This is a genomic window from Pseudooceanicola endophyticus (assembly GCF_018760365.1).
GTDB lineage: Bacteria > Pseudomonadota > Alphaproteobacteria > Rhodobacterales > Rhodobacteraceae > Pseudooceanicola > Pseudooceanicola endophyticus.
On the sequence record NZ_JAHIAB010000002.1, the window covers coordinates 1 to 115,343 of the forward strand.

The 115,343-nt window shown below is 67.8% G+C and carries 98 protein-coding genes, 1 tRNA gene and 1 riboswitch (1 of these 100 running past the window's edge); of the genes, 48 read left to right on the plus strand and 51 right to left on the minus strand.

Annotated elements, in window-relative coordinates; genetic code table 11:
- The 18 genes from KM176_RS03650 to KM176_RS03735 form a co-directional block, all read right to left on the minus strand.
- Positions 1-761 (minus strand): transposase (locus KM176_RS03650; protein WP_215558760.1); only part of this gene is annotated, 761 nt, incomplete at its 3' end.
- An 82-nt stretch (positions 762-843) separates the two neighbouring features.
- The gene (locus KM176_RS03655) at positions 844-1,293 is read right to left on the minus strand and encodes a GNAT family N-acetyltransferase (RefSeq protein ID WP_311136172.1); all 450 of its coding nucleotides are present in this window, start codon (positions 1,291-1,293) and stop codon (positions 844-846) included.
- Between the two features lie 498 nt (positions 1,294-1,791).
- On the minus strand, positions 1,792-2,520 hold the full coding sequence (locus KM176_RS03660; protein WP_160895268.1) for an amino acid ABC transporter ATP-binding protein: 729 nt from the start codon (positions 2,518-2,520) through the stop codon (positions 1,792-1,794).
- Positions 2,501-3,157: an amino acid ABC transporter permease gene (locus KM176_RS03665; RefSeq protein ID WP_160895269.1), complete on the minus strand. Its 657-nt coding sequence runs from the start codon at positions 3,155-3,157 to the stop codon at positions 2,501-2,503. Before KM176_RS03665 ends, KM176_RS03660 begins: the two co-directional genes overlap by 20 nt.
- On the minus strand, positions 3,154-3,831 hold the full coding sequence (locus KM176_RS03670; protein WP_160895270.1) for an amino acid ABC transporter permease: 678 nt from the start codon (positions 3,829-3,831) through the stop codon (positions 3,154-3,156). The genes KM176_RS03665 and KM176_RS03670 overlap by 4 nt, the downstream gene beginning before the upstream one ends.
- A gap of 61 nt (positions 3,832-3,892) precedes the next feature.
- Positions 3,893-4,681 carry a transporter substrate-binding domain-containing protein gene (locus KM176_RS03675; protein WP_160895271.1) on the minus strand — a complete coding sequence of 263 codons (789 nt, stop codon included), beginning with the start codon at positions 4,679-4,681 and terminating at the stop codon, positions 3,893-3,895.
- Between the two features lie 3 nt (positions 4,682-4,684).
- Complete coding sequence (locus tag KM176_RS03680; RefSeq protein WP_202397879.1) at positions 4,685-5,431, minus strand: GntR family transcriptional regulator; 747 nt, start codon at positions 5,429-5,431, stop codon at positions 4,685-4,687.
- 245 nt (positions 5,432-5,676) lie between these two features.
- Positions 5,677-6,642, minus strand: coding sequence for a pirin family protein (locus KM176_RS03685; RefSeq protein WP_160895273.1), 966 nt, complete (start codon positions 6,640-6,642; stop codon positions 5,677-5,679).
- A 39-nt stretch (positions 6,643-6,681) separates the two neighbouring features.
- Positions 6,682-8,244, minus strand: a complete 1,563-nt coding sequence (locus tag KM176_RS03690) for an MFS transporter (RefSeq protein ID WP_160895274.1) — start codon at positions 8,242-8,244, stop codon at positions 6,682-6,684.
- Positions 8,228-8,527: a GNAT family N-acetyltransferase gene (locus KM176_RS03695; RefSeq protein ID WP_160895275.1), complete on the minus strand. Its 300-nt coding sequence runs from the start codon at positions 8,525-8,527 to the stop codon at positions 8,228-8,230. Before KM176_RS03695 ends, KM176_RS03690 begins: the two co-directional genes overlap by 17 nt.
- 11 nt (positions 8,528-8,538) lie before the next feature.
- On the minus strand, positions 8,539-10,416 hold the full coding sequence (locus tag KM176_RS03700) for an amidohydrolase (RefSeq protein WP_160895276.1): 1,878 nt from the start codon (positions 10,414-10,416) through the stop codon (positions 8,539-8,541).
- Positions 10,413-11,102 carry a hydrolase gene (locus KM176_RS03705; RefSeq protein ID WP_160895277.1) on the minus strand — a complete coding sequence of 230 codons (690 nt, stop codon included), beginning with the start codon at positions 11,100-11,102 and terminating at the stop codon, positions 10,413-10,415. The genes KM176_RS03700 and KM176_RS03705 overlap by 4 nt, the downstream gene beginning before the upstream one ends.
- Positions 11,103-11,261: 159 nt before the next feature.
- Positions 11,262-12,098 (minus strand): alpha/beta fold hydrolase, encoded by an 837-nt coding sequence (locus KM176_RS03710; RefSeq protein ID WP_160895278.1) that lies wholly within the window; start codon positions 12,096-12,098, stop codon positions 11,262-11,264.
- A gap of 35 nt (positions 12,099-12,133) precedes the next feature.
- Positions 12,134-12,400 (minus strand): XapX domain-containing protein, encoded by a 267-nt coding sequence (locus tag KM176_RS03715; protein WP_160895279.1) that lies wholly within the window; start codon positions 12,398-12,400, stop codon positions 12,134-12,136.
- Positions 12,401-12,645: 245 nt separating this feature from the next.
- On the minus strand, positions 12,646-13,548 hold the full coding sequence (locus KM176_RS03720; protein ID WP_160895280.1) for a helix-turn-helix domain-containing protein: 903 nt from the start codon (positions 13,546-13,548) through the stop codon (positions 12,646-12,648).
- Complete coding sequence (locus KM176_RS03725) at positions 13,545-14,144, minus strand: hypothetical protein (protein WP_160895281.1); 600 nt, start codon at positions 14,142-14,144, stop codon at positions 13,545-13,547. The genes KM176_RS03720 and KM176_RS03725 overlap by 4 nt, the downstream gene beginning before the upstream one ends.
- Positions 14,145-14,298: 154 nt before the next feature.
- A complete protein-coding gene (locus tag KM176_RS03730) occupies positions 14,299-14,910 on the minus strand; it encodes an alpha/beta hydrolase (protein ID WP_375372125.1) in 612 nt (203 codons plus the stop codon).
- 4 nt (positions 14,911-14,914) lie between these two features.
- Positions 14,915-15,847, minus strand: coding sequence for a VOC family protein (locus KM176_RS03735; RefSeq protein WP_160895282.1), 933 nt, complete (start codon positions 15,845-15,847; stop codon positions 14,915-14,917).
- 117 nt (positions 15,848-15,964) lie between these two features.
- On the opposite strand from KM176_RS03735, the gene KM176_RS03740 reads away from it, so the two are divergent.
- The gene (locus KM176_RS03740) at positions 15,965-16,882 is read left to right on the plus strand and encodes a LysR family transcriptional regulator (protein ID WP_160895283.1); all 918 of its coding nucleotides are present in this window, start codon (positions 15,965-15,967) and stop codon (positions 16,880-16,882) included.
- A gap of 28 nt (positions 16,883-16,910) precedes the next feature.
- On the opposite strand, the gene KM176_RS03745 is transcribed toward KM176_RS03740, so the two are convergent.
- Positions 16,911-18,098 carry an MFS transporter gene (locus KM176_RS03745; RefSeq protein WP_160895284.1) on the minus strand — a complete coding sequence of 396 codons (1,188 nt, stop codon included), beginning with the start codon at positions 18,096-18,098 and terminating at the stop codon, positions 16,911-16,913.
- Between the two features lie 118 nt (positions 18,099-18,216).
- Here KM176_RS03745 and KM176_RS03750 point away from each other — a divergent pair, with 118 nt between their 5' ends.
- Positions 18,217-19,029: a DUF3237 family protein gene (locus tag KM176_RS03750; protein ID WP_160895285.1), complete on the plus strand. Its 813-nt coding sequence runs from the start codon at positions 18,217-18,219 to the stop codon at positions 19,027-19,029.
- A gap of 3 nt (positions 19,030-19,032) precedes the next feature.
- On the opposite strand, the gene KM176_RS03755 is transcribed toward KM176_RS03750, so the two are convergent.
- Together KM176_RS03755 and KM176_RS03760 are read right to left on the minus strand one after the other, a co-directional pair.
- The gene (locus KM176_RS03755; protein ID WP_160895286.1) at positions 19,033-19,440 is read right to left on the minus strand and encodes a MerR family transcriptional regulator; all 408 of its coding nucleotides are present in this window, start codon (positions 19,438-19,440) and stop codon (positions 19,033-19,035) included.
- A gap of 61 nt (positions 19,441-19,501) precedes the next feature.
- On the minus strand, positions 19,502-20,422 hold the full coding sequence (locus KM176_RS03760) for a LysR family transcriptional regulator (protein ID WP_160895287.1): 921 nt from the start codon (positions 20,420-20,422) through the stop codon (positions 19,502-19,504).
- 98 nt (positions 20,423-20,520) lie between these two features.
- Between KM176_RS03760 and ilvD the strand changes: the two genes are divergently transcribed.
- Positions 20,521-22,365: a dihydroxy-acid dehydratase gene (gene ilvD / locus KM176_RS03765; RefSeq protein WP_160895288.1), complete on the plus strand. Its 1,845-nt coding sequence runs from the start codon at positions 20,521-20,523 to the stop codon at positions 22,363-22,365.
- A 133-nt stretch (positions 22,366-22,498) separates the two neighbouring features.
- On the opposite strand, the gene mqo is transcribed toward ilvD, so the two are convergent.
- The 5 genes from mqo to pstS form a co-directional block, all read right to left on the minus strand.
- Positions 22,499-24,064 carry a malate dehydrogenase (quinone) gene (gene mqo / locus KM176_RS03770; RefSeq protein ID WP_215558761.1) on the minus strand — a complete coding sequence of 522 codons (1,566 nt, stop codon included), beginning with the start codon at positions 24,062-24,064 and terminating at the stop codon, positions 22,499-22,501.
- A 252-nt stretch (positions 24,065-24,316) separates the two neighbouring features.
- Positions 24,317-25,138, minus strand: coding sequence for a phosphate ABC transporter ATP-binding protein PstB (pstB, locus tag KM176_RS03775; protein WP_160895289.1), 822 nt, complete (start codon positions 25,136-25,138; stop codon positions 24,317-24,319).
- On the minus strand, positions 25,135-25,986 hold the full coding sequence (gene pstA / locus KM176_RS03780) for a phosphate ABC transporter permease PstA (protein ID WP_160895290.1): 852 nt from the start codon (positions 25,984-25,986) through the stop codon (positions 25,135-25,137). Before pstA ends, pstB begins: the two co-directional genes overlap by 4 nt.
- A 10-nt stretch (positions 25,987-25,996) precedes the next feature.
- Complete coding sequence (pstC, locus tag KM176_RS03785; protein ID WP_160895291.1) at positions 25,997-26,965, minus strand: phosphate ABC transporter permease subunit PstC; 969 nt, start codon at positions 26,963-26,965, stop codon at positions 25,997-25,999.
- Between the two features lie 112 nt (positions 26,966-27,077).
- Positions 27,078-28,136 (minus strand): phosphate ABC transporter substrate-binding protein PstS, encoded by a 1,059-nt coding sequence (pstS, locus tag KM176_RS03790; protein ID WP_236045166.1) that lies wholly within the window; start codon positions 28,134-28,136, stop codon positions 27,078-27,080.
- A gap of 478 nt (positions 28,137-28,614) precedes the next feature.
- Here pstS and KM176_RS03795 point away from each other — a divergent pair, with 478 nt between their 5' ends.
- The 8 genes from KM176_RS03795 to KM176_RS03830 all read left to right on the plus strand — a co-directional run bounded on the left by KM176_RS03795 (position 28,615) and on the right by KM176_RS03830 (position 36,492).
- Positions 28,615-29,937, plus strand: a complete 1,323-nt coding sequence (locus KM176_RS03795) for a GGDEF domain-containing protein (RefSeq protein ID WP_160895292.1) — start codon at positions 28,615-28,617, stop codon at positions 29,935-29,937.
- A gap of 444 nt (positions 29,938-30,381) precedes the next feature.
- Entirely contained in the window at positions 30,382-31,197 is an 816-nt protein-coding gene (locus tag KM176_RS03800; protein ID WP_375372128.1) for a glycoside hydrolase family 25 protein, read from the plus strand.
- 173 nt (positions 31,198-31,370) lie between these two features.
- Positions 31,371-32,198: a UDP-2,3-diacylglucosamine diphosphatase gene (locus KM176_RS03805; protein ID WP_160895294.1), complete on the plus strand. Its 828-nt coding sequence runs from the start codon at positions 31,371-31,373 to the stop codon at positions 32,196-32,198.
- On the plus strand, positions 32,180-33,331 hold the full coding sequence (locus KM176_RS03810) for a ceramide glucosyltransferase (RefSeq protein ID WP_160895295.1): 1,152 nt from the start codon (positions 32,180-32,182) through the stop codon (positions 33,329-33,331). Before KM176_RS03805 ends, KM176_RS03810 begins: the two co-directional genes overlap by 19 nt.
- The gene (locus KM176_RS03815; protein WP_160895296.1) at positions 33,318-33,899 is read left to right on the plus strand and encodes a DedA family protein; all 582 of its coding nucleotides are present in this window, start codon (positions 33,318-33,320) and stop codon (positions 33,897-33,899) included. Before KM176_RS03810 ends, KM176_RS03815 begins: the two co-directional genes overlap by 14 nt.
- Positions 33,890-34,591 carry a glycosyltransferase family 2 protein gene (locus tag KM176_RS03820; RefSeq protein ID WP_160895297.1) on the plus strand — a complete coding sequence of 234 codons (702 nt, stop codon included), beginning with the start codon at positions 33,890-33,892 and terminating at the stop codon, positions 34,589-34,591. The genes KM176_RS03815 and KM176_RS03820 overlap by 10 nt, the downstream gene beginning before the upstream one ends.
- A gap of 4 nt (positions 34,592-34,595) precedes the next feature.
- Positions 34,596-35,954: an MFS transporter gene (locus KM176_RS03825; RefSeq protein WP_160895444.1), complete on the plus strand. Its 1,359-nt coding sequence runs from the start codon at positions 34,596-34,598 to the stop codon at positions 35,952-35,954.
- Positions 35,955-36,006: 52 nt separating this feature from the next.
- Positions 36,007-36,492 carry a hypothetical protein gene (locus KM176_RS03830; protein ID WP_160895298.1) on the plus strand — a complete coding sequence of 162 codons (486 nt, stop codon included), beginning with the start codon at positions 36,007-36,009 and terminating at the stop codon, positions 36,490-36,492.
- A gap of 6 nt (positions 36,493-36,498) precedes the next feature.
- Here KM176_RS03830 and KM176_RS03835 read toward each other — a convergent pair whose 3' ends face one another.
- The 5 genes from KM176_RS03835 to thiM all read right to left on the minus strand — a co-directional run bounded on the left by KM176_RS03835 (position 36,499) and on the right by thiM (position 42,191).
- Positions 36,499-39,105, minus strand: a complete 2,607-nt coding sequence (locus tag KM176_RS03835; protein ID WP_160895299.1) for a cation:proton antiporter — start codon at positions 39,103-39,105, stop codon at positions 36,499-36,501.
- A 200-nt stretch (positions 39,106-39,305) separates the two neighbouring features.
- On the minus strand, positions 39,306-39,971 hold the full coding sequence (gene tenA, locus KM176_RS03840) for a thiaminase II (protein WP_160895300.1): 666 nt from the start codon (positions 39,969-39,971) through the stop codon (positions 39,306-39,308).
- Positions 39,968-40,774, minus strand: a complete 807-nt coding sequence (thiD, locus tag KM176_RS03845; RefSeq protein ID WP_160895301.1) for a bifunctional hydroxymethylpyrimidine kinase/phosphomethylpyrimidine kinase — start codon at positions 40,772-40,774, stop codon at positions 39,968-39,970. Before thiD ends, tenA begins: the two co-directional genes overlap by 4 nt.
- Positions 40,771-41,385, minus strand: a complete 615-nt coding sequence (gene thiE, locus KM176_RS03850) for a thiamine phosphate synthase (protein WP_160895302.1) — start codon at positions 41,383-41,385, stop codon at positions 40,771-40,773. The genes thiD and thiE overlap by 4 nt, the downstream gene beginning before the upstream one ends.
- Positions 41,382-42,191 (minus strand): hydroxyethylthiazole kinase, encoded by an 810-nt coding sequence (gene thiM, locus KM176_RS03855; protein WP_160895303.1) that lies wholly within the window; start codon positions 42,189-42,191, stop codon positions 41,382-41,384. Before thiM ends, thiE begins: the two co-directional genes overlap by 4 nt.
- 60 nt (positions 42,192-42,251) lie before the next feature.
- A riboswitch (TPP riboswitch) is annotated at positions 42,252-42,341 on the minus strand.
- 276 nt (positions 42,342-42,617) lie between these two features.
- On the opposite strand from thiM, the gene KM176_RS03860 reads away from it, so the two are divergent.
- From KM176_RS03860 to KM176_RS03905, 10 genes are all read left to right on the plus strand, one after another.
- Complete coding sequence (locus KM176_RS03860) at positions 42,618-43,604, plus strand: ABC transporter substrate-binding protein (RefSeq protein WP_160895304.1); 987 nt, start codon at positions 42,618-42,620, stop codon at positions 43,602-43,604.
- 4 nt (positions 43,605-43,608) lie between these two features.
- On the plus strand, positions 43,609-44,394 hold the full coding sequence (locus tag KM176_RS03865) for an ABC transporter ATP-binding protein (protein ID WP_160895305.1): 786 nt from the start codon (positions 43,609-43,611) through the stop codon (positions 44,392-44,394).
- Positions 44,391-45,260, plus strand: coding sequence for an ABC transporter permease (locus tag KM176_RS03870; RefSeq protein ID WP_160895306.1), 870 nt, complete (start codon positions 44,391-44,393; stop codon positions 45,258-45,260). The genes KM176_RS03865 and KM176_RS03870 overlap by 4 nt, the downstream gene beginning before the upstream one ends.
- Positions 45,261-45,264: 4 nt before the next feature.
- A complete protein-coding gene (locus KM176_RS03875; RefSeq protein ID WP_160895307.1) occupies positions 45,265-46,533 on the plus strand; it encodes a cytosine deaminase in 1,269 nt (422 codons plus the stop codon).
- A gap of 1 nt (position 46,534) precedes the next feature.
- Positions 46,535-47,932 carry an FAD-binding oxidoreductase gene (locus KM176_RS03880; RefSeq protein WP_160895308.1) on the plus strand — a complete coding sequence of 466 codons (1,398 nt, stop codon included), beginning with the start codon at positions 46,535-46,537 and terminating at the stop codon, positions 47,930-47,932.
- A complete protein-coding gene (locus tag KM176_RS03885; protein WP_160895445.1) occupies positions 47,932-48,516 on the plus strand; it encodes an NAD(P)H-dependent oxidoreductase in 585 nt (194 codons plus the stop codon). Before KM176_RS03880 ends, KM176_RS03885 begins: the two co-directional genes overlap by 1 nt.
- Entirely contained in the window at positions 48,516-49,136 is a 621-nt protein-coding gene (locus KM176_RS03890; RefSeq protein WP_160895309.1) for an NAD(P)H-dependent oxidoreductase, read from the plus strand. Before KM176_RS03885 ends, KM176_RS03890 begins: the two co-directional genes overlap by 1 nt.
- Complete coding sequence (locus tag KM176_RS03895) at positions 49,133-49,927, plus strand: creatininase family protein (protein ID WP_160895310.1); 795 nt, start codon at positions 49,133-49,135, stop codon at positions 49,925-49,927. Before KM176_RS03890 ends, KM176_RS03895 begins: the two co-directional genes overlap by 4 nt.
- 449 nt (positions 49,928-50,376) lie before the next feature.
- Positions 50,377-51,951: a tetratricopeptide repeat protein gene (locus KM176_RS03900; RefSeq protein ID WP_160895311.1), complete on the plus strand. Its 1,575-nt coding sequence runs from the start codon at positions 50,377-50,379 to the stop codon at positions 51,949-51,951.
- 117 nt (positions 51,952-52,068) lie between these two features.
- Complete coding sequence (locus KM176_RS03905) at positions 52,069-53,820, plus strand: sugar phosphorylase (protein ID WP_160895312.1); 1,752 nt, start codon at positions 52,069-52,071, stop codon at positions 53,818-53,820.
- Between the two features lie 199 nt (positions 53,821-54,019).
- Here the strand turns inward: KM176_RS03905 and KM176_RS03910 are convergent, their stop codons facing one another.
- The gene (locus tag KM176_RS03910) at positions 54,020-55,240 is read right to left on the minus strand and encodes a glycosyltransferase family protein (protein WP_160895313.1); all 1,221 of its coding nucleotides are present in this window, start codon (positions 55,238-55,240) and stop codon (positions 54,020-54,022) included.
- A gap of 12 nt (positions 55,241-55,252) precedes the next feature.
- On the minus strand, positions 55,253-56,035 hold the full coding sequence (locus KM176_RS03915; RefSeq protein WP_160895314.1) for an HAD-IIB family hydrolase: 783 nt from the start codon (positions 56,033-56,035) through the stop codon (positions 55,253-55,255).
- 48 nt (positions 56,036-56,083) lie between these two features.
- Between KM176_RS03915 and KM176_RS03920 the strand changes: the two genes are divergently transcribed.
- Positions 56,084-56,159: transfer RNA gene (locus KM176_RS03920), tRNA-Val, on the plus strand.
- Positions 56,160-56,267: 108 nt separating this feature from the next.
- Here KM176_RS03920 and KM176_RS03925 read toward each other — a convergent pair.
- Positions 56,268-57,224, minus strand: a complete 957-nt coding sequence (locus tag KM176_RS03925; protein WP_160895315.1) for a LysR family transcriptional regulator — start codon at positions 57,222-57,224, stop codon at positions 56,268-56,270.
- 108 nt (positions 57,225-57,332) lie between these two features.
- On the opposite strand from KM176_RS03925, the gene KM176_RS03930 reads away from it, so the two are divergent.
- The 4 genes from KM176_RS03930 to KM176_RS03945 all read left to right on the plus strand — a co-directional run bounded on the left by KM176_RS03930 (position 57,333) and on the right by KM176_RS03945 (position 64,339).
- Positions 57,333-58,313, plus strand: a complete 981-nt coding sequence (locus KM176_RS03930; RefSeq protein WP_160895316.1) for an NAD(P)H-binding protein — start codon at positions 57,333-57,335, stop codon at positions 58,311-58,313.
- Between the two features lie 241 nt (positions 58,314-58,554).
- Positions 58,555-60,990: a putative bifunctional diguanylate cyclase/phosphodiesterase gene (locus tag KM176_RS03935; RefSeq protein ID WP_160895317.1), complete on the plus strand. Its 2,436-nt coding sequence runs from the start codon at positions 58,555-58,557 to the stop codon at positions 60,988-60,990.
- A 564-nt stretch (positions 60,991-61,554) separates the two neighbouring features.
- The gene (locus tag KM176_RS03940; RefSeq protein ID WP_160895318.1) at positions 61,555-61,716 is read left to right on the plus strand and encodes a hypothetical protein; all 162 of its coding nucleotides are present in this window, start codon (positions 61,555-61,557) and stop codon (positions 61,714-61,716) included.
- Positions 61,717-61,909: 193 nt separating this feature from the next.
- The gene (locus KM176_RS03945; RefSeq protein WP_160895319.1) at positions 61,910-64,339 is read left to right on the plus strand and encodes a GcvT family protein; all 2,430 of its coding nucleotides are present in this window, start codon (positions 61,910-61,912) and stop codon (positions 64,337-64,339) included.
- A 4-nt stretch (positions 64,340-64,343) separates the two neighbouring features.
- Here the strand turns inward: KM176_RS03945 and KM176_RS03950 are convergent, their stop codons facing one another.
- Positions 64,344-65,513, minus strand: coding sequence for an MFS transporter (locus KM176_RS03950; RefSeq protein WP_160895320.1), 1,170 nt, complete (start codon positions 65,511-65,513; stop codon positions 64,344-64,346).
- A gap of 144 nt (positions 65,514-65,657) precedes the next feature.
- Between KM176_RS03950 and KM176_RS03955 the strand changes: the two genes are divergently transcribed.
- Entirely contained in the window at positions 65,658-66,548 is an 891-nt protein-coding gene (locus KM176_RS03955) for a LysR family transcriptional regulator (RefSeq protein ID WP_160895321.1), read from the plus strand.
- A 77-nt stretch (positions 66,549-66,625) separates the two neighbouring features.
- Here the strand turns inward: KM176_RS03955 and KM176_RS03960 are convergent, their stop codons facing one another.
- The gene (locus KM176_RS03960; protein WP_160895322.1) at positions 66,626-69,037 is read right to left on the minus strand and encodes a membrane-bound PQQ-dependent dehydrogenase, glucose/quinate/shikimate family; all 2,412 of its coding nucleotides are present in this window, start codon (positions 69,035-69,037) and stop codon (positions 66,626-66,628) included.
- Positions 69,038-69,550: 513 nt separating this feature from the next.
- Entirely contained in the window at positions 69,551-70,591 is a 1,041-nt protein-coding gene (locus KM176_RS03965) for a patatin-like phospholipase family protein (protein WP_160895323.1), read from the minus strand.
- A 301-nt stretch (positions 70,592-70,892) separates the two neighbouring features.
- On the opposite strand from KM176_RS03965, the gene KM176_RS03970 reads away from it, so the two are divergent.
- Together KM176_RS03970 and KM176_RS03975 are read left to right on the plus strand one after the other, a co-directional pair.
- Positions 70,893-72,506, plus strand: coding sequence for a glucan biosynthesis protein (locus tag KM176_RS03970; protein WP_160895324.1), 1,614 nt, complete (start codon positions 70,893-70,895; stop codon positions 72,504-72,506).
- A 274-nt stretch (positions 72,507-72,780) separates the two neighbouring features.
- The gene (locus KM176_RS03975) at positions 72,781-74,865 is read left to right on the plus strand and encodes a putative bifunctional diguanylate cyclase/phosphodiesterase (protein WP_160895325.1); all 2,085 of its coding nucleotides are present in this window, start codon (positions 72,781-72,783) and stop codon (positions 74,863-74,865) included.
- Positions 74,866-74,889: 24 nt separating this feature from the next.
- On the opposite strand, the gene KM176_RS03980 is transcribed toward KM176_RS03975, so the two are convergent.
- Together KM176_RS03980 and KM176_RS03985 are read right to left on the minus strand one after the other, a co-directional pair.
- Positions 74,890-75,963, minus strand: coding sequence for an AbrB family transcriptional regulator (locus KM176_RS03980; RefSeq protein WP_160895326.1), 1,074 nt, complete (start codon positions 75,961-75,963; stop codon positions 74,890-74,892).
- A 199-nt stretch (positions 75,964-76,162) separates the two neighbouring features.
- Positions 76,163-78,763: a CheR family methyltransferase gene (locus tag KM176_RS03985; protein ID WP_311136173.1), complete on the minus strand. Its 2,601-nt coding sequence runs from the start codon at positions 78,761-78,763 to the stop codon at positions 76,163-76,165.
- Between the two features lie 79 nt (positions 78,764-78,842).
- On the opposite strand from KM176_RS03985, the gene KM176_RS03990 reads away from it, so the two are divergent.
- Complete coding sequence (locus tag KM176_RS03990) at positions 78,843-79,208, plus strand: response regulator (protein ID WP_160895327.1); 366 nt, start codon at positions 78,843-78,845, stop codon at positions 79,206-79,208.
- On the plus strand, positions 79,205-81,502 hold the full coding sequence (locus tag KM176_RS03995; protein ID WP_160895328.1) for a hybrid sensor histidine kinase/response regulator: 2,298 nt from the start codon (positions 79,205-79,207) through the stop codon (positions 81,500-81,502). The genes KM176_RS03990 and KM176_RS03995 overlap by 4 nt, the downstream gene beginning before the upstream one ends.
- Before the next feature lie 3 nt (positions 81,503-81,505).
- On the opposite strand, the gene KM176_RS04000 is transcribed toward KM176_RS03995, so the two are convergent.
- The gene (locus KM176_RS04000) at positions 81,506-83,233 is read right to left on the minus strand and encodes a bifunctional diguanylate cyclase/phosphodiesterase (RefSeq protein ID WP_160895329.1); all 1,728 of its coding nucleotides are present in this window, start codon (positions 83,231-83,233) and stop codon (positions 81,506-81,508) included.
- Positions 83,234-83,581: 348 nt separating this feature from the next.
- Between KM176_RS04000 and KM176_RS04005 the strand changes: the two genes are divergently transcribed.
- The 13 genes from KM176_RS04005 (at position 83,582) to KM176_RS04065 (ending at position 100,150) form a co-directional block, all read left to right on the plus strand.
- A complete protein-coding gene (locus KM176_RS04005) occupies positions 83,582-85,114 on the plus strand; it encodes a family 16 glycosylhydrolase (protein ID WP_160895330.1) in 1,533 nt (510 codons plus the stop codon).
- Between the two features lie 132 nt (positions 85,115-85,246).
- Positions 85,247-85,627, plus strand: coding sequence for a RidA family protein (locus KM176_RS04010; RefSeq protein ID WP_160895331.1), 381 nt, complete (start codon positions 85,247-85,249; stop codon positions 85,625-85,627).
- Positions 85,628-86,149: 522 nt separating this feature from the next.
- Positions 86,150-87,346, plus strand: coding sequence for a PP2C family protein-serine/threonine phosphatase (locus tag KM176_RS04015; RefSeq protein WP_160895332.1), 1,197 nt, complete (start codon positions 86,150-86,152; stop codon positions 87,344-87,346).
- Positions 87,343-87,690, plus strand: coding sequence for an STAS domain-containing protein (locus tag KM176_RS04020; RefSeq protein ID WP_160895333.1), 348 nt, complete (start codon positions 87,343-87,345; stop codon positions 87,688-87,690). Before KM176_RS04015 ends, KM176_RS04020 begins: the two co-directional genes overlap by 4 nt.
- Positions 87,690-88,109 (plus strand): ATP-binding protein, encoded by a 420-nt coding sequence (locus KM176_RS04025; RefSeq protein ID WP_160895334.1) that lies wholly within the window; start codon positions 87,690-87,692, stop codon positions 88,107-88,109. The genes KM176_RS04020 and KM176_RS04025 overlap by 1 nt, the downstream gene beginning before the upstream one ends.
- The gene (locus KM176_RS04030) at positions 88,106-90,679 is read left to right on the plus strand and encodes a hybrid sensor histidine kinase/response regulator (protein WP_160895335.1); all 2,574 of its coding nucleotides are present in this window, start codon (positions 88,106-88,108) and stop codon (positions 90,677-90,679) included. The genes KM176_RS04025 and KM176_RS04030 overlap by 4 nt, the downstream gene beginning before the upstream one ends.
- Positions 90,680-90,681: 2 nt before the next feature.
- Positions 90,682-92,373, plus strand: a complete 1,692-nt coding sequence (locus KM176_RS04035; RefSeq protein ID WP_160895336.1) for a DUF3131 domain-containing protein — start codon at positions 90,682-90,684, stop codon at positions 92,371-92,373.
- The gene (locus KM176_RS04040) at positions 92,370-93,530 is read left to right on the plus strand and encodes an acyltransferase (RefSeq protein ID WP_160895337.1); all 1,161 of its coding nucleotides are present in this window, start codon (positions 92,370-92,372) and stop codon (positions 93,528-93,530) included. The genes KM176_RS04035 and KM176_RS04040 overlap by 4 nt, the downstream gene beginning before the upstream one ends.
- Before the next feature lie 13 nt (positions 93,531-93,543).
- Entirely contained in the window at positions 93,544-95,373 is a 1,830-nt protein-coding gene (locus KM176_RS04045; RefSeq protein WP_160895338.1) for a glycosyltransferase, read from the plus strand.
- A complete protein-coding gene (locus tag KM176_RS04050) occupies positions 95,370-96,737 on the plus strand; it encodes a DUF3131 domain-containing protein (protein ID WP_160895339.1) in 1,368 nt (455 codons plus the stop codon). Before KM176_RS04045 ends, KM176_RS04050 begins: the two co-directional genes overlap by 4 nt.
- Complete coding sequence (locus KM176_RS04055) at positions 96,734-97,603, plus strand: peptidoglycan-binding domain-containing protein (RefSeq protein ID WP_202397880.1); 870 nt, start codon at positions 96,734-96,736, stop codon at positions 97,601-97,603. The genes KM176_RS04050 and KM176_RS04055 overlap by 4 nt, the downstream gene beginning before the upstream one ends.
- Positions 97,603-99,204, plus strand: a complete 1,602-nt coding sequence (locus KM176_RS04060; protein WP_160895340.1) for a hypothetical protein — start codon at positions 97,603-97,605, stop codon at positions 99,202-99,204. The genes KM176_RS04055 and KM176_RS04060 overlap by 1 nt, the downstream gene beginning before the upstream one ends.
- A 16-nt stretch (positions 99,205-99,220) precedes the next feature.
- Positions 99,221-100,150 (plus strand): alpha/beta hydrolase, encoded by a 930-nt coding sequence (locus KM176_RS04065; RefSeq protein ID WP_160895341.1) that lies wholly within the window; start codon positions 99,221-99,223, stop codon positions 100,148-100,150.
- On the opposite strand, the gene KM176_RS04070 is transcribed toward KM176_RS04065, so the two are convergent.
- Complete coding sequence (locus KM176_RS04070; RefSeq protein WP_160895342.1) at positions 100,151-101,320, minus strand: benzoate/H(+) symporter BenE family transporter; 1,170 nt, start codon at positions 101,318-101,320, stop codon at positions 100,151-100,153.
- Positions 101,321-101,440: 120 nt separating this feature from the next.
- Here KM176_RS04070 and KM176_RS04075 point away from each other — a divergent pair, with 120 nt between their 5' ends.
- The gene (locus KM176_RS04075) at positions 101,441-102,010 is read left to right on the plus strand and encodes a helix-turn-helix domain-containing protein (RefSeq protein WP_160895343.1); all 570 of its coding nucleotides are present in this window, start codon (positions 101,441-101,443) and stop codon (positions 102,008-102,010) included.
- Between the two features lie 127 nt (positions 102,011-102,137).
- On the opposite strand, the gene KM176_RS04080 is transcribed toward KM176_RS04075, so the two are convergent.
- The gene (locus tag KM176_RS04080) at positions 102,138-102,548 is read right to left on the minus strand and encodes a type 2 periplasmic-binding domain-containing protein (protein WP_160895344.1); all 411 of its coding nucleotides are present in this window, start codon (positions 102,546-102,548) and stop codon (positions 102,138-102,140) included.
- Between the two features lie 124 nt (positions 102,549-102,672).
- Between KM176_RS04080 and KM176_RS25135 the strand changes: the two genes are divergently transcribed.
- Both KM176_RS25135 and KM176_RS04085 read left to right on the plus strand, forming a co-directional pair.
- The gene (locus KM176_RS25135) at positions 102,673-102,807 is read left to right on the plus strand and encodes a hypothetical protein (protein WP_268946096.1); all 135 of its coding nucleotides are present in this window, start codon (positions 102,673-102,675) and stop codon (positions 102,805-102,807) included.
- Between the two features lie 45 nt (positions 102,808-102,852).
- Entirely contained in the window at positions 102,853-103,314 is a 462-nt protein-coding gene (locus tag KM176_RS04085) for a YaiI/YqxD family protein (RefSeq protein ID WP_160895345.1), read from the plus strand.
- Between the two features lie 54 nt (positions 103,315-103,368).
- On the opposite strand, the gene KM176_RS04090 is transcribed toward KM176_RS04085, so the two are convergent.
- The 7 genes from KM176_RS04090 to KM176_RS04120 form a co-directional block, all read right to left on the minus strand.
- Positions 103,369-105,540, minus strand: a complete 2,172-nt coding sequence (locus tag KM176_RS04090; RefSeq protein WP_160895346.1) for a DEAD/DEAH box helicase — start codon at positions 105,538-105,540, stop codon at positions 103,369-103,371.
- 121 nt (positions 105,541-105,661) lie between these two features.
- Positions 105,662-106,687 carry a glycosyltransferase family 4 protein gene (locus tag KM176_RS04095; protein WP_160895347.1) on the minus strand — a complete coding sequence of 342 codons (1,026 nt, stop codon included), beginning with the start codon at positions 106,685-106,687 and terminating at the stop codon, positions 105,662-105,664.
- Complete coding sequence (locus KM176_RS04100) at positions 106,662-107,687, minus strand: glycosyltransferase family 2 protein (protein WP_160895348.1); 1,026 nt, start codon at positions 107,685-107,687, stop codon at positions 106,662-106,664. The genes KM176_RS04095 and KM176_RS04100 overlap by 26 nt, the downstream gene beginning before the upstream one ends.
- Before the next feature lie 100 nt (positions 107,688-107,787).
- Positions 107,788-108,711, minus strand: a complete 924-nt coding sequence (locus KM176_RS04105; protein WP_160895349.1) for a glycosyltransferase family 2 protein — start codon at positions 108,709-108,711, stop codon at positions 107,788-107,790.
- Between the two features lies 1 nt (position 108,712).
- Positions 108,713-108,985, minus strand: a complete 273-nt coding sequence (locus tag KM176_RS04110) for a hypothetical protein (RefSeq protein WP_160895350.1) — start codon at positions 108,983-108,985, stop codon at positions 108,713-108,715.
- A gap of 324 nt (positions 108,986-109,309) precedes the next feature.
- The gene (locus KM176_RS04115) at positions 109,310-111,850 is read right to left on the minus strand and encodes a hybrid sensor histidine kinase/response regulator (RefSeq protein ID WP_160895351.1); all 2,541 of its coding nucleotides are present in this window, start codon (positions 111,848-111,850) and stop codon (positions 109,310-109,312) included.
- A gap of 130 nt (positions 111,851-111,980) precedes the next feature.
- The gene (locus KM176_RS04120; RefSeq protein ID WP_160895352.1) at positions 111,981-112,508 is read right to left on the minus strand and encodes a molybdopterin-dependent oxidoreductase; all 528 of its coding nucleotides are present in this window, start codon (positions 112,506-112,508) and stop codon (positions 111,981-111,983) included.
- 685 nt (positions 112,509-113,193) lie between these two features.
- Between KM176_RS04120 and KM176_RS04125 the strand changes: the two genes are divergently transcribed.
- Positions 113,194-113,817, plus strand: a complete 624-nt coding sequence (locus KM176_RS04125; RefSeq protein ID WP_160895353.1) for a response regulator transcription factor — start codon at positions 113,194-113,196, stop codon at positions 113,815-113,817.
- 18 nt (positions 113,818-113,835) lie between these two features.
- Here the strand turns inward: KM176_RS04125 and KM176_RS04130 are convergent, their stop codons facing one another.
- Together KM176_RS04130 and KM176_RS04135 are read right to left on the minus strand one after the other, a co-directional pair.
- Positions 113,836-114,744 carry a hypothetical protein gene (locus tag KM176_RS04130; RefSeq protein WP_160895354.1) on the minus strand — a complete coding sequence of 303 codons (909 nt, stop codon included), beginning with the start codon at positions 114,742-114,744 and terminating at the stop codon, positions 113,836-113,838.
- Between the two features lie 71 nt (positions 114,745-114,815).
- On the minus strand, positions 114,816-115,343 hold the 3' portion of the coding sequence (locus KM176_RS04135; protein ID WP_160895355.1) for a YeiH family protein. 486 nt of this gene lie beyond the right edge of the window; only the last 528 of its 1,014 coding nucleotides appear in the window; its start codon lies off the right edge, out of view; the stop codon is at positions 114,816-114,818.

The window sequence follows — 115,343 nt, forward strand, 5'->3', positions numbered from 1 at the left end:
GTCTGGACATTATAGCCGACCATGCCGCTGTGCCGGGCGCTGGTCGCCATGGCCCGGGCATCGGGATCGGTCAGGGAGATCTGCCCGTCGGGCGTATTGGTCAGGGCCTTCTCCATTGCCTTCAGCCGCGCGATCTCCTGCCGAATATGGCCATAGCGACGGGCGAGATGCGCGACCTTGTCAGCCCGTGCCTCACCCTCTTCCTGGCGGTCGATGCGGGCCATGTCATCGACATACCGCGAGACATCGGCCTCCAGATGGGCCAGGCGGCTGGCGATCTTGTTCTTGGTGAAGTTGCGGTCGCGCTTGTTGACCGCCTTGAATTTACTGCCGTCGATGGCGACGCAATCGCCCCTCAGCACCCCGATCCGCCGACACAGTTCCACGAATTGCGCGCAGGTCTTGCGGATCGCTGCCCCGTTATCGCGCCGGAAATCGGCGATGGTCTTGTGGTCCGGCGCCAGGCGGCCGATCAGCCACATCAGCTCGACATTGCGTCCCGCCTCACGCTCCAGGCGACGGCTGGACGGGATGCGGTTCAGATAGCCGTAGATGAAGAGCTTCAGCAGCACAGCCGGATGGTAGCCCGGGCGACCGGTTCGGGCGGGCACACAACGCTCGAAGCCGAGCGCCGGGAGATCAAGTTCCTCGACGAAGAGGTCAACGACACGGACCAGGTGGTCCTCGCCGATCCAGTCCTCAAGACGATCAGGGAAAAGCGTGACCTGTTCGCGGTCGATGCCATCGATGAAACCCGCCATCCCTGTCTCCCGCTGCCTCGCGGAAGCTTACCACGAGACCGCGTTTCCACACAGCCTCGGCCCTTAGTTGTCGATCAGGGGCCTATTCAGAAACGATACGCCGGAACACATCATTAAGGTATGCTTGGTCCTGGGTCGTGAAATGTGTCGTGCCGACTTTCTCGAACCCCTGCGTCAGGGAGAAAGCGATCGCTGGCGTGTTCTCTGCGTTGCTCGTCCGCCAGACTGAGCGGGCATCTGCACGGCGCGCATAGTCCACCCCCTGCGCGAGCAGTGCCTTCCCGATCCCCTTGCCGTGGTGTCGAGGCTGAACATAAAGGGTCGCGGTTTCCATGGTGGAACACCCTGGCACAGGGGCTTCCTTGCCCCGGCTGAGACGGATGAAACCATCGATGCCGTCTTCGTTTTCCGACACGATCACATGTGCGTCCGGGTCTTCGAGCACGGCAGCCAGGTTGGGTTTGGTGAACGCGTTCAGGGCATAATCGGCGAAAAGGCGTTCACGCCTTTCCGGATATAGGTTCCCAGCCAAACCTCGATCGAGAGGGCGGCAAGAGCTGCGGCGTCAGATGGCTGCCCGGCGCGGAATTTCACGGTTCAGTTCCCAGTCTTCTGCGACATGCTGCGACGTTAGGAGAAGATTGCAATCCCGGCAATCTCCGCACTCCAGACCTCCCGTGCGGTGCGTGGTGACGGCCCGGCTTGAGCGGAAGATGCCCGGCAGCCGGGTCGGGAATGCTTTGCAGAGGATGTGCGGGCGCCCCCTGTTGCAGGGCCGTGTCGCCCAGCGGGAGCCGCATTTGCAGGGTATTCGCCCCTCGTGGGGTGTGTCGTCAAAACCGACGTTCCTGTCAGCTGCCCGATCCGGGCGCTTCGGTTTCTTCACCCCTTGGCCGGGGCTTGCCCGCCGCGGCTGAGGACCTTCGGGTTCGGTCTGGACGGCGCCGGACCCGGCGGGCGGGCACAGGTTGGCCTGGGGCGTTTGTGTCGGCGGGGGGGACGCCTCCCGGGGGGCCGGGAGGCGCCTGTCTCAATGGGCCATGCCGATGAAGCTGCGCAGCTCGGGGGTCTTCGGATTGGCAAAGACCTCTTCCGGGCGGCCGACCTCGTGAATGCGGCCCTGATGCATGAACACGAGACGCGAACAGACGTCGCGGGCAAAGGCCATCTCATGGGTGACCATGACCAGGGTCATGCCCTCCTTCGCGAGGTCGCGCACCACCTGAAGGACCTCTGCCACCAGCTCCGGATCCAGCGCCGAGGTGACCTCGTCGCACAGCAGCGCCGTGGGTTCCATCGCCAGCGCCCGGGCGATGGCGACGCGCTGCTGCTGGCCGCCCGAGAGCTGGTCGGGATAGCTGTCGAACTTGTCGGCCAGGCCCACGCGCTCCATCATCCGGCGGGCCATGGCCTCGGCCTCGGCCTTCGGTTTCTTCTTCACCACCTGCTGGGCCAGCATGACGTTCTGCCCGGCGGTCTTGTGCGGGAACAGGTTGAACTGCTGGAAGATCATGCCGACCTTCTGGCGCAGGTTCCGCAGGTGCAGCTCGTCGTTGACCAGCTGCTGGCCGCCGACGGTGATGGCCCCTTCGTTGATGGTCTCCAGCCCGTTGATGCAGCGCAGCAGGGTGGATTTGCCCGAGCCCGACTTGCCGATCAGCGCGATCACCTCGCCCTTCTCGATCTTCAGGTCGATGCCCTTGAGGACCTCGTTGCTGCCGTAGCTTTTGCGCAGGGCGTCAATGGCGATGAGCGACATTCATTTTCCTTTCAAGCACCTTGGCGCTGTAGGACAGCGGGAAGCACAGGCAGAAGTAGATGAGGGCGACCAGCCCGTAGACGGTGAAGGGCTGGAAGGTGGCATTGGCCAGAATGGTGCCGGCCTTCGTCACCTCGACGAAGCCGATGATCGAGGTCAACGCCGTGCCCTTCACCACCTGCACCGAGAAGCCCACCGTCGGCGGGATCGAGATCTTCAGCGCCTGCGGCAGCACCACATGGCGCATCTGTTCGAAATAGGTCATGCCCAGGGATGCCGAGGCCTCCCACTGGCCTTTCGGGATGGCGGTGACGCAGCCGCGCCAGATTTCCGCGAGGAAGGCCGCAGTCCACAGGATCAGCGCCACGGTGGCGGCAACCCAGGGGGCGACGTCGATGCCGAACAGGCCCAGGCCGAAGAAGGCCAGGAACAGCTGCATCAGCAGCGGCGTGCCCTGGAACAGCTCCGTGTAGCCCTTGACCAGGATCTGCAGCCAGCGCGACTTGCCGATCCGCGCGAACAGCAGCACCAGCCCCAGCAGGCCGCCGCCCGCGAAGCTGACCAGCGACAGCACGACGGTCCAGCCGGTGGCATGGATCAGCGCCATCACGATGGCGGAGAGCGTGAACTGGGTCATCGCGTGGCCCTCCGTCTGGTGGCAAAGATCATGTCGCCGAAGCGCAGCAGCGCAAAGCGCAGCACGATGGCCAGCCCGAGGTAGATCAGCGTCGAGGCAAAGTAGGCCTCGAAGGCGCGGAAGGTGCGCGACTGGGTGAAGTTCGCCGCATAGGTCAGGTCCTGCACGGCGATCTGGCTGACCACCGAGGACCCCAGCATGACGATCACCACCTGGCTGGCCAGCGCCGGCCAGATCTTTTGCAGCGCGGGCACCAGCACCACGTGGCGGAAGGTCTGGATCGGCGACATGGCCAGCGAGGCCCCGGCCTCGAACTGGCCCTTGGGGGTGGCCTCGATGCCGGCGCGGATGATCTCGGCGCTGTAGGCCCCGAGGTTGATCACCATGGCCAGCATGGCGGCGGCGACCTCGTTCATGTGCACGCCGATGGCGGGCAGGCCGAAGAAGATGAAGAACAGCTGGATGAGGAAGGGGGTGTTGCGGATCAGCTCGACGTAGATGGCGACGATCCAGCCCAGCCAGCGCGGCCCCTGGGTGCGGGCCCAGGCGCAGAAGATACCAAGCGCGATGCCGCAGATGCCGCCGACGAGGATCAGCTGGATGGTCATCCAGATCCCCGACAGGAACACCGGCCAGTAGGTCGCCACCCAGTCGAAGTTGAAATGATAGCTCATGTCGGAACTTTCGGGAGGAAGGCGAACGCCCCGGGCGGGGCCGGGGCGTTCTGGATCGGGGTTACAGGTCCGCCGGCAGGTCCATGCCCAGCCACTTCTCCGAGATCTTGTTCAGATCGCCGTCGGTCTTGGCCTCGGCGATGATCGCGTCGACCTTGTCCTTCAGCGCCGGCTCGTCCTTGTTCATGCCGATGTAGCAGGGCGAGTTCTTGATCAGGAACTTCATCTCGGGCTTCTTGGGCGGGTTGCGCGCGACGATGGCGGCGGCCACGACGTTGCCGGTGGCGATCGCCTCGACCTGGCCCGACAGGAAGGCCGAAATGGTGCCGTTGTTGTCCTCGTAGCGCTTCAGCGTGGCATCGGCGGGGGCGATCTTGGTCAGTTCCAGATCCTCGATCGAACCGCGGGTGACGCCGACCGTCTTGCCCGCCAGATCCGCCGCGCCGCCGATCTTGGTGTCGGCGGGGGCGAAGACGCCGTTGTAGAAGGGCGCATAGGCGGTCGAGAAGTCGATCACCGCCTCACGCTCGGCGTTCTTGCCCATGGAGGAGATCACCAGATCCACCTTGCCGGTCTGCAGGTAGGGGATGCGGTTCGCCGAGGTCACCGGCACCAGCTCCAGCTTGACGCCCAGCTTGTCGGCGATCAGGCCGGCCATGTCGATGTCGTAGCCCTGCGGCTTCATGTCGGTCCCGACCGAACCGAAGGGCGGAAAGTCCTGCGGCACGGCGATCCGGATCGTGCCCTTGGAGGTGATGTCCGAAAGCGCGTCGGCAGAGGCGGTCTGCGCCCCCGCGATCAGCGTCAGCGTTGCGGCGGCGGCGGCAATAAAGCGGCGCTTGGTCAGCATGTGTCAGTTCCCCAGATGTGTTTTTTCTGATTGGTCCGAAGGCTCGGAAGGGTTTTCCGGGCGTTTGGTCTTCGTGCCTTCGCCCGGTGCCCGGTCCAGTCGAAGGGTGGTGCGCAGGCTCCCCAGGGGATCCGGCGCGATATCCGTGTTCAGGCCCGCCTCGACATCCTCGAGGTGATCGAAGCTCAGCTGTGCGGCGCGGGTCATGTCGCCGGCGGCCAGCGCGTCGACGATCTCCACGTGGTCGCGGTGCGAGGCGAGGGCGTTGCGTTCGGACTGGTAGCAGAGCGAGATCAGGATGGTGCGCGCGGTCAGGGTCTGCAGCAGCTCCACCAGCGCGCGGTTGCCCGAGGCCTCGGCGATGCGGACATGGAAATCGCCCATCAGGTAGATCAGCGTGCTCTTGTCGCCCTCGGCAATCGCGGCGCGCTCTTCCTCGATATGGGTGCGCAGCCGCGCGATGGCGGCGGGCGGGAAGGGCCGCGCCTTGGCCAGGAAGCCGTATTCGACAAAGCGGCGGGCGGCGTAGACCTGGTTGGCTTCTTCGGCATCGGGGGTGTTCACGAACCAGCCGCGCCGTGCCTCGACCCGGACGATGCGGCGGGTTTCCAGCCGCGTCAGGGCCTCGCGGATCAGCGTGCGCGAAACGCCGAAGGCCTCGGCCAGGCGGCTTTCCGACAGTTTCGATCCCGGCGGCAGGCGCCCCTCGACGATGGCGGCCAGCAGCGTGTTCTCAATTCCCCTGGGCACGTGGGCTCCCGTCCGAATATGCAGATCAGTCTTGTATGCAAGAACTGCACGGCAGTTTCGGAGCGGGCAAGACGCGGCGGCAGGCTTGCGGGCAGGGCGATGCAAATCATCTGCCAGTTGCGTAGCAAATAAGCGATGGCCCCGTTGTTCTGAGGGCAACACCCGCGAAAGGGCCCCCGCGTGGCGCCCGCCGGGACGGCAATCCGGGGAATCAGCTGCCCGGCCAGAGCCGGGCAATGGGGGGCTCAGCCCCATTCGCGGGGCCGGGTGCGGGCCATCTCCGCAGGGATGGGGATGAATTCCTCGGTGTCGCCGGGGGGCAGGTGGAACGGGCCGCCGCTCCAGTCGGCGGCGTTCCAGTCCGCGCGGGCCTGTTCGATGCGCTCCTTCGAGGAGGACACGAAGTTCCACCAGATGTAGCGTGGCCCGTTCATGGTCGCCCCGCCCAGGGCCATCAGCCGCGCCCCCTGCGGCCCCGCCTTGACCGAGATCGCGTCGCCGGGACGGAACACCATCATGCGCCCGGCCTCGAAAAGGTCCCCGGCGACCTCGACGCTGCCCTCGGTGATGTAGAGGCCGCGGTCCTCCTGGTCGTCGGGCAGCGGGAAGGCGGCGCCGGGGGCCAGCACGACATCCAGGTAGAAGGTCTCGGAGGGCAGGGCGACGGGGCTTTTCTTGCCATAGGCGGCGCCCAGGATCAGCCGCGCCTCGACGCCGTGATCGGCGATCACCGGCAGGGCTTCGCGGCCGTGGTGTTCGAAGGTGGGGGCGTCTTCCTCCCGGTTCTCGGGCAGGGCGATCCAGGTCTGGATGCCGAACAGGCTGTGCGGGGTGCCCCGGGTCGCGGCGCTGGTGCGTTCGGAATGGGTGACACCGCGCCCCGCGACCATCCAGTTGACCTCTCCGGGATAGATCATCTGGTGGCTGCCGATGCTGTCGCGATGCTCGAACTCTCCCCGATACAGGTAGGTGACGGTGCCCAGGCCGATATGCGGATGCGGGCGCACGTCGATGCCGCCCTCGGTCAGGAATTCCGCCGGGCCCATCTGGTCGAAGAAGATGAAGGGGCCGACCATCTGCCGCTTCGGCGAGGGCAGGGCGCGGCGCACCTCAAAGCCGCCGATGTCGCGGGCCCGGGGAATGATCAGCGTCTCCAGCGCCTCGCAGCCGAAGCCGGGGCAGCTCGGGTCATGGGTGGGGTTCCAGCTCATTTCGGGTCTCCTCTCCTGTGGAACGGGCGGGCCGGAGCATCAGCGCTTCGGCCCGATGAAGTGGCGGACCCGGGGCGGGTCCGTGCCCTGGTGCAGGGTGCGCAGCCGGGCATGGTGATCCAGGTCGGCATGGCTGACCCTTTCGTGTTGCGCGAGGTGCTCTGCCCAGCTGGGCAGGTGGAAGCTTTCCAGCCACAGGCCCGGGGTCTCGACGCATTCGTGGACGTGCCAGCGGGTCGCGCCGTTGCGCAGCCGCTCATGGGCCACGGGGGGCAGCAGGGCCAGAAAGGCCTCGCGGTCCGGGGGGGCGATGCGGTATTCCACCAGCACCATGGCAGAGCTGTCACGGGCCTGTCCATCGGTCACCTCGGGCGCCATCGGCCAGGCCTGCGCGGGGCTCAGATCGGCCCCCTCGGCCTGGCCCAGCGGCAGGCGCAGCGTGACCAGCAGCCCCAGGGCCAGCCCGGCGGTGGCCAGCAGAAGCGCACCCGGCACCGAAAGCGCGGTTGCCACCTGGCCCCAGACCAGGGACCCCAGGGCCATGGAGCCGAAGAACACCATCAGGAAGACCGCCAGGCCCCGCGCCCGCACCCAGCCCGGCAGTGCCGTCTGCGCCGAGACGTTGAACGAGGTCAGCACGGCGATCCAGGACAGCCCGCCCAGGAAGGCCGCCACCAGCAGCGGCGCCAGCCCGGTGCCCAGCGTGCCCAGCCGCACCGTGCCATCCGCCGAGGCACGCCGCTGCAGCCGGGGCAGCAGCAACGCCCCGGTGACGGCTCCGGCACCGACGACGCCCATCAGCGCGCCGTAGAGCGTGGAGCCACCGCCCTCGATCCCGCGGGCGATCAGCGGCAGCAGCGCCCAGTAGGCCGAGGCGAACAGGAAGAAGGCGGCGGCGCGCAGGGCCGTGTCGCGCATGGCGCGGTTGTGGCGGACATGGCGCAGCCCGGTGGCCATGTCCTGCAGCAGCGATCCGCCCCCCGAGACCGGCAGCGCCGGCGGCGGCTGCCAGAGCACCAGCGCGATCAGGATCGCCACGAAGCTGAGCGCGTTCAGCGCGAAGGGGGCGGCCAGCCCGACACCGGCGATCAGCACGCCGGCGATGGCCGGGCCGATGGCCCGGGCGATGTTGATCCCCATGGAATTCAGCGCGATCGCCGGGCGCAGCTGGTCGCGGGGCACCAGTTGCGGCACGATGGCCTGCCAGGCCGGGGCGACAAAGGCCGCCCCGGTGCCGATCATCAGCGTGAAGGCGATCAGCAGGGCTGGGGTCATCCGCCCGGCCCAGACCAGCAGGGTCAGGGTGCTGACCACGACCAGCAGCACCAGGTTGATGGCGATCAGCATCCGTCGCTTGTCCAGCCGGTCCGCCAGGGCGCCGGCCAGCAGCGCGAAGCAGAACACCGGCAGGGTGGTCGCGGCCTGCACCAGCGTCACCACGGCGGGGCTGGGATCAAGCGTGGTCATCAGCCAGCCCGACCCGACATCGTTCATCCAGGTGCCGATGTTGGAGATCAGCGTCGCCGTCCACAGCAGCGCGAAGGCGCGCTGGCGGAAGGGCGCATAGGCCCCCGCCGGGGCGGCGTCACCACTGGATGACATCGGCGGTTTCCTCTCGGTGGCGCATGGCGTAGCCGCGCACGAAGGGGCACAGGGGCACGATGCGCTGGCCCTTCTCGCGGGCATCGGCGAACAGCCGCAGCGCCAGCGCCCGGGCAATGCCCAGCCCGCGCATCCTGTCGGGGACGGCGGTGTGATCGGCGATGATCAGCTGCGGCGAGACCTTGGAGATGGTCAGTTCTCCCTCGCCCTCGACGCCCTCGACGGTGGCGGCATAGCGCGCCTTGCTGTCGGTTTCAGTATAGGTGATCAGCGGGTCGGTCATGGTGTCCTCCTTCAGACGGCAAAGCACGAACAGCCGAGCGCGCCCCAGAAGGCGCCCTTGTCCTGCACGGGGATCGGGTTGGCCCAGGCGATGCCATGGGCATGGCCATGCAGGCCGCAGTCACTGCCGCAGCCGTCATGGCAGGCGCGCATCGACATCTCGGCCGGGGCCAGCGGGGTGTCGCGCTGGGCCGGGCTGGCGAAGCGGGCGCTGACCGACCAGTCGGGGCTGGCCGGCGACATCGGCGGGTCGAGATCGGCGAAGGCGTCGCTGGCGAAGACCACCCGCCCGCCGACCATCGTCAGCACAGAGCGCAGGCCGCGGATCTGCGCCTCGGGCACATGCATGTAATCGCCCGAAAGCACGGCCAGGTCGGCATACATGCCCGGCTCCAGCCGGCCCTTCACCTCCTGCTCGCCCGAGAACCATGCCGATCCGGTGGTCCAGAGCGCCAGGGCCTCTTCGCGGCTCAGCAGGTTCTCCTCGTCATACAGCGACAGCCCGCCGACGGTGCGCCCGGTGGTCAGCCAGGACAGCGCGACCCAGGGGTCGTAGCTGGCGACCCGGGTGGCATCGGTGCCCCCGCCCACCGGCAGGCCGGTCTTCAGCATGGTGCGGATCGGCGGCGTCGCGCGGGCCGCGTGGGCGCCGTAGCGGGCCGTGAAATACTCGCCCTGGAAGGCCATCCGGTGCTGCGTGGCGATGCCGCCGCCAAGGGCCTTGATACGCTCGATGTTGCGGGCGCTGACGGTCTCGGCATGGTCGATAATGAAGCGGGTGCGGAACGGCGTGCCGCCGGTGACGCGTTCGAACACGTCGAGGAACCGGCTGATCGTCTCGTCATAGGTGGCATGGATGCGGAACGGCCAGTCGTTCTCGGCCAGCAGGGCGACGATGCGTTCCAGCTCTTCCTCCATCACTGGGGCGGGATCGGGGCGGGGTTCAAGGAAGTTCTCGAAATCCGCCGCCGACCAGGCCAGGTTCTCGCCGGCGCCGTTCATCCGCAGCCAGTCGTCGCCGGCGCCGGGCTCGGTCATGGCGATCCAGCGTTCGTAGTCGTTCAGCTCCTGACCGGCGGTCTGGGCAAAGAGGTTGTAGGCGATGCGCAGCGTCATCAGCCCGTCGCGGTGCAGTTCCTGCACGACGTCGTAATCCTCGGGGTAGTTCTGGCCGCCGCCGCCGGCATCGATGACCGAGGTGATGCCCAGCCGGTTCAGCTCCCGCATGAAATGGCGGGTGGAGTTCAGCTGGTCGGCGCGTGGCAGCACCGGGCCCCTGGCCAGCGTCGAATAGAGGATCAGCGCCGAGGGGCGGGCGATCAGCATCCCCGTGGGATTGCCCTTCGCGTCGCGCTCGATCTCGCCGCCGGGCGGGTTCGGGGTGTCGCGCCCGATCCCCAGTACCCGCAGCGCCGCGCGGTTCAGCATCGCCCTGGAATAGAGGTGCAGCAGGAAGACGGGCGTGTCGGGGGCGGCCTCGTTGATCTCCTCCAGCGTCGGCAGGCGGCGCTCGGCGAACTGGAATTCGGACCAGCCGCCGATCACCCGCACCCATTGCGGCGCGGGAGTATTGGCGGCCTGCAGCCGCAGCATGGTCAGCGCATCCGAGAGCGAGGGCACGTTTTCCCAGCGCAGCTCCATGTTGTAGCTCAGCCCGCCGCGGATCACGTGGGTATGGCTGTCGTTCAGCCCCGGGATCACCCGGTGCCGGCCCAGGTCGATGACCCGGGTGCCGGCGCCGGCCAGGGCACGGATCGTCGCCTGGTCGCCGGTGGCGGTGATGCGCCCGTCGCGCACCGCCAGGGCCTCGACCTCGGGGCGGGCGGGATCGAGCGTGGTGATCCGGCCATTGACCAGGATCAGCTCGGGGGTGTCGTCGGGCGCGTTCATCGGGCCGGGACCGGATCGTGGCGCTTGCCGGTGTGGATCGAACGGTGCGGCGCGCCGTGGACCATCGTGTAGGCATAGTCCACGCCCATGCCGTAGGCGCCGGAATGTTCGCGCACCAGCGCCATGACGGCATCGTAGGTGTCGCGGCGGGCCCAGTCGCGCTGCCATTCTAGCAGCACCTGCTGCCAGGTCACCGGCACCACGCCGACCTGCTGCATCCGCTGCATGGCGTAGTCGTGGGCCTCCTTCGTGGTGCCGCCCGAGGCATCGGCGACCATGTAGATCTCAAGATCCGTATCGGCCAGGCAGGACAGCGCGAAGGTCGTGTTGCAGACCTCGGTCCACAGCCCCGAGACGATGACCTTGCCGGCGCCGGCGGCGGCATGGCCCAGCAGCGCGTCGCGCACCTTCTGGTCGTCCCAGGAGTTCATCGAGCTGCGCTCCAGCAGCGGGGCCTCGGGGAAGACATCCAGCAGTTCGGGGTAGGTATGCCCCGAGAAGGCGTCGGTCTCGACCGTGGTGATGGTCGTGGGCACGTCGAAGATGCGGGCGGCCTTGGCCAGGCCCACGGTGTTGTTCTTCAGCACCTGGCGGTCGATCGACTGCACGCCGAAGGCCATCTGCGGCTGGTGGTCGATGAAGATCACCTGGCTGTTTTGCGGGGTCAGAACCTCGAGCTGCGACATCGGTTTATCCTTTGGGAGAGAGGGCTTGCAGGGCGGCAGGGCCGCAAGAGAGGGGGGATGGGGCCGGACCCTCCGGGGACCCGGAGGAGGGGGAGGACAGGAGGGTCCGGCGGGTGTGGCGGGCCGGTCCGGGAGGGACGGCGCCGGTCCGCCAAGGGCTCAGCCTTCGATGAAGGACAGCAGGTCGGCGTTCAGCAGCTCGGCGTTGACGGTCAGCATGCCGTGGGACAGGCCCGGGTAGGTCTTCAGCGTGCCGTTGGAGAGCAGCTCGATGGATTTCAGCGCGGAATCGGCGATCGGCACGATCTGGTCGTCCTCGCCGTGCAGCACCAGCACCGGCACGGTGATCGCCTTCAGATCGGCGCTCTGGTCGGTCTCGGAGAAGGCCTTGATGCCGTCGTAATGCGCCTTGGCGCCACCGGTCATGCCCTGGCGCCACCAGTTCTGGATGACGCCTTCCTGGGGCTCCGCGCCGTCGCGGTTGAAGCCGTAGAAGGGCCCCGCCGGTACGTCGCGGAAGAACTGCGCGCGGTTAGCGGCAAGGGCGGCACGGAAGCCGTCGAAGACCTCCATCGGCAGGCCCTCGGGGTTGGTTTCGGTCTTCAGCATCAGCGGCGGCACCGCCGAGACCAGCACCGCCTTGGCGACCCGGCCGGCGGGCTGGCCGTATTGCGCGACATAGCGGGCGACCTCACCGCCGCCGGTGGAATGGCCGATATGGACAGCGTCCTTCAGGTCCAGCGCCTCGGCGACGGCGAAGGCATCGGCGGCGTAATGGTCCATGTCGTGGCCGTCCCAGACCTGATCGGAGCGGCCATGGCCGCGGCGGTCATGGGCCACGACCCGGTAGCCCTTCGACAGGAAGAACAGCATCTGCGCATCCCAGTCATCCGAGCTGAGCGGCCAGCCGTGGTGGAAGACGATGGGGCGGGCATCCTTCGGGCCCCAGTCCTTGTAGAAGATCCGGACATTGTCCTTGGTGGTCACGAAACCCATGGCGTGAATTCCTTTTGGGAGAGGAGAAAAGAAGGTCAGTCCCTGTCGGGGGCGGCAGGGGGTGCGTCGCCCTGCGGCAGCCGCCCGAACAGGTGCGGCAGGCATTGCGTCCGGATCCAGGCGGCATCCGCCGTCCCGCCCTGCAGGCAGTGACGCAGCAGCGGTATGCTCTGTTCGCCGATCAGGATGCCCAGCAATCCGACAAGGGCGATCACCGGCGGCGCCGGTGAACGTACCGACAGCAGGCTGTAGAGAACGCCGACCAGAAGGCCCGTGGCGAGAGAGATCAGGTAGATCCGCATCGGCAGGCTCCGAATGTGAGGAACGGGGGCGGGACCGTCGGAAGGTCCGGGCAACTGTCAGCAGGCTAACGATCCCGGCGCGGGGACTCTTGTCTGTGAGGCTCCTGTTTTTGACGAAATGATCTTGAAAGAACGGTGCGGGCCCGACCGTGACGAAAATGGGCAAGCTGTTCACAAAAAAGAGAAAACCGGAAGGGACGGGCCCTGGCCCGGAACGGCCTTGATGGGCGGATTGAACGATCGGGTTAGGGCAGGGCGTTGGGCTGCGCGGTGCCCAGCGTCCCGGTTTCGGCAGGGCGCGTGCGGGGGGTGGCGGTACAGGACTTGCGCCAGGTGCCCGGCGCCTCTCCCATGATCCCCGAGAAGACCCGGGTCAGGTGGCTCTGGTCGGCAAAGCCGCAGGCCAGCGCCACCTCCGAGATCGGCATGGGGCTGCGCAGCAGGTCGCGGGCATGGGCGATGCGGTATTCGGTCAGCCAGCGCAGCGGCGTCTTGCCGAAACTGATCTTGAAGGCCTTGCCGAAGTAGCTGCGCGACAGGGCGCAGGCCTCGGCCAGCTCGTCGAGGGAGACCTGACCGGTCAGGCGGGCGGCCAGCAGCTCGGTCGCGCGGGCTTCCTGCCAGGGCGCCAGCCCGCCCTTGCGCGGCGCCGGGAAACGCACCCCGCCATAGCGCTGCACCAGATGCGCCAGCACCGCGCAGCCCATCTGGTCGAGGAACAGCCGGCTGGCCTCCTCGGGCTGCTTCAGCGCCGGCAGAAGCGCCTGGGCCAGCCCGTGCAGGGCGGCATCCGGCGTGCCATGCGGCGCGCTGAGAGAGGTGAATTCGGGGCGCCCGGCGGCCTCGGCGAAATCGCGCAGCCCGGTGAAGGGAATGCGGAAGGCGATGGCATCGCGGCCCTCGGGGTAGTCGGCGCGCCAGCTCGAGCGCAGGTCGCGGATCGAGATCGCCCGTATCGGCCAGGGCCCCTCGTCGATCAGCTGGCCGTCGCGCCAGAGCCGCTGCATCGGCAGGGCCTTCATCTGCACCTCGACCAGGAAGCCGTCCTCGCCCGGGGGCGGCGCGGGCAGGGAGATGGCGGCGCGCTGCTGTCGCAGGCGGCGCACGGTCATCGATGACAGGGCCAGGGTCGGGGGCTGGGGGGTCATTGGCGGGGGCCTCCGCCGGAGCCCGGGAACGGGCGGACGACCCCGGGCGGGGGACGGCCATAGCTGTGGACAAGATGGGCGCAGAGCGCGAAGGCGATGGGGCGCAGTGCGGTTTCGCCCGGGCGGCAGGGGCCGAAGCCCGGCAGCAGCGCCTGGGCCAGGGCGGCCAGCACCGGATCGATCCTGCCGCGCAGGCAGCGCAGCAGCGCGCCGCCGGTGTCCGACAGCTCTGCCACCCCGGCCAGCAGCACCTTCGGGCAGAGGATGGCGATGCCTCGCAGCGGCTGGCGCAGGCAGATCGCCGCGCCCTCCCTCAGGTCGACCAGGCAGGCCGAGCGGCGCGGGAACAGCCGTTCGGGGCCGCGACTGCCATCGGGGCGGATGTCGGCATGGCGGGTGGGCGCCAGGTAGAGCATCAGGAAATAGGCATCCCGCGCCGCCAGGTGGACTTCCTGGCCCAGCGGCCCGGGCGCGGCGGTCTCGATCAGGCTGGCGCAGAGCCGGGCCTGGCCGGTGGGACGTACCGACAGGCTGGGGGCGGCGTTCAGCCCGAAGGCGGGGCCGATGCCCGCGCGCATGTCTTGGCGGGGTGTCATGCAGTCTCTCCTGGGCGCTGGGGGCATCGGGGACGGGGGCGCCCGCGCCGGCCGGCGCAGGTGCAGTTTGCTACGCGGGCGGGATCGGGTCTTGTCGATTCCTACCGCTTTCGACACGGGGGGAGGGGCGCGGGCGCGCCCCGCGGCCGCAGGATCAGCCGGCCAGCAGGTCGGCCAGGGCGCGGATCTCTGCCGGGCGGACCTCGTGGCCGCCCTCATGCACCTGCGAGGTCACCTCGGCCCCCTGATCGGCATACCAGCGCAGCAGTTCGGCGCTCATCGGCCAGGGGCAGATCGGGTCGTGTCGCCCGGCGGTGATCAGCACCCTGCGGCCCGTCAGGTCCACCGGCTGCGGGCTCCAGGGGATCAGGGGATGCAGCAGGCCGATCCGGTCGAACACCCCGGGCTGCGCCATGGTCACCGCCGCCAGGATGTTGGCGCCGTTGGAATAGCCGAAGCCGTAGACCGGGCTGCCGGGATGGGCGGCCTTGTGCGCCGCGACGTATTCCGCCATCTGCGCCGTCCGCCGCGCCAGGTCCGCCATGTCGTAGACGCCTTCGCCGGTGCGGCGGAAGAACCGCGCCGCGCCGCCTTCGAAAACATCCCCCCGGGGCGAGACGATGCCCGCCCCAGGATGGATCTGGCGCACCAGGTCGAAGAACTGGTTCTCGTCGCCGCCGGTGCCGTGGAAGGCGAAGATCAGCGGCGCCCCCGGGTCGGGCGCCCGGGTGCGGGCGATGTAGGCATCAAGGGTGGTCATGCTCATGACATCAGGCTCCGATCGGCGGCAGCAGCTCTTCGATGCGGGCGCGGTAGGGTTCGTAGCGCGCCGGCAACTTCAGGGCCTGGCCGAGGTGGGCGGTATCCTCGTCCCGGTCGAAGCCGGGCTCGTTGGTGGCGATCTCGAACAGCACGCCGCCGGGGGTGCGGAAGTAGATCGCCCAGAAATAGTCGCGGTCGATCACCGGGGTCACCTGGTAGCCGGTGTCCAGCAGGGCCTCGCGGACCCGGGCCTGGGCGGCGCGATCCTCGACCGCGAAGGCGATGTGGTGCACGGATCCGGCGCCCTGCGCGGCGGCCCGGCCCCCGGAGACGGCCTCCAGGTCGATGGTGTCGGCGGCATTGCCGCCCTCGATCCGGTAGCGGGTCACGTCGCCCTGGGTCTCGTCCTTCTGGTAGCCCATGAAGCCCAGCAGCTCGGCGGTGGCAGCGCTGTCGCGCAGCCGCATCCGGGCGCCGTGGAAGCCCAGGATCCCGGCCTCTTCGGGCACGCCGGCCCCGGTCCAGGCGGTGCGACCGCGATCGGCGCTTTCCACCAGGGCAAAGCCATCACCATCGGGCCCGGCGAATTCCAGGCGTTTCTCGCCCAGGAAGCTGTCTTCCTTCAGCCCGCTCGCCCCCTGCGCCGCCAGGCGGTCCTTCCAGAAGCCGAGCGCGCCTTCGGGCACGGCGAATTCGGTCACGCCGACCTCACCGGTGCCGCGACGGCCCTGGGTCATCTGGCCGAAGGGGAAATAGGTCATCACAGAGCCGGGGGTGCCGATCTCGTCGCCGTAATAGAGGTGATAGACCTCGGGGGCGTCGAAGTTGACGGTCTTCTTGACGCGGCGCAGGCCCAGGGTTTCGGTGAAGAAACGGTTGTTCTGTGCCGCATCCGCTGCCATCGAGGTGACGTGGTGCAGGCCCTTGATATCCTTGATCATCTTGATCTTCCTTCGATGAGGTTCGCTGTTGAAGCCAAGATAGGCCGGTGTACTCTTTTGAAGAATAGAAACTGTTTTCCATTTACTATGTCGAAAAATGGTAACAATCATGGCGCCATGCAGAGCATCAAGCCGATCCGGGTCTTCCTGACCGTCATCGAACAGGGCAGCTTTGCCGGGGCCGCGCGCAGCCTGCGCATGACCCCGGCCTCGGTCACCCGCATCATCGCCCAGCTGGAGCAGGATCTGGGCCAGCAGCTGCTGCTGCGTACCACGCGCCAGGTGTCGCTGACCGGCGCGGGGGCGATGGTTGCGGCGCGCTACCGGCCCGTGGTGCAGGACTTCGACCGCGTCACCGAGGAGGTCACCCGCACCACCCGGCCCGATCGCGGACGGCTGGCGATCAACGCGCCGATGTCCTTCGGGATGCGGCTGATGCCGGGCCTGCTGGCCAGTTTCCGGCTGGCCTATCCGCATATCACGCTGGACCTGCAGCTGACCGACCGGCTGGTCGACATCCTGGATGAACGCTGCGACCTGGCGATCCGCATCGCCGATCCGCCGGGCGACAAGTCGACGATCTGGCGCCGCATCTGCGAGGTGCCGCGCCGGGTGGTGGCCGCGCCCGCCCTGTTCGAGCGCATCCCGCGCCCCGACCAGCCCGAGGAGCTGCTGCCCGAGCATTGCCTGTCCTACGACGCGGGCGGTGGCGCCGAGACCTGGACCTTTGCCCGGGGCGGCCTGCGCCGCCAGCTGCGCGCCGGCGCCGAGATCGTCTCCAACAACGGCGAGTTCCTCTATGAAATGGCGCTGTCGGGCAACGGGCTGGTCAATCTCCCGGAGTTCCTGCTGCATGACGGGCTGGCCTCGGGGCGGCTGGAGGCGGTGCTGCCGGACTGGCAGCTGCCGCCGCTGACGCTGATGCTTTACTATCCGCCCTACGACAAGCTGCCGCCGCTGGTGGAAACCTTCACCGACTTCTTCGAGGCCTATATCCGCGATCTGGACAGTTTCGATTTCGGTCCGGGTGGCTGAGGGGCAGGTCGGGGCGCATCGCATCGGGCTACCGGATCCGCCGGAAGCCAAGCTGCAGCAGCACCGCCAGCGCGGCCAGCGCCCCTCCGGCCAGGCTGACCAGCGGCCAGCCGCCGCCCTGGTAGGCGGCACTTGCCACCCCGGATCCAAGCGCGCCGCCAAGGAACATCGCGCCCATGAAGAGGGTGGTGACGCGGGCGCGGATCTCTGTGCCCAGGGCGAAGACGGCGTGCTGGTTCGAGATCAGCGCGCCCTGGACGGCAAAGTCCAGCAGGATCACCCCGATCACCAGGCCGGTCAGCCCGGACCACAGGGCGAAGATCAGCCAGGAGGCCAGGGTCAGGGCCGCGCCCAGCAGGATCGCCAGATGCGGGCCGCGCCGGTCGGCGATCCGTCCGGCCAGCGGGGCGGCGGCGATGCCGGACAGGCCGATCAGGCCGAACAGCCCGGCCACATCGGCGCCAAGATCGAATTTCGGGCTGCCGAGGTAAAGCGCCAGCACCGTCCAGAAGGCCGAGAAGGAGGCGAAGAGCAGGGCCTGGGTGAGCGCCGCCAGCCGCAGCACCGGCTGGGCGCGCCAGATATGCACGAGGCTTTTCAGCAGGCCCAGGTAGCGGGTGCCGGGCTGGGTCTCCTCGGCGGGCAAAAGCCGCGCCAGCCCCAGGCCGATCCCGGCCGCCACCGGAACGGCCAGGGCGAACATCTCGCGCCAGCCCCAGAATTCGGCGACCAGACCGGCGATGGTGCGGCTCAGCAGGATGCCGGCCAGCAGCCCCGCCATGACCGTGCCGACCACGGCGCCGCGCCGCTCGGGCCCGGCAAGGTGGGCGGCGAAGGGCACGATCTGCTGCGCCACCGTCGCCGTCGCCCCGACCAGAAGCGAGGCCAGCAGCAGCAGCGTGCCGCCGGGGGCCAGCGCCGCCAGGGCCAGCGCCACCGCCAGGGCCAGGAACTGCACCAGGATCAGCGTCCGGCGCGCCAGCACGTCGCCCAGCGGCACCAGCAGCACCAGCCCCGCAGCATAGCCCAGCTGGGTCGCCATCGGCACCAGGGCGGTGGCCCGACCGCCCAGGTCCCGCTCCATGATCTCCAGCATCGGCTGGTTGTAGTAGATGTTGGCCACGGCGGCGCCGGCGGCCACGGACATGGCCAGCAGCAGGCCGCGCGACAGCCGAGGGGCCGCCTCAAGGGCGGGGGTGTCGGGAACAGAGGTCATCGGGGTCTCTTGAAATCGCAGGAAGAAGGGCAGGATTGCGCTTGCCCCGAGATAGCGAAGGCAGGCTCATATCATTAGTCAGCCATTCCGATGTGCCGGAATATCATATGGAGGTATGATGGATCTGACCAATGTCGCCGTCTTCGTGCAGGCGGTGCGCCTTGGCAGCCTCTCGGCGGCATCGAAACACCTTGGGCTGGCGCCGATGGCCAGCTCGCGCCGGCTGGCGGCGCTGGCGGAGGAACTGGGGCGCCGGTTGCTGCACCGCACCACCCGGGCCCTGTCGATGACGACCGATGGGGCGCTGTTCCTGGCCCATGCGGAGGCGATGCTGTGCCGCCGAGGCCGCCCGCGAGGTGCTGGAGGGGCCTTCGGGCGCTGCGATGGCGGCGCTGCAGGGCAGCGCGGACGTTCGGGCGACCCTCGCACCGCTCGGGGATCCGGCATGACCCCGACACTGGCGCAGATGCTGGAGGGCGTGCCCGAAACCCGCCCCGGCTGCCGCCTGCTGTGGGAGGCCGGGATCAGGATCGGTCCCCGGATCGAGCTGGGGCAGGGGCCCTATGGCGCGCGCCGCCGCATCGACATCCTGGGCGGCGCCTTCCGCGGTGGCCCGGGGCTGGAGGATCTGCACGGTCGGGTTCTGCCCGGCGGCGCCGACCGGCAGCTTGACCGGCCCGACGGGGTGCGCGAGCTGGATGCGCTCTATGACATCGAGGTCCCGGAGGGCACGGTGCTGACCCTGCGCAACCGCGTGCTGATCGACGAGCGGCCCGGGATGGCGCGCTATGCGCTGTCTCATGTCTCGGTGCTGGCACCCGAGCGGCCCTGGGCCTGGCTGTCGCGTCGCATCATCGTCGGCACGCTGACGCCGCGCCGTCCGGCGTTCGACGCGGTGGTGATCCGCACCTTCGAGGTTGCCCTGCCGTAGACCCTAGCGCGCGGCGCAGCCCGGCGCCGTGCCGGTCAGCCCGTCGAGGATGGCGCATTCGGGGTCGTCATCGCCATGGCACTGCGCCACCAGCCCTTCCAGACGGGCTTCCAGCGCCTGAAGCTCGGTGATCTTGGCGCGCACGGAGGCGAGGTTCTGTTCCGCCAGCGCCCGCACGTCGCGGCTGGCGCGGTGTTCATCGGCGTTCAGCGCCAGCAGCTTGCGGCATTCCTCAAGCGAAAAGCCCATCAGCCGGGCCTGCGCCAGCAGCCGCAGCCGGTCCAGAGTCTGATCCGAGAAATCGCGGTAGCCGTTGGCGCGCCGCTCGGGCGTGATCAGGCCGATATCCTCGTAATAGCGGATGGTCTTGGCGGGCAGGCCGCTGTGACGGGCGGCGTCGCTGATGTTCATCTTGGTCTCCGGGTCAGCCTTCCAGATGCTGGAATGTATATTGCCCCGCGCAGGCGGGGTTTCAAGCCGGGGCGGCGGGCAGATCCAGCGCCCGGGTCATTTCAAGGAAGTTGCGCAGGGTGGCGCTGCTGTCGTCGCGCCGCCAGACCAGCCCGGTTTCCAGCTCGGGCACATCGCCCAGCAGATCGAGGTAGCGCACGCCCGACCGCGCCAGATGCTTCAGCGAGGCCGGCACCAGCGCGATCCCCATCCCGGCGGACACAAGGCTGATGATGGTCTGCATCTGGATCGCCTGCTGCACCACATGGGCGGTGCCGCCGCAGGCCGCGTAATAGCCCGTCACCAGATCGTAGAACGAGGGCGCGGCGCGGCGCGGAAAGACGATCAGCGGAGAGGAGATCACCGCCTCGGGCGGCAGCAGGCCATGATCCGTGGGCAGCCGTCCCGAGGTCAGCCAGGCCTCCGGCACGGCGGCGACCAGCGGTTCCGAGACCAGCCGGCGGTAAAGGAAGCTTTCGGGCAGCGGATCAGTGGCCGCGGGAATGATCAGCCCGGCCTGTCCGTGCCCCTCGCGCAGGGCGGCGATCTGCATGTCGCTGGTGGCTTCGCTCAGCGCCAGCTCGACCTCGGGGTAAAGCTGGCGGAAGCGGTGCACCAGCGCCGGCAGGATCGAATAGTCGGCGGTCGAGACGAAGGACAGCTCCAGCCGCCCCGAGGTGCCCGACAGGATCTGCCGCGCGGTCTCTCCCAGCCGGTCGAGATCGGCGAGGGTGGCGGCGACATGGGGCAGGAACTGCGCCCCGAAGGGCGTCAGCGCGACCGAGCGCTTGGTGCGTTCGAACAGCGCCGCGCCCAGTTCCGCCTCCAGGGCGCGGATCGACTGCGACAGCGGCGGCTGGGTCATGCCCAGCCGCCCGGCGGCACGGCCGAAATGCAGAACCTCGGCCACGGCAAGGAAATGGCGCAGCTGGCGGACATCCATTGATACTCTCCACGACCTAATCGGGGCACAATAATATATTTCACTCTAAGAAACGAGGGGGGTATCCTGCGCGCCAACTGAATCTACGGGAGGGTTCGATGCCCCAGTATCGTTCGAGAACCAGTACCCATGGTCGCAACATGGCAGGGGCCCGCGGCCTCTGGCGCGCCACCGGCATGCAGGAGGGCGATTTCGGCAAGCCGATCATCGCCATCGTGAACAGCTTCACGCAGTTCGTGCCGGGCCACGTGCACCTGAAGGACCTGGGCCAGATGGTCGCCGCCGAGGTCGAGAAGGCCGGCGGGGTTGCCAAGGAATTCAACACCATCGCGGTCGATGACGGGATTGCGATGGGCCATGACGGGATGCTCTATTCGCTGCCCTCGCGCGAGATCATCGCGGATTCGGTGGAATACATGGTCAACGCGCATTGCGCCGATGCCATGGTCTGCATCTCGAACTGCGACAAGATCACCCCCGGCATGCTGATGGCCGCGATGCGGCTGAACATCCCGGCGATCTTCGTTTCGGGCGGCCCGATGGAGGCCGGCAAGATCGACATCGCCGATCTGGAAGCCAAGAAGATCGACCTGGTGGATGCCATGGTTGCCGCCGCCTCGGACAAGTACACCGATGCGCAGCTTCAGCATATCGAGGAAAACGCCTGCCCGACCTGCGGCTCCTGCTCGGGCATGTTCACCGCGAACTCGATGAACTGCCTGGCCGAGGCGCTTGGCCTGGCGCTGCCGGGCAACGGCTCCACGCTCGCCACCCATGCCGACCGCAAGGGCCTGTTCCTGGAAGCCGGCCGCAAGATCGTCGAGATCACCCGCCGCCACTACGAGCTGGACGAAGCCGGCCTGCTGCCGCGCGAGATCGCGACCTTCAAGGCGTTCCAGAACGCCATGAGCCTGGATATCGCCATGGGCGGGTCCACCAACACCGTGCTGCACCTGCTGGCGATCGCCAACGAGGGCGGCGTGAACTTCACCATGGACGACATCGACCAGCTGTCGCGCAAGGTGCCCTGCCTGTGCAAGGTCGCGCCCAACATCGAGAACGTCCACATGGAGGACGTGCACCGCGCCGGTGGCATCTTCTCGATCCTGGGAGAGCTGAGCCGCGCCGGCCTGCTGCATAACGACTGCGCCACCGTGCACAGCTCGACCATGGGCGAGGCGATCGCGCACTGGGACATCAAGGTCGCCAACAACCCCGAGGCCGAGCACCTGTTCAAGGCGGCCCCCGGCGGCGTGCGCACCACCCAGGCCTTCAGCCAGGACAACCGCTTCAAGGAGCTGGACACCGACCGCGAGAAGGGCGTGATCCGCTCCAAGGAACATGCCTTCAGCCAGGACGGCGGTCTGGCCGTGCTCTTCGGCAACATCGCCGAGGACGGCTGCATCGTGAAGACCGCAGGCGTCGATGCCTCGATCCTGAAGTTCACCGGCAAGGCCCATGTCTGCGAAAGCCAGGATGCGGCCTGCAACAACATCCTGACCGGCAAGGTCAAGGAGGGCGACGTGGTGGTGATCCGCTACGAGGGTCCGCGCGGCGGTCCGGGGATGCAGGAAATGCTGTACCCGACCTCCTACCTGAAGTCGAAGGGCCTGGGCAAAGCCTGCGCGCTGCTGACCGACGGGCGCTTCTCGGGCGGGACTTCGGGCCTGTCGATCGGCCACGTCTCTCCGGAAGCGGCCGAGGGCGGCACCATCGGCCTGGTCGAGGATGGCGACACGATCGAGATCGACATCCCGAACCGCTCGATCCGCCTGGTGGTGGATGATGCGACCCTGGCGGCCCGCCGTGCGGCGCAGGAAGCCAAGGGCTGGAAGCCCGCGGCGCCGCGCAAGCGCAAGGTGTCCGCCGCGCTGAAGGCCTATGCGGCGCTGACCACCTCGGCGGCCAAGGGCGCGGTGCGCGACGTCGACCAGCTGGGCTGAGACGGGAAGGGCCGGGGCGACCCGGCCTGCCTTTCCCGCGACGACCAAACGAAAACGGCGGGCCGGTGATCAACCGGCCCGCCGTTTTCATGTCTGTCTGATGCCCGGGGGGCAGGGGCCCCCGCAGGCGGTCTCAGCGTGCGGCGGCGACCCGCAGGACGGTCTCCGGGGTCTCGGCCAGGGCCGCGATCTCGGGCGGCGGGGCCGGCAGGTCCAGCACCTGCGAGGTCTCGCTCCAGCTGCGGGCGGCTGCCACGGCGTCCTCGTGCAGCGTGTGGCCGTAGCTGGGCACGATGCGACGCAGCTTGGCCTGCCAGTCGGCCTCCACGCGCTCGGGGAAGACCTTCTTCAGCAGTTCCAGCATGATCGGCGCAGCGGTCGAGGCGCCCGGGCTTGCGCCCAGCAGCGCAGCAATCGAGCGGTCCGAACAGGCGACGATCTCGGTCCCGAGCTTGAGCGTGCCGCCCTTGCCCGCTTCCTTCTTGATGATCTGCACCCGCTGGCCGGCCTGCCACAGCTTCCAGTCGCCGTCCTTGGCCGCGGGCAGGTAGGCGCGCAGGGCCTTCATGCGGGCGGCATCGGTCAGCAGCAGCTGCCCGACCAGGTATTTCACCAGATCGAGGTTGGTGGCGCCCACCTGGGTGGTCGGCAGCAGGTTCTTCGCGGTCACCGACTTCGGCAGATCCAGCAGCGAGCCGGTCTTCAGGAAACGGGTCGAGAAGGTCGCGAAGGGGCCGAACAGCAGCACTTCGCGGCCATCGAGGAACCGCTTGTCGAGGTGGGGCACCGACATCGGCGGGCTGCCCACGGCAGCCTTGCCGTAGACCTTGGCATTGTGGCGCGCGACGACCTCGGGGTTGTCGCAGACCAGGAAGGAGCCCCCCACCGGGAAGCCGGCGTAGTCATCGGCCTCGGGGATGCCGGACTTCTGCAGCAGCGGCAGCGCGCCGCCACCGGCGCCCAGGAATACGAAGTTGGCGCTGATGACCTTGCGCGTGCGGGTATGCGTGTCGCGCAGCGACACCTTCCAGCCGCCGTCGGGCAGACGGTGCAGGTCGGTCACCTCGTGGCCGCACATCAGGGAGAAGTTCCCGGAACGCGACATCGCGGTCGCGAACTGGCGGGTGATCTCGCCAAAGTTCACGTCCGTGCCCTGCGGCGCCCAGGTGGCGGCCACGGGTTCGTTCGGATCCAGCCCCTCGATCATCTGCGGTGCCCACTGGGCGATCTCCGCGCGATCGGTAGAGAACTTCATGCCGGCAAACAGCGCGTTCGTGGAAAGCGCCTTGTAGCGGCTTTCCAGGAAGGCGCAGTTCTTCTCGCCCCAGACAAAGCTCATGTGCGGCGTGGAGTTGAGGAAGCTTTTGGGCTCCTTCAGCACGCCGGTTTCGACCTGGTGCGCCCAGAACTGGCGCGACACCTGAAACTGTTCGTTGATGTTGAGTGCCTTGGAGATGTCGACGCTGCCGTCTTCCATCTGAGGCGTGTAATTCAGCTCACAAAGGGCGGAGTGTCCCGTCCCTGCATTGTTCCACCCGTTCGAACTTTCCTCGGCAACGGAATCGAGACGCTCGACCATCCCGATCGTCCAGCCCGGTTCGAGCTCCTGCAGGAGCACGCCAAGCGTGGCGCTCATAATACCGCCGCCAACCAGCAGAACGTCGAGGTGCTGGTCCGCGTGCGTCTTGCTTTCCTCCATGGTGAAGGCCCTTTGTTGAGAGCTCCTCCCCGGGGTCTGATTTACTACGAACCCTTAAATAATCAATCGCTGCGTTGCGGAATATTTCGGCAACTAGGAGGTGAGCTAGCGCAATCAAGTGGACAAAGTGTCCTAGGGCGAAAAAAAAGCCACCGCGATTGCAGTGACTTAGTGTTAACGTAATGTGACAGTCTTATCTCTGCACCTGCACCTTCGAAAGATGCAAAAGCGTCCTTGCTATATTGTGGGCTTTTAACCGAATTTACCGCTAACATAGTCGTGGGTACGGGCTGCGCGGGGACTTTCGAAGATCTGTGCCGTTTCGCCCGATTCCACCAGCTCTCCCAGATACATGAAGGCCGTGCGCTGAGAGACCCGCTGCGCCTGGCCCATGTTGTGCGTGACGATGGCGATGGTGAATCGCTCCTTCAGCTCCAGGATGGTCTCTTCCAGCCGCGCGGTCGAGATCGGATCGAGCGCAGAGGCGGGTTCGTCCAGCAGGATGACCTCGGGTTTGGTGGCGATTGTGCGCGCGATGCAGAGCCGCTGCTGCTGTCCGCCCGAAAGCGACAGGCCCGAGGCCTGAAGCTTGTCCTTCACCTCGTCCCAGAGGGCGGCGCCGCGCAGCGCGGCCTCGACCCGGGCGTCCAGTTCGCTGCGGGCCTTCAGACCGGCAAGGCGCAGGCCGAAGGCGATGTTCTCCCAGATCGACATCGGGAAGGGGGTGGGTTTCTGGAACACCATGCCCACCTTCACCCGCAGCGCGTTGAGGTCGGTGCCCGGCGCCAGGATGTTCTGGCCGTCCAGCAGGATCTCTCCGGTGGCGTGCTGGCCGGGATAGAGCGAATACATCCGGTTCAGGCAGCGCAGCAGGGTGGACTTGCCACAGCCGGAGGGGCCGATGAAGGCGGTCACCTGGTTCCCGGGCAGATCGAGGGTGATGTCCTTCAGCGCATGGGTGGTGCCGTAATGGAAATCGAGGCCCCGGATCGAGAGGCGCGGCTTTGCGGCGCGCGCCACCCCGGTGAAATGGGCGGCCTCGGTGCGGGTCAGGTCGAGGGTGTCGGGGCTCATGCGCGGTCTCCTTTCGCGGTGACGGCCCGTGCCAGGACCGAGATCGCCAGCACGGTGAGGGTGATGAGGAAGGCGCCCGCCCAGGCCAGGGCCTGCCAGTTCTCGTAGGGCGAGAGGGCGAACTGGTAGATGGTGATCGGCAGCGAAGCCATGGGCCGCGTCATGTCGAGGCTGAAGAAGCTGTTGGAGAGCGCCGTGAACAGAAGCGGCGCGGTCTCGCCCGAGATGCGGGCGATGGCCAGCAGCACGCCGGTGACAATGCCCGACAGCGCCGCCTTCCAGATCACCCGGCGGATCATGTGCCAGCGCGGGGCCCCCATGGCGAGGGCGGCTTCGCGCAACTGGTCGGGGACGAGGCGCAGCATGTTCTCGGTGGTGCGCACGACGGTCGGCACCACGAGGATCGCCAGCGCCACGGCCCCCGCCAGCCCCGAGAAATGGCCCACCGGGCGCACCAGCACCTGGTAGACGAAGAGGCCGACGATGATCGAGGGCACCGACAGCAGGATGTCGTTGAGGAAGCGCAGCACCTGCGCCAGCTTCGAATAGCGGCCGTATTCGGACAGGTAGGTGCCGGCAAACAGCCCGATGGGGGTGCCGATCAGCACCGCCAGCCCCGAGAGCAGGAAAGAGCCGACGATGGCATTGCGCAGGCCGCCCTCGGACATCGGACCGGGGGTGTCCTGGCTCAGAACATGGGCATTCAGCGCCGAAAGGCCCTGCCAGCACAGATCGCCCAGGATCAGCGCCAGCACGATCAGCCCGAGGGCGGCCGAGGCGGTCGCAAGTAGCATCATCACGGCATTCAGCGCTTTGCGGCGGCGCAGGCGGGGAGAGGGGGACAGCATCGGGGGTCTCCTATCGGCCATTGCGGCGCGCCAGGCGGCGCAGCATCAGCTGGGCGGCGGCCAGCACCAGGAAGGTCAGCACGAACAGCACGAAGCCAAGCGCGATCAGCGCCGAACTGTAGGCGCCGGCGCTGGCCTCGTTGAACTCGTTCGCGATGGCGGCGGAAATCGTCGTGCCCGGTTGCAGCAGGCTGGCGGGCATCCGGTGGGCATTGCCGATCACGAAGGTGACGGCCATGGTTTCGCCAAGCGCCCGGCCCAGGGCCAGCATCATGCCGCCCACCAGGGCGGTTGCGGATTTCGGGAGGGTGATGTGGCGGGTGACCTCCCAGGTGGTCATCCCCATGCCATAGGCGGCCTCGCGCAGCATCGGCGGCGTGGTCAGGAAGATGTCGCGCGTCAGCGAGGCGACGAAGGGCAGCACCATCATGGCCAGGATCAGCGCAGCCGTCAGCAGCCCGATGCCGTAGGGCGGGCCGGCGAAAAGGGCCCCGATCCCGGGGATATTACCCAGCGTGGCGATCAGCAGCGGCTGGACCGTATGCTGCATGAGCGGCGCCAGCACGAACAGCCCCCAGATCCCGTAGATGATCGAGGGGATGCCGGCCAGAAGCTCGATCGCGATGCCGATGGGGCGGCGCAGCGGGCGGGGGCAGAGCTCGGTCAGGAAAAGCGCGATGCCAAGGCCCATGGGCACCGCGATGAGCATCGCGAGGACCGAGGTGATCACCGTGCCGTAGATCGCGGTGAAGGCGCCGTACCTGTCGGTCACGGGGTTCCAGACCTTCGCGGTCAGGAAGCCGGGGCCGAGGTCGCGGAAGGCGGGCCAGGCGCCCGCCGCCAGAGAGAGCGTCACGCCGATCAGCACCAGAAGCACCACGAGGGCCGCGCCCAGGCTGACCCCGTGGGCGATCCGGTCCGCGCGCAGGGCGCGGGCGCGCGGATCCGAGAGGGGCGGGGGAATGTCTATGGCGGTCATGGCCTTTTCCAAAGCTAAGGCCCCGCCTTGCGGGCGGGGCGGTCCCGGAGGCGGGACGCATCGGGGTCGGACCGGGCGGAACGGAGCACTGTCCCGCCCGGCCGAAACCAGGTCAGTTGGTGGCGTCGGTGTAGACCGGCTTGCCGTCGCTGCCCTGGATCTGCTGCCATTCCTGCTTGACCAATGCCACGACGCTGTCGGGCATGGGGATGTAGTCAAGCTTGCCGGCAGCGGCATCGCCGTTCGCATAGGCCCAGTCGAAGAACTTCAGCGCCTCGGCCGAGGCGGTCGCGTCCTTGGCATCCGAATGCATCAGGATGAAGGTGGCGGCGGTCATCGGCCAGGTCGCATCGCCCGGCTGGTTGGCGAGGATCACGCCGAAGCCCGGCTGGCTGGACCAGTCGGCATTGGCGGCGGCGGCGGCGAAGGCATCGGCCTTGGGGGCGACGCGCTTGCCGGCGGCGTTGATCATGTCGGTGTAGGTCATGTGGTTCTGCAGCGCGTAGGCATATTCCACGTAACCGATGGAATTCGCGGTCTGGCCCACGTCGGCGGCCACGCCCTGGTTGCCCTTGGCGCCGATGCCGGTCGGCCATTCGACCGAGGTCGCAACGCCGACGTTGCTTTTCCAGTCAGCCGAGACATCGCCGAGATAGGTGGTGAAGTTGAAGGTCGTGCCCGAGCCGTCCGAACGGTAGACCACGGCAATCGCCTTGGAGGGCAGCTTCAGGTCGGGGTTCAGCTTGGCGATGGCCGGATCATCCCACTTGGTGATCTTGCCCATGTAGATCTTGGCCAGGGTCGGGCCGTCCAGCACCATCTTGCCGGGCTCGATGCCGTCGATATGCACCACCGGGACGATGCCGCCCATGACGGTGGGGAACTGCACCAGGGTGTTCTGCTTCAGCGCGTCGCCCTTCAGCGGCGCGTCGGAGGCGCCGAAGGTCACGGTGCGGGCCTCGATCTGCTTGATGCCACCGCCCGAGCCGATGGCCTGGTAGTTCAGGCCGGTGCCGGTCTCGGACTGGTAGGTCTTCGCCCAGTCGGAATAGATCGGGTAGGGGAAGGTCGCCCCCGCGCCCGAGATGTCGGCGGCGCAGGCGGCACCTGCCGAAACGGAGAAAAGCGCGGCGCCGGCCAGAAGGGCCTTGCGGGTCATGCTGAGGGACATGGGGTCTCCTTTGCTGTGTCAGCGTCAACCGGTGCCGGGTCTGCCTGCCCTCGTGGCGGGCCGTGTCCGGGCGGTGTCGCGGCGCTGATGCACGGCGCATGTGACAGGTCGGTGACGGGATTTGCGTGGTTCCGCCCTGTCGTGATCCCGGGGAGGTGCCTCACGGAAACGTGGTTTTGCCCTTGTTTCGCAAGGTGATCCGGCGGTATGGCTTGGGCGCAGTCCCTGAAAAATCAGGAAATTCCCGGTGCGGCGGTCGGGGAGATCGGGCCTGGACAGCGGCGCTTTGCGCAGGCCGGTCGGGCCGGGGGCATCACTTCTGCCTCGCGGCTTCGTGATGTTACGGGTGCGTGCAGTCTGTTGCAGCGGCGCGTGCCCCGCAGACCTTGCGCCGGCGGGGCCGGTTTCCCGGTCGACAGCCCGGGGGCAGGGTGGGAAACATATATCGGATCTTCGCAACCGATCGGGCGATGCAGGCATGACGACACAACAGCGTGGAACCGGACTGATCGAGGCCATGCGCCGGTTTTCCCTTCGGACATGGCTGATGCTGGGGATGCTGGTGGCCCTGCTGCCGGTCTTCGTGATGGGGGCGGTGGTCTATGCAACCTTCCACGGCCAGATCGCGCAGCCCTTCCGCAGCGTGCTGGTGGCGCAGCACCGGGTGATGCTGCCGCTCGAACGCCTGCAGGGAGAGCTGTGGGACCTGAGCACGGCCGTCAACGACTATGCCGACAACGGGGCCGAGGGCTTTCATCGCCGTTTCGAGGTTACCGAGGGCGAGGTCGCGCGCCACCTGGCGGCGCTGGAGGGCGCGATCGGAAGCTATGGCCGCTATGGCCCCGTCCTGCGCAGCGCGGAGGGCGAATGGGACGAGGTGCTGAAGGCTGCCGCCGCGGTGCAGCCGGGCTCTCCGGAAACCTCCGATCCGGCGTTGCAGCGCTTCGAGGACGTGGTGAGCGAGACGGCGCGCCGCCTGGAAATCCTCTCGGAAGATTTGCGGCTTGAGAACGAGCAGAGCCATGCCCGGGCGCTGGCGGCGATCCGGCGGCTGGAATACCTGGCGGCGGGCGCGGCCGTGCTGACGCTGCTTTTCGCGGTGGCGGCGGTGCAGATCATCGACCGGGCGCTGATCAACAGCACCGACCGGCTGGTGGCCGGGGCACTCAGCATTTCCTCGGGGGACCGGACGGGCCAGATCGACGTGACCGTGCCCCCGGAGCTGGCAAAGGTGGCCAATGCCTTCAATGCCATGACCCGCCAGATCGTCCAGCAGGAGACCGCCCTTGCGCTCGCAGCCGAGACCGACAGCCTGACCGGGCTCAACAACCGGCGGGCCTTCGACCGGGTTCTGCATGAACAGGTCGACAAGCTGGGAACTCCCGGCAACGGCTTTGCGCTGATGATGCTGGATGTCGATCACTTCAAGCGCTTCAACGACACCCATGGCCACCTGGCCGGCGACGAGGCGCTGCGTCAGGTCGCCGAAAGCCTGGCCTCCGAGGCCCGCGAAAGCGACATGGTGTTCCGCTACGGCGGCGAGGAATTCGCCGTGGTCCTGCCGGGTCTGCGCGCCGAGGATGCCTTTTCCGCCGCCGAGCGGGTGCGCCAGACGGTTGCCCGGCGCGGGGTCGTGCTGCCGGGCGGCGAACGGATCGCGGCGACGGTCAGCATCGGGGTGGTGGCGCCGCTTTCGGCGGGCTCTTCGGAACAGGTGGTGGCCCGGGCCGACCGGGCGCTCTATGCCGCCAAGTCCGGGGGGCGCAACCAGGTGATCTCGGATGACCGGGCGCCGGTCTGACACGCGCCATGCGCTGGACGCAAGGCGGGTCTGACGTGGCGATGGTTGCCCGGTGCGCCGCGGCATGGCACATAGTCTTCACAAGACGTCATTGACGTCGAAGGGTTTTCCTGGGGCTCTCCTCCTCCTCCCTGAGCCTCGGAAATCAGCGGCAGCCCCACTCCTCCTCCCTAGGGGCTGCCGCGTTCCCCCCTTCCTCTTCCTTCCGAACATCGCTGACGAACCGGCAAGGCCCCGCGTTTTTGCGGCTGTCTCCATGCCACCCCTCGACTGTTGCACGCGGCTCTGATCTGGCTGTGCGCGCCGGTCGGATGCGCCGCCACAGAAGCGCGCGGTCCGGTCCGGAAAAAACACGGTCGAAAGCCGGTGCCACCGCCCTAGGTTGCGGGCAAAACGGGCAGGACGCGAGAGGCAGGAGATAAGATGCAGGCAATGCAGCGGAGCATCCGGGCAGGGGTCTTGGCCCTGTGCGCGGCATCCGTTCTGGCGGGGTGTTCCGGGGGCCCCCGCACCGGCAAGATGGCGGCGCCGCGCGAATTGCGCGCGCAGGACTATCGTGCCAAGGGCATCCCGAAGGTCTTTGGGGATACCAAGCCCCATGAATGGAAGGGCGTGACCCCGGATCTCTACCAGGTGCACGGCATCGATGCCTCGCGCTACCAGGGCGATATAAACTGGGCCCAGGCCCGGGCCCATGGCGTGGCCTTCGCCTGGCTGAAGGCCACCGAGGGCGGCGATTACATCGATCCGGGCTATGCGGTGAACGCGCCGCGCGCCCGTGCCGCCGGCGTGCCGGTGGGCGCCTACCACTTCTTCTATTTCTGCCGTACCCCGGCAGAGCAGGCGAACTGGTACATCAAGAACGTGCCCTACGTGCCCGGCGATCTTCCGCCGGTGCTGGACATCGAGTGGAATCACCAGTCCAAGACCTGCCGCCGTTTCCCCGACCCCGAGACGGTGCGTCAGGAGATTCGCCAGTTCGTCAATATCGTGACACCGCATTACGGCACCCCGCCGGTGATCTATACGACACCGGATTTCTTTGCCGATAACGACCTGGGCTCGATGGTGGGTTACGAATTCTGGCTGCGCTCGGTGGCCGGGCACCCGTCGGAAAGATACCCCAACGAACGTTGGAGCTTCTGGCAATATACCGGGACGGGCGTGGTGCCGGGGATCAGCGGCATTGTCGACATAAACGCCTTTGCAGGCGACCTGGAAACCTGGCTGGTCTGGCGCGCGTTGCGTCAGCAGGGCTAAAGGCGTACAACCCGCAGGTGTGGCCGAGATGCTGCACCTGCACTGTAACACGCTACAAGCTTGCGTGAGATGGGTATTTTGCGAGCGCTGTCACATTGAAGAAATATTCTGCGGACATATACCCTTTAACAGTTGCCCGCAGCGATGCGGGGCCGGCAAATGTGGAGCATGACATGGCGTTCGATGCGCCGCGAGCGTCAGGTCGCGAACTTGTCCGTACGGTCTTCCTGTCAGACTTCCATCTTGGCGCACGCAGCGCCCAGACTGACAGGATCCTCAGGTTTCTAAGGCGTTTCCAGGCCGAGAAGATCTACCTGGTCGGCGATATCTTCGACATCTGGCACGGCGGCAAGGTGCATTGGGACGACACCCATGATGCCATCATCATGGAGCTGGTCGGCCATGCCGAACGCGGCGCCGAGGTGATCTATCTCACGGGGAATCACGATGCCATGCTGCGGCGTGCGGAACAGTCTCCGATCCGCCAGTGGACCATGGCCGAAACCGCGATCCATCACAGCGCCGATGGCCGTCGCTACCTGGTCGTGCATGGCGACCAGTGCGATCCGCGCATGCTGCGCTGGCACTTCATGACCCGTTTCGGCAGCCGCGTCGACGGCACCGCGCGGGCCGCCAACGACCTGCTGCGCCGCATCCGCAACCTGCCCGAGGCGCAGCGGACCTTCCTCGAATGGGGAATCGACCGCGTCCACTCCTTCCTTGCCATGGGGCCGCGCTTTGAGGCGCGCGTGACCGAGCTTGCCCGGGCCCATGGCTGCGACGGCGTGGTCTGCGGCCATTCGCACCAGCCGGCCCTGCGCGAAAGCCAGGGCTTCCTCTTCGCCAACTGCGGGGACTGGGTGGACAGCCAGACCGGGCTGGTGGAACTGTCCAATGGAACCATGCGTTTGCTCAACGAGGCCGAAGAGCCTGCGCCGGCGATTGCCGCCGCGCGTCCAGAACCCCTGTCGGAGGGAAGCATATGGAAAGCGTCCTCCTGATCATCTGCCCGGTGCTTGTGGCGATCCCGCTGGCCGTGCATCTGATGACCCTGACCCTTGCCGCCTGGCGCTATCGCGGCGCGGAACCGCCCGTGCGTCCCTTCTTGGCAAGCCCCCCGGTGACCCTGATCCGACCGGTGCGCGGCCTTGATCCGGCCGAGCTGGCAACGCTCGCCTCGACCTTCAAGCTGGATTATCCCAACCTCGAGATCCTGTTCTGCGCGGCGGAAGGGGACGACCCGGCGCTGCCCTTCATCCGCGACCTGATGGCGGCACGTCCGAAGGTCAATGCCCGCATCCTGGTCGGTGATCGTCATTTCAGCGGCAATCCCAAGCTCAACAATGTCGAGAAGGGCTGGGAGGCCAGCACCGGCGAGATCGTGGTGATGACCGACTCGAACCTGATGCTGCCCGAGGATTACATCTGGCGCCTGGTCGAGCGTTTCGAACCCGGCGTCGGCATGGTGTCGGGGCCGCCGATCGGGCGCGGTGCCGAAAACGTCTGGGCCGCCGTGGAATGCGCCTTCCTGAACACCAACCAGGCCCGCTGGCAGCTGGCGGCGGACGCGCTTGGCCATGGCTTTGCCCAGGGCAAGACGCTGGCCTACCGCCGCGACGTTCTGGAGGCGGGCGGTGGCGTGCAGGCGCTGGCCGGCAACCTCGCCGAGGACGTGGCCTCCACCAAGATGGTGCGCGCCCAGGGCCTGCGGGTCCGCCTGACCAACCGCCTTTACGACCAGCCGGTGCCGAAACGCACGCCCAGGACCGTCTGGGCGCGCCAGCTTCGCTGGTCGCAGATCCGCCGCGAAGGCTTTCCGCTGATCTTCCTGGCCGAGATCCTTCAGGGCCCGCTCCTGTCGGTGGTGGGGCTGGCGGGGCTGTGGTCCATGGGGGCGCTGCCCGACTGGACCGTGCCGATCCTGCTGTGCGGCTGGTACGGCATGGAATGGGGCATGGCGCGGCTGGCGGGCTGGCCCTCGGGGCTTCGGGATCTGTTTGCCATGATCCTGCGGGACCTCTTGCTGCCGGTGGTGTGGTACGCCACATGGTTCGGAGGAGGGCTGACCTGGCAGGGCCAGGCCGTGACCCGCAAGAAGTCGTCCCGCACGAAAGGACATCATGTTCGGACTTGAGAGCATCGTGGCCCTGATGTCGGCCAAGGGTCTCTGGATCGTCGCTCCTATCGCAGTCATCGAAGGTCCCATCGTCACCGTGATCGCGGCCTGGCTGGCCTCGCGCGGGGTGTTCGATCCGGTCAGCCTGACACTGGTGGTGATTGCCGCCGACCTGTTCGGGGACGGGCTGATGTATGCGCTTGGCCGCTGGGGTCTGGGCCATGTGCCGCCGAAGCTTCGGCTGAAATTCGGCCTGAACCGCGCCCGTCTGACCCAGCTGGCAAAGCATTTCGAGGTCAAGGGCGGACGTACCCTGATCATCGGCAAGATCACCCATTCGGCGGGTTTTCTGGTGCTGGTCTCGGCGGGTCTTGCGAAGATGCCGGTGGCGCAGTTCCTGTGGTACAACCTGATCGCCACCGTGCCCAAAAGCCTGGCTTTCGTCGTGCTGGGCTACACGCTGGGCTCGGCCTACACCAAGATCGACGGCTGGATCGGCAAGGGATCCCTGATCATGGCCGGGGTGCTGGGCGTCGTCGCCATCACCTGGGTCATCCGCCGCGGGATGCACCGGAAATGCAACTGAGCGTCTCCTGCCTGATCCCCGCCTATAACGAGGCGGGCCGCATCGGGCCCGTGCTGGAGGTGCTGCGCGCCTGCCCGGCGGTGGACGAGATCCTGGTGATTGATGACGGGTCTTCCGACGACACCCTGTCGGAGGCCGAGACGGCGCTGGCGGGCGATCCGCGTGCCCGGCTGCTGTGCCAGCCGCAGAACGGCGGCAAGTCCCGCGCCGTGGCCCGCGGCATCCACGAGGCCCGCGGCAGCCACCTGCTGCTGCTGGATGCCGATCTTCAGGGCCTGACCCCGGAGGCGCTGGAGCAGCTGATCGCCCCGGTGCGCAGCGGGCGGGCCGGGGTATCGATCTCGCTCCGGCGGAATTCTCCCTGGCTCTGGCGGGCCATCGGTCTTGATTACATCTCGGGGGAGCGCGTGCTGCCGCGTGCGCTGCTGGCGCCGCGTAGCGCGGAAATCGCGGCCCTGCCGGGTTTCGGGCTTGAGGTCTTCATGAACCGGATCTGGCTGCACGAGGGGCTGCGCATCGCCGTGGTGCGCTGGCCCGGTGTCGACAGCCCCTGGAAATCCCAGAAGCTGGGCCGTCTGGCCGGGCTGAAGGCCGATGCGAAGATGATGCGAGAGATCTTCGCACTGGTCTCTCCGCCGGAGGCGCTGGCCCAGATCGCCCGGATGCGGGCCCGGCGGGTGGCGCGCTCCTGAACCGCTGCTAGCGCTCACAGCAGGCAAGAGCGCTTTTGCCCCTGCCGTCGTCTTCCTGTCACTTGCGCGTGATCGCGTGACCTGCGATGCCGGTCCGAAGGGAGAGGCGCCGCGACGTTGCGCGCCGCCCGGATTCCACCACATGCCCGTTCTCCCGGCCCGCCGGTGCGCACGGATGCCACTTGCAGGAGGCCCGCTCATGGCCATTCGCACCCCCTGGCGCGCGGTCGCCGCCGCCATGGCCTTCAACGGCATGTGCATGGGCACATGGGCCGCCCGCGTGCCTGCCGTGATGGAGCAGCACGGGCTGAACAAGGGTTCTCTGGGGATCTACCTGCTGCTGCTGGGCATCGGCGCGCTGGCCTCCTTCCCGCTGGCGGGCCGGGCGGCGGACAAGCTGGGGGCGGGGCGGGTCACCAACTGGCTGGCCTTCTGGATCGTCGGCTCCATGCTGTTCGTCTCGGTGGCGCCGGGGCCGGTGGGCCTGGGCGTGGCGCTGTTCCTGTTCGGGGCAGGGCACGGGGCGATGGATGTCACCATGAACTCCTGGGCGGCCGAGGTGCAGCGCCACATGGGCCGCGCGGTGATGTCCTCGATCCACGCGATGTGGAGCGTGGGCACCGGAACGGCGGCGGCGCTCGGCTTCGTGCTGGTGCGGCTGGGCACGCCGATGCCGCTGCATTTCCTGATCGCGGCGCTGGTGATGGTGTGCATCCTGCTGCCTTTCATGCGCATTCCCTGGGTCTCGGAACAGCGCGCGCCGGGCAAGTCCAAGGGCAAGCTGTTCGCGATCCCGCGCGGCGCGCTGGTGCTGGTGGGGCTGATCGGCCTGTCCTCGGGTCTGGGAGAGGGCGCCATGGCGGACTGGAGCGCGGTCTTCCTGGCGCAGGGGATCGGCGCGACCGAGGCGCAGGCGACGCTGGGCTTCGCCGTCTTCTCGGGGGCGATGTTCCTGACGCGGGTGCTGGCAGACCGGGTGATCACCTGGGCGGGGCCGGTGCCGGTGGCGCGGGGCGGCGGGCTGACGGCGGCGCTTGGCGTGGCCATGGCGGTGCTGCTGCCGGGCCTGCCGGCGGCGCTGGCGGGCTTCGCGCTGATGGGGGTGGGCTATGCCACGCTGATGCCGCTGGCGGTCAGCCGGGCGGCCTCGGATCCCGATGTGCCGCCGGGACAGGCGCTGGCCTCGATCTCGACACTGGGCTATGGCGCGATGCTGCTGGGCCCGCCGGTGATCGGGCAGCTTTCGCAGATGGGATCGTTGCGGCTGGCCTTCCTGCTGCTGGGCGCCTTCGCGCTGCTGGTGGCGGTGATCGCCCCGGTGCTGGGCCCGGCGCGCACGGCGGGAAGTCGCCGCCTGGCGTGACTTTTTCCGCCGAAACGCCACCTTGTCGCCAACACGACAAGGAGCGCGCGTGATGAAACGGCTGATCCCTGGGCTGATGGCGATCCTGATGGCGCCCGGCCTTGCCGCGGCGCAGGACGCGCCGCAGCTTCCCCCCTACAGCGATGACCGCAGCACCCCCGAGGCAGTGCTGCATTCCTATTACAACGCCATCGACCGCCACGAGGTGTTGCGCGCCTGGAGCTATTTCGCCCAGGAGCAACGCCCCGATTACGATACCTTCAAGGCGGGCTATACCGACACCCGCTCGGTCACGCTGCTGCTGGGCGAAGCGCAGCCCGAAGGTGCTGCCGGTACGACCTACTGGAGCGTTCCGGCCGCGATCACCGCCACCGATGCCGATGGCACGGCGAAGGTCTTTGCCGGTTGCTACACGCTGGCCCAGCCCGATCCGCAGATCCAGGACACCCCGCCCTTCGCCCCGATCGCGATCCGCGAGGGGGTGCTTCAGCCCTCCGACAAGACCCCCGAGGAGGCCCTGCCGAAAAGCTGTTCCTGAGGGCGGTTATTCGGCGGCCTTCTCGGGCACCGGCGGCGGGGTCTCTGCCGCCGGTTTAGCGGCTTTTGCGGCGGCCTTGTCCTCGCTCGGCTCTTCTTCGTTGCCCAGCATGATGCGCAGCTTCTCGCGGGCGGTGTCGGACATGTCGCGGTCCTCGGCCATGCGCAGGATCGCCTTGCGGATGCCCTTGCGGGTGGTCAGCATCTTGCGGAAGCGCGCCTCGTCCAGCACCAGCAGGGTGGTGGGCGCGATGGCCTGCACATCGCCGCGATACCGTTCCCCGGTCAGCAGCGAGATCGAGCCGAACATGTCGCCCCGGCCCAGCCGGTTGGTCTGCTTCGGGCCACGGATCTCGACCGCTCCGGAGGCGATGAAGAAGACCGAACGCGGCATGTCCGAACGCCGTCGCAGGATTTCCCCGGGGCTGGCAAAGCGGGTGACCATGGTCTTGGACAGCTGCTTCAGCGTCGCCTTGTCGAATTCGGCGAACAGCGGGATCTGCTGCGCCAGATCGACCTTGCGCACCGCCAGGTCCAGCTTCGGGCGCGCCCGCTCGCGGTTGGCCTTGGCATCCAGTTTCTGGATCAGCGTCAGGTGCAGCTCGGGGCCGATCAGCCCCTCTTCCATCAGGTCGTCCAGTTCCTGTCGCTCCAGCCGCAGGCCGGTACGGCGGATGAACTTGCGCTCCAGCTCCTCGGCATAGCCGGGATATTGCAGCTTCAGCGCCTCCTGGGCCTGTTCCACCGCTTCGATCCGGCGCTCGACCAGCTCGTGCAGCAGTTCGGCGACGCGGCGGCGGTGGATGCGGCGGATGCGGGTGTCGATGAAATCGTGCAGCCCCTTCAGCACCAGCCGCTGCGCCAGCAGGAATTCGAAGCGATCCGCCGTCAGCACCGCCAGTGGCCGCGAGATCCGCGTGCGGTTGTCGAGGAACACCGCCATGCGGAAGCGGCTGTCAAAGCCCAGGGCCTCGCGGTAGGCGGCGCGGTAGCCGGTACGCCCGGAAGAGCGCGCGCCTTCCAGAACCCGCTCGGACAGGGCGCGGACCTGTTCGTAGACCTTGGCCGACATCAGGCCGCCTTCATAGCCGCGATCCACCAGGTCCAGCTCGTGACCGGCCAGGGCGATCAGCCCCAGGGTGATGCGGTCGCGGTCCAGAATGCCTTCCTCGCTTTCCGCCTGATCGACGGCAGCATCAAGGCGTTCGGCGAAATCCTTGGCCTCGGCGCGCACGATCTCCTTGGTCAGGTCCAGGTGCTCGGCGGCGCGGGCCACCCGTTCGCGCACGCTTTGCAGCGCCACGGCGACCACCTGTTTCGACAGCGCCACGTCGATGGGCGAGAGCCGGTCCAGCTTCAGCCGCCCGATCACCGCGCGCAGAGAGATCCCCTGCACGATCAGCGTGAACAGGGTAAAGCCGGTGGCCAGAATGCCGACCGCGTGCTTGGTCTCATCAAGGATCAGCGGGTTCTCGGTCACCGCCAGGGCCAGGGCGAGGGTCACCGCGCCACGCAGGCCGCCCCAGAGAATGGCGATCTTGTAGGGCGTCTCGACCTTGGGCGAGAGCCGGGTGAGGGTCAGCAGCGGCAGCAGCACGAACAGCACCACGGCGCGCGCGGCGATGGCCGCGACGGCGACGATACCGACATAAAACAGGTCGATCCAGGTGGCGGTCTCCATCAGCTTGGGGATCAGGATCGCCGCCAGGATGAAGATGAGGGCCCCGGCCCAGTGCGCCAGCAGGTCCCAGACCTCGCGCAGCTTGTCCCAGCGGACCGGGTCGATCCGACCCGGGCCGGTAAAGTTCAGCGCCAGACCGCAGACCACCACCGAGATCACGCCCGAGGCCGACAGGAACTGTTCCGAGATGATGTAGGACAGATAGGGCAGCGCCACCGAGACACTGACCTGCGCCAGTTCGAAACGGTTGAACTGCGCCATGATCCACAGGCCGATCCGCGCCATGACCCAGCCCACAAGGGCACCGGCGCCGACCAGGTAGGGGAAGGTCTCAAGCGTTTCGAGGATCGTCGGCTCGGGGGTGGCGACCATGGTGAAGGTGATGAACAGGCCGAACAGCGCGATGGCGGCAGCATCGTTGAGCAGGCTTTCCCCCTCGATGATGCGTCCCAGCCGTTTCGGCGCCGAGAGCGACTTGAAGATCGAGGCCACCGCCGAGGGGTCCGTGGTCGAGACGACCGAGCCCACCAGCAACCCCGTCGCCATGGAGACGATGCCCATCCAGTAAAGCGAGAAGCCGATCGCCAGCGTCGAGAGCACGACCGCCACCACCGCGAGCAGGATGATCGGCACCCAGTCGTCCAGCATCCGCCGGATGTCCATGCCCAGTGTCACCTGGAACAGCAGGGTGGGCAGGAAGATGTAGAGGAAGGCATTGGCCTTGATCGGCAGGTCGGTGATCGTCGCGGCGATGAAGTTCAGCGAATTTGCGAAGTTCACCGACAGGAAGACGGCTGCGCCCGACCCGATCAGCATCCCGACCACGGCCAGGATCACGGTGAAGGGCAGTTTCAGCCGCTCGGCGAGGGGTTCGCACACCCCCACGATCAGGAAGAGGCTGGCAACGATGGTGGTAAGGGCGACGATCTCCATGTCGTGGGGCGGGTCCGTTCGGGTCTTGAGACAGTATGGGGCAGGGGCGCAGGTTCCGGTGCGCCGGGTTCTTTCAGCATATAGGAAGGTGCGGGGGGAAATCTTCCCCCCGCTTGCGGAAAGTGGCGGGGATTTTCCGAACTTGCCCCACGGAAGGGCGGAAAACCGTAGGCCTTTGAAAAATGTCCGTGATCAGGGCGTTACGGCTGCGCCCAGCCACGGCGGTGATGGGCGCTGTCCCAGAAGTGCCATTCGTGCCAGCTGGCGCGGGCGAAGGCGGCGTGCATCCGGGCGCGGGTTTCGGGGCTGGCGGCCCCGGCGGTGCGGTTCACCAGCGCCAGCATCTTGCGTACCCCCTCGGCGAAGGCCTCTCCGGCATAGGTGTCGATCCAGGCGCGGTAGGGGTTTTCGGGGGCGGCGGTGGTGGCGATCTGCTGGCCGATCTCGTGGTAGATCCAGAAGCAGGGCAGGATGGCGGCCAGAAGCTCGGGGAAGTCGCCCAGGGCGGCGCGCCCGGCCAGGTAGCTGACGTAGTGATCGCAGGCCTGCGAGGGGCCGGTTGCCGCGTAGTCCTGCGCGCTGACCCCGAACAGGCCCATGTAATGGGCATGCAGCCCGCGCTCGACCGCGATGGCATTGCCGGCGGACTGGGCAAGCTGCTGGATCGCTTCGGCATCGGGGGCGCGGGCGGCGGCCAGCGCCAGCACCCTGGCATAGCCCTCAAGGTAGTGGGCATCCTGGATGATGTAGCCGCGGAAGGTCTCGGGTGGCAGGGTGCCGGCGGCCAGGTCGCGGTTGAAGGGCATCTCGGCGATCTGCTGTTGCAGCTCGGCGGTGGCGGTCCAGAGGTCGTCGGTAAAGCTCATGTCGGGGTCTTCTCGAGGGCGTGGAAATGATGCACCGGGCCATGGCCGTGGCCCACGCGCAGGCGGTCCGCCCCGGCGATGGCGGCGGTGATGTAGGCCTTGGCGGCGGCGGTGGCCCGGGCCAGCGGCAGGCCGTGGCCCAGCTGGGTCGCCAGGGCCGAGGACAGCGTGCAGCCGGTGCCATGGGTGTTGGCGGTGGCGATGCGGGGCGCTTCGAAGGTCTGCTGGCCGTCGGCATCGACCAGCAGGTCGGGGCAGGCGCCGCCGGGCAGGTGGCCGCCCTTCAGCAGCACCGCACGGGGCCCAAGGGCCAGCAGGGCGCGGGCCTGCGCCTGCATCTGCGCGGGGCTGTCGGCCTCTGCGGTGTCCAGCAGGTCGGCGGCCTCGGGCAGGTTCGGGGTGATCACGCTGGCCCGCGGCAGCAGGTGGCTGCGCAGCGCTGCCACGGCCTCGGCCGCCAGCAGCCGGTCGCCGCCCTTGGCCACCATCACCGGATCCAGCACCACGGGGCAGTCCAGCCCCGCCAGCAGCTCGGCCACCAGAAGGACGATCTCGGGGCTGCCCAGCATTCCGATCTTCACCGCGTCGATGCGGATGTCGTCGCGGATCGCCTGCATCTGGGCGCGGATCATCGCAAGGTCGGTCAGCGCCACCGCCCGCACCCCTTGGGTGTTCTGGGCGGTCAGGGCGGTGATCACGCTCATGCCGTAGCCGCCATTGGCGCCGATCGCCTTCAGGTCGGCCTGGATACCGGCCCCGCCCGAGGCATCGGATCCGGCGATGGAGAGGATATTGGGGATCATGCGCGGCTCCAGGCTTGCAGGATTTCGGCGGTGGCAAGCCCCATGTCCGGCGCCCTTGAGATCGCCGAGACGACGGCCATGCCGGCGGCACCGGCGGCCTTCAGCGGCGCGGTGTCGGCATGGGTCAGCCCGCCGATGGCCAGGCAGGGCAGGGCGGTGCGGGCGATGATCCGCGCCGCGCCTTCCAGCCCCAGCGGCGTGGCATGGTCCGACTTGCTGGCGGTGGCGCGCACCGGGCCGATGCCCAGGTAATCGACGATGCCTTCGGGGATCGCGGCCAGCTGGGCGTCGGTATCGACGGACAGGCCCAGGATCATCTCGGGTCCGATCAGGTCGCGGATCAGCGCCGGGTCGCCATCGCTCTGGCCGATGTGCAGCCCGTCGGTGCGCAGCGCCAGCGCCACGTCGACCCGGTCATTGAGGAACAGCTTCGCGCCCAGCGGCGCCAGCCGGTCCGACATCTCGCGCGCGAGGCGGGCAAAGTCGGCATCGGCCAGCGTCTTGTCGCGCAGCTGGATCCAGGGCGCCCCGGCGCGGGCCGCGGCCTCGGCCTGGGCCAGGGCAGAGCGCGGCGCACCGGCATCGGTGATGAAGCAGAGCGGGGGGATCATGCGGGGATCTCCTCGATCCGGGCGCCGGCGGTCAGGTCGTTGGGGCCAAGCGCGTGCAGCGCATCCAGGAAGGCTACCTGGAAACTGCCGGGACCCTCGGCGCTGCGGCCCGCGACCTCTCCGGCAAGGCCGTAATAGGCCAGCGCGCCAAGGGTGGCGCGGAACGGATCCTGATCCACGGTGAAGGCTGCGACCAGGCCGGTCAGCGCGCAACCCAGGGCGGTGACGCGCGGCATCATCGGATGGCCGTTGCGGATGCGGGCCGCGCGGTGGCCGTCGGTGACGAAATCCACCGGCCCGGTCACCGCGACGGTGCAGCCTGCCTGCAGGGCAAGACGGGTCGCGGCGGCCTCTGCCTCGGCCACGCTGTCGGCGGCATCGGCGCCGCGCCCGGCACGCAGCTGCCCCGCCAGCGCCAGCACCTCGGAGGCATTGCCGCGGATCACGCTGGGCCGCAGCGCCAGCAGCCGCGCCCCGAGGGTGCGGCGAAAGCCCGTGGCCCCCACCGCCACCGGGTCCAGCACCCAGGGCTTGCCGCCGGCCACGGAGGCGGTCGCGGCGGCTTCCATCGCGCCGCTCCAGGCCGGGTCGGCAGTGCCGATATTGATGCTGAGGGCCTGGGCGATACCGGCGAATTCCGCCGCCTCGGCGCTGGAATGCACCATCGCCGGAGAGGCGCCCGCCGCCAGCATCACGTTGGCCTGAATGTTCATGGCCACGAAATTGGTGATGTTCTGCACCAGCGGCGCCGTGGCCCGCATATGCGCCAATGTCTCGGAAAGTCGTGTCTCGGTCAGCTCGGTCATGGCGCTCCTCTTTCTCGCACATGATGAGCGGCAAGAAAGAGCCGGGACCTGAGGCGCATTGGCGGGGTCCCTGCGCCTCCCTCCGCCAGCATTATCTGGTTCAGGTTCAAAGGGTCCGTCTCAGCCTGTGGGGCGCCCCTGTCGCAGGGGCAGGTGTTTCACAGCGCTGCCCGGCTGTCAAAGCGTAACGGTGCCGAACCGGGCGGCGGGGCATTTTCCCTTTGCTTCCAGTTGGCTGCCTGACCGGTGCGCGCAGCGCTCCGGCCTCTGCCGGGATCACGGGATTGCCCAAGGGTTAGGCAGCTCCCTGACCGGAAAGTCAAAAAATGACCCGTTGCGGGAAATATCCCGTGTCCTGTTGCGAATTTCGGTCGCATGCGCCCTGACGCCCGCCAAGGCTGGGCCTACAGGACAGGGAGATACAACATGTTCCGGACTCACCTCGCTTCGGCGGCCGCGCTTCTGGCGATGGCGGCCCCTCTGGCGGCGCAGGACCTCACCAAGGTGACCTTCGGCACCAACTGGGTGGCCGAAGCCGAGCACGGCGGCTTCTATCAGGCCGTGGTGGATGGCACCTACAAGGATTGCGGCCTGGATGTGACCATCCTGCCCGGCGGTCCCCAGGTGAACAACCAGGCCCTGCTGCTGGCCGGCAAGATCGACTTCTACATGGGCTCGACCCTGGGCGCCTTCTTCGGCGTCGAACAGGACCTGCCGCTGGTCGATGTGGCAGCGCTGTTCCAGAAGGACCCGCAGGTCCTGCTGACCCACCCGGGCAAGGCCAAGACCTTCGAGGATCTGAAGCCGATGAAGATGATCGTGGCCGATGCCACGCCCTATTACAGCTGGCTGAAGGCGGCCTACGGCTTCACCGACGAGCAGCGCCAGACCTATACCTTCAACTCGGCCCCCTTCATCGTGGACGAGAATGCCGCCCAGCAGGGCTATGTCTCCTCCGAGCCGTTCTCCATCAAGCAGCAGACCGGCTGGGCGCCGGATGTCTGGCTGCTGGCCGACCATGGCTACACCGCCTATGCGACGACGATCCAGACCATGCAGGGCACCATCGACAAGTCTCCTGAGGTTGTTCAGTGCTTCGTCGATGGCTCGATCAAGGGCTGGTACAACTACCTCTACGGGGATCGCTCGAAGACCGATGCGATGATCAAGGAGGTGAACCCCGACATGTCCCAGGAGGCCATCGACTACGCCGTGCAGGCGATGAAGGACCAGGGCATCGTGGATTCGGGCGATGCGCTGACCCTGGGCATCGGTGCCATCACCGACGCCCGCGAAAAGGACTTCTACGACAAGATGGTCGAGGGCGGCGTCGTGAAGGCGGGCCTGGATATCTCCAAGGCCTACACGAAGCAGTTCGTGGACAAGGGCGTCGGCATGGATCTGAAGAAGTAACCTTATGATCGCTGACCTCGGAAACCGCGCGCCGATCCTGAACGTCCGTTCTGTCGACAAGACGTTCAACAAGGGGGTCGTCGCGCTCCGCCGGTTGTCCCTGACGGTGAACGAGGGCGATTTCATCTCGCTCCTCGGCCCGTCGGGCTGCGGCAAATCCACGGCCCTGCGCCTGATCGCAGGGCTGATGGAGCCCTCCATCGGCAAGATCGACTGGACCGGGGGGCAGGGCGCCGACGATCTGGGCGTGGTGTTCCAGGAACCGACCCTGATGCCCTGGGCGACGGTGGCCAAGAACGTCTGGACGCCGTTCCGCCTGCGCGGCCAGTCGTTCCGCTCCGTGAAGGACCGGATCGAGGAGGCGCTCTCTCTCGTCGGGCTTGAGAAATTCGCCAATGCCTATCCGCGCGAGCTGTCGGGCGGCATGAAGATGCGGGTCTCCATCGCCCGCGCGCTGGTCACCCGACCGCGCCTGATCCTGATGGACGAACCCTTTGCGGCTCTGGACGAGATCACCCGCCAGAAGCTGAACGACGACCTGCTGAACCTGAAGGCGCGCACCGGGGCGACGGTGATCTTCGTCACCCATTCGGTCTTCGAAAGCGTCTTCCTGTCGGACCGCATCCTGGTGATGGCCGCCCGCCCGGGCCGCATCATCAAGGAGATCCAGGTCCCCGAACCCTATCCCCGCGGCATCGAATGGCGCACCTCGGCGGAATATGCCCGCATCGCGCGCGAGACCTCGGACACGCTGCACGGCGCCACCGGCGCCACGGAGGCCGCAGAATGAGCCTGACCGACACCACCCCCGCCGCCGAACCCATTGAAGGGCCCCTGCACGACGCCCAGGAAGAGCGCAAGGCCCGGCGCAAGAAGATGGAGAAGATCGCCAAATACGTGCTGCCCGTCCTCGTGATGGCGCTGGCGATCTGGTACTGGGACCGGCTGGTGGTCTGGAACAACATCCCGAAATACATCCTGCCCGGCCCGGGGCTGGTGATGAAGACGCTGTTTTCCGACTGGGGCATCCTGTCCTCGGCGCTGCTGGTGACGCTGAAGATCACCGCCATGGCGCTGGGCGTCGCGGTGATCGGGGGGGTGGCGATCGCGGTCATCTTCTCGCTCTCGCGCTTTGCCGAGATGTCCTTTGCCCCCTTCGCGGTTATCCTTCAGGTGACGCCCATCGTCTCGATCGCGCCGCTGATCTTCATCTACATCGACAACCGCTTCATCGCGCTGCTGTTCTGCGCCTGGATCGTGGCCTTCTTCCCGATCCTGTCGAACACCACGCTGGGGCTGAAATCGGTCGATCACAACCTGTCGGACCTGATGACCATCTACCGCGCCAACCGCTGGCAGCGGCTGCGCTACCTGCAACTGCCCTCGGCGCTGCCCTATTTCATGGGCGGGCTGCGCATCGCGGGCGGTCTGGCGCTGATCGGCGCGGTGGTCGCGGAATACATCGCCGGCACCGGCGGCATCGGGTCGGGGCTGGCGTTCCGCATCCTGGAGGCCAGCTACCGGCTGAACATCCCCCGCATGTTCGCGGGGCTGATCCTGATCGCGGCAACCGGGGTGATCATCTACGGGCTGACCTCGCTGGTCAGCTGGCTGGCGCTGCGCAAGTGGCACGAAAGTGCGCTGAACCGAGAGTAAAGACATGGCACTTCCCAAACTTCCCGGCGGCCCCGTCCGGCTGACCAATCTTTCCGTGCCCGGCTACCTGGTGGGGGCAAGCACGCCCTTCGCGCCGGCCTCCGTCGCGATCCGGGACGGAAAGTTCACCGCCGACACCACCGGCCTGCCGCAGATCGACATGCGGGGCGCCATCGCCTTCCCCCGCTTCGTCGAGGCGCATACCCACCTCGACAAGGGGCACATCACGCCCCGGATGCCGAACCCCACGGGCACCTTCGAGGGCGCGCTTGGCGCCGTGGGCGCCGATGCCGCCGCCCGCTGGACCACCGAGGACGTGCGCGCCCGCATGACCTTCGCGCTGAAATCGGCCTATGCCCATGGCACCGGCGCGATCCGCACCCATCTGGACAGCCAGCCGCCCAAGGACGGCATCGCCTGGCCGCTCTTTGCCGAGGTGCGCGCGGAATGGGCCGACCGGATCGCGCTACAGGCCTCCTGCCTGGTGACCTGCCTTTACCTGACCGACCCGGCCTTCCAGGGTACGGCGGACTGGGTGGCGAAGACCGGTGGCATCCTGGGCGCGGTGACCTATCCCAACCCCGATCTTCAGGCGCAGCTGGATATCTTCTTTGATACGGCGGATGCGCGCGGCCTGCACACCGACATCCATGTCGATGAAACCATGGACCCGACCGTCAACACCCTGCGCGACATCGCGAAGACGGTGCTGGCGCGCGGCTATGACCGCAAGCTTCAGGTCGGCCATGTCTGCTCGCTGTCCACCATGCCCGAGAAGGAGGCGCTGGAGACCCTCGACCTGGTGGCTGAGGCCGGGATCGACGTGGTTTCCCTGCCGATGTGCAACCTCTACCTTCAGGACCGCCACGCCGGGCGCACGCCCAGGAACCGCGGCATCACCCTGGTGCACGAGATGGTCGAACGCGGCATCAACGTCTCGTTTGCCTCCGACAACACCCGCGACCCGTTCTACGCCTATGGCGATCTGGACATGATCGAGGTGATGCGCGAGGCGATGCGGATCGGCCATCTGGACCATTCCGACTACCCCTGGTTCCGCAGCTTCCTGGCGAACCCCGCCGCCGCCTGCGGCTTCGACACCCCCGATTTCGCCCCGGGCAAGCGCGCCGACATGGTGATCTGCAATGCCCGCAACTGGACCGAGCTGTTCTCGCGTCCGCAACATGACCGCCTCGTGATGGTGGGAGGCGCCTGCATCGACACGACGCTGCCCGATTACGAGGACCTCGACGACATCATGAGGATCGCCTGACATGGACCTCGACGGCTGCATCAAAGCCCTTTCGCACCTCGACCTCGACACCAAGCCGGTTTCGGTGAAGGCCAAGAGCCGGGATTTCTTCTGGTATTCGCCCGTGCTGAAGGCGCGGCTGGATCACGTCACGGCGGATTTCGTCGTCTCGCCCACCTCCGAGGCCGAGGTGATCGAGGTGCTGAAGACCTGCTATGCCCATGACGTGCCGGTCACCGCGCGCGGCACCGGCACCGGCAACTACGGCCAGGCCATGCCGCTGGCGGGGGGCTGCGTGCTGAACCTCGCCAACATGAACAAGGTGAAGGAGATCCGCCCCGGTTCCGTCGTGGTCGAACCCGGCGCCGTGCTGCGCGACCTCGATGCCGCCTGCAAGGGCGACAGCGGGCAGGAGCTGCGCATGTTCTCCTCCACCTGGGCGACCGCGACCATCGGCGGCTTTGTCGCCGGGGGCTCCGGCGGGGTCGGGGGCATCCGCTGGGGGTCCTTGCGCGATCCCGGAAACATCATCCGCCTGCGCGTCGTGACCATGGAGGCCGAGCCGCAGATCCAGGAGATCACCGGAGAGGACCTGACCCGCGTTGCCCATGCCTATGGCACCAACGGCATCATCACCGAGCTGGAGATGCCGCTGACCGCCGCCTACGACTGGGTCGGCATGTTCGTGACCTTCCCCGATTTCGGTGAAGCGCTGCGCTATGCCTACGATCTGGCCAGCCAGGACGGCATCCTGCTGAAGCTGATCTCGGTCTTCGAACCGCCCGTCGCGCATGACTACTTCCTGCGGGTGAAACCCCATGTGACGCCCGATCAGACGGTGCTGGCGATCATGGTGGCGCCGCAGTCGATGGCAGGCTTTGAAACCTTCACCGCCCGCCACGCGGGCGCCGAGGTGATCTACCGCAGCGATCAGACGCAGTGGACCAAGGCGCCCGGTCATGTCTTCGAATACGGCTGGAACCACACCACCCTGCGCGCGATGAAGATCGACCCCTCGATCACCTATCTGCAAACCTCCTACGGGACCGAGGATCCGGTGGCGAAGGTGCTGGAGGCGCGCGCGGCCTTCTCGCCCGAATGCCTCCAGCATATCGAGGTGACGCGCAGCGGTGGCCGCGTGAACATGGCCGGGCTGACGCTGGTCAAGTTCACCACCGAAGAACGCCTGGACGCCATCGTCGCCGAGCACGAGGCGATGGGCATCCCGAACTTCAACCCGCACCGCTACACGCTGGAAGAGGGCGGGCGGCAGGCCACCGATGCCCGCCAGCTGGAATTCAAGCGCCAGGTCGATCCCAAGGGTCTGCTGAACCCGGGCAAGATGATCTCCTGGGATGATCCCGACTGGGGCTATGAGACGATGTACGCCTGGCCGGGGCTTCGGAAGGCGGCCGAGTGATGGGACGCCGCGCGCTGGTGGTCTATGCCCACCCCTGCGAGGAAAGCTTTGCCGGGGCGCTGCATGCGCAGACCGTGGCGGGCCTGTCGAAAGGGGGGTGGGAGGTCGATGACTGCGATCTTTATGCCGAGGGGTTCAGCCCGGTGCTGACCGCCGAGGAGCGCCGCAATTATCACAACCTCGACGTCAACACCCTGCCGGTGCAGGGCTACGTGGACCGCCTGCGCGCCGCCGATGCGCTGATCCTCGTCTTCCCGGTGTGGAACATGTACTACCCGGCGATGCTGAAGGGCTTCTTCGACCGGGTCTATTTGCCGGGCGTCTCCTTCAAGATGCAGAACGGGGTGACGGTGCCGGCGCTGTCGAACATCCGCAAGCTGGGCGCGGTCTGCACCTATGGGGGCGCGCGCTGGAAGGCGCGGCTGGCGGGCGATCCGCCGCGCCGCGCGGTGATGCGGGCGGCCTGGGGCTCGACCCGGCTGGCCTCGCGCCGCTTCCTGGCCCTCTACGACATGAACCGGGCCACCGAGGTGCGCCGCAAGGCCTTCCTTGGTCAGGTCGGACAGGAAATGGAGACCTTCTGATGAAGGCGCTCGTCGTCTATTGCCACCCTTCCGGCGAAAGCTTCACCGCCGGGATCCGGGACCTTGTCCTGAAGCACCTGAGCGAGGCCGGGGCCGAGATCCGCCTGCGCGACCTTTACGCCGAGGGGTTCGATCCGGTGCTGCCGCTGCCGGAATGGACCGGCTACCTGGAGACGCCGGCGAACCGTGCCCCGGTCGAAGACCACTGCGCCGATCTGGAATGGTGCGACACGCTGATCTTCGTCTACCCGACCTGGTGGTACGGGTTGCCGGCGATGCTGAAAGGCTGGCTGGACCGGGTGTTCCTGCCCGACGTGGCCTTCCTGATGCCCAAGGCGGACGGAGAGGTCATCCGCCCCGGCCTGCATCACATCACCCGCCTTGGCATCTTCACCACCTGCGGCGCCTCCTGGTGGCTGACGCGCTTTGTCGGCGCGCCGGGACGGCGCACCATCGCGCGCGGCCTCGGCCTGCTGCTGCACCGGCGCGCCCGCCGCGCCTTCGCTGCCCATTACCTGATGGACAGCTCCACCCCGGAAAGCCGCCGGAAGCACCTCGCGCGGGTGTCGCGCCAGATGACCCGCCTCCTGCGGCCGCTGAAACAAGGATCCCAGACATGAGCGCCCGCGACTGGAAAGAGTTCCGCGCCCCCGAGTTCATCGGCCTCGACCCGATGAAGACCATCGCCGTCCTGCCCGTCGCCGCGATCGAGCAGCACGGGCCGCATCTGCCGGTCGGCACCGACACGATCATCAACGAGGGCAACCTGGCCCTGCTGAAGCAACGCGCCCCCGCCGACATGGACATCCGCATCCTGCCGGTGCAGGCGGTCGGCAAGTCGAACGAGCACCTCTGGGCCGCCGGGACCATCACGCTGTCGGCGGAAACCGCCCTGCGCGCCTGGACCGAAATCGGGCTGTCCGTCGCCCGCGCCGGCATCCGCAAGCTGGTGATCATGAATTCCCACGGCGGCAATGCCGACCTGATCTCCATCGTCTCGCGCGAGCTGCGGGTGCAGGCGGGGATGTTCTGCGTGCGCCTTGGCTGGGGCGCCACCGGCGGGCCGCAGGGCCTTTATTCCGAGCAGGAGCGTACCTACGGCATCCACGGCGGCGACAGCGAGACCAGCCAGGTGCTGAACTTTGCCCCGAACTGCGTTGAGATGTCCTTGGCCGAGGATTTCCGATCCTCCGCCGAGACCTCGCTGTTCTCTCCGATCGGGCCGGTGGCCTATGGCTGGACGGCGGCGGACTGCAACCCGAAGGGCGTTGTGGGCGAGGCTCATCTTGCAACCGCAGAAAAGGGTGCGACCCACGCGGAGACCGTCGTCGATGGCATGATCGCCCTGCTGCGCAAGGTCGAAGCCCAGTCGCTGGACGGTTTTGCCCCGGCCATGGCGCCGGGGCTCTGATCACCGGGCCGGGCGGGGCCATTTCCGCCCGGCCCGGCGGGACCGGTTTATCCACAAGGTCCCGGGGCGGCATTGCGACCCCCTTTGTTTGCGGGGTGTCCGGCCAATTCTTAATGGCCACGCAGCCGCGGGCCAAATGGGGTGACAATCGGTCGCGCCTTGCCATGTGCGGGAATTTCATGGTGCTGGTCAGGGGTTACCGGTTTGCAGCGCCGCAGCTCTGGCCGCGTTTCCAAATGCAGCTGTCACCGGCATTTTTCCGACGCGTCCGTAGGATCCTTTTTCGGAAACGAAGCTGTCGAAAAATTGCCCAGGGTGATAGGTTGTTATTGCGGCAGGATATATTCTTGCGCGGCGAATGTGTTTTTCCTTGAAACCACCACCGGGAAGGCGCCTTATGCAACCACAGGGTGCACGTTGTGCACGGGGGTCGCGTTCGGGAGGCTCGATTGGAAGTCGCAAGGTCAGACGATGCGGCGGACTGGGATGAGGACAGGGAAGAGGCCGCGCTTTCGGCGATGCAGCATGTCATCGACGGCGGGTACCTTGGCCAGACCTCCCGCCTGAGGGCCATCCTCGAATACCTTGTTCATGAAGAACTGGCCGGTCGGGGGGCGCGCATCAAGGCCTATGCGATCGGAACCGAGGTTCTGGGTCGGGGCGCGGACTTCAATCCCTCAAGCGACAGTATCGTCCGGGTCGAAATGGCCCGCCTGCGCCGGGCGCTGGAGTTGCATGACGCCGGAGAGGGCCGGAACTGCCCGCTGCGCATCCATTTCTCGCGCGGGAGCTACCGGCCGCAGTTCCTGCCCAATCCCGCCTATGTCTCCTGCGAACCGCCGCCCTCCGGCCGCCGTCGGGCGCTGCTGCGCCAGGTGATGCTGGTGGGGCTGCTGCCGGCCATGCTGGTCATCCTGCTGATGGTCACGCCCGGGATCGGCCGGCTGAGCGATCTGCTCTCGCCGCCGCCCGGTACGGTGAAGATCCATCTGCGCGGGGTCGGGGAACCGCTGCGCACCGGGCCGCTGGTGATGGAGGTCGGCAAGGTGCTGTCGGGCTTCGAGATGCTCGACCTGGTGATGCCGGGGGGGCTGGGGCGGCCTCTGCCCGATTCAGGGCCGCAGGACTACGTGCTGGAGGTGGTGCATTCCGGCGAGATGGGGATGCTGATCCTGCGCCATGGTTCGGACCGTCATATCCTGGCCACCAAGGTCGCGACCCTGGAAACCGGCGGGGTGACTCCGGTTTCGCCCTGGTCGCAGGGCGAGGGGCTGAGCCCGCTGGAGCGCCTGGCGGCGTCGCTGGTGCAGGGGCAGGGGCCGCTGTGGCGCGATGTCCTGCAAGAGGGGGAGAGCGGGCGCGTGATGGGCTGCGCGGCGGACCTCTACATGGCGCTGTCCACGGGTGGCGCGCCAGAGACGCCCGGCTGCGCCACGCCGGGACTGCTGCGCGAGGCGCCGGTCTTCCTGCGGGCGCTTGCGATGCTGACCGGAGACAGCCCGCCTTCCGCAGAGGCCGCCCGCCCGGAGGTGAGCGGCGGCGTGTCGCCGCTGATGCAGTACGCGCTGTTCCGGGCACGGCTGGCCCGGGGCGAGCTGCCCGGCGCGATCGCGGCCGGGCGCATGGCGGTGCGGCTCAATCCCCATGATGCCACGGTTCTGGCCGGAGTCGGCGGGCCGCTTGCGCGCCTGGGCCCGGCGGAAGAGGCGCTGAGCTACCTGACGCGGGCGCAGCTTCTGCAGCCCGCGCCGGACCCGGCCCGGGCCTTCGACCTGTTCCTGGCCGGCTTCCGGCGGGGGGACGACACGGTGATGCAGGCCGCTGCCGGAGCGCTGTCGGGCAGCGCCCGGGCCGATCACCTGGCCGCCCGGGTCATCGCCCTGCGCCAGCCCGTGGACCGCGAAACGCTGCGCGACCTGCTGCGCCGGGAAGGGGCCCCGGCGCTGTTCCGCCCCGAGGACGGCTTCGGCCCCTCCCTGCGCGAGGCGCTGCTGGGCGCGCTCGAGGGCGGGCAATCTTTCTGAGCGCGCGGCGCGGCCATTCCACGCAGCCCCGGCCCCCGAAGGGCCTCCGGATGCCGCTACGTCTTGCACCCCCGGAAAAAGTCTGGAAGCTTTCAAGGCAGTAACCGGAGTAGTGCCTTGCAGACGACCGAGTCCTCCTCGACCTTCCGCCACAAGCTGGAATCCCTGGTGCGGCAGATCTATCCGGATCAGGACGTGCCGGCCCTCTCCCAGGCGCTGATCACCGCCTTCTGGCCCGAGGACAGCAGCCGCCGCAAGCGCGGTCGCGTGCCCGGCAACCGGCAGTGGTCCGAACGCGACGCCCTGGTCATCACCTATGGCAACTCCATCGTCGATGGCCAGCACAAGCCCCTGGACCTGCTGCGGGATTTCCTGACCAACCGGCTGTCGGGCGTGGTCAACGGGGTCCATATCCTGCCCTTCTTCCCCTATACGTCCGACGACGGTTTCGCGGTGACGGATTATCGCGCGGTGAACCCGATCCTGGGCGACTGGTCCGACATTCGCCGCATCGGCGAGGAATTCCTGCTGATGTCGGACCTGGTGCTGAACCATGTCTCCAGCTCCTCGGCCTGGTTCAACGCCTACCGCCAGGGCCATCCGCCCTATGACCGTTTCTTCTTCGAGGCATCCCCCGGCGAGGACCTCTCGATGGTGGTGCGTCCGCGCACCCACCCGCTGCTGCGCGAGGTCTCGACCGCGAACGGGACCAAGCATGTCTGGTGCACCTTCAGCCACGACCAGGTGGATCTGGACTTCCGCAACCCCGAGGTGCTGAAGGAATTCCTGCGGGTGATGCGGCTGCATGTCGACAACGGGGTGCGCATCATCCGCCTCGATGCGGTGGCCTTCCTGTGGAAGGAGGTGGGCACGAAATGCATCCACCTTCCCCAGACCCATGCCATCATCCGGCTGATGCGGCTGTTCTTCGACTATGCCTCGGAAAGCCTGATCCTGCTGACCGAGACCAACGTGCCGAACGCGGAAAACCTCTCCTACTTCGGCAACCGCAACGAGGCCCACGCGGTCTACAACTTCTCGCTGCCGCCGCTGATCCTGCATGCCATGCTGGCGGGCACGGCAAAGAACCTGATCCGCTGGCAGGCGACCATGCCGCCGGCGCAGCTGGGCTGTGCCTATCTGAACTTCACCGCCTCCCACGACGGGATCGGGATGCGCCCCGCCGAAGGCATCCTCAAGCCCGAGGACACCGCCCGCGTCATCCAGTCGATCCGCGATTTCGGCGGTCGCGTGTCGATGCGGGCGCTGCCCGATGGCGGTGAAAGCCCCTATGAGCTCAACATCACCTGGTTCGAGGCGATGAAGGGCACCTTCGCGGGCGAGGACGGGCACCAGCTGGAGCGTTTCCTGGCTTCCCAGACCATGATGATGGCGCTGGAAGGCATTCCCGCCTTCTACATCCACGCGCTGCTCGGCACGCCCAACGATCAGGAAGGGGTCGAGAAATCCGGTCACAACCGGGCAATCAACCGCCGCCGCTGGGATTACCGGGAGCTGCTGGACCTGCTCGACGATCCCGCCTCGACCCAGGCGCAGGTGCTCTCGGAAATGCGCCGCCGCATCGGCGTGCGCCGCCGCCAGCGCGCCTTTCACCCCAATGCCACCCAGTTCACCCTGCAGGTCGATGACCGCATCTTCGGCCTCTGGCGTCAGAGCCTCGATCGGGACCAGTCGATCTTCGCGCTGCACAACGTGTCCGATGCGACGATCGAGATCGACCCGCTGGCGATCAACCTCATCGACGGAGAGGATTGGATCGATCTGCTCAGCGACGAGACGATCAATCCCGGCGGAGCGCCGATTTCCTTCGCGCCCTATCAGTGCCGGTGGATCACCAACCGGGGCTGAGCGCCCCTGGCAAGCGCCGCGATTGCATATTTATGGAAAGATGAAAGCCGAAGGGCGTGCCCGCATCAGCGGGTGCGAGTCCGTATTTGGGGAAAGATGAAAGGAGCGCGCGCGCCTCCCCCCATTTTCTTGTTCCAAATACCTCGGGGGAAACGGCGCGCAGCGCCGGCGGGGGCAGAGCCCCCTGACCGGTTCAAATTCAGGCGAATTCCTTCAAGTCCTCGGCCACTGCCTTCAGCATGTCCGACATCAGGTCGGGATCCGCCGCATGGACCCGGTTCCAGGTCGGAATGAACGGGGTCTCGTGCGGATTCGCCAGGAAGGCCTGTCCGGCCTCGATGATGTTCTCGGCGAAAAGTTCGGCGGCAATCTCTTCCTGGTGGCGGTCGATGAAGAGGCCGTTGGCCTTGGCGTCGTTGTAGTAGCAGTCCAGCAGATCCAGGGCCGAGCGATAGTAGGTGGCCTTCAGGGTGCGGAACACCTCTTCGGTGAAGACCGTGCCATCGGCGGCCAGCTTGCGGAACACCGCCTTGCAGATGTCGATCGACATCCGGCTCAGCCCTTGGGTCTTGTCTTCCTGGCTCAGGTCCTGGTGCTTGTGGTCGTAACTGTCGGCGATCTCCACCTGGCAGACCGATTTCGGGGCCATGTTGCGCCAGGCCTCCGAGAGCACGCCGATCTCCAGCCCCCAGTCAGAGGGGATGCGCAGGTCGGGAAGCGCCGTGGTGCGCATCGCCATCTCGCCCGAGAGCGGGTAGCGGAAGGCGCGCAGGTAATCGAGGTAGTCGCGATCCCCGATGGTGCGCTTCAGCGCGATCAGCAGCGGCGAGACCAGCATCCGGCTGACCCGGCCGTTGATCTTGTTGGCGCCGACCCGGGCGTAATAGCCCTTGGAAAGCTGGTAGGGGAAGGTGGGGTTGGCCACCGGGTAGACCATCCGGGCCAGCATGTCGCGGTGGTAGGTCACGATATCGCAGTCGTGGATCGCCACCACCGAGCTGTCGGCGCAGGCGATCAGGAAGCCCAGGCATCCCCACACGTTCTTGCCCTTGCCGGGCTCGATCGGGCCGAGGCCCAGATCCTCAAGTCGCTTGTGGATCGCCTGCATCCGGGGGCTGTCGTTCCAGATGACCACGTGGTTCTGCGGCAGCACCGAGAAGAACTGCCGCGCATGGCGATACTGGTCCTCGCTCGCCCGGTCGAGGCCGATGACGATGCGGTGCAGGTAGGGGACCTGCGAGAGCTCTGCCAGGATGTTGGGCAGCGCATCGCCCTCCAGCTCCGAGTAGAGCGAGGGCAGCACCAGGCTGATCTTGCGCACCGTGGCAAAGCTTGCCAGTTCGCGGCTCATGTCCTCGGTGCTGCGGGTGCGGAGGTTGTGGATGGTGGCGATATTGCCGTTCTGGTGAAAGTCTGCCACCGGAGGCTCCTGTCAGGTTTCCGTCAGGTTCGATAGTAGCGGCTGGATCATTTCGTTCCAGCCTTCCGGACCCATTTTCGTGCTGCGGCGGATTTGCCCTGTCGCTTCGCCGGGCAGCGGCGGCAGGCCGGTGCCATGGGGGTTCCCGATAATGAAACCCAGGTCGGCGGTTTCCAGCATTTCCCGGTCATTGGGCGCATCGCCAAGCGCGACCATGCGGGGGGCGTCGTACTGCGCGGCGATCTCGGCCATGCGGTCGGCCTTGGTGCCGCCGAAGGAGAGCGTCAGGTAGCGGCCGCCGCGCCGGGCCGTCACGCCGCGTTCGGCCAGAGCGGCGATGAAGGCGGCCTCGCTCCCGGCATCGCCGTCCCAGAGCCCGGGTTCGGAGAAGCTGCGCCGGCAGGCCATGGCGGCGCCCTCGGGCGACAGGCCCGCATCTTCGGCCACCCCGTCGGGGCCGAGATCGCCAAAGCCCCGGAAAGGCGCCCGCAGTTCGGCGGGCAGGTCTTCGAGGAGGGCGCGCAGGCGCTGGTAGTCGGGGCCTAGCGCGGGGGCGGGCGTTTCGGCAGGCAGCAGGCCCGCGCCGTTTTCGACGATGGCGGGCCAGCGCGACAGGCCCATGCGCGCGCGCAGCGCCGCGATCTCGGGGCCGGTCTTGGACGAGGCCAGGATCACCGGGATCGCGTGCCGGGCCAGCCCTTCAAGGGCCGGACGTGCCGGGTCCCAGCCATAGCTTGCATGATCCAGCAGGGTGCCGTCGAGATCGGTGAAGACGATGAAGGGGGGATGCTGCATGTCACCTCTTGCCATCCCGGCCGGCCATGCGGTAGAGGATCGCCCGGCGGGTGATTAGCTCAGTTGGTAGAGCGCTTCGTTTACACCGAAGATGTCGGGAGTTCGAGTCTCTCATCACCCACCATTCAAGCCATTGATTTATATTTACTTTGCGCTTTCCCAAGATGGGTTTGCGAAATGTTCCTAGGTTGCGTGAACTGAAGCAGACGATTTCCGGCGCCTTTCAGGAGGGTCACCGGGGCTCGGGTGCTGCCTCCTTTGACTGGAGGGCGCGGGTCAGGCCCCGGGCGATCACGTCGCTGACCCGCCGGACGGCGGCATTGGTGCGCAGGTCGCGATGGGCCACCAGCCAGACCGGCAGTGGCGGAATGGGCACCGGCAACGGCACCGGGATCAGCCCCTGGCGGCGCGCCAGCGCGACCGGCGAAAAACCGATGCCCGCCCCGCTTGCCAGCAAATGGGCGTAGACGATCTGGTCGTCGGTGCGCAGCGCGAAGGCGTCACGGGTGGTTTGCAGCCCGGCGGCGCGCAGCCCGTCGAGGATCAGCGTCGAGCGGTCGTAGCCCAGCAGGCGATGGGACAGCAGGCTTTGCGCCTCCGGTTCGGGCAGCCCGTGGGCCTGCACATAGCTGGGGGCGGCGAAGGCGCCCAGGCGCAGCTCTCCGATCTTGCGGGCGATCAGTTCCGGCTGGGTCGGGCGCACCATGCGCACGGCGATGTCGGCATCGCGCCGCAGAAGATTGGCGACCTCGTCGCTGGCCACCACGTCGATATGGATCTGCGGATCGCTCTGGCCGAGGGCGGTCAGGATCGGCGGCAGCAGGTAGGTCGAGACGACCCGGCTTGCGGTGATGCGCACATCGCCGGCAGGCACGGTCTTGCGACCGGTCGCGGCGCGCTGGAAGGCATCGGCCTCGGCGGCCATCGCCTCGGCCCGCACAAGCAGGTCGGCCCCGGCATCGGTCAGCACCACGCCCCGGCGCCCGCGCAGGAACAGGGTGGTGCCCAGCTGCGCCTCCAGCGCGTCGATCCGCCGCCCGAGCGTGGGCTGCGACAGGCCGGTGCGGCCCGCCGCAAGCGTCAGCGATCCGGCCCGGGCGACGGCCAGGAACAGGCGCACCGCGTTCCAGTCCAGGGCGCTGGCGGGCAGGGGGAAATCGGCATCGTGACGGGCGTCTACATCATTCATTTCTGAATGGTAGTGCTTCGCCTGCGGCCATGGAAGTCTCTTTCCTGAATGGTCATCCTCATCCTGTCACAGCCAGTTCAAGGGAATGAACAGATGAACCCGTCCGACATGTCCGATACATCCCATCGCCTGACCATCGCCGTCCTGGGCGCCAACGGGCGGCTTGGATCCAGCGTGGCCTGCGCGGCGGCCGCCCGTGGCCATCACGTGATCGCGGTGACCCGCACCGGTCGCCTGGCCGCCGAAGTGGCCGGCGCCCCGGGCCGGCCCGAGCCCCGGGCGGCGGATGCCCTGCAGGCCGGATCTCTGGCCGGCGCGATCCGCGGGGCCGATGTGGTGGTCAATGCGCTGAACCCGGTCTACACCGACTGGCCGAAGACCGTCCGGCCGATGGCGCGCAACGTGATCGCTGCCTGCGCGGCCACCGGGGCGCATCACCTGTTCCCCGGAAATGTCTACAATTACGGCGCGGGGATGCCGGCGGTGCTGCGGGCGGATACCCCTCAGGTCCCGACGGCCCGCAAGGGGGTGATCCGCCGCGATGTCGAGGCGCTGCTGCGACAGGCCGCGGCCGAGGGGCGGGTGCGCACGACGATCCTGCGCGCCGGCGATTTCTACGGCGGGCCCCGTCCGGGCGGTTCGTGGTTCGACCTTGCCGTGGCCTCCCGGCTGGGCAAGGGGCGATTCGTCTATCCCGGGCCGATGGATCTGCCCCATGCCTGGGCCTATCTGCCCGATCTCGCGCGGGCCTTCGTGGCGCTGGCCGAAGCCCATGCCGCCCTGCCGGATTTCGCCGATCTGGGCTTTGCCGGCCATGTGCTGACCGGGGCCCGGATGAAGGCGCTTCTGGAAGGCGCGGCGGGGCGTCCTCTGAAACCGGCGCGATTCCCCTGGACCGCGATCCGCGCGCTGAGTCTGGTGCATCCGATGTCGCGGGAAATCGCGGAAATGGCCTATCTCTGGTCCACGCCCCATGCCCTTGACGGCGCGGATCTTGAGGCCCTGATCGGCGCTTTGCCGCAGACCCCGCCCGAGGCGGCGGTGGCCGGGGCGCTGGCGGCGATGCAGGCGGTTCCGAAGGCCGCCTGACGGGGGCGAAGCGGCGGGCGGGCTCGTGGCGCGAAGGGCACAACCGCGCAGCCTTCACATATCAAGCTAGTGTTGCGACCGGCTTCGGGGCAGAACGGCTGTGTCGGAGAAGGGCGGTCGCAAGAACCAATATCCGTCGGCCCCTCCGATGAGAACCGCGGTTCGGTCCGTTGCCTCCCGGGGCGGCGGGCCCGGCCTGCGCTCTGCTTTCAGGTATAGCCCCAAAGCGCGGAGAGGCGGGATGACGGCACTGTTTCTTGGTCATGTGGTTCTGTTCTCGGCTTTCCCGCTGGCCTTCTCGATGTTGCAGCCGCTGTCCCGGAGGGTGCATTTCTACCTCTATCTCGCGGTGATCCTGCTGATCGGCGGCTTCCTGGGCAATGCCTATGCGCTGAATCTGGGCGAGGGGCTGACGGTGTCGGGCGGCAACCTGTGCTACGGTGCCTTCATGATGACCTCGGTCCTCTTCGTGCTGCTGGAGCGGGATATCCTCGTGCTGCGGCATGTGATCCGGCTGGTGGTGGTGGTCGACCTGTTCAACATCCTGTTCTCGGTCCTGGTCACCACGACGCTGAACGCCCCGGGCGTCAGCAATCCGCACGGCACCCCGGCGGCGCTGTTCCGGCAATCGGTACCGCTGATCGTGCTGGGGGGCCTGCTGATCGTGGCCGAGCTGTTCGTGCTGTTCTTCTGGTTCGAACGGGTCAAGCGCTGGCGCGTGCCGGCGCCCTTCGTGGAACTGGCCTACCTGCTGGGCTTCGTGGCGGTGCTATGCGCCGACGGGATTGCCTTTCCGCTGATCGCCTTCGGCATGTCCCCCGAAATCGTCGCGGTGGTGATCGGCGGTCTGGGCGGCAAGGTGCTGACGGCGGCGGCCTATGCGGGGGCGCTGCTGATCTTCATGACGCTCTGGCGGCGCCGCTTCGTGCAGTACCTGGAGGCCGATGTCTTCACCTGGCGGGTCTTTCTGTCGACCTCGAGCGACCTGATCCGCACCCTGTCGGAGAACGAGCGCGCCCAGCGTCAGGCCGAGGCCGTGTTCCGCAGTGCGAACGACGGGCTGGCGGTGCTGGGGGCCGACGGGCGGGTGCTGCGGGCCAACGGGGCCTTCCGCCGGCTGACGGGGGCGCAGGAGGCGGCCCCGGCTCCGCTTTTCCATCATGCCGGGCACGTCCTGGGCCTGCCGCCGCGCCCGGACGAATCCTGGCGGGGCGAGGTGCGCTTCGGGGCAGAGCGTGCCGCACAGGGCATCCTGTCGGTCACGCCGGTTCCGGTGCTCGGGGCGGATGAACGCACCTTCGTCTGTTCCCTGACCGACATCTCTGAGCAGAAGCGCGCCCAGGAAGAGCTTGACCATCTGGCGATGCACGATCCGCTGACCGATCTGGCGAACCGGCGGGCGCTGGATGCGGCATTGCGCGGGCTGGCGGAACCGGTGGCGCTGGCGATCCTCGATCTCGACCGGTTCAAGGATGTGAACGACAGTTTCGGTCATGTGGTGGGGGATGACCTGCTGTGCCAGGTGGCGCAGCGCATCCGCAGCGCCTTGCCCGAGATCGCGCGCGCAGAGTTCTTCCGGATCGGCGGGGACGAATTCGCCCTGCTGCTGCCCGGCACCGGTGAACCCGGTCTGCGCGCCGCCGTGAGCGCGCTGAACGCCGTTCTGGTGCCGCCCTTCACCCTGGTCAACGGCGCCGCCGTTGCGATGACGGCGACCTGGGGCGGCAGCCTGGGGCGCAGCGGTCGCGATGGGGATCTGTTCGCCCGGGCGGATGCCGCGCTCTACGACGTCAAGCAGGGGGCCAAGGGCACGCTGGGCATCTACCAGGAACGTCTGACCCGTGCCGCCCAGAGGCGGCTGTCGCTGGGCCTGCGCCTGCGCGAGGCGCTGGAGCGGCAGATGCCCGAGGACGCACCGCCCCGGGACGGCGCCCTTTCGGTGGCCTATCAGCCGCAGATCGGGCGCGATGGCCGCCTTTACGGGTTGGAGGCGCTGGCGCGCTGGACCGATCCGGAGCTTGGGCAGATCTCGCCTGCGGAATTCATTCCCCTGGCCGAGGACCACGGGCTGATCGACCGGCTGGGCCGGTTCATGCTGCGGCGGGCCTGCCGGGACGGGGCGGGCTGGCTGGCGGCGGGGCTGGACCCGGGCCGGATCTCGGTCAATGTCTCGGCGCTGCAGATGCGCACCCCGGGGCTGGAAAGGCGCGTCGCGCGGGTTCTGAAAGAGACCGGCTTTCCCCCCCGGGCGTTGCAGCTTGAACTGACCGAGACCGTCTTCCTTGGCCGCGAAAGCGAGGTGCTGCCGATCTTCGAAAAGCTGAAGGCTCTGGGGGTGCGGCTGGCCGTCGATGATTTCGGCACCGGCTACTCCTCGCTCTCCTTCCTGCCGCAGCTGCCCTGGGACACGCTGAAGATCGACCGCAGCTTCGTCGCGCTGGCGGTCGGGGATCCGCGGCGCCGGGCGCTGGTGACGTCGATCACGGCCATGGCGAAGGGGCTGGACCTGACGGTCATCGCCGAGGGGGTGGAGGCCCCCGAGCAGCATGTGATGCTGCAGGAGATCGGCTGCGATGTCTTCCAGGGCTTCCTGTTCGCCCGCCCGATGCCCTCCAATGCGGTGCCCGCCTTCTGTGCCGGAATTGGGCCCGGAGATCCCCCGGCACTGGCCCGCTGAGGGGAAGGTCGGCGGAAATGGCGGGCCCTTCCGGCGGGCTTTTTATGTTCGTGAATTGCGGCGGCGCATTCCAGATGACGGGCCCGTTCATTTCCGGATCTCCGGAATGAAGGAAGTTCTTTACATTATTCGGATGCCCGCCGGGAATAGCGCGTGAAGAGACCGGATTTCGACATGGATCGGGCCTGCCTGCCCCCGGGGGCGACGCCGCCTTGTTCGCGCCCGAGCGGCGTCGGGCAGGGGGATCTGATTTCCCCAAGGGTAACCTAAAGGGTTGTATGTATCTGGGCCGTTCCTCTTCATAATTTGGAAGCAGGCCCTTTTCGTAATTATTTACGGACCCTCTGCGCTGTGTGGCTGACCGGGGGGGGCTTGCGCTGCTGCCCTCGACCAATATCGACCGGACCTCTTCCGAAAGCACCTTCGACACCGAGATCGGGACCTTCCGGATCACCAATGGCGGCCAGGAAAAAAGCGGCCTGGGCCTGCGGATGTCGGCGCGGGCCGAGGCACATCTGCCCTCGGTCGGGTCCGACCTGTGGCGGCCTCAGTGCGGGGCTGACCTTGCGCAGCTACGATGGTCGGTTCCCGGCGCTGACACGGGCCCGGGCGGACCGCGCCTACAGCCTTGGCGCCAGCCTTTCGCCGCGCCGCTTCACCCAGTTCGGCGCCAGTCCGGAGCTGAGCTGCGTCGCGCAGCGCACCCTGTCGAATGTCGCGCTCTAAACCTTCGACGCCGTCGATTGCGCGCTGGATTTTTTCTGCAACTTCTGAGCGGCCCCTGCGTGGAAACAGGGCAGAGCCGCCAAATTGCCGGGATCGGCGCGGACAAAACGGGGATTCGTAAAAAATCGAGATTGATTTTTAAGTCACCCCGGCAAAGCGTGTCCTTCGGACCGCTGTCACGCAAGGAGTTCCCATGGCCGGCTTTCCCACCTCAGCCCGGGTTGTCATCATCGGCGGAGGCGTGGTCGGCGTCTCGGCGCTCTATCACCTGGCCCGCGCCGGCTGGAGCGATTGCGTCCTGCTGGAGAAGAACGAGCTGACGGCGGGATCGACCTGGCATGCGGCGGGCAATGTGCCGACCTTTTCGGGGGACTGGGCGCTGATGAACATGCAGCGCTATTCAGCCGAGCTGTATCGCCGCCTTGGCGCCGAGGTCGATTACCCGATGAACTACCATGTAACGGGCTCTGTCCGGCTGGGGCACAGTGCCGACCGGCTGGAGGAATTCCGCCGCGTCGTCGGCATGGGGCGGCGCCAGGGCATGGGGATGGAGATCCTCTCGCCCGGGGATCTGAAGGGGCGCTATCCCTTCGTGGAGACCGGCGGGCTGACCGGCGCGCTATATGATCCGAACGACGGTGATATCGACCCCGCGCAGCTGACCCAGGCGCTGGCCAAGGGCGCGCGGGCCGCCGGCGCCCGGATCGAGCGCTTCTGCCCCGCCACCGGCGTGCGCCGGGAGGGCGAGGACTGGGTGGTCGAGACCCAGAAGGGAGAGATCCGCTGCGAGATCGTCGTCAATGCCGCTGGCTACTATGCCGCCGAGGTCGCCCGCTGGTTCGGCCGCCGCCTGCCGATGGTGGTGATGAGCCATCAGTACCTGCTGTTCGACACCGTGCCCGAGCTGGAAAGCTGGTCGCGCGAGGTCGGTCACAAGCTGCCGCTGCTGCGCGATGTCGATGACAGCTACTACCTGCGGCAGGAGAAATACGGCTTCAACCTCGGGCCCTATGAATCCGCCTGCAAGGCGCACTGGATCACCCCCGAGGATCCCTTCCCGCAGGATTTCAGCTTTCAGCTGTTTCCCGATGATCTGGACCGGCTGGAGCCGCAGATCGCCGCCGCCATGGGGCGCGTGCCGCTGCTGGAACAGGCCGCACTGACCCGGGTGATCAACGGCCCGATCCCCTATACGCCCGATGGCAACCCGCTGATCGGCCCGATGCCCGGGGTGCCCAATGCCTACGAGGCCTGCGTATTCACCTTCGGGATCTGCCAGGGCGGCGGCGCCGGCAAGGCGCTGGCGGAATGGATCACCGAGGGGCGCACGGAATGGGACATGTGGTCCTGCGACCCGCGTCGCTTCACCGGCTTCGAGGAGCCCGATTATGCCATCGCCAAGGGCAAGGAGATCTATGGCAACGAATATGCCATCCATTACCCGCACCATGTCTGGCCGGCGGCGCGCGACCGCAAGTGCTCGCCCCTGCATGAGGCGCTGAAGGCACGTGGCGCGCAGTTCGGCCCCTTCAACGGCTGGGAGCGCGCGCTGTGGTTTGCCCGCCCGGGCGATGACACCTCAGAGGCGGCGCAGCGCACCTGGCGTCGGGACGGCCCCTGGGAAGGTGCCGTGGCCGAGGAGGCCCGCGCGGTGCGGGATCATGCCGGGGTGCTGGACCTGCCGGGGTTCTCGCGCTTCCGCCTCAGCGGGGCGGGGGCGGCGGAGTGGCTGGCGCGGCAGATCACCGGGCGGGTGCCGCAGCCCGGGCGGCTGGGGCTGGGTTACTTCGCCGATGAAACCGGCGGCATCGTGACCGAGATGTCGATGGCCTGTCTGGCCCCCGATACCTTCTGGCTGATCACCGCCGCCACCGCCCAGTCCCATGACCGCGACTGGCTGATGAAGCATCTGGAGCCGGGGCTGGAGCTGCGGGACGAGACCGCGGACTGGACCACCCTGATCCTGACCGGCCCGAAGGCGCGCGATCTGCTGGCGCCGCTCAGTGATGCGGATCTCTCGCTTCCCTGGCTCAGCCTTCAGGAGGCGCAGGTGGCGGGCCGTCCGGTGCAACTGATCCGCGTCAGCTTCGCCGGAGAGCTGGGCTGGGAGCTGCACGCGCGCCCCGAAGACGCGCCGGCGCTGTGGGACGCTCTGGTGGCGGCAGGGGTGCGGCCCTTCGGGATGTTCGCCCTCGACAGCCTGCGGATCGAGAAGGGCTATCGCGGCTGGAAGACCGATCTTTCCACCGAATACAGCGTGCTTCAGGCGGGGCTGGGCCGTTTCGTCGATTTCTCCAAGCCCGTGTTCCGGGGCCGGGAGGCGCTGCTGGCCGAAGTGGATGCCCCCCGCGCGCGCCAGTTCGCCGCGCTTGCGCTTGAGGGCCCCGCGGTCGATGTGCCCGCGCTCTCGACGCTCTGGCAGGGCGATACCATCGTCGGAGAGGTCACCTCGTCTGCCTGGGGCTACCGGCTTGGGCATTGCCTGGCGCTGGGGATGCTGGACCGGGCGCTCTGCGCGCCCGGCACCGTTCTTGAGGTCGAGGTCTTCGATCGCCGCTACCCGGCCCGGGTGCTGGCCGAGGCCGAGCTTTGGGACAGTTCCAACGCCCGGCTGCGGGCCTGACCCCTCAGGCCGTGGCGCGGGCGTCGCGGCGCTGGCGGCTGAACCAGACCAGCGCCAGGGCGGCGGCGGCGGTCAGGGCACCGGCCACCGGCACCGCGCTGTAGCCCAGCCCGGCGCGGATCACCGCGCCGCCCAGGGCCGCGCCGATGGCATTGCCCAGGTTGAAGGCCCCGATATTGACCGAGGAGGCCAGGCCCGGCGCCTCGGCGGCGGCCAGCATCACGCGGGTCTGTACCGGGGGCACGATGGCAAAGGCGGCGGCGCCCCAGACCAGCAGCACGGCGCCCGCGCCCAGGGTCGATCCCGCCAGCAGCGGCACCGCCAGGCTCAGCAGGCTGAGGGCTGCCAGGAACAGCGCCGTCGCCCCGTCCAGCGACCAGCCCGCCAGCCGTCCGCCCAGCCAGTTGCCGACCGAAAAGCCCAGGCCGATCAGCACCAGCGCCAGGGTCACGAACCCGTCCGAGGCCCCGGCCAGGCTGTGCAGCAGCGGCGCCACGTAGGTATAGAGGGTGAACATCGCGCTGGCGCCCAGAACCGTGGTCAGCAGCGCGGCCAGCACCTGCGGGCGCGCCAGCACCGACAGTTCGTGGCGCACATCGGGGCGGGTGCCGGGCTGGCCGGCGGGCAGGGCACGCCACAGCGCCGCCATGGTGATCAGCCCCAGAACGGCGGTACCGGCAAAGGCCATGCGCCAGCCGATGTGCTGGCCGACCCAGGTTGCCATCGGCACGCCGCCGACATTGGCGATGGTCAGGCCCATGAACATCGCGGCGACCGCGCTGGCGCGTTTCTCGGGGGCCACGACCGAGGCGGCAACCACCGCGCCCAGCCCGAAGAAGGCCCCGTGGTTGAGGCTGGTGATCACCCGCGCCGCCATCAGCCCGCCGTAACTTGGCGCCACGGCGGACAGCAGGTTCCCGAGGGTGAAGATCGCCATCAGGCTGATCAGCGCCTGGCGCTTGCCGAAACGGCTGAACAGCAGCGTCATCACCGGCGCGCCGATCATCACCCCCAGGGCATAGGCGCTGACCAGCAGGCCCGCCGCCGGGATCGACACGTCGAGGCCTCCGGCAATCACCGGCAGCATGCCCATGGGCGAAAACTCGGTCACGCCGATGCCGAAGGCGCCGGTGGCAAGGGCCAGCAGGGGCCAGTTCATCTTGTTGATTTGCATTGCGGTGTCCTTTCCGGGCCGGGGTCCGACCCCGCAGGAGGAGGAGAGGGAGGAGAAGGCCCCGGAATACCCCCTGCGTCCGCGCTTGAAAATCCGGCCCAAGGGCACATGATCTGTGAACCTGTTTCACGAAAGGGGCGGCAGATGGACAATCGCGCAGGCGAAATGCAGGTCTTCCTGCGGGTGGTCGAGAGCGGCAGCTTCTCGGGCGCGGCGCGGATGATGCAGATGACCCCCTCGACCGTCTCCAAGCTGGTGGCCCGGATCGAGACCCGGCTGGGCGTGCGGTTGCTGGAACGTTCGACCCGCAAGCTGGCGCTGACCGAAGAGGGGCGGATCTACTACGAGCGCAGCCAGCGCCTGCTGGAGGACCTGGACGCGGTGGAGCAGGCCCTTTCCAAGGGCGCGGCCAGCATCACCGGGCGGGTGCGGGTCTCGGCCTCGGTGGGGCTGGGGCAGGTGGCGCTTGAGCCGCTGCTGCCGGGCTTCTGGGCGGCCTATCCCAATATCGTCGTCGACCTGTCGCTGTCCGACGAGATCGTCGATCTCTACATGGATCGCACCGACGTGGCCTTCCGGGTGGGGGCGCTGGTCAGCTCCAGCCTGACGGCGCGCAAGCTGGGAACGTCGCGGCGGCTGATCGTGGCGGCGCCGGACTACCTGGCGCGCCACGGCACGCCGCGCAGCGCGCAGGAGCTTGAGGGGCACGCCTGCCTTGGCTTCAACTTCCGCCGCTCCGGGCGGCTCTGGCCGCTGCACGAGGCCGGTCCGCTGCTGGCCAACAACGGCGAGACGGTGCGGCGCATGGCGCTGGCCGGCGTGGGGCTGGCCCGGATCGGAGAGTTCCACATCCGCGCCGATCTGGCCGAGGGGCGCCTGGTCGAGGTGCTGGCCGATCAGAACGGCGCGGAGACCGAGGATGTCCATGCGCTGTTTCTGGGCGCTGAGCGGATGCCGCAGCGGCTGCGGGTGTTCCTGGATCACATGGCGCCAAGGCTTCAGGCCTTCCTGCGGGGCGATCCGCTGGCGGTCTGAGGGGGCAAACGAAAAGGGACGCCCCCGAAGGGACGTCCCGGTGCCGCGCCCGCCGAAGCGGGAAGGGGGGCGGCAGATCAGCTCTTGGGCAGAGCGTATGCGATCAGGTAGTCACCGCGATCGGGGGACTGACGGGCACCGCCGGCCGAGATCACGATGTACTGGCGACCATCTTCCTGGCTCACGTAGGAGATCGGGGTGCCCTGGCTGCCGACCGGCATCCGGGCCTTCCAGACTTCCTTGCCGGTCGCGCTGTCGAAGGCGCGCAGGTAGTAGTCCTGGGTGGCGGCGAAGAACACCAGACCGCCCTGGGTTGCCAGCGAACCGCCGATGGTGGGCATGCCCACGGGCATCGGCATCCGCATCTTGGCGCCAAACAGGACGGTATCCTGCACGGTGCCGAGAGGGGCTTCCCAGGCGACCTTCTGGGTCTTCATGTCGATCGCGGTGAGCGAGCCGAAGGGCGGCTCCTGGCAGGGAATGCCGAGCGGCGACAGGAAGCGGTTCTTCATGACCGAGTAGGGGGTGCCCTTCAGCGGCACGGCGCCCATCACGGTGTTGACCGCCTCGGAGCCGTTGGAGGCCTTGGCGCCCTGGTCCTGGGGCTCCATGTGGACCCACAGGCCCAGCCGCATGTCGTTCACGAAGATCGTGTCCGCGGTCGGGTCATAGGACAGGCCGCCCCAGTTCATGCCGCCGAGCGAGCCCGGGAAGGACAGCGAATAGTCGGTGTCCGGCGCGGTGAAGAGGCCCTCGTAGCGGTAGCCCTTGAAGATGATGCGGCACATCATCTGGTCGAAGGGGGTGGCGCCCCACATGTCGGCCTCGCTCAGGTGCGGGGCACCGATCTGCGGCATGCCGACGGACTTGGGCTGGGTCAGAGCGTATTTCTCGCCCGGGATGGTGGCACCCTTGACGGGGACTTCCTTGACCTCGGTCAGCGGCTTGCCGGTGACGCGGTCCAGCACGAAGATCTGGCCGGCCTTGGTGCCGACGACCAGCGCGGGCGTGCCCTTGAAGTCGATCAGCGTCGGCTGCATCGGCACGTCGAAGTCCCACAGGTCGTGGTGCACGGTCTGGTAGACCCACTTCTCGTTGCCGGTGGTGGCATCGAGCGCCAGGATCGAGGCGCCGTATTTCTCGTCCTCGGGGGTCCGTTTCACGCCCCAGAGGTCGATGGCGGCATTGCCGACCGGCATGAACACGGTGTTGGAGGCCGCGTCATAGGTCATCGGCGCCCAGACGTTCGGGGTAGAACGGGTGTAGGCATTGCCATCTGCGGGGGCGTTGCGGTCCTCGGGGTTGCCGGGGTCGAAGGCCCATTTCATCTGGCCGGTGATGACGTCGAAGCCGCGCATCACGCCGCCGGGCATGTCGAGGGCCACGTTGTCGGCCACCCGGCCGCCCACCACCACGGTGGACCCCGCCAGCGTCGGCGGCGAGGTCAGCGAGTAGAGCGGCGCCTGCGCAGCCCCCAGGCCTTCCTTCAGATCGACTTTGCCGTCGGTGCCGAAGTCCTGGCACAGCGCGCCGGTGTCGGCGTCAAGCGCCACCAGAACGGCGTCGATCGTGTTCATGAAGATGCGGCGCTGGCAGGCGGCATCTGCCGACAGGTCGACCGGGGTGACCGGGGTGGAGCCGGGCAGGGTCGGGGCGGGCAGCGGCGCTGCGGCGTCGAAATAGGCCAGGCCCCGGCAGCGCACCCAGGTCCGGGTGTCGGTCGGGAAGTCGTGGCGCCAGTTCTCCTTGCCGCTGGTCGCATCGAGCGAGATCACGGTGTTGGAGGGGGTGCAGATGAACAGGTTCTTGCCGACCTGAAGCGGGGTGTTCTGGTCCTCGAACCCGCCGCCGCCGGGGCTGATCGGCACGTCGCCGGTCCGGAAGGTCCAGGCGACCTTCAGATCCTTGACGTTGGCCGGGGTGATCTGGTCAAGCGCGGCAAAGCGGTTCTCGTCGCCATCGGCGCCGTAGCTGGACCAGTCCTTGCGGCCATCGGCCGGGGCGGGCACCTTGCCGGAGGCCACTTCGAAGTTGTGCTGGCCGTGCGGGATGAACATCCCGTAGCCCATGCCCGCGACCGCGATCAGCGCCACGCAGGCCAGGCCCAGCCAGGGACCGGCCATCGCCGGGCGACCGGCGCGCTTGAGGGTCAGCGGATGCAGCGCCAGGATCACCATGAGCGCGCAGAGGAAGGTGAAGATCCGGGCGTGCAGGGCCCAGAAATCAAGGCCTGCTTCCCAGAAGGCCCAGATCACCGTCAGCGCGAAGGCCACCAGGTAGATCAGCGTGCCCGAGGGGCGCCCGCGCAGGATCTGGATGCCGGATGCGATCAGCGCCAGACCCATGAGCAGGTAGTACCAGCTGCCGCCACGGGCGATCAGCATCACGCCGCCAACGGCAAGGCAGGCGCCCAGCAGCGCGATGACCGCGCCCAGCAGCACCAACAGCACCGTGAGCGGGCGTGATAGGGAGGGGGATTTGTCTGTCATGTCAGTTCCCTTGAAAGGGTGTCGTGAGGCTCCGGACCTGACACGGCAACCCCTCCTCCCGGCGCCGGTCGAGTCGTGCGGATGTCGCGCTCTTCCCAGTTGCACCCCTCACGCGCAAGGGCTGAATTGAACAGTGTTTTTTCGGAGGCGCACAACGGGAAGGCGGTGCATCGGGCCCCGCGACGATTCGTTTGTATGCGGTTGTACACGCTTCGGGGGAGTTCGGGATCGCTCCCAAAATCCAGCATTTGAGGGGTTTGGGGAATTTGGGGGATCTGCCGCAGGCTGTACCGGCCCTGAAATTGCGCGTCAGAAGAGGGGGTTTCGAAACCGGAGGGGGCATCCGGTGGTGAAATATCAATTCACCTCTTGGTTGTGGTCCTCCGGGGCTCCCGAAATCCCGGAGATGCGCCCGAACCTGCCGCTCGCCGCAGCGGGTGGCCGGGCGCAGGCTGCAAAATTACGTTGGGTCACTTTTGGGCCGGTGCGGTGTTCACACCCCCGTGAGGCGGCTCAGAGGTAACGTCCGGTCAGGTCCATGGTCGAGCGCAGCCCGAGGTCCTTGCGATGGGTGCCCAGCCAGTTGTCGGCGGCGGTATGGCCGTAGTCGTGCAGCTCTTCCATCATCGGCCAGGAGGGCATCATCTTCGAATCCTGGTCCAGCTTCGACATGTGCGCCTCGTCGTGGATCTCGTGGAAGCGTAGGTCGCGCACCGCCTTCATCAGCCCCTTGGGCACCAGCAGCGGCTGGGCGCGCAGCTCCTGCTTCAGCAGCGCCAGGCCGCGCATCTCGCGCAGCAGGCCCTGGTTGAAGGTCAGCTCGTTGATGCGCGCGGCAATGGCCTCGGGGTCGGTGGGGGTGGTCTCGTGGTTGAGCGGGTTGATGGTGATCAGCAGCAGGTCGCTGACCGGGCTTTCGCGCACCAGCGGCAGCAGTGGCGGGTTGGCGGAATAGCCGCCGTCCCAGTAATCGGCATCGTCGATGCTGACCGGCGGAAAGATCCCCGGCAGGCAGGCCGAGGCCAGCAGCACCTCGGGCGTCATTTCTTCGCGGGTAAAGATCCGGGCGGCCCCGGTGCGGGCATTGGTGGCCGAGATGAAAAGCTGCGGGCCCTTGCCCCGGCGCAGCGCCTCGAAATCCACCACCTCGGTCAGGATCTCTCCCAGCATGTCCTGGGTGGCGCGGCCCTGGGCGGGGTTGGCGCGCAGGTTGACCATGCCGCCGGTCAGGGTGGACCACCAGGCGCCCGCGGCTGAGAGCACGCCGGGAAAGGCCTCGATCAGGGGGAAGATCGGGAAGGCGGTGCGGGCCGCCTCGTTCACCTCGGACCAGAAGCGGTGCAGGGTGGCCTTGGCTTCGGCCGGGCCGCCGGACATCAGGCCGGCTGCCGCGACCACGGCGTTCATCGCCCCGGCACTGGCCCCCGAAAGTGCGGCGATCTTCAGGTCTTCCTCCTCAAGGAGCCGGTCAAGGGCGCCCCAGGTAAACGCCCCGTGGGCGCCTCCGCCCTGCAGGGCGACATCAATGGAAATCGGCTTCGCGGGAACGACCATTTGGCCTCCGTCACTGGGTCTGACTGCTGCTACGTGCCTGTATTTCTTTCGTACCTGTCTTTCTGCACCGCAGCGTAGACGGCTTGCCGGGCGCGGGCCAGCGATTTCGCAGGGCCGCACGGCCCCGTGACCGGCTGCCGCAGTCCTGGGCAGGAGCGGCGTCGCGGTGGTCCGAAAGCGGGAATCGGGCGCAGTCCTGCAACAGCGCGGGCGGAGCCGCGCCGGCGGGGCGGAAAATTCTTGGCGCGACCGGCATTCTGACCCATGTCATCGGCTCAGGAGTTACTGACCGGAGAACCGCATGTCCGCAGACCACGTCGACCGCCGCCGTTTCCTTGCCGCCGCCGCCGGGACCGGAGCTTTCTTCGTGCTGCCCGAGCTGGCACGCGCCCAGGCCGAGGCGACGGCCGCCGGTACGGAGCTGGGCGACCCGCAGCCGTTTTCCTTCGACACGCTGAAGCAGATGGCCCGGGATCTGGCCCAGCATGGCTACACGCCGATGCCGGTGCAGGATGCCGACATCATCCACGACATCGACTACGACGCCCACAGCGCCATCCGCTTCCGCAAGGACCGGGCGCTGTTCCAGGGTATCCCGCAGGACTTCCCGGTCGATTTCTTCTTCCCGGGGCGCTACTTCCCCGATCCGGTGCACATGTACCTGCTGCAGGACGGCCAGGCACGCGAGATCCCGTTCTCGAAGGATTTCTTCGACATTCCCAAGGGCAATCCGGCTGAAAACCTGACAAAGACCGATGGGTTCGCCGGCTTCTCGGTGCAGGATGCGCAAAGCCAGAACGACTGGATGTCCTTCCTGGGCGCCTCCTACTGGCGCACGGCGGGTTATTCGGGGCAGTTCGGCCTGTCGGCGCGGGGGCTGGCGCTGGATACCGCGATGCCCGATGGCGCCGAGGAGTTTCCCCGCTTCACCCGATTCTGGCTGGAAGAGCAGGGCGATGGCCGGGTGATGACCTACGCGCTGCTGGAAAGCCCGCGCGCCACCGGCGCCTATCAGATCCTGTCCTGGCAGGACCAGGGCGTGGTGCAGGAGGTCTCGGCGCAGATCTTCCTGCGCGGCGATGTGAACCGGCTTGGCCTGGCGCCGCTGACCTCGATGTACTGGTTCGGCAAGCATGACCATCAGGTCAGCTCCGACTGGCGCCCCGAGGTCCATGACAGCGACGGGCTGGAGATCCATTCCGGCACCGGAGAGCGGATCTTCCGCCCCCTCAACAACCCGCCGCGGGTGATGGTCAACAGCTTTGCCACCCCCAGCCCCGCGGGCTTCGGCCTGATGCAGCGGGAACGGAGTTTCCAGCAGTACCAGGATGATGGCGTGTTCTACGAAAAGCGCGCCTCGGCCTGGATCGCGCCGAAGGGGGACTGGGGGCAGGGCGCCGTCACCCTGATAGAGCTGCCCACCAACGACGAGACCTTCGACAATATCGTCGCCTTCTGGACCCCGGACGGGCCGGCGGCCAAGGATCAGAGCTATACGCTCGATTACCGGCTGAGCTGGCTGGAGGATTGTCCGGTGCCGCCGATCAGTACCCGCTTCATTGCCGTGCGCATCGGCGCGGGCGGCGTGCCCGGGCAGGACCGGCCGCATGGCGTCGTGAAGATCGTCTGCGATTTCGACGGCATGGGCTTTGCCGGGCTGAAGCGCGGCCCGGACACGGTCCCGGTGATCACCGCCTCGCGCGGAGAGATCTTGGGGGCGGCGGCCTACCCGGTGGTCGGCGAAAGCTACTGGCGCACCCTGTTCGACCTGGATTTCTCCAAGCTCGCGTCGGATGACAACGAGCCGATCAACCTGCGTCTCTACGTGGCCGACAAGGGCGAGGCCAAGACCGAGACGCTGCTGTTGCAGCTTTTCCCGTCACAGTTGCGGGCCTTGCTGGCTTCGCATGGTTAGGGCGGGATCACGCTTTTCCGAGAGGGGGAATGCGATCCGAATACCGGAACATGTGAACTTTATGGCACAGGCGGAGGCGGGAAATCCGTCGCTGCGGGGCCGCAGGCGGGTGACTCTTTGTGGTGCCCCGCATTTCATGTGATCCTGATCGGTGAAAAGGGTATATGGCCGCGACAGTTGCGCCAACGGGCCGGTTGGTCCGGCGCAGGCGCGGACGCAGCCTCCGGACGCGGCGCCGGACTGCGGGTCGACTTGGTAAACGGGACAGCCGATGATGACGGTCTTCAAGTGCGTTGCCTATGAGCACAACCACTGGCTGGTTCTGCTGGCGATAGCGATTTGCTTTGCGGGCAGCTGGGTGGCGGCGCGGCTGTTCAAGCGGGGGCGGCGCACCACCGGGATGACCCGCGCGGGCTGGCAGTTCCTGGCCGGACTTGCGGGCGGGGTCTCGACCTGGTGCACGCATTTCGTCGGGATGCTGGGTTTTCTGCCCGGCGCCCCGGTCAGCTTCGACCCGCTGCTGACGGCGCTCTCGGCGCTGGTGGCGGTGCTGGGGGTGACGACGGGGTTCATCATCGCGGGCCGCCCCGGCGGGCGCAGCGGTCCGCCGCTGGGGGGCGCGGTGGTGGGGCTGTCGGTGGCAGCGATGCATTACACCGGGATGCTGGCCTACCGCGTGCAGGGTCTCGTGACCTGGAACTCCGGCTTGCTGGTGTTTTCGATCGCCTGCGCGCTGGTTCTGGGGGCGCTGGCGCTGCAGTGCGGGGTGCGGATGCGCCGCCGCGGCAGCGACATGATGGCGCTCCTGTTGGCCCTGGGCATCGTGCTGCTGCATTTCATCGGCATGAGCGCCTTCAGCGTCCAGCCGCTGGGCGTCGCCAACGGATTTTCCAACCCCGAGGCCTTCCAGGTGCTGGCGCTGGCGATCGCGCTGATGTCGACGCTGGTGGTCGCGGCGGGGCTGGTCAGCTACCTGATCGACGACCAGTCGCGCTCGGAAAACGTCGAGCGGCTGCGCCAGATGGCGCTGACCGACACGCTGACCGACCTGCCCAACCGTTCGGGGTTCGACAACCATATCGACCGGGAGCTGGCGCTGGCCAAGGATCAGCGCACCCAGGTGGCACTGATCGGGATCGACCTGAACCGCTTCAAGGAAATCAATGATCTGCGTGGCCACAAGACCGGCGACGACGTGCTGCGCGTGCTGGGCCACCGGCTGAAGTCGGTGATCCGCCCGACCGAGGGGGAGTTCGTCGCGCGCGTTGGCGGGGACGAGTTCGCGGCGCTGATGCGGCTGGATGGCACCCATGACCTTGGCACCTTCCTGGAACGGCTGGAGGCGGTGCTGCACAAGCCCATCCGGCTGGAGGATTACGAGATCAGCCCGGGCGCCAGCCTGGGCGTCGCGCTGTTCCCCGATGATGCCCATGACCGCGAGACACTGGTGCAGAACGCCGACCTGGCGATGTACCGGGCCAAGAACGACCTGTCGCAGCGGATCTGCTACTACGAGAAGGACATGGACGAGCTGGTGAAGGCCCGCCGCCGCATGTCGGTGGAGCTGCGCGATGCCATCGTGCGCGACGAGCTGGAGATCCACTACCAGGTCCAGACCCTCGTGGTGACCGGAGAGACGCTGGGCTACGAGGCGCTGCTGCGCTGGAACCACGGGCCGCAGGGCTACATTCCGCCGGGAGAGTTCATTCCGCTGGCCGAGCAGACCGGCGCGATCCTGGAGCTGGGCGAATGGGTGCTGCGCCGTGCCTGCGCCGATGCCGCGCTCTGGGCGCAGCCCTACACGGTGGCGGTGAACCTTTCGGCGGTGCAGTTCAACCATTCCGACCTGCCCAAGCTGATCCGCGACGTGCTGGAGGAAACCGGCCTGGCGCCGCACCGGCTGGAGCTGGAGCTGACGGAATCCACGGTCTTTGCCGATGGCGACCGGGCGCGCAACATCCTGCGCCAGATCAAGGCGCTTGGAGTGAAGGTGGCGCTGGACGATTTCGGCACCGGCTATTCCTCGCTCGACACGCTGCTGAGCTTCCCGTTCGACAAGATCAAGATCGACCGGGCCTTCGTGCACGAGGCGCTGACCAATCCCCAGACCATCGCGATCATCCGCGCCATCCTGGCGCTTGGTCACGGGCTGGGCCTGTCGGTGCTGGCCGAGGGGATCGAGTCGGAAGATCAGCTCAACATCCTCGAGGTCGAGGGCTGCACGGAGGGGCAGGGCTTCCTGCTGGGCCGTCCGCAGCCGATGGCCGACCTGGTGGCGGCGGGGCATCTGGTGCTGCGCCCGGGCGCCGGCGAACGGCTGGCGCAGCGGCCGCCGCCGGACGAGCTGATGCAGGCCTGAAGGTCTACGCCCGAAGCCGGGGGCTCAGTCCATCGCGTGGCGCCAGATCGGCAGCCGCGCGACCCGCTCCAGCAGCATCGGGCCCAGGGTGACCACGACGATCAGCCGCATGGTCTGGAAGGCCAGCACCAGGCTGACATTGGCCTTGGCGGCGGCGGCGATCATCACCACCGTGTCGATGCTGCCGGGGGCGGTGATCAGGAAGCCGGTCAGGAAATCGGTGTCCAGCACCAGGCAGGCGATGCCGCCCAGGCCCGCGCTCAGCGCCACCAGCACCAGGCTGGAGCCCAGCACCGCCGGGATGAGCCGCAGCACGGAGACCAGTACCGGCCGGGTGAAGCGCAATCCGACCTGCAGCCCCAGGCACAGGAATATCAGATCGCGCAGCGCGACGGGAACGTCGACATGGACCAGCCCCGAAAGCTCGGCTGCGCCGCCGATCACCATCGGCACCAGCATGGCCGCCGCCGGCAGGTGCCGGATCCGGGATGCCGGCAGGCCGGTCAGGGCGATCAGCGCGATCAGCAGGTAGGCGGCGGGCCCGCTCAGCAGCGGCGCCTCGGTCACGGCATCGGCGGGCATTCCGCCGCCCGGCACCAGCGCCGAGATCACCGTCAGCGTGACGATCACCGTGGCCATCCGCAGGTACTGCATCAGCGCCACGATCCGGCTGTCGAGGCCGCGTTCCTGGGCGATCAGCACCATGGCGCCGGCCATGCCGGGCAGGCTGCCCATGATCGCCGCGCCGCTGTCGACGGCGGTTAGCCGGTGCAGGCCCCAGCCGGCGGCAAAGGCCGCGACCAGCGTCAGCCCGTTGAACAGCAGCAGCATCGGCCAGTACTGCCCGACCTCCGACATCAGCGCCGGGGTCAGGCTGTTGGCCAGGATGGTGCCCACCACCCCCTGGACCAGGAACATCAGCTTGCGCGGCATCTTCAGCCCCACGTCGCGCACCCCGAAGACGATCCCCGAGACCATGGCGCCCAGCAGCACCGCCGCCGGAAGTCCCAGCAGCACCAGCGGGACGGAGAACACGGCGGCCAGGGCGATCATGGCGATCCAGGCGGGGGCGGGGTGACGGACGGGGGATGCGGCCATGCAGGTCTCCGGGCGGGAAGGGCGGGGCCGGCGGCACGCCGGATCCCCCAGGGTGTTCTCCGGGTAGGACCAGCGGCGGGCAGCCGCAAGGGCAGCGGCCCGCAAAGGTGTCTTGTCCGCAATGCAGCAACGCCGCGCTTCAGCGGCCGTCTGAGGCCTGTCAGGCCCTCGGACCAGCCGCCCGGATCAGCCCCCGTGATCAGGTCGTCAGCAGGCCGGGCCGGGCGCCAAGGATCACCACCACGCCGGCGCCGACGCCCTCTTCGGGGATGGCCGTGATCGGGTGGACCTCGACCGTGAGGGGCCTGCCCTCGTAGGTGCCGCTGGCGGTGATGGTCCGGCCGGTCCGCGCCACGTCCTCGGCCAGCTTCGCCAGATCCGCGAAATCGAGGCGCGGCCCCACCACGGTCAGAGAGCGCGCCACATCGTGGCTTTCCAGACGGAACCATTCCGCGACCAGCTGGCTGAAGCGGCGGATACGGGTCTGGGCATCCAGGAAGATCACCCCCACCTGAAGGATCTGCAGCACCAGCTCGGTATTGGCGTTCAGTTCCGAGAGCAGCTCGATCTTGCGCTCGTGCTCGCTCGAGACCGAGACCAGCTCCTCGTTCACCGCATGGAGCTCCTCGTTGGAGCTTTGCAGTTCCTCGTTGGAGGCCTGAAGCTCCTCGTTGGAGGCCTGCAGTTCCTCGTTGGAGGCCTGAAGTTCCTCGCCGCTGGCCTCAAGACGTTCGGTGACGTGCTGCAGCGTCTCCTCGGTCAGGCGCAGGTCGCGCTCCAGCTCCTGGATGCGGCGGGTGACGAGGGTCATGTCCTCCTGCTGGTCGGCGCCCTCGTCGAAGTTGCGCAGCGGGATGACGTTGCGGTCCGGGGTGGGGGCGCTGTCTTCCAGCACAAGGCGCACCAGCATCAGCTTGTTGCGCGAGCGCTGGTCAAGTGCTTCGACATGGACGACGCAGGACTGGCTGTACCCTCTGCCCAGATCGACGTGGACCTGACGTTCGTAGCTGTCAAGCTGGCCCTGCCGCAGCCGCTCCATCGCGACGTTGAGCGCGAAATGCAGGTCCGGATGCACGATGTCCTCGACCGTCCAGTCGGCGAGGTTGTTCATCGTGTCGACGAAGATCGAGGCGGCGCCGAACCAGGCCAGCACGATCCCGTCGCCGGTGATCAGGATGGAGGAGGGCGCGTAGCGCTTGAGCATCGCGTCATAGGCGCGCATCAGCAGGTCGCGGTTGCGCAGCTCGGCGATGTCGTTGGCGATCGAGAGGTCGCGGCGCACCGGGCGCGGTTCGACCCCGGGGTGTTCGGGGGGCACGGCGGCGCCGGCGCGGAACCGGCTGGACAGCATGGTGCGGTCCAGCGTGCGCTTCTGGCTCTGCTTCTGGAACAGCCGCCAGCGGCTGTCGAGCACCTTGAACTCGGAGGCGTATTTCCCGAGGCTCTCGGAGGGGCCGAGGAACAGGTAGCCCTCCTTGCGCAGCCCGAACAGGAACATCGAGATGACGCGGCTCTGGGGCTCATCGTTGAGGTAGATGAACAGGTTGCGGCACGAGACCAGATCGAGGTTCATGAACGGCGGATCGCTCAGGACATCATGGACCGAGAAGATGATCTTCTGGCGCAGGGTCTGGGCGATGGCATAGCCGTTGCGGCGCTTCTCGAAGTAGCGCAGGCGCAGCTCTTCGGGGATCTTGGTCAGCGCGCTTTCGGGATAGACCCCGGTCGAGGCGCGCTCCAGCGAGCCGCGGTGCACGTCGGTGGCGATCACCCGGAAGCGACGCTGCGATCCGGCGGCGATAAGCGCCTCCGACAGCTCGATCGCGATCGTGTAGGCCTCTTCGCCGCTGGCGCAGGCGGGCACCCAGATCCGCAGCGGCTTGTCGTCCTCTCCGTCCTGGGCCAGCAGGTCCAGCACCTTGCGGCGCAGCGTGGCGATGCCGTCGGGATCGCGGTAGAACTCTGTCACCCCGATCAGCAGGTCCTGGTACAGCTCGTCCAGCGCGCCGGGATCATTGGCCAGGATCTCGATGTATTCCTTCTGCGATCCGATGCCGCGCAGATGCTGGCGCCGCTCGATCCGGCGCATCACGTTGGTCGGCTTGTAGGAGGAGAAATCGACGCGGTAGCGGTCCTCCAGCAGGCGGAAGATACCGCTGTCGAAGGTCTCGGTGGCCTGGCGGCTCAGCGCCTGGCGGCGGTTGCCGGTAAAGATCTCCTGCAGCGCCGAGGGGATCTCGGCGGCGGAAAGCACCCGGTCCACCGCGCCCGAGCTGATTGCGGCCAGCGGCATGGAGGAGAATGCGGCCTCGGTGGGCGACTGCACGATCACCGCGCTGCCCTTGTCACGCATCATGTGGGCGCCGCGGGTGCCGTCGTTGCCCGATCCCGACAGGATCACCGCCGCCGTATGCGCGGGGGCGCGGGCCGCAAGCGAGGTCAGGAAGGTGTCGATGGACAGCCGCGGCAGGCTGTCACCGTCCTGATAGGGGCGGGTGCGGAACCGGTTGCCTTCCAGCTCGACCATGGTGTTGGGGCGGTTCAGGAAGATCGTGTCGGCCTCCAGCGCCAGCCCATCCTGGATATGGCGGATCTTCAGCCGCGACTTGCGGCCCAGAAGCTCGTCCATCATCGACCGGTAGTCGGGCGAGAGGTGCTGGATCACCACGAAGCACCAGCCGGCATGTTCCGGCGCGGCCTCGAAGAAATGCTCCAGGGGTTCCAGGCCACCGGCAGAGGCACCGATCGCGACCAGGTTCATCTCGGACGAGGCGTCCGGCGTTTCCAAACCGTCCGTCACGGCGATCCTCTCGGTTTTCTTCCAGAACAATAGTTGGTAACAGAGGCTGTCACGAGGTCAACTGAATGGGCACCCCCCCTTGGCACGTATCCTGATTGCGGATGATGATCCAGATTATGTCGCCGTCTTCACCGATGGGCTGGAGGCCCTGGGCCACGATGTCGACAGTGTTTCCTCCGGCCAGGAGGTGCTGCCGCTGCTGCGCCAGAAATCCTTCGACGTGATCTTCCTCGACGTGGTGATGTCGGGGGGCGGCGCGATCTCGGTGCTGCACCAGATCCGCGCCGAGTTTTCCGATCTGCCGGTGGTGATCATCACGGGGCGCCCCGAACTGATCGACTCCCCGCTCTTTGTCAGCGGCCTGCGGCTGGCCCAGGCCCGGATGCACAAGACGGCCACCCTGCGCCAGCTGGACGAGGTGGTGCGGACCCTGACCCCGGCATGAGCGCCCCCGGCGCCGGATCCCGCAGCCTTCCCGCGCCGGCGGAACGCCGGGCGCAGAAGCTTGATCTGGTTGCCGGGCTGAGCCTGCTGTTCGCCCTTGGCCTGTCGCTGCTGGTGCTGATCGCCGGCTGGGGGCTGGGGGTCGACGCCTTCCGCCGCATCGTGCCGGGCCTGCCGGCGATGGTCCCGGGCACCGCGCTTGGCGTGGCGCTGCTGGCTACGGCGGGACTGCTGGCCGCCTGGCCGCGCCGCGAGGCGCGCCTTGGGGCGGGGCTCTGCGGTGTGCTGGCGGTGCTGCTGTGCCTGTCGGGGCTGGCCTCGGCGCTGGCCGATACCGCGCCCGACGGCGACCTGATGTCGATGGCGACCAGTCTCGGCCTGCTGCTGGCCGCCGCGGGCGATCTGGCGCGGCAGCGTCCGAAGCTGGCGGCGGGGATTGCCACGGCGGGGCTGCTGCTGGTGCTGCTGGCCCTTGAGGGATACCTGCTGAACGTCCAGACTTTCCTGTCGCTGCGGCTGTTCACCGGGCTGTCGCTGATGACCACCGCCTGCCTGTTCCTGCTGTTCCTGGCCCAGCTATTGGCCGGGGCCCGGCGGAACTGGATCGCGGTGCTGCTGGCCGAGGGGCGTGGCAGCCGCATGGCCCGGCGCATCCTGGGGCTGGCGGTGGTGGTGCCGATGCTGCTGGCCTGGCTGGGGCTGATCGCCACCGAGGCGGGCCTGGTCGATCCCGACATGCGGCTGGGCAGCCTGGCGATCCTGCTGGCGCTGGTCGCGACCCTGGTGGTGCTGCGCAGCGCCCAGGTGCAGAATGCCGAACAGGACCTGGAGCAGGAGACCACGACGCGGCTGCGCCAGGTGCTCAACGGACTCGATACGGCAGTCATCGTCTTCGAGGGGCCGCGCCTGCTGGCGAACCAGCGTGCCGCCGAACTGGCTGCGGGCCATGCCGATGCCCGCGCCTGGCTGGAGGAGGCCGCCTTCCACAACCTGCGCGACCGCGCGCCGCTGACCGCCGCAGAGCGCCCGCTGGCGCGGTTGCGGCCCGCCGGTCCCGACCCGGTGATGTTCCTGGGCTGGATGGACCGCGAGGGCAACGAACATGCGCTTCAGATCCGCTCGGAGCTGGTGGCGCGTGATGCGGAACGGGAGCCCCTACACATCCTGTCGGTCAGCGATGCCACCGAAGGCTGGGTCCTGCGCGAGAACCTGGCCCGCAGCGAACGGCTGGATGCCATCGCGCAGATGTCCGGGGGCGTGGCGCATGAGATCGGCAATATCCTGGGCGTGATCCGGCTGTCGGCGGATACCGGGGCGCTGAAGGGGCCCGACCCGGCCCTGCGGCATCACCTTGATACCATCCGGCGCGCCTGCGAACGCGGCGCCGACCTGACGGGCCGGCTGCTGACGCTCAGCCGCGACAGCGGCGCGGCGGCGGCGATCACCGACATGGGCCGCGCGCTGTCGGACACCGTGTCGCTGGCCAGCCACGCCATTCCCGCCGCCATCCGCTTCGAGGCCCAGCTGCCCGGGGCGCCGATGCCGGTGGCCTGTTCGGAGGCGGATCTTCAGACCGCCGCGCTGAACCTGCTGCTGAACGCCCGCAACGCGCTGGAGGAGGCCGCCACGCCCTCGGGCGCGATCACCCTGAGCCTGCGGGCCGAGGGGGCGGAGGCCGTGCTGGAAGTGCGCGACAACGGCCCGGGCATGTCCGCCTCGGTGCTGGATCATGCCCGCGACCCCTTCTTCACCACCCGCCGCGACAAGGGGGGCACCGGGCTGGGTCTGGCGATGATCGCCGGGGTCGCCGAGCGCTGCGCCGGGCGGTTCGAGCTGGAGTCGCAGCCCGGCCAGGGGACGCTGGCCCGTCTGCGCCTGCCGCTGCAATCCCGCGTCGTCGAGGCCGCCGAGGAAACCGGAGAGGTGCCGGACCTCGGTGGGCTGTCGGTGCTGATCGTCGAGGATGATCCGCAGCTGATGTCGCTCTTGTCGGACAGCCTGAAGTTCCTCGGGGCGGACACCCGCACGCGCGACCGCGCCGATGCCGCGCTTGAGGCGCTGAAGGCCGGGCATTACGACCTGCTGATCACCGACATCGGCCTCAAGGGCGACATGGACGGCTTCGCCCTCGCCGAGGCGGCGCGGGCGATCGACATGCAGATCCCGGTGCTTTACATGACCGCCTACGCCGATCTTCTGGCCGCCGAGAAGCGCAGCGTGCCGGGGCTGATCCTGCGCAAGCCGGTGTCGCTGTCGACCATCGTCAACGGCGTCCGGCTGACGCTGCACCGCTAGGGCTCAGCCGCAGAGCGCCCCCAGATCGAAGCCGCAGGCCGGGGCCCGGGCGATCTCGGGACCGGGCAGGGCGGGATGGAACAGGTACCCCTGGCCCAGGTGGCAGCCCATCTCGCGCAGTGCGACAAGCTGGGCCGGGGTCTCGATCCCCTCGGCGACGATTTCCAGCCCGGTGTCGCGGGCCAGCCGCACCAGCGCCCGCACCACCCCGGCATCGGTCGGGCTGCTGTCCATCCGCGCGATGAAGCCCCGGTCGAGCTTGAGGATGTCCACCGGCCAGCCGCCAAGATGCCGCAGGCTGCCGTAACCGGTGCCGAAATCATCCAGCGCGATGCGGGCGCCGCGGCGGCGCAGCTCTTCGAGGGTCCGGAAAACCGGACCGTGGCGCGCGCCCATCATCACCGTCTCGGTCACCTCGATGATGATGTCGGACCAGGACGCGTTGCAATCGCAGACCAGCGTCTGCAGGTCGAAGACGATCTCCGGGCTGTGCAGGTCGAAGATCGTCAGGTTCAGCCCGACCGAGGCGGCATCGCCCTGCTTCCAGCATCGTTCCGACACCTCGTTCAGGGCATGACGCGCCAGCGTCAGCGTCAGGCGACTGGCATGGCGGTGATCCTCGAACAGGGTGGCGAAGCGGCTGGGCATCAGGCGGCCCAGGTCGGGATGTTCCCAGCGGGCCAGCGCCTCGTAGCCGCGCCGGCGCCCGCTTTGCAGATCGTAGATCGGCTGGAAGAAGGGCACGATCTCCTGCCGGGCGAGGGCCTGGGGCAGGTGGTGGCGCAGCTGGCGCGGATCGGGCGGGGCGGGGGTGCCGGGACTGTGCAGGCAATAGCCCGGCTGGCCGCTGTCGCGCCGCGCCTGCAGGCTGCGGGTGGCCAGGTCGCACAGCCGCGACAGGCCCTGCGCGTGGTCGGGCCAGAGCGCCGCCCCCATGCGCACCCGGCCCAGCCCGGGCCGCCCGAGCCGCGCCGTGGCCCGCAGGATGGCGCTGCGGATGCGCCCCAGCATCACCTCCAGGCAACGCGCGGCGGGGCTGGGCATCGGCACCGCGAAAACGAAGGCGTCGCCGCCCAGCCGGGCTGTCAGGGCATCGACGGGCAGGCTGCGGCGCAGGGCGCTGGCGAGGGTGCGCAGGTAGAGATCCGCGAAGGCCGGACCGTAAAGCGTGCTGGTGGCGCGGAACCCCTCGATCTCCAGCATCACCAGGGCGAAGGGGCCGGTTTCCCCGGCGCCGATGCGCTGTTGCAACAGGGCCTGGAAGGCGCTGCGCCCCAGCAGGCCGGTCAGCGGGTCGCGGCGGGCGAGGTGCTCCAGCCGGCGGATGCGGCGCCGGCTATGCAGCAGATCCTCCTCCAGTGCCCAGCGAAGGCAGAACCCCTCGGTCAGGCGGGTGAGGGCCCGGAGGGAGCGGGCGGGCGGCGCGGGAAGTCCGGCGGGCAGGCTCAGCACGGCCAGGGGATGGGCGGGGTCCTCTCCCAGGGCAAGGCGGGTGATGCCAGCGGGCGCGGGCCGGCTGGTCGTCTCAAGCGGCGGGCGCAGCGCCGGATCGCCCTGCGACAGGTGCCAGCCCTGCGCCAGGCCCATCCCCTTTGCCAGGACATGCAGGCACAGCGCAGCGGCGCCGGTCTCGGTCTGGATCCGGGTCAGGAGGGGTTCGGCAACAAGGGCGTATTCATCTGCCAGGAAACGGCTTTTCCCGGCGCTGTCCATGCTTTGGTACGGGGACATGACAGGTTCGGGCATCCCTTCTGGACAGGTCTCGTCGGGCTGCGGGGCCCGGATCACGGCAGGGCGCCCCGCACTTGGACAGGCGCGGACGGGGCATTGTTCCCACTATACCGGGAAGCCGGAGCGCGGGAAGGCCACCGCGCTGCGACAGATTTCCGCCTGTTCGCCGGGCAGCTGATTGGCCGGTAACCGAATCCTAGGATCCGCCATGAGATCAGCTGCCTCACGGGCGGGGGCGCTCCACTTTTTGGTTGAGATGAATCGGATTGGCTATCTCTATGCGGGATATATGTATGCCGTGAACTGATTCGTCCGGGAAGGACCGAATTGCCCAGGAAAGCGAAAGACTTGAGTACCGAAACCCAGACCGCCCGCGGCAAGAAGCAGGAGCAGGTTGCCGCCACCTCTACGGATCTTTCGGATAGCGGCACCGATACCTCGGATAGTTCCGCCGCCACGACGTCGGAGGCCACGGCCACGCAGACCACGGTGGCCGAGACCGGCGAAGCGACCGCCACCACGACCGAGGCCGCCACCGGCAGCATCGACACGATCACGCTGCACGGGGAAACCTACGTGCTGACCTTCGACGAGGAGTTCGATGCTGCGACCCCCTCCTTCTGGGCCGGTTTCGGGGCTGGCGGGATCTGGGCCACCTCTTTCTCGCCGCACCTGGAGGACAGCCGCACCATCGCCTCGAACAATGAGCTGCAGTACTACGTCGATCCCGACATGAGCGCGTTCGACAACCCGTTCTCGGTCACGGACGGGGTGCTGACCATCACCGCGAGCCCGCTTGACGCGACCCAGGAGGCCACCGCCGGCGGGCTGAGCTATTCCTCCGGGATGATCTCAACCGAAATGAGCTTTGCCTTCTGCACCGGCTACGTGGAGATCTGCGCGGACCTGCCCGACGAGGTGGGGATGTGGTCGGCCTTCTGGCTGATGCCGGCGGATGGCGACTGGTCTGCCGAGATCGACATCCTCGAGGTGCTGGGCGAGGACGCAGACACGCTGCACACCAATGTCTGGGATGACGGTTCGGGCAGTTCCCAGGCCGTCTACGACACCGGCGCGGCGGATGGGTTCCACACCTACGGCCTCTACTGGGACGAGAGCGTCATCGAATGGTATTACGACGGCACGCTGATCCGCAGCGCCGAGAATACCGCGTTCGAGGACATGTACCTGATCATCAACCTGGCGGTTGGCGGCTGGGCCGAGGATCCCGATGCCACCACCGACTTCTCCGAAGGGTTGCAGATCGACTATATCCGCATCTACGAGCTGGAGAGCTCCACCGAGCGCAACGACGCGATCACCGAGGGGGGCTTCACCTCGCAGGAGCTCTGGGGCGGCACCGAGGGCGCCGACACGATCAACGGGTCCCGCTGGGGCGACCTGATCGAGGCCGGGGGCGGCGACGACATCGTCTATGGCGACAACGGCAACGACACGCTTTACGGCGGCGACGGGGCGGACCAGCTGTTCGGGCAGAACGGGTCCGATGCGCTTTACGGCGGTGCGGCGGCCGACAAGCTGATTGGCGGCAACGGCGTCGATTTCCTGAACGGCGGGGCAGGGACCGATCACCTCTGGGGCGGGGTCTGGGCGGCGGATGGCGCCACGGACACCTTCGCCTTCGAGGCCGGCTGCGGCACCGACTACGTCCACGACTTCGAGCTGGGGACCGATCTGATCGACCTGTCGAGCTTTGGCATCGGCTGGGACGACCTGAGCAGTGCCATGACCGACCAGGGCTGGGCGACCAAGATCGACCTCGCGGCCTGCGGCGGCAACAGCGGCGATGCGGTTTATCTGGCGAATGTCGCGGCGGCGGACCTGACGGCGGACGACATTCTTTTCGCGACCTACGCCTGAGGCGGCGCGGGAACGGGCAGGGGGCATGTCGGGGGCGGCTTTGCGGCCCCCGGCGCTTTCGCATGGGGCGGGGGCCATGCTAGCAGGGGGCATCCCGGCGCAGGGTCGGGTCCGAAAGAAAGGCCGCCTGTCGTGAAATCCCTGACCCCCAAGACAATCTCTGCCCCGTTCGGCAATTACTCCCACGGGATTGCGGCGGGCCCGCTGGTGGTCACGTCCGGCCAGCTGGCTCTGGCCGCAGACGGCTCCATTCCCGGGGACATCACCGCCCAGGCAGAGCTGTGTTTTCAGGCGGTTCTGGCGATCCTGGCAGAGGATGGCCTGGAGGCGCGCGACGTGCTGCGCTTTTCGGCCTTCGTGACGAAACGCGAGGACATGAAGCCCTACATGGCGGTGCGCGACCGGGTCTGCGAAGGCCTTGCGGTCAAGCCGGCCTCGACGCTGATGATCGTCTCGGGCTTCACCCGGCCCGAGTTCCTGGTCGAGGTCGAGGCGCTGGCGCTGCGGCGCTGAGCCCGTCTGCTGGCGGTCCGCTGCGCGCAGATGTCGCGCGACCCATCCGCCGGATGTGCGCCATTCCGGTTTTTCAAATCCTTCAGGATTTCGTAACGTAATCCAAGGACTCGCCTTCTCGGGGCGGGCCGGCTTCCGGTGTTTGGCGGTGCGGCGAAATGAACTCAGCAAGGGTTAATGATGCCGGCATTCGTGCGGTGGAGGGACGCAGGTCATTTCTGCATTTGCAATTTTCAATTCCGTTTCGTGAAATTTAAAATTACAAATTTGCAATTTATCCGCGGGGGAATTTGAAATTGAATATTTCTATTAAGTGGCTGTCAAAGCGTGAATTTATTTGCGTCATTCCCTTATGGCGTGCACCTGTCGTGGGGCCCTGCACAAAGGCAACACTTTCCCCGGGCGGCGGGTGGAGATAGTCATGAAACAGATTAATTTCTTTTCACAAAGGTTAAGCTGCACTAAGCTGGATCCAGCCGAAATGGGTCCAGTGAGGCGCGTGTGCACGACGGAAGCATGCAGATGCAGCAACAGCTAAGCAAGCCAGCCCCGGTTCAGGTGGTCGTGGCGGATGATGACGCGTTCCAGCGCGCCTATACCGCCGCGATTCTGCGCAAGCTCGGCTACGAGACCCGCGAGGCCGCCGATGGCCTCGAGGCGCTGGAGCTCGTGCGGGCGCTGAAGGCGCGGATCCTGGTCTGCGATCTCGACATGCCGGGGCTCGACGGGCACGAGCTGGCGCGTAGGGTGCGTGCCGAATTCACCGATTACTACGTGCATATCCTCATGGTCACCGGGCAGGAGCAGAACCGCGAGCGCGAGCGGGCGCTGGAGGCCGGGGTCGACGATTTCATGCGCAAGCCGCTGGACACGATCACCCTGAAGGCGCGGATCCGCACCACCGACCGGCTGATGCGTCACGAGATCCTGCTGGCAGAGCGGTCGCGCGTGCTGGAAGAGGCGAAGGAACGGATCGAGGAAGACCTGCGCGCCGCTGCCGATGCCCAGATGCGGATGCTGCCGCCGCCGCGGCTGAAGGTGGCCGACTGCCTGTTCCATTCCGCCTTCAAGCCGTCGAACTTCCTCTCGGGCGACATGTTCGCCTTTTACGAGCTGTCACCGGGCTACATCGGCTTCTATGCGATCGACGTGGCCGGGCATGGTGTCCATGCCTCGCTGATGTCGGTCGCGCTTGGTCATCTTGTGACTGCCGGGATGATGCGCGAGAACGCCTTCACCGACGGTCGCCCCGATCCGGCGCGGCTTGTCGCCCAGCTGAACCGGCGCTTCTTCCGCGATGACGGGACCGAGTATTTCACCATGTTCTGCGGCATCCTCGAGGCCGAGACGGAGCAGCTGCACTATTGCCAGGCGGGCTATCCCTCTCCGCTGATGATGTCGCGCAGCGGCGCCGCGCGCGAGGTCGGTGACGGCGGCTTCCCGGTGGCGCTGCTCGACAGTGCGGAATTCGAAAGCCAGGTGACCCGTTTCGGCGCCGAGGACATCCTGGTGATGTTTTCCGACGGCGCCACCGAGGCGGAGAACCGCGAAGGGCTGGCCTTCGGGGAATCCCGGGTCGAGGCGGTGGCAGCCTCGGCGGCGGTGATGCCCTCCACCATTCCCGGCAGGATCGTCGAGGCGCTGACCGAATGGCGGGCAGGGCGATTGCTTGACGATGACCTGACGGTGCTAGTTTGTGAAAGGAAACACGTCTCATGATCAGGATGACGGAAGAAACCAACGAGGGCATTTGCGTCGTCTCCCCGGGGACGGAGCGCCTGACGGCGGCGAATGCCTCGATGTTCAAGGAAGAGATGCTGGCGCTTGTCGATGACGGCAAGGACCGGCTGGTCATCGACTTTTCCGACGTGACCTTCCTCGACAGTTCGGGGCTGGGCGCGCTGGTGGGTCTGCTGAAGCGGGTCGGCAACCGCGGCGACATCGTCGTGTGCACCCTGGCCGACAACGTCCAGCAAATGTTCCGCATCACGCGGATGAACAAGGTTTTCGCTAGCTACGCGGACGCGGCCTCGGCCGTGCGCGCACTGAAGGAACGCGTGTAATGAGCACGACTGTGCTGGAAATGCCCCCGCGCCTCGACGAGATCGACGGCATGGTGCTTTCCATCAAGGACACAGCCAGGACCTGCCTGTCGGAAGAAAAGATCGCCTCGCTCGAGGTGGCCTTGTCCGAGGCGCTGGCCAATGCCGTGAAGCATGGCCTGTCGCCCAATCTGGACGTGCCCATCAAGGTGACGGTGGTCCAGACCGACAAGGAGCTGAAGCTGCAGATCGTCGATGCAGGAGAGCCGGGGCCGGTGAACCTGTTCGAGGACGTCAAGGACCTCGACGATATCGACCCGATGGCCGAAAGCGGCCGCGGCCTGTCGCTGATCCGCTTCTGTGTCGACCGGCTGCACTTCGAGCCGCAGGGCAACCGCAATTTCCTGGAACTCGTCTTTACCTCGGACCTGAACGCATGATCCTGAACGGCCCCGAAGCATTCGCCGGATTCGCGGCTCTGGGGCTGGCCATCGTCGGGCTGGTGGTGCTGGCGCGCTCCTATCTGCGTGGCACTCGCCAGATCAAGACCATGGCGCGCGAACTGCAGGATGCGCAGCGCATCGCGCGGGTCGGCACGGTCCGCTGGGACTTCGTGCGCGACGAGGTGCGCTGGTCCGACGAATATGCGCGGCTGCTGGGGCTGGAGCCCGGCGGGCGCATGAGCGGCATGGAATTCCAGGGTATGCTGCTGCCCGAATACGAACCCCGCGTGGTGGAAAGCGAACGCCGGGCGCTTGAGGTTTCGATGCGCACGGGCCGTCCCGAACGGCGCGAGATCATCTACAAGGTACGCTCGCGCGATGGCCGGATCATGGAGGTCGAGGCCCTGTCGGAGCTGCTGGCCGACAGCGAGGGCAAGCCGCTGCTGCTGGTCTCCACCGTGCGCGACATCACCGAACAGGCCCGTCAGCGCCGCGATCTGCGCAAGAGCGAACGCAATCTGGCCGCCGCGCTGCGGGTGGCCCAGCTGGGCTGGTTTCGCCAGGACCTGGGCAGCGGCGACATTTCCTGGTCGGAAGGGCTTTACACCGCGCTTGGTCGCGAACCCGGCGCCCATGCCGTCGCCGTCGAGGCGCTGGTCCCCGAGGAGGACCTGACCGAGCTGCGCGCCGACATGATCTCTCTCTACGAGCCGCGCGATCCGAACGGGCGGCGCTCCAAGGTTCTGGACACCCGCCTGCGCCGCGCCGATGGCTCTCTGATGAACGCCCGCATCGCCTTCGAGGCCAGCTACGATGCCACCGGCAAGGTCGACGTGCTGTCCGGCGTGATCCGCGACATCACCGAGGATGTCACCCGCGAGGCCGAGCTGCGCGAAGCCGTCTCGGAGGCCGAAAACGCCAACAAGGCGAAAAGCGAATTCCTGGCTGTGATCAGCCACGAGCTGCGCACGCCGATGAATGGCGTGCTGGGGATGCTGGGCGCGCTGGAGGAGACCGAGCTGGACACCGAGCAGCGCGAGCAGCTGCATGTGGCGCGGACCTCGGCGAATTCGCTTCTGGTGATCCTCAACGACATTCTGGATGCCGCCAAGATCGAGGCCGGGCGCCTGGAATTCGAGGAAGAGCCGTTTGAGCTGAACGCGCTGATCCGCTCGGTCATTCATCTCTACCAGCAGAAGGCCCAGGAAACGGGGGTACGTCTGGACAGCCGGATCGACGCCGGCATCCCGCCCTGGGTCAGCTCGGATTCCGGGCGCATCCGGCAGGTCCTGTCGAACCTGGTCAGCAATGCGCTGAAATTCACCGAACACGGCAGCGTCATGCTGGAAGTCCACTCGATCGAGCCGCAGGACGGAGAGGAACTGCGCCTGCGCTTCTGTGTCGTCGATACCGGCACCGGCATCCCGAAAGAGCATCAGGACAAGGTCTTCGGCAAGTTCGAACAGCTGGGGGCCTCTTATTCCAAGCGCTTCGCCGGCACCGGTCTTGGCCTGGCGATCAGCCAGTCCCTGGCCGAGCTGATGGGCGGCGAGATGGGCTTTGAAAGCACCGAGGGGGAGGGGTCCTCGTTCTGGATGGACGTTCCCGTCGGCCTGTCGGAGAACCTGACCAAGGAGCAGCCCGGCAAGGACGACAAGGTGCGTCTGCCGAAGATGCGCATTCTGGTGGCCGAGGACAATTCCACCAACCAGATCGTCGCGCGTTCCATGCTGGAGCGCTTCGGCCAGACGCCGGACCTGGTGATCGACGGTGCCGAGGCGGTCGAGGCGGTGAAGAAGTTCGACTACGACATGATCCTGATGGATGTGTCGATGCCGAACATGGACGGCACCACCGCGACCCGGCTGATCCGCGAGATGGGCGGGGACGAGGCCAATATCCCGATCATCGCGCTGACCGCCCATGTGGGCGCCGACAAGCAGGCCTTCTACCGCAACGCCGGTTTCAACGAGGTGCTGACCAAGCCGCTGCTGCGTCCGCAGCTGGCGCAGGTGCTGGAGCGCTGGAAGGGCTATGCCCTGAGCCGCGCCGCCGCGGAGGAGGGCGGGACGCTGCCCGAGGCCGCCATCCCGGCCCCGGCGCCCGTGGCCGCGCCGGAGCCTGTGCGCGCCCCCGCGCCGACGCCCGAAGGGGCCAAGCGGGAATGTTTCGTCGAGTCCGAGGCGCTGAAGGCGCGGATCACCGAGATGCGCGAGGAATTCGGCGATACCATCGTGCCGACAATGCTCAATGCCGCGCTTTCGGATCTGGACCGCCACCTGGGCGCCTTCTCCCGGGCGATGGAAAGCGACCCGGCGGATGTCGAGGCCGAGACCTGGCGCCGTGCCTTCCATTCCGTCGTCGGCATTGCCGGCACGCTGGGCTGCACCGGGCTGTCGGCCCGCAGCCGGGCCCTGGAACAGATGGGGGATGCCTGGGGACAGGCCCCCGAGGAGGTGCGCCGCCTGCACAAGGACCTGGGCCTGATGCGGGACCAGGTGGTGATCCTGATGAGCGGTGAAGACGGGGCCGAGGCGCCCCAGAATGCGACAGCATCCGGAGTTTAGTCATGAGTGAGCGTCAGAAAGTTTTCGCTGCGGCCGTTGCTGTGCTGGCCGCGATCTCTCCTGCCTACGGACAGGAGGCGGGCGATGCCACGCCCCCCGAGGCCGGCCAGCCCGACATGAGCCAGCCGGTGCCGCTTCCGGATCTGACCAGCATCGCCCGCGATACCGTGACGGCGCCGATGACGGATCCGAACAACACCGGGTTCTTCGGGCGCCACGGGCCGCTGACGCCCAAGGAAATGCAGATGGCGAAAACCGCCTGGGGCTATTTCGAGGATGCCTACCAACCCGACACAGGGCTGGTGAATGCCGTGGGCTCCTATCCCTCGACGACGCTCTGGGACACCGCCTCCTATATCAGCGGGCTGGTCGCCGCCTACGAGCTGGGGATCATCGACAAGCGCACCTTCGACACCCGCGCGACCAAGCTGATCTCGACGCTCAGGAACCTCGACCTGTTCCGCGGCGAGGCCCCCAACAAGGTCTACAACACCAAGACCGGGGCCAAGGTGAACTATGCCAACAAGCCGGGCGAGGTGGGCTTTTCGGTGCTCGACATGGGGCGGATGCTGGTCTGGCTGAAGATCCTCGAACAGCGCTATCCCTACCTGGCGCCCGGGGTCGACAACATTCCGCTGCGCTGGAGCTTCTGCAACATCGTGCACGAGGACGGGCGGCTGTTCGGCTCCATCGTCGGCTCGGACGGCAAGACCAAATACGTGCAGGAAGGGCGCCTGGGCTACGAAGAATACGCCGCCAAGGGCTTTGCGCTCTGGGGGTTCAACGTGCAGGGGGCGCTGGATCCGCAGCCGCTGGCCTATACCGACATCTACGGCGTCAAGGTGCCCTATGACGGGCGCGATCCGCGGGTCTACCACAACCAGAACTACGTGCTGACCGAAAGCTACCTGCTGGACGGGCTGGAGCTGGGCTGGGACCTGCCGGTGACCGACACGATGGGGCCGGGCGTCGCGTCGATGGGCTGGCGGGCCGAGTTCGCGCACCGCATCTTCGAGGTCCAGCGCCGCCGCTTCGAGGCCACCGGCATCCTGACCGCCCGTTCCGAGCATCAGGTCGATGGCAAGCCCTACTTCGTCTACGATTCGATCTTTGCCGACGGCTACCCCTGGAACACGCTCGATCCCTCGGGGGTCTACCAGCCGGACCGCGCGGCCATTGCCTCCAAGGCGGCGATCGGGATGTGGGCGCTCTGGGACGTGCCCTATACCGATCTGCTGATGCAGGCGGTCGGCGATCTCTATGATCCGGGCAAGGGCTTCTACGAGGGGCTTTACGAGAACGGCAACGGCTACATCCCGCTGCGCACCGCCAACAACAACGGCATCATCCTCGCGGCGCTTCTTTACAAGGTCGAGGGGCCGATCCTTCAGCACCTGAACGACAACACCAAGTGGTGGGACATGGCCTATTCGGATCCCTATTCCGACACCCGGCCCAACAAGTGCCTGCCGCAACCCATGGTGCAGCAGCTGTCGTGCTGCAACTGCTCCAATCTGCCGCAGCCGGAACCTGCGGTAAAACTGGAAGATTTCGAATACTGTCGTCCCATCGAAACCGATAACGGCATGATTGCCGCCACGGACTGCCACCCCGAGACCTCCCTGTTCGAGAAACCGCAGCCGCGGATGGTCCTGCCCAGCACCTGCCCGGCGCCCTGGAGCCTGACAAAATGAACGCGAAGCAGAAGCCTCGTCTGGTCTGGTTCGATGCCAACCGCGTCTGTGCGGCCTTCGGCGTCATCCTGATCCACGCGACCACCAACTTCTCCGGCCAGCCCTTCACCCAGGCCAATCCGGACGAACGCGTGGTGCCGGTGCTTCTGCGCTCCATCGGGGATTTCTCGGGCTCCGAGATGTTCTTCTTCTTCTCGCTGTTCCTGATGGCGATGCGGGTCGACCGCCGCCGTCCGACCTACCGAGAGGCCATCCTGACCCAGGCGGAGCGGCTGCTGATCCCCTTCGCCTTCTGGACGGTGTTCTATGCCTTCTTCCGGCTGCTGAAGGCCGAGGCGTTCAATTACGCGCCACAGTACTGGGACCGCCTGACCGAGCTGAAGACCTGGTTCTCCTACTTCCTGCTGGGCCAGTCGCAGTACCACATGCACTTCATCCCGACGCTGTTCATCATCTTCCTGTTCTACCCGGTGATGCGTCTGGCGATGCGCTATCCGCTGCTGGGGGTGTCGCTGTTCGTGACGCTCTCGATCATGAACCAGACCCAGGCCTATTTCTATTCCTTCCAGATGGACCCGCTGCTGCGCGCCTATCTGGTGCGGATCGTGAAGATCTTCGGCTATGTGGGCTACGGGATGGCGGCCTTCGCGCTTTACCAGCTCTGGAAAGAGGGGATCCCGCGCGGCGAGGCCAAGCTGATCCGCCGCGGTGCCATCTTCTTTGCCGCCATGGCCTATATCGCCGTGCTGCCCTATTACGGCAAGTCGGTCGCCACGGGCCTCTGGGCGGTGCGCGAGGATTGGAACCTCTACGGCAAGCTGCTGATGCCGCTCTTCATGTTCTGCATCTTCATGGGGGGGCAGTACCGGGACTGGTCGCCGGCCTGGTCCAAGACCGCGAAGTACACCTTCGGGATCTATCTGGTGCACCCGATCCTGATCGACCTTTACGACATCTTCATCTATTCCACCGGGCTTTACGCGCACATGCGCCCGACCGCGACCGTGGTGTTCCGGATCGCCTTCGCAATGCCCGGTGCCTATTACCTGACCAAGCTGATCGGCAGCCTGCCGCTGCTGGCCTGGACCGTGGGTCTGGGGGAAACGCCCTGGAAGGTGCGCCGTCAGACGCTTGCCGCCGCCGCCAGCAAGAAATGACCGGAGCAGCCTGATGGACGACTATTTCCGCGCCTTCGAGGACCGCCGCCCGCCGGAGCCCTTGCCCTACAATCCCTGGCGCGAGGCGCTGTGGCAGTTCTGTGCCGTCATCGCGCTTGTGGTGGGGGCCTGGTACATCGACTGGCGCTGGACCAGCTCGCTCAACTACGATGCGCTGTGGTTCGCCATCCCGCTGGCCCTTGCGGAGACCTGTGCCTACATCGGCCTGATCCTCTTCGTCTACAACCTCTGGCGCGACCAGCCGGTGGTGATCCCCGAGGCGCCGGTGAAGATCAGCGACGTGGACAGCCGCGCCCCCGATCCCGACCGGCCCATCGCCGTGGACGTGATGTTCGCCACCTACAACGAGGACCCCGAGCTGGTGCGCCTGGGCATCCATGATGCCAGGGCGATGGAGTATCCCCATCCCATCGACATCCGCATCCATGTCCTTGATGACGGGCGCCGCCCCGAGATGCGCCGCGTCGCCCAGGAAGAGGGCGTGGGCTACATCACCCGCACCACCAACGAGGGGTTCAAGGCCGGCAACCTGCGCAACGCGATGGAGCAGACCCACGGCGATTTCATCGTCATCTGCGATGCCGATACCCGGGTCTTCCCGACGCTGCTGGCCCGCACCATGGGCTATTTCCGCGATCAGAAGATGGCCTGGGTGCAGACGCCGCAATGGTTCTACGACCTGCCCGAGGGCGAGACGCTGACCGAGCGGCTGTCGCGCAGTCTGGGCGGGGCAGGGCGGATCACCGGCCGCCTGATCGAGGGCGTGGCCGGAGAGATCCGCATCGGTGCCGACCCCTTCGTCAACGAACCCAAGATGTTCTACGACGTGATCCTGCGCCGCCGGAACCGCGCCAATGCGGCCTTCTGCTGCGGCGCGGCCTCGATCCACCGCCGCGAGGCGGTGATGGAGGCGGCCCTGCGCGCCTTCGGCGATGCGGTCGAAAAGCGCGTCATCGCCGCCGAGGAGGAGATCACCCTGGAAAGCCGGGAGACCAAGGTCTCGCCCGAGCTGCTGGAGGCGATCCGCACCGAGGCGGTCAGCGAGGTCGTCCTGACCCCCTACCGCTTCCACGTCTCCGAGGACATCTACACCTCGATCGTGCTGCATTCCGACCGGGAGCGCGGCTGGAAGTCCTACCAGCACCCCTACGTCGAATCCAAGATGCTCTCGCCGCAGGACATGCTGACCTGGACCATCCAGCGCTTCAAGTATGCCGGCGGCAGCCTCGACATCATGTTCAACGACAATGCGCTGTTCCGCCCGGGGATGACGCTGCGCCAGCGCATGATGTACGCCGCGACCTTCTATTCCTACCTCGGGCCGCTCTGGAACGTGATCTTCCTGTTCTCGCCGGCCTTCTACCTGTTCACCGGGCTGGCGCCGGTCTCGGCCTATTCGAACGAGTTCTTCGTCCACATCATTCCGTTCCTCTTCATGCTGGAGCTGGCGATGATGATCGGCACCTGGGGGGTCGCGGGCTATACCGCCAAGGCCAGCTACCTGTCCTTCTTCCCGCTCGGGCTGAAGGCGATCTGGACCGTGGTGAAGGGAGAGAAGATTTCCTTCGTGGTGACCCCCAAGGCGCGCAACGCGCAGAACCACCTGGGGCTGGTGAAGCCGCAGCTGGCGGTGCTGGTGCTGACCGCGCTTGGCGTGATCTACGGTTTCACCGCGCTGACGGTGGGCGGAACCTCCCATACCGTGACCGGCGTGGTGACCAATGCGCTCTGGGGGCTGAACAACTGCGTCGCCATGGCCGGCATGATCCGCGCCGCCACCTGGCAACCCCCGCAATCCTCCGAAGAAGGTGACAGCCAATGAGCTTCCGGACCAACCTCGTGCGTGCGCGGGGACATATCGTCTTCCTCGTGGCACTCGTTCTGGGTCTCTGCCTTGTGCTCTGGCTGGAAAGGCTTGGTCAGATGCCTGTTGCGGACACCACCGCGGACGAGCAACAGATCCAGATCGCCCCGAATGCCGAATGGGAACAGGACCTGATGGCCACTTTCGAAAACGTCGATCCGCTGCCGCTGGATATCCGCGGCCTGAGCAGCGTGAAGGATCTCGACGATGCCAAGATCGCCTGGAAGTACTTCCAGAACAACACCGACCCGGTGACCGGGCTGGTCAATTCGGCCAACAACTATCCCTCTACCACCATGTGGGAGACCGGCTCCTACCTGATCGCGGTGCTGGCGGCCGAACGGCTGGGCCTGATCGACGCCAGCGAGGCCGAGAGCCGGATCGGCAAGGTGCTGGACAGCCTCAAGAAGATCCGCCTGTTCGACGACATGCTGCCGAACAAGGCCTACAACACCCGCACGCTTGAACTGGTGGACTACACCAACAAGCCCTCCGCCAAGGGGCTCGGGTGGTCCGCGCTCGACATTGCGCGCATCATCGCCTCCTTCGGGCTGGTGGAGCGCAACCACCCCGACCTGGCCCCCAAGGTCGAGGACGTGATGGACGGCTGGAAACTGAGCGAGATGGTCAAGGACGGAGAGCTCTGGGGCGCCAACGTGCGCGAGGGCAAGACCGTCGAGAACCAGGAGGGCCGCGTCGGCTACGAGCAATACGCCGCCAAGGCTATGATGCTGTTCGGCTACGACATGTACCGGGCCTACGAGGTGCGCGACAACCTGATGATCAAGGAAGTCGACGGAGAGCCGATCCCGGTGGACAGCCGGATGCACCGCGGCGTGACGCCTGCCTTCGTGGTCAGCGAACCCTATCTGTTCGACGGGCTGGAATTCGGTTTCGACGCGCGGTCGCAACGCTTCGCCACGGCGGTCTACAAGGCCCAGGAGGCGCGCTACGAACGCACCGGCCAGCTGACGGCGGTGACCGAAAGCCATCTGAACGTGGCGCCCTACTTCGCCTATGCGACGGTCTGGGGCGGCGGTGCCCCCTGGGCGGTGCTGTCCTTTGCCGGCGACCGGATGGACAGCAAGCGCACGCTGGCGACCAAGGCCGCCTATGCCTGGAACGCGCTTTTCGGCACCGATTACACCCGCAAGCTGGTGGCCGGCGTCGCCTCGACCGCCGATCCCGAGAAGGGCTTTGCCGAGGGCATCTACGAGACCGACGGCACGCTCAACACCTCGATCACGGCGAACACCAACTCGGTCGTGCTCTCCTCGCTGGCGTTCAAGCTGGACGGGCCGCTGATGCGGGCGGTCAAGTGAGGATCCCCGGCGGTCCGCTGGCCCTGCTGCTGCTGGGGCTGGGGACGGCGCTGCCGGGGGCGGCCCTGGCCGTGCCCTGCGTGGGCGAGAATTTCGACCAGCCGCTGCCCGGCGCCACCGGCGTCGCGCGCGAGACGGTGGACGTGCCCGCGGCGAACTATCCGGGGCTCTGGCAGAAGGGCATCGTGGCGGGCTATGTCTACCGGCTCTATGCCGATCTGACCGGGACGCTGGAAGCCTGGAGCGATACCGGCCCTTCGCCCTGGCGCATCGACGTGACCTGCCGGTCCGGCGAAAGCTGCAGCCAGAGCCAGCGTGGCACCCCGCCCGAGGAGGCTTCGCTTGCCGCTGCCGCCCTGGGCAACTGCCTGCTGGGACAGGCGGTGAGCGCGGCCGATTTCACCGCTCCCGCTCCCGCACCGGCCCCCGCAGCCGCACCAGCGCCTGCACTGGCGCCCGCCGACGCGCCCGCCGACGCGGCAGAGACGGGGCGGCCCGCCGGCCTTTCCGGGGGCGACAGCACCTCCGCCGCGCAAGCCGTTGCCGCCGGGGAGGCGCCCCCCGCACCCGACACGGCACCCGCTGGCGGCGAGGCGCCACCGGACGGGGCAGGGCCGCAGAGCGCGCCCCCGCAGGCGCCGGCCACCCCCTGCGGCCTGGCCAGCATTCAGCCGGGTCGCAACCCGGTGCAGACCCTGCAACGCCTTCTGGGCGCGGCGGGGCAGGATCCGGGACCTGCCGATGGGCTGATGGGCACGCGCACCCGCCAGGCGCTGGCCGCGCTTCTGGGCAACCAGCAGGCGGCGGCGCTCAGCGTGGAGCAGGCTGTCTCGGCGCTTGACCAGAGACTTTGCAGGCCCGAGTGATGACGTTTCTCCCGGACAGACGGTTCTGCGGTGCGGGCGCGCTGACAGGGCTGACCCTGGTGTCGGTGCTGGCCGCGGGACTGGCTGCATCGGGCCGCGCGCAGGAGGCCCGCGCCACCGAGCTGGCGCCCCTGCTGGTGCAGTCCCCTGAGGCCCGGCCCGCGCCCGACTGGCTGCGCATCGCGCCGGGCGATCCCTATCTGGACCTGACCGATCCGGCGGTGCCCGGCGCGACCGAGGTGCTGGTGGATACGCCCGATTCCCGCAGCTGGCCACGGTACCAGGGCGGAACGCTGGACGGCTGGAGCTACCGGCTGTTCCCCGATGGCTCGGGTCTGGTGCTGGCCGACAGGCCCCAGGCGCCGCCGCGCTACGTCCTGATCTGCAGGGCCGGGCAGTCCTGTGGCATCTACGGCCCCGACGGGCTGGCCGCGGAAGTGCCCGCCATCGGGGCGCCGAAACCCGCACTGCCCGAGGCCCCCGATGCGCTGGCCCTGGCGCGCTACCTGGCCGAATGGGCGCTGGCCGGCACCGGCACGCCGCCCCCGGCGCCGGCCCCGAAACCCGTGCCCGCCGCCCCCGCCGTTGCCCCTGCGCCCGATACCGCGCCGCAGGGGGCGGCAGCGGAAACCGCGACGGCGCTGGCCCAGCCGGCTTCCGGCACCGCCGCGCCGAAGCCCGAAAAGATCACCGCGCCGATGCCTTCGGTCGCCCCCGGCTGCGTGGAGCCCAATCCCTTCGATCCGACCGTCTGCATGGATGCGATCGACCTGGACGGCCCGGCGCCGCCCGCGCTGACCCCGCCCGCACCGGTCGCGCCCGCGCCCCGGCCCCCGGCCCGGGCGTCGGGCACCGCCGCCGTGGCACCGCCGCGTCCCGCTGTGGCCACCGCGTCCGCTGCCGCGCTCCCCCCCTCGGCCTGGGAGAAGTTCGTCAAGGACCACTGGCTGTCTTGCAACATCAACACCGGCCTCAGCCTGAAATACACCGACGGCTACGACTACTCCGACCAGTTCGGCAAGCTGAAGGTCGGCGCCGGCTGCTGGATGAAGCTGAACGACAAGTTCTCGTTCCAGTTCGGCGTGGTGGGCTATCCGGTCAAGGGCCAGCAGGCGCCCTGGGATCCCGATTTCACCTATTCGCTGACCTACCAGGCCACCAAGTCGATCAGCTTCAACTACTCGAACTACACCGCGCGTTTCTCGGGCGGGGGGACCAATGCGGTGAACTCTCTCAAGGACGGCAGCCTGCGGATGTCCTACAAGCTGCCCGAGATCCCGCTGCCCTGGGACCGGAGCCTGGCCTGCTCAACCGCCCTCGGCCTGCCCGATCCGAGCGACGCCGCCCTGACGGTGGGGTGCTCGACCTCCGTCACCGACAAGTTCCGCCTGGGGGCCACCGCCTATTTCTATCCCGACCAGCACCGGCAGGAGACCTGGGACCCCGATTTCACCTATACTGCCAGTTACCAGCTCGCTGATCGCTGGCTGCTGAGCTACGCGAACTACGCCGCCAACCGCTTTCCCTGGAACAAGAATGCAACCGGGGGACCCGGCCTGCTGGGGGGCTCCCTCTCGATCTCCTACAAGCTGAAACTCTGACCCGAAGGAGGCTTCCATGCTCCTCAACCGCCCATTCCGCCTGGTCCTGATGATGGTCATGGCAGCCCTGGTCCTGGGGCCGGGGGCGGCGGTGGCAGAGGTGCGCACCGGGCTGACCCTGTCCAGCCGGACCCTGGGCCACCGGGTCGCCTACGACATCTACCTGCCGCCGGGCTACGACAGCGACAGCCGCGACTACCCGGTGCTCTACCTTCTGCATGGCGGCGGCACCGGGCAGCCCGACGACTGGTTCACCCTGGCCGGGATCGACCAGCTGCTGGACCGGATGATCGGCGCCGGAGAGATCCGCCCGATGATCGTCGTCGCCCCCGATGGCCGGCGCAACGTGCGCAACGACGTGGCAACCTATTTCCTGGACGATGCCGACGGCACCTCCCGCTGGGAGACGATGTTCTTCCAGGATTTCGTTCCCGCGATCGAGGCCCGCTACCGGGCCATCGGCACCGGGGACACCCGGGCGCTGATGGGGATCTCCATGGGGGGGCTGGCAGCGGTGGTCTACCAGTTGCACCACCCTGATGCGGTGGCCGGTGTCGCCGCCTACAGCGCCGCCTTCCGCACCCAGGCGCAGCTTCTGGGGCTTTCGCCGGAGGCCTACCAGCTGCGCTACGGCGGCCTGCTGGGACCGGGGCTTGAGGGCAAGGATCGCGTCAACGATGCCTGGAGGGCCCTGACGCCGGAGGCGCTGATCGCCGGCACGGACCGGGCGCGCTTTGCCCGGGTGCCGCGGCTCTGGCTGATGACCGGCGCCGAGGATCCCTTCTTCGAGGGCGAGGCGCAGCTGCATGTGGCGCTGCGGGCCGCCGGCATCCGGGATCGGTTCCTGGTGGCCGATGGTGGCCATAACTGGCCGTTCTGGCGCGCCCATCTGGCCGAAGGGCTGCGCCATATCAATGCCGTTCTGACCCGCGATTACGGCGAATGATCAGGCCGTTGCGCGGCGCGGACGCAGCACGGCCTCGGTGATCAGGCCGAAGATCAGCGCCCAGAGCGGCGCGCCGATATGCAGGAAGGCGATGCCCGAGGCCGTGGTCATGAAGGTGACCAGCGCCGCCTCGCGCTGCTCGGGGCGGGCCAGCGCCTGGCTCAGCCCGTTGCCGATGGTGCCCATCAGCGCCAGCCCCGCCACGGTGACGATCAGCGCCTTGGGGGCGATCAGGAACAGGCCGATGATCGCTGCGCCGAACAGGCCGACGATGCAGTAGATCACGCCTGCCACCAGCGCCGCGCGGTAGCGGGTGCGCGGGTCGGGATCGGCCTCCTCGTTGGCGCAGATCGCCGCGGTGATGGCTGCCAGGTTGAAGGCATAGCCGCCGAAGGGGGCCAGGATCAGGCTGGTCAGCCCGGTGACGACCAGGCTGGCCGACACCGGGGGCTTCTCGTAGCCCGCCGCCTGCATCACCGCCACGCCCGGCACGTTCTGCGAGGCCATGGTGACGATGTAAAGCGGCAGCCCCACCCCGATCAGCACCGGAAGCGAGAAGGCGGGCATCACGAATTCCGGTTTCGCCAGCGCCAGGCTGAGCGCTTCGCCGGAATGGAAATCCCCGGTGGCCCAGGACATGACGATGCCCACCGCCAGGACCGCCGGAATGCCGAAGCGCGGGAAGAAGCGCTTGCCCAGCAGGTAGGTCAGGCACAGCACCGCCACCAGCGGCAGGTCCGATTGCAGCGAGGTGAAGACCTCAAGCCCGAAGCGGAACAGGATGCCCGCCAGCAGGGCGCTGGCAATGGGCATCGGGATCAGCCGCGACAGTGTCTCGAACCAGCCGGTGAGGCCGGTCGCCAGCAGCAGCAGGGCACAGAAGACGAAGGCGCCGGTGGCTTCCGGCAGGCTGACCCCCTGGAGAGAGATCACCAGCAGCGCCGCGCCCGGCGTCGACCAGGCGGTCAGCACCGGCATCTTGTAAAGCCAGCTGAGCAGGAAGCCCGAGATCCCCATGCCGAGGCCAAGCGCCAGCATCCAGCTGTTGGCCTGGGCCTGGGTGGCGCCAACCACCTCGATGGCGCGGAAGATGATCGCGACCGAACTGGTGTAGCCCACCAGCACCGCCAGGAACCCGGCCACCAGATGCGACAGCTTGAAACCGGCCATGAAGCCCTCCTTCGGGGATGTCTTGCAGAGGCGCCGCCGGGGCCTTACACGGGAGCGGCGGGCGTTATAACGTCCGGACGCTATAACGCACGGACGGGGCCGCTGGCAAGGGGAAGCGCGATGGGAGAGCAGACGATCCGCACCAACCTGCGCGCTGCGCGCGACCGCGCCGGCTGGAGCCTGCAGCGCACCGCCGAGATCACCGGCGTCAGCAAGGCGATGCTGGGCCAGATCGAGCGCGGCGAAAGCAGCCCGACGCTGGCAACGTTGTGGAAGCTGGCGAAGGGGTTCCACCTGCCGCTTTCGGCCTTCATCGAGGACATGGTCGAGACGACCGAGCTGTTTTCGGGCCGCGAGGACGGGCAGCGCCAGTTTCCCGACGGCGCGCTTTCGGTGCGCACGGTCTTTCCCTTCGATCCGGGGCTGGGATCGGAAACCTTCGTGATCACGCTTGCGCCGGGGCAGATCCATGCCTCGGGGCCCCATGATGCCGGGGTGGTCGAGGATATCTTCGTCATCGAGGGCGCGGTGGAGATGGTGCATGGTCCGGCGCTTACTCTGTGCCGCACCGGCGAGGGGCTGCGTTTCCGCGCCGATGTGGCGCATGAGTACCGCAATGCGGGCCCGGGCATGGCGCGGTTCCACAACACCATCCACTATCCCCGCACCGGGCTGCTGTCGGGCGGCTGAGCGGGCTCAGAACACCCCGAAATTCCCTTTGCTCCCGTGACGGCGGACATGCAGCGCCCCGCCCGGGACAGGGCGGCCAGCCCGGTACAGGCGGTTTCGACCCGGCGGGTCAGGCGTCGGAACGTGGTCATCGGACGTCTCTAGCGGAGGCGTCTTTCGGGCGGCCGGGCAGGCCCGGCGGGACCTGCCGCAGGCGGGCCCGGTTTCGCATTGCCTTGCAATCCTCCACGTAGCCCTGGACCGTGGCAGAGCTGGCGCTGCCCGGCAGGCCCTCTCCGTCGAGCATGGCGATACAGGCCTGCGGGGCCGTCTGTCCCGCCGCATCCCATTTCGCGCGCTCATCCGGCGCCAGCTTGATCACGTCCGAGGTTGCCTTCCGCCGGGCCAGCTTGCCCCCGGCATCGTCGACCCCCTGGCCTGCGATCACCGCCCCTTTCATGCCGGGATTGTCGTCCACCGCCTGCCTGGCCCCGGGCGAGAGGCGGGCGCAGGCGGCCTTGTGCATGGTGGCGACGAAGGCCCGGGCATAGAAGTCCAAGGAGGTGTGGGGACCGGTCAGCGCGTCCAGGGCAAGCTGTCGACGCTTTCCCGGGGCAGAAAGTCGCCGTCGATGGCGCCACGCTGAAGCCGTTCCTAGGTGTTGGGGGCGCCGGGGGTGGGCGGTGCCCATCGGGCGCACCGGAGGCCGCAGTTGGCCTGTCGGAGAACCCGCCGTGGCGCTGCCGCCCGAAAGCTGGCCCGCCCTGAAGGAAATCCTGCACCGCTGCGCCGTGCAGATCGCGGCGGTGATGCGCTAGGCGGCGGGGCCGGGGCGCGCTAAGAGGGCGCGAAGGAGACCTGCCATGACCACGCTTTACATCGACGCCGACGCCTGCCCCGTGAAGGAGGAGGCCGAGCGCGTCGCCACCCGCCTGAAAATCCCCATGGTGCTGGTGTGCAACGGCGGGTTGCGCCCCTCGCGCAACCCTCTGGTGCAGCTGGTGATCGTCGATGAAGGCCCGGACGTGGCCGACCGCTGGATCGCAGAGCAATGCGGGCCGGGCGACGTGGTGGTGACTTCGGATCTGCCGCTGGCGGATCGCTGCCTGAAGGCCGGTGCGCAGGTGCTTCAGCACAACGGAGAAAGCCTGAGCATCGCCAATATCGGGCCGCGCCTGGCGACCCGCGACCTGATGCAGGACATCCGTGCCTCCGATCCGTTCCATCGTGGCGGCGGGTCGGCGTTTTCCAAGGCGGATCGCTCGCGCTTTCTGCAGACCCTGGACCGGGTGCTGACGGCTGCGGCGCGCCGCGCGCAGGGCTGAACGGCAAACGGCCCGCCAATGGCGGGCCGTTGCGTTTCACTGTCCGGGCGGGGCTCAGCCCTTGCGGCGCGGCGGCACGTCGCCGCCCTTGCCCTTGAAGTTCGGCTTGCCGCCGGGCTTCTTGCGGAAGGACTGGCTGGCATCGCCGAAGTTGCGCGGCGCAGGCTTGCCGGCGGGTTTGTCGCCATAGGGGCGGTTCGGCTTGTCCCCGTAGGATTTGCCTGCGGGCTTGTCGCCATAGGGACGGTTCGGCTTGTCGCCGTAGGGCTTGCCTGCCGGTTTGTCGCCATAGGCGCGCTTGGGCTTGTCGCCGAAGGACTTGCCTGCGGGCTTGTCGCCATAGGGACGCTTGGGCTTGTCCCCGTAGGAACGGCCCGCCGGCTTGTCGCCATAGGCGCGCTTGGGCTTGTCGCCGAAATCGCGACGCGGACGGTCTTCGCGCGGACGCTCGGTGGCCTGGGCGCGGTCATCGGAGTTCCAGCGCGGCTTGCGCTCGCGCGGGGCCTCGTCATCACCGGCCTCTTCGCGGGGCGCACGCTCGGTGCGGGGGCCTTCGCCGAAACGCTCGGGGCGCGGGCCCTTGCGCGGCGGACGTTCGCCCCGCTCGGGACGCTGGGGACGCGGACGCGGCTTCAACGCATCTTCCGGCAGCTCGGCCAGGCGGGTGGCGCGGATGTCGTCTTCCAGCACGCCGTTCTCGCCCAGATGCGCCTCAAGGTCATCGGCAGCGGCTTCGGCGATCTCCACGTAAGAGACCTCGTCCTGGACGCGGATCTTGCCCAGGTTCGCCTTGTCGAGGCCACCGGCGCGGCACAGCAGCGGCAGCAGCCAGCGGGGCTCGGCGTTGCGGTTGCGGCCCACGGACAGCTCGAACCAGACCGACGGACCCATCGGCGCGCGCTCCTCACGCTCGCCGCGTTCGCCGCGCACGGGGGGCTGGTTCAGCTCTTCGGGGGCCGAAAGGCGGCCCTGATACAGCCGCAGGCAGGCGGCGGCGATGGCTTCGGGGCCGTGCATTTCCAGCAGCTTGGCGGCGAATGCGGTTTCTTCCTCGGTGCGCTCGTCGCTCCAGACCGGATCGGAAAGCAGGCGCGCCTCGTCCTTCTCGCGGATGGCTTCCGGCGAGGGGGCGAAGGTCCATTCGGCTTCGATCTTGGCCCAACGCAGCAGGCGCTGCGCCTTCTTCACATCGCGGTCGCCGACGATCAGCGCCGAGATGCCCTTGCGCCCGGCGCGGCCGGTGCGGCCCGAACGGTGCAGCAGCGCTTCGGTGTTGATCGGCAGATCGGCGTGGATCACCAGTTCCAGGTTCGGCAGGTCGATGCCGCGCGCGGCCACGTCCGTGGCGACGCAGACGCGGGCACGGCCATCGCGCAGCGCCTGAAGGGCGTGGCTGCGTTCGTCCTGGGACAGTTCACCGGACAGCGACACCACCTGGAAGCCGCGGTTGGAGAAGCGCGCGGTCAGGCGCGCCACGGCGGCACGGGTGTTGGCGAAGACGATCGAGGTCTGCGAGTCATGGAAGCGCAGCAGGTTGATGATCGCGTTCTCGCTGTCGCGGGCGGCGACCTGCACGGCCTGATAGCTGATGTCGGAGTGCTGGGCCTTGCCGGACACGGTGCTGACGCGCACGGCGTCGCGCTGGAACTGCTTGGCCATGCCCTCGATCGAGGGGGGGACGGTGGCAGAGAACAGCAGCGTGCGGCGGGTTTCCGGCGCCTCGCCCAGCATGAACTCCAGGTCCTCGCGGAACCCGAGGTCGAGCATCTCGTCGGCCTCGTCCAGCACGATGGCGCGGATCTCGCTCAGGTCGAGGGCGCCGCGCGTGATGTGGTCGCGCAGGCGGCCCGGGGTGCCGACGACGACATGCGCACCGCGTTCAAGCGCGCGGCGCTCGTTGCGGGCATCCATGCCGCCGATGTTGGTGACGATGCGGGCGCCGGCCTTGCCATAGAGCCACTCCAGCTCTCGGGCGACCTGCATGGCCAGTTCGCGCGTCGGCGCGATGATCAGGGCCAGCGGCGCGGCGGGCGGGCCAAAGCGGGGATCTTCACCCAGCAGCGTCGGGGCAATGGCAAGCCCGAAGCCCACCGTCTTGCCCGACCCCGTCTGGGCCGAGACCAGCAGGTCGGCATCCGCGAGTTCGGGGGCGCAGACGGCTTGCTGGACCTCAGTAAGGGTTTCATAGCCCTTCTCGGCGAGGGCGTCGGAAATGGTGGAAAGCATGGGAAAGGGTCCAATCGGGCAGGGAGCCGGGGAAACGGCCGTCGCAAGGTTCCGGCCTATAGACGAGAGTTGCGCCCCTGTCCATGGATTCCCTGACGGGGATTTTCGGCAAGGGCATTCGTCAGCAGGTTGACACGAGGCTCAGCCGGCCCCGGCTGCCCTCCGACCCCTGCGGATCGAGGAAGCAGCGGATCAGCCGGTTCCAGCCCGCGCGGGTCTCTTCGGGGCCGGCGGCCAGACGGTCGGGCAGGGCGGGCGGATGCTCGGGATCGAAGAGCCGGCGCAGCGCGTCGCTCCAGGCTTCTTCCGACAGTTCCGGCACGGCGATGTTGCCACGGCCCAGCTGCGCGCGCAGCCCGTCGACCGGGTTCAGCAGGGCCGGGCGGCCTGCGGCATTGGCCTCCATCGCGACCAGCCCGTAGGGATCCCAGCGGGAGGGGATGGCGACGGCATCGCAGTCCGAATAGGCCTCGAACGGGTCGCGCAGGTGGCCCATGAAGCGGATGCGGGGATCGCTGGCGGCCAGCTGCGCCAAGGGTTGGGCCTGGTGGCCCTTGCCGTAGATCCTGAGCGAGATGCCCTGGTTCGGTAGCATCCGGAAGGCGCGGATCAGGATGTCGAAGCCCTTCTGGCGGTCGAGCGTGCCCAGGGCGGCCAGCCGGCGCACCGGGCCGGCGGGTGGGCGGATCAGCGGCAGCGCTTCCAGCGGCGTGCAGGGCGGGATCATCATCAGGCAGCCGGGATGGACCAGGCCACGCCGGGACAGCCAGTCGCTCTGGGCGGCGCTGACGGCGACCACCCGGTCAAACAGCGCATAGGCGCTGCGCAGCAGGGTCTGCAGCCGCAGCCGGGCGCCGGGATTGGCGACCATGTAACCCTCGCTGTAGCAATGTTCGACATGGACCATCGGCACCCGGGGATGACGCGAGCGCAGGCTCATCAGCCGCGGCAGGCCGGCCCAGGTCACGGGCAGATGAGAGATGATCATGTCCGGTGCCTCCAGCGGCCCGGGGGGCAGCAGGCCGGAGAGGGGCAGGATCTCGTGGCGGGCCAGGGCGGCCATCGGCGGGTCCTGGCGCAGGAAGTCGAGATACCGGGCGATGCCGTCCGGCGTGTCCTCTTCAACGAGGTGAACGATGCGCAGCATGGGGTCTGTCCTTCTGGAGTGCGCTTCGGGCGAGAAAAAGCGTGGGATGGGCCGGCAGGCCGGCAGGGGCCTTGGGTGTCTCGGGGCGGGGATGGCGGGCCCGGGCAAGGGCGCGCAGCATCTCCAGGCTGGGCAGGGCATCGCCCACAAGTGTCAGCGGAGCGCTTTGCCAGGCCCGGCGCAGCGCGGCGCCGGCACCGGGGATGTCGCCGTCCAGCAGCCGCAGCCGGGCGATCCGGCGCAGCCGCAGGGCGGCGGCGGGATCGGCGTGGCGGCTGGCCAGGGCTGGCGCCAGCCGCCCGGCCCGGGCACAGAGCGCCTGCCATTCGGCCTCGGTGGGCACGGCGCGCTCCAGCGGGCTGCGCAGCAGCGGGCGCGGCAGGCCGCGCAGGTCCCAGTCGCTGGTCAGCGCCAGCCGCAGCCAGGCATCGCGGGCGCCGTCGCCTTCGGGGCAGGTCTCGTCGAACCACCAGTCGCGCAGGATTTCCCCGGCGGGGCGGAAGGCGATGGCCTCCAGCGCGGCACGGCGCATCACCACGCCGGCGGCATCGCCGACGGGATCGTCGCGCAGCAGGCGCACGGCGTTCAGCCGGCGCGGGCCGGTCGGCGCGGGATCCGGCAGGTCGGCGCCGCCACCCGTCATCAGCAGACGGGCGGAATAGCTCAGGCCCAGGGCGGGATCGCTGCTCAGCTGGCGGACATGGGCCTCCAGCTTGCCGGGATGCCAGACGGCGCCGGGCGGGCAGAAGCCGATGAAGGTGCCGCGGGCATGGGCGATCCCGGTGTTGAGCGCACCGGCCATGCCGCGCGGGCGCTGCTGGATCAGCCGGATCCTGGGCGAGCGCAGCGCCCGCACGCTGGCCTGGCTGCCATCGCAGGAGCCATCGTCGACCACCAGGATCTCGAAATCCGGGTCGGTCTGGGCCAGCAGGGCACGCAGGCTGCGGCCAAGGCGGGTCACCGCGTCGCGGGCGGGAACGATCAGGCTGGATCTGGGCATTGCGGGGTCCTCCTTTCTGGCGGCGGGACCGGGGGCGGAACGGCCCCCGCAGGGGACGGTGACCGGAAAACGGGGGGGCTGGGGATCACCTGGCCGGGGATCAATGGGCGAAGAGCGCGCGTCTCAGGCGGCGGGGCATGAGCGGGGCCAGCAGGGCCGCCGCCAGGGTCGGCCCGCCGGCGGGCAGGAAACCCTTGGGGCTGGTCAGCAGGCCGCTGAGCGCCAGGCGCAGGGCCTGAAGCGCCGGGGTATCGCTGTGCAGCGCCTTGTCGGCCAGCGCGCAGAGCAGCGCGGCCTCGCGCTTGCGGGCGGGGCGGTAGCCGTGGTCCCGGGCGATGCGCAGCGCGGCCTGGCGGCCCCGGTGCAGCGCCTCCAGGTCCTCGCCCGGGGGCGTCGGTTCCGGGCGGATGTGGACCAGCACGTCCTCCAGCCCGTGGATCCGGTGTCCCGCAGCCACGAGGCGCACGAGGTATTCCAGATCGGCCTGCTGGCGCAGCGTCTCGTCGAAGCCGCCGCTGTCCTGGAACAGGCCCCGGCGCAGCGTCAGGTTCGACAGCGTGACCACCGGGTTGACCGGCGCATCGAGAAGCTGCGGAAGGCTCAGCAGCTGCACACCACGGTCCCCGGCGGGAAGCGGGGCGCTGAGCGTGCCCAGACCACCCAGCACGCCGACCCGCCCGAACGCGGCATCGACGGCAGGATCGCGGAACAGGACGTCCATGCGCGCCAGCTTGTGCGGGGCCCAGATGTCCTGCGGCAGACAGAAGGCCAGCAGCTCTCCGTTGGCGAGGTTGCGCGCCAGGTTCAGCGCGGTCGCCATGCCGCGGTTATGGCTGCCGGCCAGCCCGATGCGGCGGTCGCGCGCCGCATAGTCCCAGGCGACGCAGCGCGTGCCGTCCCAGGAGCCGTCGTCGATGACAAGGGCATTCCAGTTCTCGAAGCTCTGGCCGACCAGGCTGTCGAGCATGTCGCCCAGCGTCGCCTCGGCGTTCTGGCAGGGAATGACGACCGTGAAGCGGGGCATGTCAGCGGGCCTTTCGCCCTTGGCGGTCAGAGGCCCGACCGGACCGCACGGCGACCCGCGCCGGCAGGGGCTGCGGGCGGGCAAGGGCGGCCAGGCCTGCCGCAGCGGCAAGGGCGAACGCAAGGGGGGCGGCCTGCGGCGCGACGTGCAGCAGCACCAGGCCGGAAAGGGCCGCCATGACCAGGGACAGGTGTCGAACGATACTCTGCGCCGCACCGCCGCACATCCGGCGGGAGGCGTACTCTTTAAGCGACTTGAAGGCAGTCCAGGTCATGGCGGTTGCTCCGTGAGTGAGCCCGGGGCCCTGCTGGGTCCGGTCCCTCATCTGTAGCAAGCCACCCGTCACGAGGCCCGTTCGCGCGTGGACAGGCGCCGGGCACAACGGGTTGGCGACCTATCCTTTCGGATGGGGCGGGATCTACCGACGGGGATGCCGCCTGTCCGGACATCTTCCTGGGGTTGTCGGGTGGGGGTGTCGGGCGAGGCACCGCCGCCATCACGGGCCAAGGATCACGGCGCACCGGCGCCTGAAAGGGCCGCCCGCAGCAGGATCGGAAGGAAGGCCCGGTCGGTCAGAAGGCCCGAAAAGGAGGCCCCGTCAGGAGGTCGGAATACCGGTATCCTCGGTATCGGCCTGCTGGGCGGCCAGCCAGGTGGTCAGCGCCTGACGCGAGCGCTGCCAGAGCGTGATCAGCGCCACGAGTTCCACCCGGTTGATCGGGTCGCCGCGCTTGCCCGCAGTCTCGATCTGGGCGAGCGCCTCGCGCAGGCCCATCAGGCCGAAGGTGCCGCAGTTGCCGGCGCACTGGTGCACCCGGGCGATCAGCAGGTCGTGGGCCGGTGGTCCGGCGGGGCCGTCCTCGGCGTCGGGATCGCTTTGCGCGATCGAGGGGATCACGCTGTCCATCTCGGCCAGGAAGCGCTGCATCAGCTTGCCGCGTTCCACCGGGGGCAGGCCGGACCACAGGATGCCCAGGCGCTCTTCGTCCAGAAGCTGCGCCCGTCCCGCCGGCCCGGTGCCGGGTTCGGGCACCAGCACGGGGGCTTCGGGCGTGGGGGCGGCCTGACCGGTCACCTCGGCCAGCGCGGCCAGCAGGGCCTTGCGGTCGATGGGCTTGGAAATGGCGCGGTCCATGCCGGCCTCGCGGAAGCGGGCGATCTCCTCGGGGAGGGCATGGGCGGTCACGGCGATGATCGGGCGGCGCGCCGAGGCGCCGGAGCTGGCGCGAATGCGCCGCGTGGCCTCGGGGCCGTCCATCACCGGCATGGAGATATCCATCAGGATGACGTCGAAATCCTCGGCCTCGGCCAGCTCGACCCCGGCGGCGCCGTTCACCGCCTCCGAGACGGTGTGGCCTTCCTTTTCCAGCATCTCGCGGGCGACGAAGCGGTTGATCTCGTTGTCCTCGACCAGCAGCAGGTTCAGCGGACGCATCTTGACCGGAAGCGGCAGGGCCGCCGCATCGGGGCGGTTGACGGCGCCGGCAGCGAAGACCAGTGGCAGGCGCAGCCAGAACAGGCTGCCTTCGCCGGGCTCGCTTTCGACGCCGATCTCGCCGCCCATCATCTGGGTCAGCCGGCGCGAGATGCCAAGCCCCAGCCCGGTGCCGCCGGCCTGGCGCGCATAGGAGCTGTCGAGGGTCTCGAAGTCCTGGAAGATCCGTTCCTGGTCCTCGGCGGAAATGCCGATGCCGCTGTCGATGACGCGGAATTCCAGGCCCTTGCCGTCGCCCAGCTTCTCGACCTCGATGTCGACATGGCCGTCGCGGGTGAACTTGACGGCATTGCCCACCAGGTTCAGCAGAATTTGGCGGATCCGGCGCTGATCGCCGATCACGTGGTCCTGGGGACTGCCCAGCCAGGACCAGCGCAGCACGTTGCCATTGGCGGCGGCCAGCGGAGAGGTGGTTTCCACCACGCCCTCCAGCAGCTCCGCAACCGAGAGGGGGCGGTGTTCGGCGGTGACCTTGCCAGCCTCGAACTTCGACAGTTCCAGCACGTCGTTGACGAGGTTCAGCAACTGGTTGCCGGAATATTCCATCCGCTCCAGCAGGGCGTTCTGCTTGTCGTTGAGCTGCTGGTCATGCATCAGCTGCATGGAGCCCAACATGCCGTTCAGCGGCGTGCGCATCTCGTGGCTCATCACCGCCAGGAACTCGGCCTTGGCGCGTTCGCCGGCCAGGGCCTTGTCGCGGGCATCCTTCAGCGCGTTCTCGGAGGACTTGCGGCGCGAGATGTCGCGCACGTAGACGATCAGCAGCGGGCCGGCCTCGGCGCGCGCGACCGAGAATTCCGCCGGGAAGCGGCGCCAGTTGCGGTCGATCGCGGTGATCTCGAAGCGCTGCTCGTAGTCTTCGGAATAGCTGGCGTCCTCGAAGAAGTGCAGCTTGCCGGCGCGCAGCTTGGCGGCATCCTCGCGCGGGAACATCAGGCTGATCGCATTGCGATAGCGCGCCTCGTTCCGCGAATAGCCGAAGATCGCCTGGGCGGCGGGGTTGAATTCGCGGATCGTGCCGGCATCGTCGATCACCACGATCGCATCCGGAGAGGTGGCGACAATGGTGCGCGTGCGTTCGCCGGCCTCGCGCAGGTCGCGGGCGCGCTGCTCGGCCAGCTGGAAGAGGTGGTAGAGCGCGTAGGACAGCAGCACCAGCCCGGCAAAGACCATCGCCAGCACGGCGGCGCCGCCGAAGAGCGTATGCACCAGCCCCTCGCGCTTGTCGTCGGAGATCTCGGCGAAGGCGATCAGCCCCGAGAGCGACATGGCGCGCACCGTCTCGCCGACCTTGTCGGCCTCCTCGGCCAGATGGGGCAGGGCCTTGATCAGATCGGGGTCGGGGCCGTCGATCAGGGGCACCGTCTCGTTCAGGAAGTCCATGATCAGCGACTGGGTCTGCTCGAACCCGGGCGCGGTGCGCATTCCCACGTAGACGTCGCCGCGCGACAGCGTCGCCATGCGGCTGTAGAAGATGTCGAAGCGCTGGCGCATGTCGTCGAGCAGCGCGTGATCGGCCCGGGCCTGTTCCAGCGCCAGGTGGAAGCGCAGGAATTCCACGTCGGCCTGCGACAGGCCCCATTGCAGATTGTCGGAATCCGCCTCGTTCAGCTGGTCGATCTCCTTCAGGAGGAGAAAGGCCATCCCGATGACCAGTGCCACGCAGCACACAAGCGCGGCAACGGCGAACCCGGCGCGTGCCCGGGTCCGCCGCCGCATCGGCTGCGTATCAAGATCGAAAGGCGGTGAATCCGTCATGCGGAGAGGGGCCTGCTCACTTGCCGACGATGATCCGGTCGAGTTGCCAGATCGACCGCGAATAGGTCACTTCGGTCTGGAATTTCTTGTCCTGATCGAACGGGTAGATCACCCAGAGCGGCCCCTTGTCGCGGACCGACATCGGCTTGCCGTTCTGTTCATAGGCGACGATGGCGCCGTCCTCGCCCCAGTCATCGGAGGGAATCTGCACGGCATAATCGTTGATCGCGGTGGCATCCAGCGTGTCGGCATCGGCGCCGACGGCTTCCATCAGGTCGTGAAGGCGGACGCCGGTGAAGGTCTGGGTGCCGTCGGTCCAGATCGTCGAGGTTTTCACGGTGATCGGGTGCATCGCCTTGAGCATGTCCAGATCGAACTGCGCGGTGCCGTCGACGTTGGTGTGCTCGATCTTGCCGGAAATCGTCAGCATGACCTTGCCCGAGGGTTGCGGCAGATCCGCGGCCGCGGCGCTCAGCGGCACGGCGAAGGCCAGTGCGGCAAGCAGGGCGATGGGGCGGAAGAGGCGCATGGTGGCAAGGCTCATGTCGATTGCTCTCTCTTTTAATACACCAGAACCGGATGCCCTTGCATATGACATATGTGTCCCCTCCTGTCCCGGGATCATCCGGGTGTCCGCGCCTATCCGACGGGATAGGCGCGCGGCCAAAATCTGTCCCGGCGCCGAAATTGCGGCGCCCATTTTGTTCAGGAAGCTGCCGGGTCCCTCCGGCAGCCCTCATGTCAGGTACGTGGCGCAAGCCCTTGTCCCGACGCAATTTACCTGATCATCTCCCCAAAAACGACGCACGGTCCGAATGTCGGGTTCCGATGACGACGCATCTTTCGAAGGTTCCGGATCGTGTGCGCCCCGTCAATGCAGAAATGTCGTAAACCCGGTCGCGGCAACGAGAAGTTTGCAGGATATATCCTCCTGTTGCAGCCCTGCCGCAAATGCATCTTCCGGTTTGCATATATTCGCGGCAGTTGCGACTGTTCCGGGGTGCGGAACACGTTTTGCGTGTACGCCCTATCCGTTTGGATGTGACGATCTGACCCGATGCGCGCTTCCCCGGAACGCCTTTTCCCAGTGATCATTGGCGTCCAGTAAGGCGGCATTAGCCACCTTGCGTGGCTAATCCGGTCGAAAAAGGGTGTCAGTGGGAACCGTCGTCATGTTAAGCTCGATTTCTGCCCTCATGGGCTTTGCCGAACCAACATCGGGGCAAGTGATGAGAATCCTGATCGCGGATGATCACGAACTTCTGCGCGACACGCTGAACCTCTACATCAGCAACGAAGCCGATTTCGAGATCGACACCGCAGCAGATCTGGACGGTGCAAGGGCGCTGGTCGAGGGGGCGGAGGCGCCCTACGACCTCGTGCTGCTGGACTTCTCGATGCCCGGGATGAATGGCCTTGAGGGGCTGCGCACCATCATGGAGATGGCCAATGCCCGCCGTGTCGCGCTGATCTCGGGCACCGCGACCCGCGAGGTCGCCGAAGAGGCGCTGGCCGCCGGCGCCGCCGGCTTCCTGCCCAAGACCCTGCCGGCGAAATCCCTGGTCAACGCGATCCGCTTCATGGCGATGGGAGAGCAATACGCGCCGCTCGACTTCATGCGCGCCGCCGAGGAAGAAGCCGCCGCCAGCCATCCGCTGGCCGAGGCGCTGTCCCTACGCGAGATGCAGGTGCTGGAGGGGCTGACCCAGGGCAAGTCCAACAAGGAAATCGCCCGGGATCTGGATCTGCGCGAGCCGACGATCAAGCTGCACGTCAAGACGCTTTACCGCAAGATCGGTGCGGCGAACCGGACCCAGGCGGCGATGATCGCCAAGGAGCAGGGGCTGTTCTGAGCCCCCGCGACCCCTTTCTCAGAACGTGACCGTCAGGCGGGCGCCGGCCAGAGCCCCCTCGAAGGCCTTGTCCGCATAGGTGGAATTGTTGCGTTCCCAGCCGGTGTAAAGCTCCAGCGTGCTGTGATCGCTCAGCCCGGTCTCGATCCCGATGGCGCTGGTCAGGCGCCGGTCCTCGCGGCCCCCGTCGCGGTAGTCGCGCGCGTAGCCGCCCAGCCACCCCACCAGTTGCAGCGTCTCGCTCAGGTCCTGGCGGCCGACCAGCCGCAGCCCGGCCTCGTCATAGCTGAAGCGGTCGTAATCGGCGGTGCGCCCCTCGTACCAGCTGGTAACGGCCAGACGGCGATGCTTGTCCGGTGCGGCCCACAGGTACATCCCGTCCAGCAGCACTTCGGACTGGTCGTAGCCCTGGAAGGTGTTGCCCTCGTCCTGGTTGCGGTAGCCCAGCCGCAGGCGCAGTTGCAGGATGTTGCGCGGCGCCGGGGTGAAGCGCAGCGCGCCAAAGACCCGTGCCCGGCTGTAGATCTGTTCCGCCGCATCGCCATCCAGTGCCTCGCGCAGCTCCAGCCCGTAGCGCAGCTGGCTCAGCACGCCAAGCGCCAGCGGCTGGACGGTTTCGGCTTCGGCATCCAGATAGGTGCGGCTGTTGCGGTCGTGATCGGGATAGGCCTCGTGCGAGAGGCCGAAGCTCAGGTCGGTGCGGGCGCTGCCGGTGGAAAAGCTGCGGCTGGCGGCAATGCCGGCGCCCAGCCGGGTCTGAAGCCGGGTCTCGACTTCGCCGGCGCCGGCAATGTCGTCGGCGGAGTCACGGTCGGCAAAGACCGTCCCCTCGTAATGCCACTGGTCGTCGGTGGCGGCGAGGGCGGGGGTGGCAAGGGCGGCAAGGCTCAGCAGGCTGGCCCCTGCGATCTGGCGAAAGGCGGTCATGGCGGTCCGGAGGCTGGAAGCATCTGCGCCGGTTGTCGGGGCAAAGCGCGGGAATGTCGAGGGCCGCGGCCTCACGTCCCGCTGAGGCCGGGCAGCAGCACCAGCGCCAGCCCCAGCCCCGAGATGAAGAGCCAGCCGAAGGCGCCAAGCGCGAGCGGGCGCAGCCCCCTGGCGTGGAGGCGCCGCAGGTCGGTCTCAAGCCCCATGGCGGCCATGGCCAGCGACATCATCGCGGAAGAGACGAAGGCGATGTCGCCGCGCAGCGCCTCGCCCAGCGGCAGGACGGAATTCAGCCCCACCGCGCCCAGAAAGCCGAAGGCGAACCAGGGCGTCGGGGCGCGCCCCGCGCCGCCGCGCCCGCGCCGCATCTGGCCCAGGGCCAGGATCAGCGGCGCCAGCATCATGACGCGGGCCAGCTTGGCGACGGTGGCGGTCTGGCCGGCCTCGGGGCCCTGGCTGAAGGCGGTGCCGACGACCTGCGCGACCTCGTGGATCGAGGCGCCGGACCAGAGGCCGAACTGCTGGGGGCTCAGCCCTGCCGCACCGGCGATCAGCGGAAAGCCCAGCATCGAGAGGGTTCCGAAAACCGCAACGACCGC

Coding starts and splice junctions, on each gene's coding strand:
- KM176_RS03660 (WP_160895268.1), bottom strand. CDS start 2,520: ATGTCGCTCATCGCCATTGACGCCCTGCGCAAAAGCTACGGCAGCAAC.
- KM176_RS03665 (WP_160895269.1), bottom strand. CDS start 3,157: ATGACCCAGTTCACGCTCTCCGCCATCGTGATGGCGCTGATCCATGCC.
- KM176_RS03670 (WP_160895270.1), bottom strand. CDS start 3,831: ATGAGCTATCATTTCAACTTCGACTGGGTGGCGACCTACTGGCCGGTG.
- KM176_RS03675 (WP_160895271.1), bottom strand. CDS start 4,681: ATGCTGACCAAGCGCCGCTTTATTGCCGCCGCCGCCGCAACGCTGACG.
- KM176_RS03685 (WP_160895273.1), bottom strand. CDS start 6,642: ATGAGCTGGAACCCCACCCATGACCCGAGCTGCCCCGGCTTCGGCTGC.
- KM176_RS03690 (WP_160895274.1), bottom strand. CDS start 8,244: ATGTCATCCAGTGGTGACGCCGCCCCGGCGGGGGCCTATGCGCCCTTC.
- KM176_RS03695 (WP_160895275.1), bottom strand. CDS start 8,527: ATGACCGACCCGCTGATCACCTATACTGAAACCGACAGCAAGGCGCGC.
- KM176_RS03700 (WP_160895276.1), bottom strand. CDS start 10,416: ATGAACGCGCCCGACGACACCCCCGAGCTGATCCTGGTCAATGGCCGG.
- KM176_RS03705 (WP_160895277.1), bottom strand. CDS start 11,102: ATGTCGCAGCTCGAGGTTCTGACCCCGCAAAACAGCCAGGTGATCTTC.
- KM176_RS03710 (WP_160895278.1), bottom strand. CDS start 12,098: ATGGGTTTCGTGACCACCAAGGACAATGTCCGGATCTTCTACAAGGAC.
- KM176_RS03715 (WP_160895279.1), bottom strand. CDS start 12,400: ATGCGGATCTACCTGATCTCTCTCGCCACGGGCCTTCTGGTCGGCGTT.
- KM176_RS03720 (WP_160895280.1), bottom strand. CDS start 13,548: ATGACCCCCCAGCCCCCGACCCTGGCCCTGTCATCGATGACCGTGCGC.
- KM176_RS03725 (WP_160895281.1), bottom strand. CDS start 14,144: ATGACACCCCGCCAAGACATGCGCGCGGGCATCGGCCCCGCCTTCGGG.
- KM176_RS03730 (WP_375372125.1), bottom strand. CDS start 14,910: ATGAGCATGACCACCCTTGATGCCTACATCGCCCGCACCCGGGCGCCC.
- KM176_RS03735 (WP_160895282.1), bottom strand. CDS start 15,847: ATGATCAAGGATATCAAGGGCCTGCACCACGTCACCTCGATGGCAGCG.
- KM176_RS03740 (WP_160895283.1), top strand. CDS start 15,965: ATGCAGAGCATCAAGCCGATCCGGGTCTTCCTGACCGTCATCGAACAG.
- KM176_RS03745 (WP_160895284.1), bottom strand. CDS start 18,098: ATGACCTCTGTTCCCGACACCCCCGCCCTTGAGGCGGCCCCTCGGCTG.
- KM176_RS03750 (WP_160895285.1), top strand. CDS start 18,217: ATGGATCTGACCAATGTCGCCGTCTTCGTGCAGGCGGTGCGCCTTGGC.
- KM176_RS03755 (WP_160895286.1), bottom strand. CDS start 19,440: ATGAACATCAGCGACGCCGCCCGTCACAGCGGCCTGCCCGCCAAGACC.
- KM176_RS03760 (WP_160895287.1), bottom strand. CDS start 20,422: ATGGATGTCCGCCAGCTGCGCCATTTCCTTGCCGTGGCCGAGGTTCTG.
- ilvD (WP_160895288.1), top strand. CDS start 20,521: ATGCCCCAGTATCGTTCGAGAACCAGTACCCATGGTCGCAACATGGCA.
- mqo (WP_215558761.1), bottom strand. CDS start 24,064: ATGGAGGAAAGCAAGACGCACGCGGACCAGCACCTCGACGTTCTGCTG.
- pstB (WP_160895289.1), bottom strand. CDS start 25,138: ATGAGCCCCGACACCCTCGACCTGACCCGCACCGAGGCCGCCCATTTC.
- pstA (WP_160895290.1), bottom strand. CDS start 25,986: ATGCTGTCCCCCTCTCCCCGCCTGCGCCGCCGCAAAGCGCTGAATGCC.
- pstC (WP_160895291.1), bottom strand. CDS start 26,965: ATGACCGCCATAGACATTCCCCCGCCCCTCTCGGATCCGCGCGCCCGC.
- pstS (WP_236045166.1), bottom strand. CDS start 28,136: ATGTCCCTCAGCATGACCCGCAAGGCCCTTCTGGCCGGCGCCGCGCTT.
- KM176_RS03795 (WP_160895292.1), top strand. CDS start 28,615: ATGACGACACAACAGCGTGGAACCGGACTGATCGAGGCCATGCGCCGG.
- KM176_RS03805 (WP_160895294.1), top strand. CDS start 31,371: ATGGCGTTCGATGCGCCGCGAGCGTCAGGTCGCGAACTTGTCCGTACG.
- KM176_RS03810 (WP_160895295.1), top strand. CDS start 32,180: ATGGAAAGCGTCCTCCTGATCATCTGCCCGGTGCTTGTGGCGATCCCG.
- KM176_RS03815 (WP_160895296.1), top strand. CDS start 33,318: ATGTTCGGACTTGAGAGCATCGTGGCCCTGATGTCGGCCAAGGGTCTC.
- KM176_RS03820 (WP_160895297.1), top strand. CDS start 33,890: ATGCAACTGAGCGTCTCCTGCCTGATCCCCGCCTATAACGAGGCGGGC.
- KM176_RS03830 (WP_160895298.1), top strand. CDS start 36,007: ATGAAACGGCTGATCCCTGGGCTGATGGCGATCCTGATGGCGCCCGGC.
- KM176_RS03835 (WP_160895299.1), bottom strand. CDS start 39,105: ATGGAGATCGTCGCCCTTACCACCATCGTTGCCAGCCTCTTCCTGATC.
- tenA (WP_160895300.1), bottom strand. CDS start 39,971: ATGAGCTTTACCGACGACCTCTGGACCGCCACCGCCGAGCTGCAACAG.
- thiD (WP_160895301.1), bottom strand. CDS start 40,774: ATGATCCCCAATATCCTCTCCATCGCCGGATCCGATGCCTCGGGCGGG.
- thiE (WP_160895302.1), bottom strand. CDS start 41,385: ATGATCCCCCCGCTCTGCTTCATCACCGATGCCGGTGCGCCGCGCTCT.
- thiM (WP_160895303.1), bottom strand. CDS start 42,191: ATGACCGAGCTGACCGAGACACGACTTTCCGAGACATTGGCGCATATG.
- KM176_RS03860 (WP_160895304.1), top strand. CDS start 42,618: ATGTTCCGGACTCACCTCGCTTCGGCGGCCGCGCTTCTGGCGATGGCG.
- KM176_RS03865 (WP_160895305.1), top strand. CDS start 43,609: ATGATCGCTGACCTCGGAAACCGCGCGCCGATCCTGAACGTCCGTTCT.
- KM176_RS03870 (WP_160895306.1), top strand. CDS start 44,391: ATGAGCCTGACCGACACCACCCCCGCCGCCGAACCCATTGAAGGGCCC.
- KM176_RS03875 (WP_160895307.1), top strand. CDS start 45,265: ATGGCACTTCCCAAACTTCCCGGCGGCCCCGTCCGGCTGACCAATCTT.
- KM176_RS03880 (WP_160895308.1), top strand. CDS start 46,535: ATGGACCTCGACGGCTGCATCAAAGCCCTTTCGCACCTCGACCTCGAC.
- KM176_RS03885 (WP_160895445.1), top strand. CDS start 47,932: ATGGGACGCCGCGCGCTGGTGGTCTATGCCCACCCCTGCGAGGAAAGC.
- KM176_RS03890 (WP_160895309.1), top strand. CDS start 48,516: ATGAAGGCGCTCGTCGTCTATTGCCACCCTTCCGGCGAAAGCTTCACC.
- KM176_RS03895 (WP_160895310.1), top strand. CDS start 49,133: ATGAGCGCCCGCGACTGGAAAGAGTTCCGCGCCCCCGAGTTCATCGGC.
- KM176_RS03915 (WP_160895314.1), bottom strand. CDS start 56,035: ATGCAGCATCCCCCCTTCATCGTCTTCACCGATCTCGACGGCACCCTG.
- KM176_RS03925 (WP_160895315.1), bottom strand. CDS start 57,224: ATGAATGATGTAGACGCCCGTCACGATGCCGATTTCCCCCTGCCCGCC.
- KM176_RS03930 (WP_160895316.1), top strand. CDS start 57,333: ATGTCCGATACATCCCATCGCCTGACCATCGCCGTCCTGGGCGCCAAC.
- KM176_RS03935 (WP_160895317.1), top strand. CDS start 58,555: ATGACGGCACTGTTTCTTGGTCATGTGGTTCTGTTCTCGGCTTTCCCG.
- KM176_RS03945 (WP_160895319.1), top strand. CDS start 61,910: ATGGCCGGCTTTCCCACCTCAGCCCGGGTTGTCATCATCGGCGGAGGC.
- KM176_RS03950 (WP_160895320.1), bottom strand. CDS start 65,513: ATGCAAATCAACAAGATGAACTGGCCCCTGCTGGCCCTTGCCACCGGC.
- KM176_RS03955 (WP_160895321.1), top strand. CDS start 65,658: ATGGACAATCGCGCAGGCGAAATGCAGGTCTTCCTGCGGGTGGTCGAG.
- KM176_RS03960 (WP_160895322.1), bottom strand. CDS start 69,037: ATGACAGACAAATCCCCCTCCCTATCACGCCCGCTCACGGTGCTGTTG.
- KM176_RS03965 (WP_160895323.1), bottom strand. CDS start 70,591: ATGGTCGTTCCCGCGAAGCCGATTTCCATTGATGTCGCCCTGCAGGGC.
- KM176_RS03970 (WP_160895324.1), top strand. CDS start 70,893: ATGTCCGCAGACCACGTCGACCGCCGCCGTTTCCTTGCCGCCGCCGCC.
- KM176_RS03975 (WP_160895325.1), top strand. CDS start 72,781: ATGACGGTCTTCAAGTGCGTTGCCTATGAGCACAACCACTGGCTGGTT.
- KM176_RS03980 (WP_160895326.1), bottom strand. CDS start 75,963: ATGGCCGCATCCCCCGTCCGTCACCCCGCCCCCGCCTGGATCGCCATG.
- KM176_RS03995 (WP_160895328.1), top strand. CDS start 79,205: ATGAGCGCCCCCGGCGCCGGATCCCGCAGCCTTCCCGCGCCGGCGGAA.
- KM176_RS04000 (WP_160895329.1), bottom strand. CDS start 83,233: ATGTCCCCGTACCAAAGCATGGACAGCGCCGGGAAAAGCCGTTTCCTG.
- KM176_RS04015 (WP_160895332.1), top strand. CDS start 86,150: ATGCAGCAACAGCTAAGCAAGCCAGCCCCGGTTCAGGTGGTCGTGGCG.
- KM176_RS04020 (WP_160895333.1), top strand. CDS start 87,343: ATGATCAGGATGACGGAAGAAACCAACGAGGGCATTTGCGTCGTCTCC.
- KM176_RS04025 (WP_160895334.1), top strand. CDS start 87,690: ATGAGCACGACTGTGCTGGAAATGCCCCCGCGCCTCGACGAGATCGAC.
- KM176_RS04030 (WP_160895335.1), top strand. CDS start 88,106: ATGATCCTGAACGGCCCCGAAGCATTCGCCGGATTCGCGGCTCTGGGG.
- KM176_RS04035 (WP_160895336.1), top strand. CDS start 90,682: ATGAGTGAGCGTCAGAAAGTTTTCGCTGCGGCCGTTGCTGTGCTGGCC.
- KM176_RS04040 (WP_160895337.1), top strand. CDS start 92,370: ATGAACGCGAAGCAGAAGCCTCGTCTGGTCTGGTTCGATGCCAACCGC.
- KM176_RS04045 (WP_160895338.1), top strand. CDS start 93,544: ATGGACGACTATTTCCGCGCCTTCGAGGACCGCCGCCCGCCGGAGCCC.
- KM176_RS04050 (WP_160895339.1), top strand. CDS start 95,370: ATGAGCTTCCGGACCAACCTCGTGCGTGCGCGGGGACATATCGTCTTC.
- KM176_RS04060 (WP_160895340.1), top strand. CDS start 97,603: ATGACGTTTCTCCCGGACAGACGGTTCTGCGGTGCGGGCGCGCTGACA.
- KM176_RS04065 (WP_160895341.1), top strand. CDS start 99,221: ATGCTCCTCAACCGCCCATTCCGCCTGGTCCTGATGATGGTCATGGCA.
- KM176_RS04070 (WP_160895342.1), bottom strand. CDS start 101,320: ATGGCCGGTTTCAAGCTGTCGCATCTGGTGGCCGGGTTCCTGGCGGTG.
- KM176_RS04075 (WP_160895343.1), top strand. CDS start 101,441: ATGGGAGAGCAGACGATCCGCACCAACCTGCGCGCTGCGCGCGACCGC.
- KM176_RS04085 (WP_160895345.1), top strand. CDS start 102,853: ATGACCACGCTTTACATCGACGCCGACGCCTGCCCCGTGAAGGAGGAG.
- KM176_RS04090 (WP_160895346.1), bottom strand. CDS start 105,540: ATGCTTTCCACCATTTCCGACGCCCTCGCCGAGAAGGGCTATGAAACC.
- KM176_RS04095 (WP_160895347.1), bottom strand. CDS start 106,687: ATGCTGCGCATCGTTCACCTCGTTGAAGAGGACACGCCGGACGGCATC.
- KM176_RS04100 (WP_160895348.1), bottom strand. CDS start 107,687: ATGCCCAGATCCAGCCTGATCGTTCCCGCCCGCGACGCGGTGACCCGC.
- KM176_RS04105 (WP_160895349.1), bottom strand. CDS start 108,711: ATGCCCCGCTTCACGGTCGTCATTCCCTGCCAGAACGCCGAGGCGACG.
- KM176_RS04110 (WP_160895350.1), bottom strand. CDS start 108,985: ATGACCTGGACTGCCTTCAAGTCGCTTAAAGAGTACGCCTCCCGCCGG.
- KM176_RS04115 (WP_160895351.1), bottom strand. CDS start 111,850: ATGGCCTTTCTCCTCCTGAAGGAGATCGACCAGCTGAACGAGGCGGAT.
- KM176_RS04120 (WP_160895352.1), bottom strand. CDS start 112,508: ATGAGCCTTGCCACCATGCGCCTCTTCCGCCCCATCGCCCTGCTTGCC.
- KM176_RS04125 (WP_160895353.1), top strand. CDS start 113,194: ATGAGAATCCTGATCGCGGATGATCACGAACTTCTGCGCGACACGCTG.
- KM176_RS04130 (WP_160895354.1), bottom strand. CDS start 114,744: ATGACCGCCTTTCGCCAGATCGCAGGGGCCAGCCTGCTGAGCCTTGCC.